Below are 114,948 nucleotides of genomic sequence, written 5' to 3'. Positions count from 1 at the left end.
ATATTTATTTTTATAAATAATACTATATTGTTAAAATTCGACAACTATTTTATTTATTCCTGTCTTCAACAAAACCTTTTCGACTATTTCTTTACACCTACATTTGTCAATGTATTTAAAAGTGTTGAATGTACAAGAGCCGCGACAAATACAGCGCGGCTCTAATCATATTTGACTCACTCAGATATGTTTGTTACGTAGCTATCTATAACAAACCGTTAATTCTAATCGATTCCCTTCCCGATCATACACAATCCGCTCCACCAGCTTCTTCAACGTCCGATTCTTCTCTTCACTCGTCACCGCGACACTCCATAACTCCCTAAACTCACCTATCCGCTCATATATCTGCTCCACAGTAGGATAATTCCCTTCATCTACTACAACCTTCCGCAAATCCTTCAACTCTTCCTCCAGCTTCTGTATCTGCCTAGACAGGATAGCTCTACGCTCCAAAAATACTTGTTTCGTTATCATGTCCTCTTCATACGATTCATGCAGCTTGTCCAAAGCCCGCTTCTGCTTCTTCAACTCCTGCTCTTTGACCGCGATAATGACCTGTGTATCATTGTACCTACTTCCATGCAATTCAATCTCCCGTAAAATGTTTGGATCTACATGGATAATCCGATCATACAAAGCATTGAAAAAATCAGCATCCATTACCTTGCCACGCTGTTCACATTTGCTGCCATCTTTGTACTGGTGATAGCACAATGCACTCCAGTGCTGTCCCTGCTTCTTGTTCTCTCCCACCCGGAACCTCATCCGTGAACCGCATTTTTCACAATAAAGCAAGCCTGACAAAGGAAACATGTTACGTCTTGAATTGGGATTCAACATGCGATTCTTAAGCAGCCGCTCCATAATCACTTCATGTTCTTCCGGCGTTTTCAGCTTTTCATGAGTTTCCATGACTTTAACTCGCTCTTCTTCGGGAACCAATTCCACCAGTCCACGTTTGGAACGGGTTTTACCATAAGTGATGTAACCCAAATGGATTTCGCTTGCCAGCAACCGTTGAACCGTAATATTTGACCAACCCTTGTTCTTTCCATCAAGCTTAATGTTATATGGTGTCGGTATCTTGTTATCCGTCAGCCAAATGGCGATATGTCCCAAGTTTGTTCCATTAAGATATCTCTCTACAATCGCTCGGTAAATCGGACGCTTTGTTTCATCCACCAGTACCGACCTTGTATTCTTATCGTAGTAGTAAGGAAACGGCGGCTTTCCGTTTGTCTACATACCTTTCTTCTCCCCGGCCTCTTTGCCTTGCTTCATTCTTCGCTTAATCGTTTTGTATTCTATTCGGGCAAAAATAGACATGAAATCAAACATTACATCGTAATTGTCTATTTCCAAATCGTATATCTTGTTTGGTGTGATAATGACTGTTTCTGAGTTTAAGAATGTATCTTTAATGAGTGCCCAATCCTTATTTTCTCCACGCCCTAAACGGTCAATATCCATGACCACTACGCCATCATAAAGCTGGTCTTCAACATGCCGAAGTAACTTCTGCATTTCTTTTCGGGATTCGATCTTTTCCCCAGAGGCCACTTCTTCGTATAGCCTATAGGTCCAATTTCGATTCTCTACCAAGGCCATAAGGGTATCCCTATGCTTCGAGAGAACGTCTTCAAACTCACCATCGTCCCGTGATTTTCTTAAATAAACAGCTACGTGCTTAATTGTTTTACTTTCCAAAGTTTCTCTACTCCAAACGTGTTAATATTTTGCCGCCTTCCAAATAGAATGTTGAGCATTTTTTATGAAACATCTTCGAATATAACAACTGTAAAATTTTGGAGGCGTAATCATAAAGAAATGTGAATATGTAATCAAAGAAGTTAATCAGCCATCCGGCAAAGCGTTGCGGCAATTTCATGAGCATGTAACCGAAATATTGAGCAAAACTGTCCGAGCTGAGGCCGAGATAGACATACCTCTCCCCAAAGTGCATCATTCTACGCAAGAGAGTCAGAAAAATTAAAAAAATAAAAACAAGCCGGAGCACATGACCCATCCATGCTCCGACTTGTTCTATTTCAGATTATTTTGAATGAATTCCCGTTCCGACTTCTTCAGATACCTTAGTGAATTCTCGAAGGAATACAGGTACATGGAACGAAGCATCCTCAACTTTTTAACCGAGCCATCCGCGATCACTTGCTTAATGGCCGGAATCATTTGGCTGTTCGTTACTCCGAATTTTCCCGGCTTTACAATATCTTCAATGGTAAGTGGCCGCTCTTCTTTGCAATCATTTAGTTCTGGCTGCAACTCTTGTGTATTTGCTTCATTTAATATTGTTTCCTGCTGTGACGTATCTTCTTGCTAATGTTTGCTAACCCCTTGTTCAGGGACGATCTCCTGTTCTTCTTGAATAATCGACTTTTCCTCTAAATTCTCATTAGCAACCTCAGCTGGACTCAGTAAATGTGGTTTTGGCTCGCTATCCAAGTCCCAAGGTCGTTGTTTCATAGTTGAGATACATGCTATTTTGTTTGGAGTTGATGACAAAATATTTGATATTATTCTTATAAACGACTATCAAATTGAACGAATGTCTTTGGTCCCAAACATATCCCATTTAGATAAAATTTTTAATGTGAATGCAATAAAGCTGAGAAGAAATTATAATTCTGCTGCTATAGATGATTTTCTTATTGTAGCTTGTGTAACTAAAAAGCTCCAAATTGATCTTTCACCCCAACATCCTAATGACACTATTGAAGCGCTTCATCAATTAATTTCAAATGAGTTAATTATTTTGGATAGTCAAATTAGAGGAATACGACTATTAACAGAGCACGCCATTCGATTAAAAGAATTTGTCTATAATATCTATTCAAAGACATCAGACAATACTATAACATTATATTTGCAAGAAAAAACACCAATTCAAGAGGCTTATTCCCGTTCAATTAACTCTTCTCTAACAAATGAAGATAAAGAGTATATTAATGAAACTTTAGCCACAGTTAAATTGCCATTTATAGATCAGCATTTAGATCACTGTCACTTACTTTATGACTTGTCATTTCATGAGCTTACATATTCAAATGCTCTCTTGTTATTAATAACATGCTTAGAAATGTTATTCTTGAAAAAGGTGGTTCAAAAAAAGTAGAATTATCTAAACGCTGTGCTATCTTCATTAGTCGAGATCAACAAGAACATTTAATAATATTTTCCGAACTTAAAAATCTGTACAAAAAAAAGATCGGATTTCGTTCATGAAGGGAAATTAAACGTACATGAAAAAGATATAATTTACCTTCGTAATTGTGTTAGAAAGTCCATTTTAAAATATTTAGGATGCGCTAAAAATAAACAAACTATACTTAGAGAATTAATGAACGAAATTAAGTCATGTGATTATTTCCCTGTGTAATTAGCATGTCAACTTATGAGTTGTTGGGTCATTTATCTATTTTACAAATTGCATTCCTAAGTTTTGAATTTTTCTAATTGACATCCATTATCCTAATTATCACTTAAAATGGAGGGCACCTTGCTAACTAAAAATCTGCTGCACTATTATTTAGAATGCCTAAAGTATGAGAGTTATTTTTCAATTGAGCTTAAACAGAATGAGCTATCTCTTTCTCAGATTAATCCAGAGGAATTAGATAAAGCACTTGAATACTATGAAAAGATCAGCAAGCATTTAAAAGATGATCATACCCTAATGTTCGGCTACCCGTTATTGCGAAAAGGACAAGGTGAAAAAGCTACATATTTGCCATTGTTTTTATGGAGTAATTCGACCTTTTTATCGGATTGTAATTTATTTAAAGTAGATCATCTCGGATTTCATCAAGAATTAATTAAACCTATCACTGATAAAAGTTCTATTGATACCATACATAAGCTAAGGAACAATTTGCTGCATCCCCTAAATCCTTCTTGGAAGATGAGCAGAATCTGCAAAAGCTGTTGGACTATACTGAATACGATATGAACAATATTATTAAAATTACGTAATTGTCCAAGCAGCTAATAAAAGTGCAAGCAACTACCTTATTGTTAATGAAATACAAGTAATACTAGAAGGTAAATATTGATTGAAAATCACAGAAAATAATTAAAAGTAACAATTGATTTACGCAAACATTCCATCAATGACAAGTCGAATAACCGACGGATAGAATTTCGGCTTGTTCTCAGCCTGCACCTTAGTAAAAGCATCCTCTCCCCATGGATACCAATCCACGGGGTTGTGGCCGTGTTGGAGCAGATAGGATGACTTTTCGTTTATTCGTCTATTGGGTTCTTTGTGGTTCGTCATGGGGCATCCCCTCGCTTCGGCTAATTTTGGTAAAGTACATATAGGGGTAGTTTACCTAAAAAGGTGAAGGAGAGCATAAGGTAAGAGCAAAATCTCCCTGCTGAGTGACTATCTTTAAGACCAGCGGTAATTTATCTGCTGACTTCTCCTACTTTCACCAAGTATCCGCCACGAGTTAAGTAATAGTTTGAATATCCGCACCTCAATTTTATTGCACAGTCTTATGTAAATCTGTATGCTGAATTGCTTATAAAATAAATATAATTACGATCATAATATATGAATATCGGATATTCTTTTTTAACAATATGTATACAATGCCATATAGAATGGACATCAAGAAAGCATAAACACCTGTTAGAGTTCCTTGGAGCAAAATGTGTATGAGTCCCCATGTGAGCGCAAGAAAAATCCCTCCATAAGGTAGACTGCCTCTTTTTATGAGTGTTTCACCGAATTTTTGTCCAAAAGCAATCGTAAGCAGAATCAAAGCAGCTTCAAACAAGTAATAAATATTTTGAAAAATGTATTTAACGATACCATTGTATTCTTGAACTGGCTTAAAGCCACCCCATACAATAGTAGTAACTGTAATTGCTATAACTGAAGTCACAACCGCAAGAAACCATCTCTTGGAGTCTGGCATTTCGTTTAACTTCATAATATCAAAGAAGTATTTTTTCTTTGACAGCCTTATCAAAAACAGTGCCATACTCCCCCACAAAATGCATGTAAGCACCCAGTGTATACATTGATGGATGAGAGTATATTCAGAACTTCCAACACCGAATATAAAAGGCAAAAGCATTGACAGTACAACTTCAAGACCGAATCCTGCAAAAGCATACAAACCTAATGCAAGATAATCGCTTGCTCCAATTTTCTTTTCTCCCATAAGAGCTGAACCCTCCATCTAACATAAATTTTCCATTCTTTTTATAATACTCCGAGATAGTCGATAAAAGTTTTTCCTTCCGTTGTAGAAGGTTCGACATCAGCTTTTTTGCTCCTCCTTTTCTGTCCCCATTTCTTTACTAAATATCAGAATAAATTTACTATGAAATGGAAGAATACTACAATTTGAATTCTAAACTTTCCGAACAAAAAAAGCTCCCGCCAATTCCATTGGCAGAAGCAATTATACTAATTGATTTACACGAACATCCCATCAATGAGAGCGACTTCAAACGGTATGGCGTGGTGTCGCAATTAGCTTGACAATCCAACATAAGTAAAATCAAAAACAAAAACGATATCACTGACGTTTTGAAGGCAACCTAAACTCATAAAACATTCAAGTATCTTAAATGCTTAAGTTATTTATTATTCCATGATCTTCCGAATAGTTCATTCCCGTTAGGAGAAAGTTCTAGCACCTTTGTTTCCATTACTATTTTTTGACTCTCTACTGTATATGCTTTTTTCTTATCAAATGAAATAAATATTTGCTTCTCTGATTGAAGGTACTTCTTCAATATTTTTTCTACTGCTACATCGGCAATTTGTTTTAAGACTACAGAATCATGAATTAGTATTGGCAATACCGTTAGTTCCAGTACACCAATTACTTCTCACCAACAACACACAGCACTCCACATGCCTTATATCCCTATACTGTCATTGGATTGAATTCATTAACTCGTAGAAATATTTAGGTTCATGAGTTTTATTAAGATGATACCAAGCGTCTAATGTTTTTGGAGAAAATACATCTAGCGCTTTTATAACTTGAACAGAAAATTCTAATGGAGCTACTCCGGATGCGGTGATCAATTTCCCATCGGTGACAGCAGATTCCACTTTGTAATATTCTTCGCCCGTGTAAGAATGGCAAATCATTTTAAGGTAGGCCAAATCATTGCTTGTGTGCCAACGTGAATCTAACAATCCTGCTTGAGCAAGTCCTAAGGTAGCACCGCAAATTGCTCCAACTACTATCCCTTCCTTTAAACACATCTCGGCAATTTTTAATATGGGCACGTGAATAGCTTCTGTCCATGTATTTCCACCAGGTAAAATCAGTGCATCTACGCTTTTAATGCTGCACTCATCCACTTTAATGTCAGGTATTATTTTCAATCCGCCCATTGTAGTTACTGGAGTCTTTTCTATCCCAACGGTGACTATTTTTGCTGGAGCCAGCCCCTGTCTGAAGTGTCTTCCAGAGTTCAGTTCGGCGGCTAAATAACCTATTTCCCAATCGGACATGGTATCAAACACATAAAGATATACTGTATTATTCATTTCTAAGTGCTCCTCATCAAGTTCATTAGGTAACAGCAACCATTCATCTTTAATGAGTGGTTATCATTATAATAAAACAACTTCACTGACAACTGCTGTCAGTGAAGTTGTTAAACTTGATAATATTCCATTAACTCTGAGGCAACCGCGGCAAGTTTATTCTTTAGATTCTGTGGCTCTATAACTTGAATGGATTTCCCATAGGGAAGAATTATATACGGAACATGTGTGTACAGTGATTCTTCCTCAAGTAAAAAAATGGCTTGTGTTGATGTCTGCTCCTGCAAATGATGCTCCAAAACCAATGTATGCATAAATCATCCAACGCCTCTCCAATTAACCACGCCATAGGGGTCTATTACCCTATTTGGGGACTGCTCTTCATGACTGTTACGATAAGAAATTTCTACAAATTTGGGTATTGTATTGCTTAGGGATAGTTTACCAAAAATGGTAGTGGATTAATATGTAACGATTTAGCTCTTACAAAACCGCGTAAACAAAGGCTTTTTACGCCCCGTTATGGGGCGGGTAGGGCTTTATACCATTTGCCGCTCTAAAAACGCATGCAAGGGCGGTACGGACGGCGAAAACAGCACCATTCGAGCATAAAAATAAGGACAAAGCTTAATAGCCTTGTCCTATAGGGGAAGCGTATCTAATCCGGTTAATCACGGCGTTGTACCGCATTAGTCCTGCTTTGTGCTTTGTGGTTTGCTTATTGGACATGATTCAAATTACAGCTTCAACCACAAAGCGGGACGGACACCGCCCGTACATTTGCCATCACTGAGGTTGCCTTTCAATATATTGTTGCCTTGGATACCTATATTACCGTCACCGTGGATGTACACGGCTTTTACATTAACGCGGCCGGGCGACCGGAGCCACCACCACCAAATATTCCCTTTATTAACCTCAAGTCTAGCTATTCGCTTACAATTGTTCTCGTCTTTTCTTTCAAACCAATATCTTTGATTTCTTCCCCGGTTATGCAGTTTTGAACTGCTATCACCGAAATATTGGCACACTACTTCCTCAATGCTTAATAAAAATACGCTGTCTTGCGTATCTGCCCCGCCTTTTGAACCATACCACGGATTGTCGGGATTTTTATTTATTACCGGAATTATTCTTGATTTATCAGTTGCGTTGAATTTGTCAAAAAATTCACCATTAAGATATTTTCTTAACGCGCAGTCGGCCCATGTTATCTCTTTATAAGCATCATGGTAAGAGCGGTGTTCTATAATATTTTCGGTTATAATCAATGCCGTATCGTTTTGTTTGTCAAGCACACGCCAATTATAACCGCCGAATGATAAGGATGAGTCGATTTTAACATCTTCCATCTTATTCTTATCCCTTCTCCTTGATCGGAAACAATAAATCCAGCTGTAAATCTTCCATTTTACCGCCTTTTTGTACAAAATTATAAAAATTCAACGTTTCTTCAAATCCTTGCCCCGCAACTGTTTCCGCTGATATCCAGCGTGGGGAATCCCAGTCATTATCATATTTATCGCTTGCGTTAACCCATTCTTTTAATAAACGCCAATCCTCGAAATCCCAGGCCCTCAACACATGTGCGGCATATAACCCGCCGTCGAAAGTTCGTTTTACTAAAGGCGCGGATATCTCTATGTCGTCGGGAATGGATACCCACGCCTCATATACCTGCGAAGGTTCTCCGAGTACTGCTGCCCCCTTGGAGCAATCAAAACCAAAACTCCGGGCGTCGGGTTTGATTTTTAGCAATCCGCTTTCGTTTACAAATTGCGTTATCATATCACCCGCCTTACCTTCGCAGCCTTCTCCCGTTGCGTAAGCGGCAGCCACGGTCATGGGCGGAAGGTAAACAATCCGTACATCTTTGTCCGCCAGTTTGTTTAGATTTTCATTTGCCTTGTTTAATTCTTCCATTGACTTTTCCTCCTTGAAGTTGATTTTAGAGACAGTCAATGAATCCACAACCTCCAGTAAACTTGCGTCGTCAGGTAGCGCAAATTTCGCACCTCCGAGATTTAAATATTCGACAAAGGCTTTGATGACACTGCGAATGGTGGAGAGCGCGGTGATTTCGTCCTCAATATCCGCAAGGTTACGCTCAAAGGCTTCGATTGCAACGCGCGCTTCCGCGCTCTGCAGAACCTCGGCAATCTGCTTGAGCGGGATCCGCAGTTTACGCAGAACGATAATCTGACGCAGACGCGTGATGGTTTCGGCATCGTATGCGCGGTATGCGGAATCTTCCTTTTTCGCAGAAGTAATCAATCCGATTTGCTCGTAATACCTAAGTGTTCGGGTTGAGATTGCAAAGTGCTTTGACACTTGACCGATGGTTTGCAGTTCGATGACTATCCCTCCTTCGGAGTCTAAATATACAGGTTAACGTGACGTTAAAGTCAAGGGAGAATGAGCATATAAAAACGTGGAAGCTTTATCTGGCAAGAATGGATAGAAAAAAATGAATTTTTTTATTATTTTATTCCATAACAGTTCTTTGAATTTTAAATATCCAACATGACTACCTTCAGTATAGAATTTTAGATACTCACTTAAATAAAATGGGTTTGTAATTAATTCTGAAAACTTATAATCGTCAGGAAGATCGAAGTTATAAGTATTTGCTAAGTATCCTAGTTCATCCTGACTCAATTTACTGGCATAGATTCTAGAGGGTCTAAGTTGAAAATGGTCAATAAAATGAATATCAAGATCAATTGAGTATCGGCTTCTTGCAGTAAAAGCTACCTTCCATCCTAAATCTTTCCTATAATACCACAAAACCAGCCCTTAAGGCTGGTTTGAGAATCACGCTTATGGCTACTTCAAGCTAATCTTGACTTTGCGCTCCATGGAATAGTCCACGGTAAATCTTAAATTTCCTCGTCATCCCACTTCAGTTCTTGTACGCGATTACGTCCCGATAACAGCTTGATTCCGCCCCCGATTAGAATAACCGAGACCAGGATCGGACGTAAGTACTCCCGGATCATGTATCTGAGCTGGAGGTAAGGGAACCATCTGTCCAGCGCCGGAACAATGAATTCCATACTCACATAATAGACCCCCAACAGCACCAGGACTATTCCGAGCCAATGTTGACTGCTGCCGTTGTTCCTGCTCTTGATCAGCGGGATATCCTCCATCGGGAGGATGCCGTACCTGCTTGTCTGCTGAAGCCCGTCAAAGAAGCTGTAAAACCAGATGACCGGCACGAGAAATAAAAATAGTGATAATCTAAGCACGTCGATGACATAAAAGCTTCCTAGAAACAGCACCATCAGTTGCAGGCCGCGTTTTTGCATGCCCAAATACATTTGTCCGGCTCCCGGAAAAGCCGAAAGCAGCGTGGCCAGCACCTTGCTGCGCCGTCCCTCGATGCGTCCCGATTCCCATTCATCCAACAGGGAGCGGTCCTCTATAATTTCTCCGGCTTGCTTGCGGTGAATCAGTTGGACGGCATCAAACATGCAGTACAACCAAATGATCGGGAGCAGTGCCAGGAAGAGCAGGAACACGGTTTCGTGCGTAATGCCGGTGACGAAGAACATCATGGTAATCAATCCGAAGAACATGATCAGGAAAGATAGTCCGCGCTGCATGAGTCCCATTTGGAAATGACCGAGACCCGGTATGAACGAGAGCAGGATCGTAAAGAACCGTTCGGTTTCGGCGTCGCCTCGCCGGCGCCCGCCTTGAGGGTCATAGGGCGATCTTTCCTGCGCCGCGGGCTCGCGAAGCATTACAATAAGAAGATCAAGCATGGATATGCCCCATAGAATCAATTCGGCGATACCGACCGCCAAAAAGAACTCGCCGGCATCTGCGGCCATTGCCACCAGAAAACCCCCGAACAAGCCGCCGAAAAAGAAGATCGGATAAAAGATGCCCCTTGCTTTCCGGCCCCAATAGAAGTGTCCCAGCCCCGGGATAAAGTTCAAAATAAATGCCAGCATTCTGCTGCGGTAATAGGTCAATTTCATTCATCCTTTCAAATTGCGTTTAAGGGTTGTTGGAGGGCTTGATCTTCTCCATCCATTGCGTTGCCCGTTTCATGAGCCGATCGCTTAGCGGGGCATCCGCTGACTGACGCTGGACGGCTGCATTGGCCCCGGCAGACAGCAGGTCGAATACTCCTCCGCCAAGTAACAGGAGTGTTATGGACGCGGCGATTACATAGTGAAGCAAAGGATTCTGCCAACGCCTGCGGCGACGCTTGTCGATACGATTGCGGGCATGAGCCGGAAGCGCGGATAGCACGCTGTCAGCGAAACGTTCTTCATCAAGCAACGCCGGAAGCTCGTCCTGAGTCGCCATAAATTCCTTGATATAGACTTGAAACATGGTATCATCGTCCTGCAGCAACTGGTCCAGCTTATCACTTCGTTCCGGGTTCAGTTCGCCGAGGATGTACTTCCTCCACATCTCTTCAGTTTTGTTGTCCGCATCTTTCATCTCCACTCCTCCTCCTTCCAATGCTCGCGAATCCAGGCTCTGGCCCGATAAAGTTTCGATTCCACGGTTTTTACTGTTTGCTCCAAGTCACTCGCAATTTGCTCATAACTTTTGCCTTCCAGATAAAAGGCCGTAACCACATGCCGGTGCCCCGGCGGAAGCTGGGATATTTTTGTATGGAGCTCGCTTCTTCGTTCGTCGTTCATCATTTCCTTAAGCAGATCGCCCTCTACGGCAGGCAGCTTTTCAGCCACATCGACGGGATCCCACTGTTCCTCACGCCGCCGGTCTCTGCGCCGTTTGAAATCAATCGCTTTGTTGATTGCAATCCTCGTTAACCACGACTTCACGCCTTGAGAACGGTACGCGGGGAGAGATTTATAAACTTGAAGGAAAGTTTCCTGCGCGGCATCCTCCGCCTCTTTCTCATCATGAAGAACGGAATAAGCGGCGCGGAAAACGAAATTTCCGTATTGTTTAACGAATTCGCGAAAAGCGGCTCGGTCGCCCTGCTTCATTTTTTCGATCAAAGACTCCTCGCCGATGACTCTCCCCTCCTTCCAATAGAATAGACGATGCCAAAGAGGCTTGTCCCTGCAAAAATCAAAATATATTTTCAGCTCAAGCGCCGATAGCTTTCTAATGTCATAATATCTAACACATAAATTCAATAATTTTAATCAATGTTTACTTAAAAATCTAGTAATTTAATGATTCATTGAGCTAAATTGCAATTTAAGCGCTTCCTTGCATACATATTTGATTTGTTAATTAACCTCACATCAATTTATAATCCTTACAAGTTAGCAAATTTTATGTTAGTTAACATTACATATAGCTAACTCAAATTACATCACGGAGGTTGGACCAATGAACAAATGGAAATCACAAAGTCTCAAAATGTTTCTTGCTGCAGGCCTGGCATTTACCACAGTACTGCCGAACATCCCGCTATCCCGGGCTTCAGCGGCCGAAACCACAGTCAGCGGCACTGTGGCCGAAGCTGCAAAGGTGTTGCCAAAAGTCCAGGTCATAGCGACAGGCGGGACGCTGGCGGGTAAATCAACAGATGAAACCAGCTTCACTACCTATAAGGCCGGCACGCTGTTGATCGAGGATATGGTTAAGTCCTTACCGAATAAAGAAAAAATTGCGGAAGTAAGTACGTATCAGTTCGGAAACTCCGGCTCCAGCGCATATTCCATTCAGCAATTATACGAATTATCGCTAAAAGTGGATGAAGCGCTGAAAACCCAGGACGGCGTCGTAGTGACCAGCGGCACCGATACGATGGAAGAAATCGCTTATTTCCTTGATTTGACGGTACGGAGCCCCAAACCGGTTGTCGTCACCGGCTCCATGCGTCCTTGGACCGTTATCGGGACCGACGCCCCGGCAAACCTTTACAACGCTATCAAACTAGCGGCCAGCGGCAAAACCAAGTATTTTGGCACCGTACTGATGCTGAACGATGAATTCCATGCGGCTCGCGAAGTCACCAAGACTAATTCATACCGCACCGATACTTTCGTCACTCCTGAAGTAGGAGCGCTCGGCTATATCGACGAAAACAACATCCGGGTTTACCGTGCTCCGTTCCGGGCTTTAAAACCTGCAAGTGAATGGGCCACCCCCTTTGATCTTACCAAAATCACCAAAAATGATCTCGCCAAAGTGGAAATCGCCTATTCTTATCAGGATGCCGGCCCAGGTGCCATTAGCGGCTTTGTAGCGAACGGCGCCAAAGGAGTCGTAACCGCGGGAACCGGTGCGGGCGGGATCTCGAAAGCGATGAGCGAAGAGCGTGCCAAAGCTATTGAACAAGGCGTTATTTTTGTAACTACTACGCGTACGGGTTCGGGCAGCAACTATTCCGGCGGAAAAGGCGTAATCGCCGGAGATAACCTGAATGCGGCTCATGCAAGGATCATGCTGCTGCTCAGCCTGTCCTTCTCGAAAGACTTCGCCACGATCCAGGATTGGTTTACGACTTACGGGTACGGACAAATTGAACTCCCCGCGAAATAAGCCCTTTTGATTCGCTCCGTATTCACGGGGAAGCTCCTTCCTATGAATAGAACGAAGCAAGAACGGGAAAAGACCGTGATCACCGCAACTTTTGTACTTGCCGCGCTGCTGTCCGGTATTCCTCAAAGGGAAGGTTCCCGCCTTCCCAGCGGCAGCCATGGCAGTCCAACCAAAGGGCGGCGAATCTCCGTATCCTCCGCAACGGATCAACCTCCGAGGCATTCTTTATGAACACAACAAAACCATTCCCATGAGACATACGAATCATGGGAATGGTTTTATTCAAACTTAAAAACGATTCAGACGTACTCTCAGAAAATTGTAAATCTCCTCGGCGATATTCACGTTACAGCAGGACTCGATTCCTTCAAATCCAGGAGAAGAATTAGCCTCGCAAATTTTGTAATGGTCTCCGTCAAACAGCAAATCGATCCCCGCAATATCTAGGTTCAATAGACGGGATGTCTCCAGTGCCAGCCATTCCATTTCCGGATTGATTTCATACGGTTCCACGGTGCCTCCGCGCGAATAATTCGCTTTAAAGCTGTCGTTGCCGGAATTACGCTTCATCGCGGCGACCGCGCGGCCCCCGATCGTTAGCACTCTTAGATCCGTACCCCGGCTGGACTCCACGAATTCCTGCAAAATCATCGTAGCATTTTCCTTATAAGCGTTGATCATCTCCAGAAGATCGATGAATTTTGATTTGGTCTCCGCCAGAAACACTCCGCTGCCCTGGGAGCCGGAGATCGTCTTTACTACCACAGGAAATCCGAGATGCTTTTCCACCAGATTGACATCCACCTTGGAGCGGATCAACATTGTTTTGGGAACGGGCAAGTTGTGCTCCGCCAAAATTTGCTGTGTATACAATTTGTCCTTAACCGTGTCGATGCTTTGGGAGGAATTGAAGGTTCGCACGCCAAGCCGCTCCAGATGACGAATCAGGGCAAGTCCAAAGTAATTGGTGCCGGCCCCCATCCTCGGCAGTACGAAATCGGGAAGCTGCAGCACCTCTCCGTCAACCATCACGCTTTTGCGGTCATCCCGCGTAACGATGAGTTCGAATTGTTCCGGAGCGAGCACCCGAATATCGATTTCCTGCCGCACCGCTTCATCCACCAGGCGTCTGATTTCAAACGTCTCGGGCTTTACATCTTGGGGTAAATGCTTGTAGATAATCCAGCCTATCACGGTCAAGCCCCCTTCACAGAATGCTAGATTTACACATTTTTAACATATCATATCTGTGAATGTTATATATGATATTATTGTTTCTTTCATGTAAAAAAAGTGCATCCAAGCTGTTGTCAGTCCTGTGCAACATTTTAGCGCGTATGCCGGTCGAATCAGTGTATCGGTTGATTTTATCCAACGAAGACCGCCGATCGAGTTTTATAAGCAAAAAGACCTCCGATTACCTCGGAGGTCTTTAAAGGATATGTTACTTCAAATCGCTTGCGATTGACTCATCGCCCGCCGTTACGGAAACGCTGCGTATAAGCCTTGGCTTCTTCCGCCGTCTTCACGCGGTTACGGCTCCATTCCAGCAAAATGCGGTCGATATAGCGAAAATGTACTTTTCCGGCGAATACCGCTTCCTTTAACGCGAGCAAAATCAATTCCTCAGGGTAACCGTCCTGGTCCACCCAGCCGGAAATCGTTTCACATTCCATCGGAGATAGCGGACGGGCGAACTCTTTCTCAAAGATAACGAAGAGATTTCGCTCTTGATCGCCGCGCAGTTGCCCGGAGGATTCCTTCGCCAACTTCTGCTCTTGGATAACGGCGGAACGCTCCTCCGCCAGATGCTGGCCAAGCTTGACGTACATCCCGGACAGATTATAGAACTCCGCATGAACACCGGTTGACTCCTCTTCGACTTCGTCGATGCTGAGCCAGCCCTCCTTCATCAAGCGCTGGATAACCGCAGCCAACTCGCCGGGACCGCTTCCCATCCGTCGCTCCAGTTGATCTATGGTTGGAAAATCATTGCGCTCGACCTGCTGAAACGCAAGCAATTGAAGGAGCAACATGGCCTCCATATCGGTCAATCGGAGACTACGATAGTGAGCCAACAGCGCATAGGGTACGTTCACCATACCCGACTCCAGCCCATAGGAAATCCCTTTGGCCCATACTTTCCAGCTTTCGGTCATACGATTAACTACTCACCTTTCTTATGGATACAGGCGGTACAGCGTACGCGGGAACGGTATCGTCTCCCGTACATGGTCCAGTCCGCAGATCCACGCCACCGTCCGTTCCAATCCCAGGCCGAAGCCGGAATGAGGAACCGAACCGTATTTCCGCAAATCCATGTACCATTGATAGGTATCCATGGACAGGTTATGTTCGTTGAAACGGGCTTCCATCAGTTCCGGATCATCAATCCGCTGCGAGCCGCCGATAATTTCGCCGTAGCCTTCCGGTGCGATCATATCCGCACACAGCACCACTTCCGGACGATTAGGATCCGGCTTCATGTAGAAGGCTTTGATGCCGGCCGGATAGTGGGTAATAAACACCGGCTTGTCATAGCGTTCCGCAATTGCCGTTTCATGCGGCGCACCAAAGTCTTCTCCCCAAGGAATATCGAAATCCTGGCTGTTCAGGAATTCGATCGCTTCGTCGTATGTGATGCGCGGGAATGGAGCCTTGATATTCTCCAATTTGGAAACATCGCGGCCTACCGCTTCCAGCTCGGTACGGCAATTGGCAAGCACTGACTGAACGACATGGGCGATGAATTGTTCTTGAACCTTCAAGCTTTCTTCATGATCCGTAAAGGCCATCTCCGGCTCGATCATCCAGAATTCGATCAAGTGACGGCGTGTTTTCGATTTCTCGGCACGGAACGTCGGACCGAAGGAATAGACTTTACCGAGAGCCATTGCCGCAGCTTCCATATATAGCTGACCGCTTTGCGTCAAATAGGCGTCTTCTTCGAAATATTTCGTGTGGAACAGGTTCGTTGTGCCCTCGGCGGAAGTCGGTGTCAAAATCGGCGGGTCCACCAGAGTGAAGCCGTTTTGATCAAAGAAGTCCTGAATCGCAGAAATAATTTGAGCCCGAATGACCATGATCGCCCGCTGTTTGGAAGAACGGAGCCACAAATGGCGGTGGTCCATCAAAAAGTCGACGCCATGTTCCTTGGGCGTAATAGGATAATTTTCGGTCAAATGGAGGATTTCGAGATCCGTCACGGTCATTTCATAGCCCGATTGACTGCGTGGTTCCTCGCGAATCACGCCTGTCACATACATCGAAGATTCCTGAGTCAAGCTCTTGGCGTTGTTCCAGGTGTCTTCGGATACTTCGCTTTTGACGACAACCGCCTGAATATAGCCGGTTCCGTCCCGTAGCTGGAGGAACTGGATTTTCCCGCTGGAACGTTTGTTGTTCAGCCAGCTTCCGATAACGACGGTTTCCCCGACGTGTTCGTTTACTTGACGTATCACTGTTTTGATCGCCATGTTTCTATCTCTCCTCTAAAGTTACCTAAGATAAGATCATCTTACTTCGCTAGATTACTTCTTTTCCTGGGCGATCCGCAACGTATCCCGGGCAATGACAAGCTCTTCGTTTGTCGGAACAACCAAGACCTCCACCTTGGAGTTAGGCGTTGAAATTCTACGCGGGTCACCCGAACGGATTTTGTTCAAATCTTTATCGATTTCGACGCCCAGATAAGTCAGGTTTTCGCAAACCTTCTCGCGTACGATCGCCGAGTTCTCACCCACGCCTGCCGTGAAAACAATGACGTCCACGCCGTTCATCGCCGCAGCGTAGGAGCCGATGTATTTGCGAAGGCGGTACTCGTACATTTCAAACGCCAGGGTCGCATTCGGTTCGCCCGCTTCCATACCGTCGGTCACATCGCGCATATCGCTGCTCGAGCCCGAAATGGCCAGAAGTCCGCTATGCTTATTCAGCATGGAATTCACTTCGTTAAGCGTAAGTTCTTCCTTGTTCATGACAAAAGGAACTACGGCAGGATCCAGGTCACCGCTTCGCGTGCCCATGATCAAGCCTTCCAGCGGCGTCATCCCCATGGAAGTATCGACGGATACACCGTCCATGACTGCCGTCAAGCTGGCGCCGTTTCCGATATGGCAAGTGATGATTTTCAAATCTTCGATCGGACGGCCCAAATATTCGGCAGCAGTCTTGCTCACGTATTCATGCGATGTTCCGTGGAAGCCGTAACGACGAACCTTGTGTTTTTTATACAGTACCTTAGGTATAGCATACAAATATGCTTTTTCAGGCATGGTCTGATGGAACGCGGTATCGAACACGACGGTTTGCGGTACGTTCGGCAGGTTCGCCTCGGCAGCCTGAATCCCCATCATGCACGCCGGGTTATGCAATGGCGCCAGATCGAACAAGCGGCGGATTTCGGATTTCACTTCGCCGGTAATCAAAGCCGAACCTTTAAATGCTTCGCCCCCGTGAACGACCCGGTGCCCTACGGCATCGATCTCATCGATCGTTTCCAGGACCCCGTGCTCCTTGTCAACCAGTTTCTCAAGCACTTTACGAATCGCCGTCGTATGTTCCAGAATGTCGCTGACTTCCGTTACTTCCTCTTTGCCTGTCGGTTTATGCGTCAAAATGGAGGAGTCCAGGCCGATCCGCTCCACCAGGCCTTTAGCCAATACGGATTCGTCGGTCATATCGTACAGCTGATATTTAAGGGAAGAGCTTCCCGCATTAATAACTAAAATTTTCATATCCGGTCACCATCCTTGTCGTATTTGAAAAATCCTTCGCCCGTCTTCACCCCAAGGGAACCCGCGCGAACCATTTTTTTCAATACATAAGAAGGTCGGTATTTCAATTCGCCGAATTCACGGAACATGCGCTCCAGCGCTGCCAGAACGGAGTCCAAACCGAAGCGGTCGGCCATTTCGAGCGGGCCGTATTGGAACTGATAGCCGATGCGCATCGCATCGTCGATGTCTTCGGCGGTAGCCACGCCCTCGCCAAGCACGTGCAGCGCTTCGTTGATCATGAGGCAAATGATCCGGGATGTCACGAATCCCGGGGATTCGTAAACCATGATCCCGCGTTTATCGACAACTTCTTCCACAAAATGCTTTGTTTCTTCAAAGGTGTCGTTCGAGGTTTTCAACCCGCGGATAATTTCCACCAGATTGATTTTGGCAACCGGATAAATAAAATGCATGCCGATTACGCGTTCCGGATACATCGTCGATCCGGCGATTTCGGTCAAGCTGAGCGTCGAAGTGTTGCTCGCCAGAATAATGTTGCTCGGACACACCTGATCCAGCTGTTTAAATACTTCTTTTTTCGCATTCAAATCCTCCGAAATGGTCTCAATCACCATGTCGCAGGTTCCGAGTTCGGCAAAATGAATCACTTTATGAATTTTGGATAAGATCAGTTTCTTCTCCGCCTTGGTAATCGCCCATTTCTCAAGCTGCTTGTCCAGACTTGTTTCTATCATGCTGTATGCATAGTTCAATTTTTCGGTTGTTTCTTCTACGAGTAGCACATCGAGTCCCTTGGCCGCCAGCATTTCGCTAATGCCTTGCCCCATCGTGCCGCCACCAATGACGCCTATTCTTTTGAAGTTCATGGTTCTCTCGCTCCATCCTTTCATGGTCTCTCCATAATATTGTACCCCTGATGTCGAATAATACATCAATTTATACCCAACATATAATAATATCTTAGCACGAGCAAAAAGTAAAAAAAAATAACCGGCATAAAGAATTATGCCGGTAAAGTTAAGCTGTCACGAAATTGACAACGGAATTGGTCTCCGGAGAGGCGTTCTTCCCTAAGCAGAATCTCCAGGGACTGGTCGAATACCATCGCATTGTCGACGAGCAATTGCTTTGTCCGGGCTGCGAGATCGTCCAAAATTCTGGAGTTCTCGTTCATCAGCACCTCTTTAGTGACCATATCCATATTGATAATGCCAAGCGAAGTAAGGCCCGATGTCATCATGGTCTGAACAAGGTTCAGAGCTTGCTCGAAGTCGTTGCTTGACCCCGTACTGCGGCCTCCGTAATAAATTTCTTCCGCCGCCGCCCCCGCCAAAGCGATCATGATCTGTCCTTCGAGATACTGCTTGGTATACAAGTATTTCTCTTCCTGCGGATTATGCCGTACATAGCCTAGCGCTCTGCCGCGCGGACTGAGCGCCACCTGATTGACGCTGCCCGGGGCGACCACTTCCGCTGCCACCGCATGTCCCAGCTCGTGGACGGCAACGCGGCGTTTCTCTTCTTCGGTCGATTGCCGGTCCGTCTTTTCGCCCATCATGACTTTGTCGATCGCCATCGACAGATGATGCTGGCTGATCTCGCTGAGCTGATCCCGCATGGCGTAGATCGCCGCTTCGTTCATGACGCTCTCAAGCTGGGCGCCCGAGAAGCCGTACGATTCCTCGGCCACTTTTTCCAAATTGACTTCCCCAGCGAGCGGCTTATTCTTCGCATGCAGTTCGAGAATATGACAGCGTCCTTTCTTGTCGGGAAGATCGACTTGGATATGGCGGTCGAATCTCCCCGGGCGAAGCAGCGCACTATCGAGCATCTCTTTGCGGTTGGTAGCCGCGATCAGCAGAATGCGAGGCGTTTCGGACGTATAAATCCCGTCCATTTCCGTAAGAAGCTGGTTCAGCGTCTGATCATACTCCCGCTGTTGTCCGCCTTCCCGTTTTCCGCCGACTACATCGATCTCATCGATGAAGATAACGGCGTTCTCTTTCTTTTCCTTGGCAGCGCGTGTGCGCGCATCCTTGAACAAATCACGGATCCGGCTGGCGCCGACGCCGACATACATTTCAACAAATTCACTGCCGGATGCCGCAACGAACACCGCATTCGTATACTGAGCAGCCGCCTTCGCCATTAGCGTTTTCCCGGTTCCCGGAGGCCCGGTCAACAAGATCCCCTTGATCGGGCGGATCCCGAATTTTTTGATTTCTTCATGACGGACCATAAAATCGAGTGCTTCGCGCAGTTCCTGCTTGGCGCTGTCCTGGCCACCGATTTCATCGAAGGTCAGTTTGGCCGAGCCGATCTTTTTGTTCTTTCGTTCTTGAGAAGCCGTCGCGACGATGCCGCCCCGCATCTTGACTGCGGCAAATAAGGCTCCAAGCATGATGAATCCGACCAGCAATGGAATAATATTATACCCGATAAAGGCCAAGAAAATTAACAGGACAGGTACAAATCCGGCGGCAATTTCAATTATCAGTTTACGCATTTGGCCACACCCCCATACTTTGCGGTACCCGCGGCAAAATTACAAACTTGCTCGCTTTTCCATCCGTCAGTGTAATATATACGTTGCGCTCGTCCATTTCCGCTTTGGCGGACAGCCCGCTGTCATTTTGGCTCAGCTTGTCCAGCGTATCGGTAATACCGGTATATTCTTTATTCTCCATCGCCTGAGCAATCGGGAATAAGGCTTCCTTCCACATCTCGTTCAGTTCTTGCGATGCATGATCCTCCACGACCAGCTTCAATTCCCGACTGCCGATCCATTTGCTGCCGTCGGTTTCGATTTGCCGCACCAGACTGCCGAAATCCGTCCCCGGTTCCAAATCGAGTTTCACTATGGCCTGTTTCTGGGTAATATCTGTTTGTACGCTTTTTACACCTTCCATTTGGTTCACTTTATGTTCAAACGGGCTCTCAACGGCCCATTGCTTATAGGCAAACCATCCTCCGAACAACAACAGTGCGGAAACGGCCACACTGGCAACGATCGGTCCAACTCGCAATTTCACGTAAAAGTCCCCCTTGGTGTATAGTTTTTAGCTTCTGATTCCCATTCTTAGTACATATATCAATATTTCAAAAAAACTCGGATTCTCCTGAAATATAATTTACGAGCATTGGTTATATATAAAATACTTACAAAGAAGAGTATATCACATCGTATATACTATAACGAATATAGTTGTGAAAATTATTTTAAATTTTATAAAAAAATAGCCTTGGCAGAAGTACGAACTGATTCTCAGTTCTATCGCTTCAGCCTAAGGCTGTTATTATTTTTTCGCAGTATTTACCGGTTTGGCAACGTGAAGACATCATCAAGCGGTTTCCCGTCGCTGAACCGGAAAAAGCGGTAGTAATGATGTGCCTTCTCTTTGTAAAAAAGCTGCCAGACCAGTTCATGATTGTAGATGCCCGGAACAAGTCTGACAATGGAAATTCCGGGAAGATCATCCTGAATGATTTTCCGGATCTGACTTTCCGATACTCCTTCGGACAGCGGCTTACTCTGCGCTTGCCCTCCGACCGGCAGCCAAACCATGACGTCTTGACCGTCGGCATCTTTTCCTTCTACGACCCAGACAACCTCATCCCAAACCGACTTCCATACCTTCCCGGCACCCACCAGTCCGGTTTCCTGCTCCGCCCGTTGAATAGCTTCTTTCTCTCCCTTCCATATATCCTGATGGATATACAGATAAAAGCGATGAAGGCCAAGGAGCACGAGCACCAAAATCACAATGGAGAGCAGAATCCATTTGGTTCTGTTTCTCAAGCCTCTCTTCCTTTCCCCCATACCGGCGTATTCAGGTCTGTCATGTATCTGATCAACGTATTATCGGCCAAGCAAGCCCTCGAAAGCGGCCTGTGCTTCAAACCGTACTTTCTCTTCGTCAAGGGTCAGGCATGCTCCATGCTTGACGACCTGCTTGCCGTTAACCCACACGTGCTCCACGTCCTTGGGACCCGCCGAGTATACGGCATGAGAAATATAATCGGTACGCGGCAGGAAATGCGCCTGCTCCGTATTGACCGCGATAAAATCCGCCTTCATGCCTGCGCTAAGCTTGCCCGTATCTTGAAGGAAGAGCGATTTAGCGCCATACTCCGTCCCCATTCTGAGGGCTTCCCTTGCCGGGATTGCCGTCGGGTCACCCGATACGCCTTTATGGATCAACGCCGCCAGACGAATCTCTTCAAACATGTCCAGGTTGTTATTGCTGGCTGCGCCATCCGTGCCAAGCGAAACGGTTACGCCGGCTTTAAGCAGCTCCGGTACGCGGGCTACGCCGCTCGCCAATTTGAGGTTGCTTCCCGGATTATGGGAGACGGCCACCTGATGGGCCGCCAAAATACCGATTTCCTCGTCGGTAAGATGGACGGCATGCGCCAGCAAAGCCGGGCGGCTGAACAATCCGAGATTGAGGAGATGCTGGGCAGGGCGAACGCCATAATCGGCAACGTTCTGCTCAACCTCGGCCCGAGTCTCGGACATATGCGTATGCAGCGGAAGATCCAGATCATGGGCGGCCTGGACGATTCGTTCGATGTAATCCGGTGGACAAGTATAGGGGGAATGCGGCGACATCATCGTCGTAATCCGTCCATCCGCCTTGCCATGCCAATTTCGGGCGAAAACCATCGCTTCGTCCAGCTTGTGTTTTTGGACTTCCGGCGGGCACAAGCCGATGACGCCGCGCGTCAGCACGGCGCGAATGCCCGATTGCTCGACAACGGTAGCCACCTGGTCCATATGATCATACATATCCAGGAACGTGGTCGTTCCGCCTTTCAGCATCTCCAGAACGGACAATGCCGTGCCCCAATAGACGTCCTCCCCGGTAAACTTTGCTTCCATCGGCCACATTTTTTCCTGAAGCCAAGTCTGGAGTACCATATCGTCGCCGTAACCGCGAAGCAGAGACATTGCAGCATGACCATGCGTATTTACAAGGCCCGGCATAAACAGCAGACCTTTCCCATCAAAGGTTTCGGCTCCCTCCACCCCTTCGGGGCGTTCTTCGCCGATATAGGTTATCATGCTGCCTTCGAGCAGCATATAGCCGCGAATTACCGGGTTTTCCCGGTCCGGAACGGCAAAAGTGCCGTCTTTAATCAACCATTTTCGAGTCATGCTCACTACGTTCCTTTCCTCCATCCAAATAATAGGCCAAGCTGATCAGATCGGTTGTGAAATCCGCCGCATGAACGCGCACCCCGGCAGGAACCTTAAGGATCGTGGGAGCAAAGTTCAAAATCGCCTCGATTCCGGCGGCGACGAGCTGATCGGCCACGCGCTGAGCTTCCACGTCCGGTACCGTAATTATTCCGATGCGGATATGATTGCCCTTCACCGCGTCTACCAGAACCTCGATCGGCTGGATCGTGATATTGTTAATCTGGCTGCCGATTTTCTCCGGAGATGCGTCGAACACGGCGACGATCTTCATATTATCCTTCAAATAGGCGTTGTAATTGGACAACGCTTGACCGAGATTACCGGCACCGATCAGGGCTACGTTAATCTGCTGATCCAAATTTAAAATTTGGCGGATTTTTTCGATCAGATAGGACACGTCATATCCGATGCCCTTACGGCCGAAATCGCCAAAATAAGCAAGATCCTTGCGGATTTGAGCGGGGTTAAGATCCAGCTTTTGCCCCAGCTCCTGGGAAGAAACCGTCGGGACCTCCCGGCGGCTCAGTTCATTAAGAAATCGTAGATACACCGGCAATCTGCGTACTACGGCGTCTGAAATTTTTTCCGATTTCATTGGTTATCCCCCTAATAGGCGCGATTTGAAGAACAATTATTGTTCATCTGCGTTCAGCCATTCCGAAATTCGAGGAACCATCTGTCCGAGCGGCATATGCTCCATTTTCGGTCCGGGCAAAGAATATAAAAAGTATTTCCCGTAGTAAGATTCCAAGATGCGTGTATCGTAAACAACCACGATGCCGCGGTCCTGAGAAGATCGCACGAGCCGTCCGAAGCCTTGCTTGAAACGGATGACGGCCTGCGGAACGGACAGCTTCATGAACGGGTTTTTCTTCTCCTGCTGAAGCCGTTCGCTCTTCGCTTCCACGAGCGGATGGTTGGGCGGCTGGAAAGGCAGACGGACGATAGCGAGGCTTGTAAGAGCCTCTCCGGGAATATCCACCCCTTCCCAAAAACTGCTGGTTCCGAGCAGCACGGAGGCGTTTTGGCCCTGGAAGCGGCGGGTCAGCTTGGTCCGGCTTCCGCTGTCCATCCCCTGCCCGATCACGGTGATCCCTTCGGTGGCCAATAGCTCCTTCAAAGGATCGTAAACCTGTCTTAACATCCGATATGAAGTGAACAGAACCAGCATGCGCCCCTTGGTGACGATCGCCGTGTCAGCGAGGGATTTCACCAGGGTACTCACGAAATGATCATCACCGACGCTGCCCTTGACGCTTGGGAAATCCCTTGGAATAACCAGCAGCGCCTGATCCCGGTAATTAAACGGCGAAGGCAGCAACGAAGTAATCAGCTTATCCTCTGCCGCAGCTTCTCCCAGTCCAAGCTGCTCGATCATATACTGGAACGATTTATCGACCGACAATGTCGCCGAAGTCATCACTACGCTTTTCTTCTTGTCGAAGAAGTATCCCTTCAATTGGGCGCTCACGTCGATCGGTACGGCGAAAATTTGCAGCGAGCGGCTACGGTAATTGCCGTTGCCTTCGATCCAATAGACCGTGCCCGGATCTTCAAGCTTTATAAAGAAACGCAGAGCATCGCGTTCACTTCCCAAATCTTTAAGCAATCCGCTGATGTCGGTCATCAGGCTCTCGGATCCGTAATCGTTGTCGTCCTCCCTCAGTTCATTGAGCAGGCGCTCCCCTTTGCGAAGGACGTCACCGAGCGTTACGTGAATTTGATTCTCGAGTGCGGCGAGCGCATCCCAAGCCTTCGGCTTCTTCTGCGGCAGAAGCCGCAGCACAAACTGCCCCGGATCACCCGATGCCGCGTCGCTCCGTTCCGGCATCAAGGTGAACAATTGTTCAGCCAGCCGATCCCAATCGTCCTTTACTTCGATCAGCGAAGGGTATAATCCATCGATGATCGAACACCACTCCGCCGATTTTTCGCTCCCCGACTGTTGCAGAATCATGCGCAAATTCGGAAATTGCCCGGTTTTGCTGTCCTTGAATAACCGGGTCAGCGTATGAACGACCGTAAAATATTTCATTTGAAGCCCAAGATGTTTGCCTGCCACTTCTTCCAAATGATGCGCCTCGTCGATTACGAGGCGTTCATAACCCGGCAGTAGCTGATGACCGGCCTGTATATCGGTAAATAGCTTGGAATGGTTCGTGATGACCACATCGGCTACGCCGGCTTCATGCTTGGCCTTGTGGTAATAACATTTACGGAACCACGGGCAAGAGCGGCCAAGACAGGAATCGGACTCGCTGGCCACCGTTTCCCAAAAATCTCCGCCGCGGTTTCCGAGGTTTAGCTCCTCGTCATCCCCCGTCTCCGTTTGAGCCAGCCACACGATCATCTGAGCGGCCGTCATCACCTCTTCTTTAGGTGTTGCAAAGTCTCTTCTATTAATTTTATGTTCAAATTTGCGTAAACACAAATAGTGTTGCCTTCCCTTGAATACCGCCGCGCGAAACGGAAAAGGAATCACTTCCGTCAACAGGGGCACATCCCTTTCCCTCAGTTGCTCCTGGAGGTTGATCGTATGCGTGCTGACCATCACTTTTTCATCCTGTTTCACACTATGATAAATAGCCGGCAACAAATAGCCAAGCGATTTACCGGTTCCGGTCCCCGCTTCGATCAGCAAGTGCTTATCCTCTTCGAAGGCGCGCGTCACTTCGCCCAACATCAGGTTCTGCGCTTCGCGTTCCTCGTATTCCGGCAATTTGGCCCGCAGCCGCTCCCTAACCTGCTCCATAAATTGTTCGAAAGATATCTCGCGCAAAGGGTTGCCCAGCATGGAGTTTCTGGGCGGATCAATATCCATCCAGTCCTCCACCTGCAGCGCAAACTGCCGGTAGTACGTATAGCCATCCGGATTTTGATCGGCTTCGCGCTCCCTTTCCTGTAGCATGGCGTCAAAGAACCAGCCCAGGTCATTGTCTTCTCCGGCAAACAAATCCGACAATCGCTGCAGCACAAGCAGCGGCAAATCGGCCAGTTCTTCGTGACATTTCAGAAAAATAAGCGCGGTCGCCAAAGCATCGCTGTCCGCCTGATGGGGCCGGTCATGCTCCACGCCGAATTCGGAAGCGACAAGCCCTAACTGGTAGGTGGTCAGCGAAGGAAAAAATATTTTCAAAAAATCCATCGTATCGAGAATACGTCCGGTAAAGGGCAGGTAGCCGGTCTTGTCCAGCGCACTCTGCAAAAAATTGAAGTCGAACGCTACGTTATGGCCGACTAGAACGGCATCATCAAGCAGCGGAACCATCTCCATCATGACTTCATCCAGTTCCGGCGCATCTCTGACGTCGTCTTCCGTTATTCCCGTAAGCCCCGTAATAAACGGAGGAATGGGTACTCCAGGTTTCACATAGGAACTGTAAACCCGGGATACCTTCATATCTTCATCTATAATCGCAAGCCCTACTTGAATGATTTCATCAGAGGACTGGTTACCCGTCGTTTCAAAATCGAGTACGGCATATTTCATGAATTTCAAAGTCCCTTTCGTTCCAGTCTCTTTTACAGCATAACAGAAGAACGCCGTTTTGAAAATTGTACCGGATACTGGTTATCCTCCAAAATTAGCGAGAAAATAAAAAGCGATGCGCCCCGGCTTTAGCGGGACAAGCATCGCTCACTTGAATTCTTGCCGTTCAACCAACAGTTCACCCATGACTTGGCTAATTCACATCACAAAAGCGACGTCAACTCATTTCCATACTGAAGCTTTCCGGAGCTTCGCATGCATGCTTCCAAATTCGCCAGAGGCTCGGCCAGCGAAGGATCGTGGTGATGGGCCAGCGTAAAATATTCTTTCGCCTTGGCGCGAATGCCTTTCTGCGCCTCGATGCAACCTAATGCATTATAAATGATCGAACGCAGACGTTTGCTTCCGGTTCCTTCCAGGACCCGCCAAAAATGAGGCACGGCTTCGCCGTATTGCTCCAGATGCATATGGCACATCGCCAAATAAGTACGGGCCATCAGACTTTCCGGAAATTGATCCAGTGCGAGCTTAAACTGGGCCATCCCCTGGGAAAACATCAACAGCTTGTAATAACCCTGACCTTTGACAAAGGCATCACAGTCCATCTCAGGAAGCTCTACATTCTTTGCGTTATCCGGATTTGACCAACTCTGACGGAAATCGCCCATTTTTTCTTCGAAATTAAGCCATTCCTCAATCATGCCGTCGCTCATATGCTTGAGCAAGTGCCATTTTTTTGCGAGGTCCTGCTTTTGTGCGCCTTGGGCAACGGGGTATAAAGTAATGATTTCATCCAACATATCATTCATTTCCGCAAATACATGCTGAAACATCATCCGCATCCCACCCTTAACGAAAATGAAATCAGTGCGAGCCTTACGTTCATTTTTTGTTAGGGGCGGGGTTTTCATTCCCGAAGCCATTAATTGCATAAGCGGGCGGGATTAGCGCACCGTCGCGTGGAGCTCCTGATTGGCCAGTTCGACCGGGCGATTGTTCTCGTCCACGAAAACAACGGTCGGCTTATGGCTCCTCAATTCTTCGGGCGACATCTGCGCGTAGGAAATAATGATCACATTATCCCCCGGCTGCACAAGTCGGGCTGCGGCTCCGTTAAGGCAAATTACGCCGCTGCCGCGCGGTCCCGGAATCACATACGTTTCCAAACGTGCACCGTTATTGTTGTTCACGATCTGTACCTTTTCATTTTCAAGCAGGTCGGCCGATTCCATCAAGCTTTCATCAATCGTAATGCTGCCGACATAGTTTAAATTCGCCTCCGTTACGGTCGCACGGTGAATTTTCGATTTCATCATCGTTCTATACATGGAGCGCCTCTCCCTTCTTCGTCAAAATTACGTTATCGATCAATCGCGTAGTTCCGAATTTTACCGCCAGCGCGATCAAAACCGGTCCTTTCGCGTCCTTGATATTTTCAATTTCTTCAACCGGTTTCAATCCTGGAAAATGAACAATCTCTACGTAATCAATGACAGCCAGGGGTTCGGCATGTATGGACTGAACCAGCGTCCGGCGGGCATCGCCGGCTTTAATGTTCTCTCCGGCCTCCACTTTCGCCTCAAGCTCCAGCAGGCTCCTTGAGAGTACTAATGCTGCCTTACGCTCGTCAGGGTTCAGATACACGTTGCGCGAACTGAGCGCGAGTCCATCACTTTCGCGGATGATAGGACAAGGCACGATGACGGCATCGAAATTGAGATCCTGCACCATTTGCGCAATCACGGCCGCCTGCTGGGCATCCTTTTGTCCGAAATAAGCGTTGGTCGGTTGCACGATATGGAGCAATTTCCCCACGACGGTAGTCACTCCGTCAAAGTGCCCCGGCCGCGAAGCGCCGCATAGCCGATCCGTCAACCCCTCCACTCTGATTTTGGTCGCTGTGGGCTGAGGATACATATCTTCAACACTCGGCAAAAACACAACGTCGACGCCTTCGCGTTCCGCAAGCGACAAATCCTTTTCTTCATCGCGAGGGTAGCGCTCAAAATCCTCGTTCGGTCCAAACTGGATCGGATTCACGAAAATGCTGAGTACTACGATATCGTTCTCCTGCCGTGCCCGCCGCAGCAAACTGGCATGCCCTTCATGCAAAAACCCCATGGTCGGAACAAGCCCTGTCTTCGGAAATTTTCTTTCTTTAGCGGCTCTGACCCGCTCGGATTTCAAAAATTCCTTTAGCTCCCTGATCTCCCTGAAAACGTTCATGACCGGGATTCCACCTTCCCTTTGCCGTATAAATTATCGAGTACGCCGTCTTCAGCGGCAAATACATGTTTTTCTTCAGGAAACGCCTTGCTCTTCACTTCGCTCACATAATCCGAAATTCCCGTGCGGATTTGGGAACCGATGTCGGCATAGGTTTTGACGAACCTTTTCTCGCGGTAATCCGAAGCATACTTCAGCACATCATGGAATACCAATACTTGACCGTCCACCTTGCGACCTGCGCCGATGCCGATCGTCGGTACGGAAATTTCGGCCGTGATGGCTCCGGCTACTTCCTCTGTTACAAGTTCCAGGACGATTCCGAACACCCCGGCGCGTTCCAGCTCCTTGGCATCTTCCAAGAGCCGCCGGGCATCCGCCTCGTCTTTACCTTGAATCCGGTAACCTCCGATCTGATTGACCGACTGCGGCGTTAATCCGATATGTCCAAGCACCGGCACGCCGGCCCGGACGATGGCTTCAACCGTCGGAGCGATCTCGGCGCCGCCTTCCATTTTCACCGCATGGGCGTGTCCCTCCTGCATAATCCGCCGAACGGTCCGCAACGTTTCATCAATACTTCCGTGATATGTCATAAAGGGCAAGTCGGCCACGATGAACGTATGTTGCGCTGCCCGGGCAACCGCCCGGGTATGATAAACGATATCCTCGGTCGTCACCGGAATCGTGGTGTCATAGCCCAGCATCACATTCCCGAGCGAATCGCCGACCAGCAGCACATCGATACCCGCTTCCTCCGCCAGCTTGGCCGAAGGATAATCGTAGGCGGTAATCATCGTAAGCGGTTCGCCTTCCCGTTTCATTTTTTTCATCTTTACAATGTTCAAAGCATGTTTAGCAGCCATTCTTTTCTCCATCTCCTCTGGCTTCCTGCCGATAGTCACACTAGCGGACACGACAAAAAAACCTTTTAGTTTAGGCACTAAAAAGGTCCGAAATCAAAGAAGAGTCACTGTCGCTCGTTCTTTCTGTCTCGGTCCTCTTCGGCTCAGAGCAGAATCCAACGTCACCCGTGGAAACCCTATTGCAAAAACAAACTAAGCTATATTGTGCCCTCATGAGTGCAATTCGAACAAACGATATCGCCTCATGAGGACAGTATAACAAATTATGTCACGGATTTCATCATGTAAGTTGTACATCGCCAGAAAAGATCATGATCTTTTTCCCGCTGTCGTCCAGTACAACCAATGCTCCGGATTCATCTAACGCTTCAGCCGTACCGTTCACGTCTCTTTGGGCCGTCTTGACGGCGACTCGTCTGCCCAACGTTACGGATAACGCCTCCCATAAATGCCGGATCGGCGCGAATCCCTCTTCCTCATACAAGGCATAAAGGAGTTCCAACTCGTCCAATACCGCTGCGATCAGTTCCGCCCGGTTCTGGGCTTGCCCGCTCTCCATTTTAAGCGAGGTCGCAATATCGTGGAGTGCGGCGGGCATTTCGTCACGGTCCACATTAACGTCGATCCCGATACCGATGATGCAGTACTTGATCCTTTCGTCCTCACCGGCAGATTCGATCAGGATGCCGCAGATTTTCTTGCCGTTAGCCAGCAGGTCATTGGGCCATTTGATGCCGGCATCAACCCCGCTAACCTTTCTAACGGCACGGCAAACGGCTACGGCGGTCAGCAGGGTCAGTTGCGGAGCGAACGACAATGGACGCTGCGGCCGCAAAAGCAGGCTCATCCAGATTCCTTTATAGGGAGGGGAGAACCATTTCTTTCCCTGGCGCCCACGCCCACCGGTTTGCTCCTCCGCGACAACCAGCGTACCGGAAGGTGCTCCCTCCTCCGCAAGACGGCGCGCTTCCTCCTGAGTCGAGGAAGTCACACCAAGAAGCTTAAGCTGTCTGCCGAAGGTACGGGTTTGCAGCCGGTCCAGCACGTCATGAGCCTGCAATTTGTCCGGCGAGCTCATAAGACGGTATCCTTTGCGGGAAACGGCCTCGAATTCATAGCCTTCCTCGCGCAGCTTGTTGATCTGTTTCCAAACCGCCGTCCGGCTGATCGACAGCGCCTTACTGATCTCCTCACCCGAAATATACGTTCCCGACTGCCGCTGCAATATTTCCAGCAATCTATGATGCTCCATGTTCATTCACCACAACTTTCGCTTGCTCCAGCAGCGTTTCTTTGTCATTCGGCCATTCTCCGGCGGCGACCTTGAACAGCATCGCGTTCATCAGTTCACCTAGCCATGGGCCGCCTTTTTTGTCTGTATACCGCATCACGTCCCCGCCGGTGACCGCTAATTCCTGTAGCGTATGTACGACGGGCTCGTCATGCCATTCGGCTTCTTCCAGCTCGAAGGAAAGCGCAGTTCCGTGATCTCGGAGAGGAGAAGGCTTGATGCCTGCCCGCTGCAGAACTTCTTGGCGTTCAATCCATCCAGCGGCAATCCCTTTGCCGAAGGAAAGCTGCAGCTCAATCCATTTTCGGCGGAGCGCCTTCGAATCCTCTTGATTCGGTCCCATTCTGGCTTTCCTCCAAGCCTCGTCAAACCGAATCAGATCAGCGGTTCCTTGTCCTACCGCATTGGAAAAGGTCCACATCTTCATAAGCCCCGCAGCCTCTTCCCCCGGCACCTCCAGCGCCTTCAATAGCAAAGACCATTTGATTTCCGGCGTGTCCGGCCTGACAAGTTCAATCGCCTTTAGCAGAGTCAACCGCTCATCCGGCAAAGATGCCGAGGCCGCTTTCGGCACGGGAGCTTTTACATAGTCCAGCAATCCGCTTCGCTGCAATAACGCTAGGCCACGGACAGGATTCGGGCCCAACACCATTTTTTCCAGTTCCACCCGAATCCGTTCCATGGCGATGAAAGAAATTTTGGATCTGCCGGACCGCAGCGCTGACCATAAACTTTTCACCGGCCGAAAGGCGAACACGGACGCAAAGCGGATCCCCCGCATCATACGCAGCGCATCCTCGTTGAATCGATCCGGAGCGCTGCCGACACAGCGAATCACTTTGGCCTTAATATCCGCTTGCCCGTCGAAAGGATCGATAAGCCGTCCTCCCACGTCGCCGGCAATGGCATTCATGGTGAAATCCCGGCGGCGCAGGTCTTCGACGATCCCTTCAACAAACTCCACGCTGGTAGGCCGGCGGTGATCTTCATAATCCGCTTCTTTGCGAAAGGTTGTCACTTCAAAAGCATGGTTTTCCAACAATACCGTGACCGTCCCGTGTTGAATTCCGGTCGGAACACTCCGCTCGAACAAGGCGATTACGTCCTCCGGCTTAGCCGAGGTCGCTATGTCCATGTCGTGGACCGGTCTACCCATCAATTCATCCCGTACGCATCCTCCTACAAAGTAAGCCTGGTACCCGCTTTCCAGCAAGCGCAGGAGCACCTTTTCCCCCTGACATCGCATCAGGGGGTCTACCATTTTCCAAGGACTCATGTTCCGATCCTCCAACTTTGACTCTCGCAATAACCTAACGTTTTAACCGCAGGCTGGTTTAAGATGCGGCAGTTTCCGGTTTAAGACACGATAATAAATTGCTTCGTAAGCGGAAGTAATGATTTCACTGCTGAACTCGCCCTTCGCCCGCTTCAGACAAGCTTCGCGAACGCGGCTCGCTAGTTCCGGCTGACTCAAAAGGCTAATGCAGTATTCCGCCATTTTTTCAATATCCCCGATCGGAGCCAAAAATCCGGTCTCCCCATGAGCCACAAGCTCGGGAATCCCTCCCGCCACCGATCCTACGGTCGGTACACCGCAAGCCATCGCCTCCAGCGCCACCAGACCGAAGCTTTCCTTCTCGGAAGGAAGCAGCAATATATCTGCCATCGAGATCACCTGGGCGATATCATCCTGTTTGCCGAGGAAATGAACGCGGTCGCCAAGTCCCATTTCTTTGATTTTCCACTGGATCTTCGGCAAATCCGGTCCTTCACCGACAAACAACAGGCGTGATGGTATCTGGTCATTCACCTTTTTAAATACGTCAACGACGTCGCTGACACGCTTCACCGGCCGGAAGTTGGAAATATGCATCAGCACTTTCTCCCCGGGATCTGCAAAATCATTACGGCAGCTGCAGTTGTCACGGGGATAATATTCCCGTCCGTCCACAAAATTGTAGGTCAAATCAATATCGCGCGAAATATCGAGTACCTCGCGGGTCTCCCTCATCAAATCCAGGGATACCGAAGTAACGGCATCGCTTTCGTTAATGGCCAGCCGAATCAGGTCCTTAAGCGACTCATCCTGGGCCAGAACCGTAATATCCGTCCCATGCAGCGTCGTAACGATCTTTAAATTGTCCCCGACCATCTGTTTGGCCAAAAACGCGCATACCGCATGAGGCACGGCATAATGAACATGCAAAATATCCAGTTCCTGCGCTTTGGCCACCTGGGCCATTTTGGTCGCCAGGGACAGATCGTAGGGAGGATACCGGAACACATAGTAATCGCTGACCTCAACTTCGTGATACATAATGTTTTTGTGGAAGCTGCCTAGCCGGAAAGGAACGCTGTGCGAAATAAAATGCACCTCATGCCCTTTCTCCGCAAGCTGCTTGCCGAGTTCGGTAGCAACAACCCCCGAGCCGCCCAGTGACGGATAGCAGGTGATTCCTATTTTTAAAAATGGGTCCATTTGGTGGGGGGCCTCCTTTAGTTCTGTTCCTGTATAGTTTTATATGCGACTGGACCCGAATAGATTTACGAGATAAGGAGTCTTTACCGCGAAACCTTCCGCATAAGGGATCAGTTTGCGCTGTCCGAGTAAGGCATCCCTGGCTTTGACGCGCTCGATATATCCTTGATTCAGCGGGGTAAGAGCCACGTCTTCTCCTGCCGAAGCCTGTCCAAACTGCGAGCGATAACAGCCCAGGGCCGCTTCCTTGCTGTAATAATAATCCGTTACGTCCACCAGCAGATCCGGCGTCTTCCAATCGTTAATAAAATAAAAATATAAATCCGGCGCTTGAACCGCAGGCTTGTCCGGCATATATCTGCGAAGCTTGGCGTTGAATGCCGCTTCTTCCACAAGTTTGCTGCAAGCAACATGATCCGGATGACGGTCTTCCCAATAAGGAGCAAAAATCACCGACGGCTCATAATCACGGATAACTTCGGTCACTGCCGCGACTTGCTCCGGCGTTCCGTACAAGCCCCGGTCTGGCAACCCCAGGTTCAACCGAAGACTGATTCCCAGCACGTCTCCCGCGGCTGCCGCTTCCTGCTTACGCAGTTGGACATTACCGTTGGAAGAAAGCTCGGCTTCCGTCAGGTCGCAGAGACCCACTCGGCTTCCGTCTGCCACCTGCTTGGCGATCGTACCCGCCATGCCGATCTCTGCATCATCGGCGTGGGCTCCAAAAATCAGAATATCTAATTTCTTGCTCATTGACCCAGCCCCGGTTTGTTCTGTTCCACCAGCTCCCGCCACGCGAAGTCGCCGCGGTCCAGCGCACGGACCAATATTTCCGCCGTTGCCAGGTTCGTGGCCACCGGTATTCCGTGCACGTCGCATAGGCGAAGCAGGGCCGTAATGTCCGGCTCATGCGGCTGTGCCATCAGCGGATCACGAAAAAACAGAACGAGATCCATTTCGTTTTGGGCGATCAGGGAACCGATTTGCTGGTCGCCGCCAAGCGGACCCGACAGAAAACGGTGGATTTTCAGCTCCGTAGCTTCCATGATCCGAAGCCCTGTTGTTCCCGTGGAGTACAGTATTTTATCTTTGAAAACATGCTCATAGGCAATGACGAAATTAACGATGTCTTCCTTCTTACGGTCATGGGCAATAAAAGCGATATTCAACATAAGATTAGTCTCCCTCTATCCATCCACAAAATGGTCGAACCCGTAGATCATTCCTTTATATTCAAGCACCTTTTTAATCGCAAGATTGACACCGGGCATATAACCCGCACGTTCATATGAGTCGTGACGGATTTTAAGCGTCTGTCCAAAACCGCCGAAAACAACCTCCTGCTGGGCAAAAACACCCGGAAGTCGGACGCTGTGTATCCGAAAACCGTTGTAATAACCGCCTCTCGAACCTTCGATCGTCTCTTCTTCCTGCGGGTTCCCCTGTCGCAATTCCTCGCGGTTCATGGCAATCAATTCCGCGGTTTTGATCGCGGTACCCGAAGGAGCATCCAGCTTTTGGTCGCCATGATATTCAATAATTTCAAGGTGCGGAAAATATTTGGCTGCCTGAGCCGCAAATTTCATCATCAGAATGGCGCCGATCGAGAAATTCGGTGCGATCAGTCCGCCAATGCCTTTATCATTGCAGTGCTTGTCCAGAAGCTCGATTTGCTCCGTCGTAAACCCGGTAGTCCCGACCACCGGAGCCACCCCGTGTTTAATCGCCAACGCGGTATTGTCATAGGCGGATGCAGGGGTCGTGAAATCAACCATGACCTGCGGTTTGCTCTCGACTAGTGCAAGTTCCAGGTCACTGGTTAACTGGACACCACAATTGCGAAGCCCTACCAGCGCACCTGCGTCAATCCCCTCGTCATCGGGTTGGCCGATCGCGGCTACCAAAGAAAGATCCGGGTCCTCCAGAACCATTTTCACTACTTCTTTACCCATTCTGCCCGCGGCTCCTGCGACGGCAACTCTAATCTGTTCACCCATCCGGATCCCTCCATATTCTCTAGAAATAATATTACTAAAATTAAACTACTTCATATATTTCCTGATTTTTTGCTCCAACTCCAGCAGCTGTTTGGCGACTCCTTCATCCTGTGGCAACACAGCCGCTTCGCGTACGGCTTGTAGCGCCGATTCATACTGTTCCAATTCGGCATAAGCAATGGCCAGCCAAACCTGCGCTTCCACCGACAACGGGTCTAATTGCACCGCTCGTACCAGCAGCCTGGATGCAGGTTCCGCTATCTTCGATTTATTCACCGAGCTTTCGGCCGAATCGCCCTCCAGCAGCCGCTTGGCCATATTGGTCAGCTCTTTGGATTGCAACCGGTCAAAATGAAGCTTATATTCTTCCTGTAATGGAGCAATTGCCGCTGCCAGACGGGCATGAGCCATCGCTTTCTCCAGCCTGTTGCTTCTGGCGCAGGTGATGGAACAACGGTAGTGGATATCCCCATTGTCCGGCTCGAGGGTTAGCGCCTGCTCAAACCACTGGATGGCCTGTTCAAAATCATTTTCGTAAATGCTCCGGTACGCCTTTTTTAAATAATCCTCCGCCTTCATCTGCTGTCCCCCCCCCTGTCGATGGGCCGTTATTACTACAGCATATGAAGCTGGGACTTATTCGGTGTCCTTTTTGGTCCAGCGGTTCGCGTCGCGTGTATTGAATTTATGCATTACGTTATCGTGCGCCGCTGTCAAATCAATACCAAGTGAGTTGGCGAAGCAGATCGTAATGAACAAGATATCGCCCAATTCCAACTCAATCGAATTATCGGCTTCTCCGGCCTTCTTCGGCTTCTCTCCATAAGAATGATTCACTTCCCGGGCCAATTCGCCGACTTCCTCGCTCATCCGGGCTAACATGGCAAGCGGACTGAAGTAACCTTCTTTAAACTGGGATATGTACTGGTCCACTTCACGCTGCAACTCGGCGAGAGACTTCTCCTTCAAGGCCATCCCTCCGTTTGTGCTCAAGTATCATCCCTATGTTATCGTAAAGAAGAATTGAAAACAAATGGTTTTTTAATCACCCCAGAAAAAGGTATACTAAGGTGTAATGCTCAAAAATCAATATACAATTAACGGGTGAGGGATTATTGAATGAACACTGGTAAACTTGCAGGCTATATGAAGATGGTGCTGCCTATTCTTTTGGGGACGGCCATATATGCTTTTGGGCTTCTTTATTTTATTATACCCAATCAATTGATGGAGGGTGGCGTTACCGGGGTTACGATTTTGCTTAAATATGCCTTTGGCATATCCCCTTCGCTTTCGAACCTAGTCCTGAACATCCCACTATTTCTGCTGGGCTGGAAAATTCTCGGCGGACGTCAAATCATTTATACGGGAATCGGAATCGGTTCACTGTCCTTCTTTCTCTGGATTTTTGAAAAAATGATCGATTCCGGCTGGATCAAGACGTTTGAAACCGACTATATTCTTGCGTCTTTGTATGCCGGCGTGACGCTTGGAGCCGGTCTGGGCATCGTTTTCCGCTTCGGCGGAACGACGGGCGGATCCGACATCGTCGCACGCATTCTCGGCCGTAAATTCGGATTCAGTATGGGACAGGTCATTCTGACCATCGATATTATCATCATCGGGCTCTCCCTGTTTTATGTGGCCACAGAAAATATCCTGTACACGCTCGTAGCCGTATTCATCGCCTCCAAAATGATCGATTTCATTCAAGAGGGTGCCTATGCAGCCAAAGCGTTTATGATCATCAGCGACCACGCTCCGCAAATCGCGGATATTATTACGCGCGATATGGATCGGGGAGTAACGCTCATTCCGGCAATCGGGGCCTACTCCAAGCAAGCCAAGCACATGGCTTATTGCGTCGTTTCCCGGCAGGAGATCAGACGGCTCAATGAAATCGCCAAATCCGTCGATCCGCGGGCGTTTATCATCATCAGCGATGTGCATGACGTCCACGGAGAAGGCTTTAGAGAGGATTAGGCGCCTAGTTTATATTAGCCTTCCAGTTATAGTAAGATCAAAACAAAAACGCCTGGAGCGTCCTTTAACGGAACTTTTCAGGCGTTTATCTATTAAGGAAGGCGGATTCAAAATCTGTAACTATCGACCCTGTCTTTACCGGCACGAACCGGTGTCACGGTTTGATCGGCGCGGTATTTGCGGAGCCCCGTATAGGCCAGCGCCAGCACGATCCAGCCGCCGATCAATAGGCCCCAGTACCACGGACCGCCATATCCCGTAATCGGCAAAAAAACGGGCTCTTCGACTTTTCGGCCAAACAGCGCTTTAAGCAATCTGTCACCTTGGCGAACCGCCTTGTTCACGGACTGTTCATCCCACACTTTATCCTGGCTAAGCCTGTCGGCATACGACATCCAGGAATCAAACCGGTTGATTTCCGAAGGGTCCCTGCGGATGACCGCCGCCGGCCGGATCATCGAGTAATGATTTTTCAGGGATAAAAAAGCCTCTCTGACCAAGACAGGACTCCCTTCACTCCGTCCTCTTCCCATCTTCTCCAAATCATCGGCCATCACTTTGTAATATTGCAGCCAAAGCGGATGATCCTGATGAGCGAGACTGTTCACCGCAAGCCGGAGCCGAGCGGACGACGAGGCCCAATCATCCCGGGAAATTTCCACGCTGGAGATCGTTTCCCGGACATCCATGATGCTCTCGGCCAAGGCATGAATCCCTTCCACGGAGGTTAGTCCTTTGAAGGAGAGACCTTCCAGGGCCTCCGTCAGCCTCACCATATTCTGCAGGGCTCCCTGCGTATCTCCGTCCTGCATATCGCGATACAAGTCTTCCGCCGCTTTCTCAAACAAGGCCAGTTTCTCCGCAGGCTCCTGTTCCGGCGCTTGCGCGCCTTGCTTCGAAGGCCCGGAAGCTGCGGCTTCAGCCAGGCCGCCATCCAACAATAGCCATCCGCCGAGCAGAACCGCCATACCCAAGAACGCGGACAACATCCACTTTCCTTTCCATATATCCACGGACAATCCCCTCCCTACCACCATGGTATGGCGGGCTGTCCACGGTTAGAACTTCGCTCTTGTTCTTTTCGCACCTTTCAGTGCCAGCCAACCCAGAACCACGCTGGCAATGGTCAGGCAGAACGTAAACACCATCACTTCCGGGACATTGTCCCATAGCGTTTGCGGAAGCCACGGATATACTTCAAACATGTAATCGACAGCGTCGTTTAGCAGTGTCCATGCCCCCGCGCATAGCAGCATGCCCGTCCCGAATTTGAACAGGCGGACGAACAAGAGCGCTTCCACGGCCATCGCCATATGCGAAGCCACCAGCATCCAGTCCTGCCAAACCAATTCTCCCCCTTGCGCCGCCCCGGCAAAGATCATAGAGACCGCCCAAACGCCGTACTTTACGCTGGTGACTACAGCGAGGCCCTCAATCAGCGTACGTAAGAAATTCAATTTTCCAAGGACCCCCGGAAACATTAAGAACAATAAGGCCAAAGTAAAAAACAGGCTTGCCGTTGGGCTGTCAGGCACAAAAACCAGCTGCCATTTCGGATGATGCACCCAGGTTTCCCGCAATTGACTTTCGTACCATATGTATCCGTAAATCGTGCCGAATAGATTGCAAATAAATAATGACCAAAGCAGTAGCCGGGAGGATAAAAACGAGCGGCTCCAGAAGAAAGACAATTTCAAGCCTCTACCCCTTTTCCTTATGTAAAATCAGACTCTCTAAATACGATTCCAAATTAGCAAAAACCTGACCGCCGCAACGATCAGGTTTTCATTTAATCCTATTTTACTGTTCCGCTTTTTGTTTCGCAAGCCATTCGGCCAGGTGGTCAATGTCTTGATCGGTCAAACCTGCGCTAATGGCCGTGTCGTACACCGGCGGCATCTTGCCGTTGTAGCCTTCCTTAATAATGGAAAGGATAGCTTCTTTATCATGCTTGTCGCCGACGCCTCGCAGCGACGGACCGCCCGCACCTTTCAGATCGGCCGCATGACAGGAAATACAGGTCGCAGTCTTGTAAGTTTCCATAGCCGGATCATCCTTGTCCACGATCGCCACTTCTTCCTGCTTGGTCCCGCTCGAAGTCGGTAACCCCTTTTCCCGGTTCTCCCTCGCCTTTTCCTCGCGTTGGATATGCTCCGGCTCCGTTCCGGTCGCCTCCAGTTCGTGCTTGTAATGCGTCCAGGCAAAATTCGTCAGGTACACCAGGGAAATCAGCGAAAGGAACATCAGGGTTGAAGCGATCGGACGCTTATAGAACCGCCGCTCTTTCCCCCGGTCCAGAAACGGTGCCAGCAGCAAGCCGCCGAAGGCCACCGTGGGAATGCCGAGCGTACCCAGAACAACAAAATCACCGGAAGCATAAGGGTATTTCAGATATTGGTACAAGAACAGGAAGTACCAGTCCGGCATCGGAATGACCGAGGCGCTGGGATTGGCCGGAAAACCGAGCGGCGCCGGTTCCGAAATCGTCAATACCAGAAAGCCGACGAGAACGACAACCCCTACCATCCATTCCTTAAGCAGAAAGTTTGGGATGAAGGCCTCCGATTTGCCCGGATAAGCCGTATAGTCGGGAGGTGTAATGAACCCGTTACCTTTACGGACACGGGAATCGCCGACAAATACGACTTTCTCCTGTTTCGATTTGTCTCCATGAGCCATAGTATTGCCTCCCTTCTCAATTTGTCGATATCATCCGTGACATTAGTCCGGTCGTTGCTAACCTGCAAAGATTCTTACAACGGACCGGAAATCCCTTGTCTGCGGATCATAATGAAGTGTCCCACCAAAAGGATCAACAACACGGCAGGAAGGAAGAACACATGGATGGCGAAGAAACGGGTAAGCGTCTCGGCGCCCACAATCGTACCGCCCTGCAGCAGTTCTTTGATCACCGGGCCCAATACAGGAATCGAGTTGGCGATTTCCAAAGTAACCTTGGTCGCGAAGTAAGCCTTGTTATCCCAAGGAAGCAGATACCCCGTCAACCCCAGTCCGATCATTACAAAAAAGATGAGCATACCCACGACCCAGTTCATTTCACGCGGTGCTTTGTAAGACCCTGTGAAGAACACGCGCAGCGTATGCAGGAACATCATTACGATAACCAGACTCGCTCCCCAGTGATGCATACCGCGTACGATTTGCCCGAAAGCAACCTGGGTTTGCAAATACTCTACGCTATTGTAAGCGTTAATGATGTCGGGAACGTAATACATCGTCAGGAACATACCCGATAATATCTGGATGACCGTGATAAAGAACGTCAAGCCGCCGAAGCAGTACACGAATGCCGAGAAGTGATGCGCCGGATTGACGTGTTCCGGTACTTCATGATCGGCGACATCCCTCCAGATCGGCGTGATATCAAGACGTTCGTCAATCCAGTCGTATACATTTTTAAACATCTGAATCTACGCCTCCTTATTTCACGATGGTATTCGGAATAATTTCGCCCAAATAAACCCAATCGTCCTTCAGCATCACCTTGTATTCGTCGAGCGGTTTGGACGCAACGGCAAGCTGCTTGCCTTCTTTCGTATAATGCGCCCCATGGCACGGACAGTGATATTCATCCGGATAGTTTTTGTCGTTGTTCCATCCGATCGTACAACCCAAGTGTTTACAGATTGGTGAAAGCGCATAAATTTTCCCGCTCTCGTCTTTACGGACCCAGGCTGTAAGGTTCGCCGTACTTAAGTACCAACCGTCCTGCTGCTTCAGTTCAAATGTAAATTCCTGCGGCTCGCTTGTAATCTTGCTGATCTCGACCACTTTTACAAAAGCGCCTTCACCTTTTTTTTGCAGAATTGGATCCACGGCAAAACGAACCATCGGAAGTGTCACTCCGGCTGCCATAAAAGCGGTAGCGCCTCCCAATGTATATGTAAGAAACTGCCGACGGGACATTTCCTTACGTACGGGCGTTTTATGCGATGCCTCATGCTCTTCGTGCTGATTGCTCATACTGTCTTCAACCCCCTTTGCCAGCCAATTCTTTCTCCATTTTCAATGACAATAATCACAGTAATGTATAAGACATATTAATAATATATTAGCCTTTTGAGAGCGTCAAGAATTTGACACATCTTTTCCACGACCCGGGAGGTTGACCGTTTGAAACTGTCAATAAATTGTCACATTTACCCCTTGCTTCCGCCTTGCCACATTCGTTGGATTTCTTCTCTCACCCTCTGGTTTGCCGTTACTCCGCCTGCTACATCAAAACGACCCGGGGTGACCACTAAATCAGCATCCGGCAGTAAGTCAGGCCCCAGTTCCACGCCCCCAGAGATCACGATGGCAAAAGCAAATCCCGATTGTTTAACATTGTGACAAACTTCATTGATTTGATGCGATATCTCTTCTTTTCCGTATTGAAATGAAGGATAGGTAACAATTCTCCCCTGGAAAGGCAACTCCACCCAATCCATGATATCCCTTAGCCTTTCCAAGGCAGCGACTACTTCATACGGCTGCTCCGTCCCGGTTAGTCCTGTCACTGGGATAAGGCAAGTATCCAAATAAGGACGCAATTCTTCCCAGGTCCCCGGTTCCACTTCACTGAATTTCATAAAACATTCCCCTCCAGTCCTCTTTACCTATATAATATATAGAAAAACCTGCTGATGGAGGAACCCCTTTTTATGGAGATTGAAACACCGTCACCAACCCCGGCTACATCCCGTTTTAAATTTTTTAATCAGTTCGCCGCTCCCTTCCGGCAATCGCGACCCTTTCCTTATCTGTGGCTCGGACAGCTGATTTCTGTTCTAGGCAGCTCGGTTACGATGATTATTTTACCGGTCGTCGTATATACGATAACCGGATCAACGACGATCATGGGCTTTATAATGGCTACATACACACTTCCGAATATTTTGATGCTGCCGGTGTCCGGATGGATCGTGGACCGCTACAACCGGACCAATATCATGCTGTTTACGGATGCAGCCCGCTTCTTGCTGATGACGGCCATGGCGGCTCTTTTATTTGCCGACGGCCTGTCCATCGGGATCCTGTTTGCACTGGTTGCCGTGTACGGCATGATGGACGGACTGTTTCAGCCGGCTTACGCTGCGACTCGCGCCGTTGTGTTCACTCCGGAAATCCGAAATTCCGCCAACGCCTTGACACAGATCAGTAACCAGGCCGTACGGCTTATAGGTCCTTCTCTTGGCGGTTTACTGGTGACCTTTCTGTCCGCAGGTTGGGGAATCACCCTCGACGCACTGACTTATGTCGCCTCTTTCGGATGCCTGTATTTTCTGCGCAAGCTGATTCCATTCCACAAAAAGGAAATCAAGCAAGGAACCGATGTCAAAGGTGATTTCATGGAAGGCTTGAGCATATTAAAGAGCAATCCCTGGCTCTGGATTACCATCCTCGCTTTTTCGTTCATCAATATTTGTTACAGCGGACTTGTGATCGTTCTGATTCCGTGGCTATTTAAAGTTCATTTGGAGATGAGCCCTTATGTCTATGGTGTGGCCGTTACTTGTTCCGGGGCGGGCGCGATCCTGGCAGGACTAACGTTCGGCGCTCGCAGCCATTGGCGACGACGCGGCTTGCTTGCCTACGGCGGGGCCTTACTAAGCGGTTTGGCTCTGTTTCTCATGGCATTTACTCCGTCCGCAATCGGCTTATGTTTGCTGTTTGCCCTTGAAGGCTTTGGCATCATGATTTTCGGATTAATCTGGGAAACAAGCCTTCAGGAGCTTGTACCTACAGAAGCTTTCGGCCGGGTTTCCAGCCTGGATATGCTCGGATCGTTCGCGTTGTTGCCTATCGGTTATATTTTAGTCGGTTGGCTGGCGGATTTAATTGGCGGAACGCAGACGATTGCGCTCTTTTCCGGGCTGGGGATGTTAACGATCCTGTTCATCCTTCTGATACCTTCGATCCGAAAATTCGATTAATCCAACCCTTTTCAGCTCCCACTTCAGTCGAATTTCAAATCAAAATAAAGGCCTCTAACTCCACTTTCAAGGTGGTTTTGGAGGCCTTTTCGTTCTGAATTTGAGTCTGGCTCATCCGGCATTACCCATTTGGGACAGCTCCTTTATTTTTCCAATGTCTTCAGTTCATCCGTTAGAAGCCGGAAGGCCAGCTCATCGCCTTGTGCCAGAGCGTTGTCGATCTCGCTGTATATCTGCTCCGACCGATGTCTGCGTAACGCCTCGTCCCATACCATCTCCGCCGCCAAACTGAGCATTGCTTCATAAGTAACCTTCATCTGATCCATAGGATGCACCTCCAACCCTTTGTTAAGAGATCCTATATTCTTTTCCCTTCGCTACATAGCTTTCCGCCGTCACTTTCATCCGCAGCAGATCCTCTTCGGTCAGTTCGCGAACGACTCTGGCCGGTGAACCCAAGGAAAGAGTATAGGGTGGAATTTTCTTATTTTCCGTAACGAGAGAACCTGCTCCTACTAAAGCATATTCACCGATCTCGGCGCCGTTTAAGACGATCGCCCCCATGCCGATTAATGTGCCTTGGCCTATCGTGCAGCCATGAATGATGGCACCATGGCCTACCGAAACATCATGACTCACGATTAGCGGCTGACCCGTATTAACATGCCCGATCACTCCATCCTGGATGTTGCTGCGATCCCCGATGACAATCCCTGCCAAGTCTCCGCGAAGTACGGCATTGTACCAGATACTCGAATCAGGACCAACTTTGACATCGCCGATTAGCTTGGCTCCGTCCGCAACAAACACCGAATTATTGAGCACAGGCAACTTACCTTGGTATCCAAGCAACATGCTAACCACTCTCCCATGGTTTTTGAACTGCTACCTTAATTGGGAGTGATTTTAACAATCCTGGCGTCGGTTGTCAACGTCCTCCAACCGGATTTTTCAAACCTTGAGCAGCTTATGTACTGCGGACTTTCCAAACGGAGTCGTCTGCACGTACCTTTCTCCCTGACCGTCTTCTCCGAGCCGCACCATTCCCAAATGAAGCATCATTACTAAAATGCGTTCTTCAAATATGGATTCGGGCGAATCGTAGAAAAAGGGCTTGATCAGGGACGACATCCTGGTATACAGGGAAGATGTCGTTACCCACTCTCTGGAGCAGCGTTCTATCCAATACATCAAAGAGAGTAAGTTAGGGATTGGCCCTTTATAAAGTCTTAACCAAAAGCTGACGAAATGCATCATCGGCTCGCGCCTTTCTTCTTCCAAAAAAAATTCACCCGCCGCCGTCAAGCATAACCGATCCACATCTTCGCGAATCCACTTGCCATGGCTGGCATAGTCGTACAATAGAGCTAAACGGTTGGGATAGTCCTTAAAGCGACGGCCATAACCAAAGCGCCAGCCTTTTCCGACAAGCGGTTCGGAAATGTGCAGCTTCTCCAAAATCTGCAACTGATTCCGGCGATACATCACTCCTTCGTTGTTCAGAGGAATCTCATGCTCCTGCACATAGCGCAGGAACAAGATCAGGTCCTCAGACAGCAGATCCGGTTCTTCCCGGTACATGGCCGGCTCCCCTCCGGCGATAACAACTTCCGCTTTGAAGCGATGCTCCATGGCCTCCCGGAAACGCCGCTTCAAATCTTCGGGCACTTCAAACAAATAACGTGTGTTGTGGGTCATTCCCTGAAACAGCCACCCCCGTTGTCTAAACCTGGAGATGACGTCTCTCGGGCTTTCCCGTTCTCTGGCGTCTTCCGTAAAACGCGACTGCTGGGCACAAGCGATTAATTCTTCCAAACTGAATTGGCGGCGTCCGTCGAAGATCAGTCCGTTTAGAAACCGCAAATCTTCCAAACTCATTCCCTCCACATGGCGTTCAACAAACTCTCTTCTCCCGATCGTCTGCAGGATGGATTGAATCAATTCATGTTTGGAATTCCCGTTGCATTCGCATTGGTAGTGGTTTGCTATTCTGCTGAGCTGTCCGATGTCGGCAAAAGTAAGCATATCCGCCAGATTCATATCATACCGCCTCGCCGTTTTACTACCATTATGGGATTTTTTTCAATATTTATTCGGGCACAAAAAAAAGCAACCCGGCTGCATGCCGGATTACTCGGGAAAAATCACTTGGTTTCTTCGATCATCTCTTCCAAGTGACGGGTACAATTGTAAAGCCGTAGTCCCCATTCCATCTCTGATTTTTCAAGAATGGTCAGCGACAAATTACCGATCCGTTGAGTGCATTGATCCTGGTACAGGGCAGTAAACAACTGGGCCAGCAATCCGCCGTGAGTTACGACCAGCACGTTGCTGTCTCCATACTTTTCTCCCAGTTCCTCAAGAAAAGCAAGCGCCCGCTTACGAATATCCTCGTCCTTTTCCTGGCCGAGCTCAAGCAAATTCCAGTCCTGGCCCCATTTACTTTCTCTTTCGAGCGCCGTCATGCCTTCCACTTGTCCGAAGGCTCTCTCCTTGATTCGGTGATCCGGATCCAGAAGAGGGATGTCCAGTTCATCCGCGATGATTTTCCCTGTCTCCTCTGCACGCATCAGACCGCTAGTAACGACAAAATCCCATTTATGTTCCCGATCTCCTTGCAGCCGCGAAGCAAGCAGGCGGGCTTGTCTGCGGCCTTCCTCATTTAACGGAATATCGCTTTGCCCTTGGATCCTCCCCACCGCGTTCCAGTCGGTCAATCCATGACGTATTAAACCTACCAGCATACTTCCCCCTCCTAAACTTGATGTCGATTTCTTGGAATTCCATTATAACATGTTTAAAATAAATAAACGCCCCTCCGCTGGAAAGCGGGGGAGCGATTGGATTCGGCAGTAGCAAAAAAAGATTATCTCCGATAACGCCTGATTCCTTTCCAGGAGATCAAAGCGAGAGCCATCCCGGCCATCGACAGAAGCATCCAATATTGGGGATATGCTGGTCCTAACTGAACGACGAACGGCTCCACGATTCCGCGCGAGACGGTCGGCAGCGCAAAAACAAAATCTTGGGACATTTCGTTAGTATCCGCAGCGGCCATCGCTGCAGGCACAATCCCAGTCGTCGGTTTGTAAGCTTGATCCTCTTTCATCGAACCGCCTACAACAAATAACAGCGTGCTGCACACGAAAACGGCCAAAAAACAGGCGGCCCAGATCGATACGCGACGGCGAATCCGTCTGGAGTAACCTTTGTCCCGGATATCCGGCGCCAACCATGGCGATTCCGCATAAATTCGATCCATGACTTTGCGGTTGACGGCTTCAGCCTGCTCCTCGCTTACATCGATCGGCAGTGCTTGAACCGCGTCCAGACTTTCATTCCAAATATGGTATTCAGCCGCGCAGGACTCGCAGCCCAAAATATGCCATTCCAGCATTCTGCGCTGTGGATGATGCTCCGGAAGATCCGGGAGCAATCCGAACAATTCTTGGGCCTCTCTACAATTCATCTGCTTTTCATCCCCTCGTAATGCTCGTAAATCGGTTCATAAAAGTAGGGTTCAAGCTGACTTTTAACGCTACTCCGCGCCCGGAACAGCAGCGACTTCACTGCGCTGACGCTCTGTCCGAGTATGCTGGCAATTTCCTGATAATCCAGTTGGTCATATTCACGCAAAATAAGAGCGGACCTCTGCTTTTCCGGCAAATTGTTAATCGCTTCTCGGACTTTACCGACTTTCTCGCTGCGCAAGACAGCTTGCTCAGGGACAGCATCGCTAGGGGCGACCGGCACAAATCCGCTTTCTTCCAACGGGACGTTGGCACTGCGTTGCTTACGGAGTTCACTGAGCACGGTGTTCCTTGCGATGGTGTACAACCAGGTGGAGAAAGACGCGTCCACTTCGCGGAATGAATCCAAACTGCGGAATGCTTTATAGAACGTTTCCGAGCATATATCTTCTGCGAGCAGCTCCAGATGAGCGCTCTTCAGCATGTGGTATACAAAGGCCAATATTTTGCGCTGGTATCTTCGCATCAGCTCCGAGTACAGCTCCGTATTGCCTTCTTTAATCTCACGAATCATTTGGGAATCCGTCATCTGAGTGCGATCCTCCTCGCCCATCCAAGCGCTTCCCCGTTCGATTCTTTTATCATTATTACCGAACAGGATTCAAAAAGTTGCGGTGCCTATGTAACAAAATTAAAAAATAAGATTAAAATATTGCTTTAAACCTATCCAAAAAGCCCTAGTTACAACAACCATTCCATATTATAGCATGAAAGTAGGAATTAAAAAATAACAGTGTTCTCATTTTCAAATTTTTGACTTGTTTGGAGGTCCATGCTTTTCACTACCCATCAAAAAGGAAAGATGAATCTTAAATTTTTGAAAAATATTCCTGACACAACGCCTTGCTTTTCCATTTTTAAGCTCTGATATATGATAAGGTGGAGAACTTACCGAAAAGGAAGATGAGAAATGGAAATCAGAAGAGTCCGGGAAAATGAACTGAATCAAGCCGTTGCTTTGGCTAATACGGTATTTTGCGGCGATAATCAAAAAGATATGGGGTTTTTTTTCCCCACCTTGTTTCAGGCCGGAATAAGCCATTCCTACGGGGCATTTGACGGCGAAGGCCGCCTTGTTTCTTTTATGGGCCTGGTCCCGCTTGTAATCTCTTCCGGCTCAGCCCGGCTGATCGCTTTTTCGGTCGGTGCCGTTTGCACCGAGCCCCAATTCCGCGGATTAGGTCTCGCCGGGGAGTTGCTCAAACAGTGTCGGGAACACGCCCGACGCGCCGGCGCCTCCCTGCTGTTCATTTCGGGCGACCGTTCGCTATATACCCGAGCGGGCAGCTTGGCATTCGGACAGGCGGCCAAATATCAAATCGGGCCGCAAGCGCTTGCCGGATCAGGCACAAAGTTACATAGCCGAGATATGATCGCGGAAGATATTTTTGCTCTGCATGCCTTGCTGTCGCAAAAAACTGCCTTTATCGAATGGAGCGTACAAGAGCTACAACAATTTGTGGGTTCGGGGCCGTTCGCCGGCGTTTCCGGCCAGGAGCAGCATATCAAGATCGCCGAATCTTCGGAGGGGGGCATCGCCGCTGCTGCAGTGTTTATGGTCCCTGCTTCCTCGGAAGAGGGTTCTCACCGCAGCGGCCAGATGCTGGAGTGGGCCGGAGAACCGGAGGCGGTAATGAGTTTGATCGCCGATGTTATTTCCGGTTATCATCTTGATGACCTTATGGCCGTTTTGCCTTGGCAGGATACCGCGGTTTCCGGCATTTTACAAGCGGCCGGAATTCAGCCGGAAACCCAAAACAATGCCGGAACCGTACTGATTGCCGATACCGCAGCCCTGATTCGCCAAGCGAGGCTGAATGGCGAAGAAACGGACAAGCCGACCATTTCATGTTTGGCGGAGGAACGGTTTGAGCTGCGTACTGCCGAGGGCACCTTCCCGATCAACGGTAGCGCCGAACTGTGTTCGCTGCTCTTTGATCCGTACAGCCCTGTGTGCCGGAACGCAATGAAAGAGCGGATAGCACTTCCGCTCCCGTATATGTACGGCCTGTATTTTATCTGACCTCCGCATCCTTCAAAGCATTCAACCCCAGGACGAGCGCCCCTTTCAGTCCGGCGTTCTCTCCGAGTCCGGGCGGGACAATGTAATGTGCTATGTCGTCACCCAACTCCGGTGCACTGACATAGCCCTGAAGGTTCCGCTTCACTTCGGTATGAATCAGCGGAAACAACTGTTTTTGTCCCATGACCCCGCCGCCCAAAATCACTTTTTTCGGGGAAAGCGTCAACACGGTCGCGGTAACGGCCTGGCCGATATAATAAGCTTCCAGCGCCCAGGCCGGATGACCGTCCGTCAGCTCTTTGCCCGGTACTCCCCACCGCCTCTCCAGCGCCGGTCCCGCAGTCATTCCCTCCAGACAGTCCTGATGATAAGGACAGTTTCCTTGATAAGAATCCTCCGGATGACGCCGTACCGGGATATGTCCTCCTTCGGGATGGACCAGCCCGTGAATCGCTTTTCCTTCCGCCACAATGCCTATTCCGCCCCCGGTTCCGATCGTGTAATAAACACAGCTGTCCAGACCTTTTGCCGCTCCCAATGCAGCCGCGTTTACATCCGTATCCCAGCCGTAAGGCACATCAAACTCGCGCTTCATGGAAGAGCATGATGTCTCTTATTTTATAATACGGCGGATTTCCCGCCATCGATATTTAGCGAAGTGCCGGTAATATAAGAAGCCGCTTCTGAAACCAGAAAAACGATGGCATTCGCAGCCTCCTGCGCCTCTCCGATCCGCCCCAGCGGAATTCCGTGCCCCGGATCGCGCGCGAACTCCTCCCAGGTCAGGTCGGGAGCCGCGGATTTCCATTTCCGCTCGATTTGGTCGCTGTGGATCAGTCCGATACAAACCGCATTAACCCGGATGCCGTCCCCGGCTAAATCCTTGCTCATCGCTTTGGTCAAAGCGAGGCCGGCAGCACGGCTTACAGAAGTCGGCAGGGTCGACGCTCCCGGCGTTTTGCCGCCGATCGCCGTCACGTTCACGATCGCCCCTCCCCCTTCCGCCTCGCGCAAGTATGGCAACGCAGCGCGGGAGAAATGAACCGCGCCGAACAGCTTTAAATCAAGGTCAGCCGTCCAGATGTCAGGTTCCACTTCCGGAAATGGATGGGCCGCCGACGTTCCGGCATTGTTAATGAGAATATCCAGGCCGCCTAGCCGCTCAGCCGCCAACCAGACTGCCCGCTCCGCCTCTTCCCGGACTGAAACGTCTGCGGAAATCCAAATCGGAGCCGCGCCCGTTTTTTCCTGAATCCGCTTCGCCGCCTGCTTCAAATTCTCCTCATCCCGGGCGACAATGGCCACTTGCACTCCTTCGGAAGCGAGCGTAAGCGCCGTCGCCAATCCGATCCCCTTGCTTCCGCCTGTGACAACCGCCTTTTTATGCTGCAAGCCCAAATCCATACGTTCAACCTCCCGCCGTAAATTTCATCTCCAATCTATTGTAAACCATTCCGTAGGGACATTCTAATTTAGTGGTGGAGAAACTGAGAGGTGTGGTTATTTGGGCTTTGGGCTTGTTCACTTTTGTACCGCACTTCTACATTTCTATACTTCTACATATCTGCATCTCTGCATTTCCACTCACTCACATTCAAATATAGAACACAAGGCGCAAGCTTCAAAATTGCCGAAATCTCCCTGTGTGGCGTGGAAACGAACAGGGAGCCTTGGATTATGAATCCAAGGCTCCTCTTAGAAATTGCTAATAACTCCTGCAAATTGTTAAATTTGTGCCTCTGCGGCCAGTTTCCAGCGGCAGGTCATCGTTAGCTTCACGCCGTTAAGCTCGGCTGTCAGCGTCCCCCCCATTTTGATCATCAGGCTTTTGGCAATGGAGAGGCCGAGTCCGGATGCTTGAGCGGATCGGTTGCGGTCTGCGGTGTAGAACCGGTCAAACAGGAGACTAACATCGCTTCCGGCTAATTCCTCCGCATCGTTTACAATCGTGAGGGAGGCCGTCTCCCTTTGCCGCTTGAATATGATTTCCACCTGCCCTGTCGCATGTTTCACCGTATTGACTAACAAATTTTCAACAACTCTCCGTACAGCCGATTCGTCGGCGTATACAAAGATATTACCGTCAGGCAGCCGTATATCCGGTATGATATCGCGTTCGCTGAAGGAATCGTAGAATCCTACCAGAATGTCAGAGAGCAGAGACGTCATCCCCAGCTTTTCGGTTGTAAGTGGATAATCCAACGATTCGATCACGGAAAGCTCGAAAAAATCGTTCAATAGCGCCTGCAGTCGTTTCGTCCGATTTTTAACGATAGCGACGTATTCAAGCTTTTCCTCAGGCGTAATGGACTCCGACTCCAACAGTTGAATATACCCAAAGATGGAGGTTAACGGGGTTCGAATATCATGGGAGATGTTCGCAACCGCCTGCCGAAATTCATTTTCAATGACTTTTCGGTAGGCTCCCGCTTCGAGCAATAAATGGGATTGTCGATTGATTTGCCCAGCAAGCGCCTCGAGCTTCGCGTCGAACAGGGCCACGTCGATTTTTTTACCGGTTGCCTGCTCGTTATAGCCTTGTAATTGCCCCGTCATCCGCCCTAATTCCCGCCTTATCATCCATAGACGGACAAGCAGGAGAACTGCCGTTGCAACCGAAATGATCGTCAGGATAAGCAGCATTCTCCCGCCCCTTCCATCTGTTATTTAATTTCTTTTCTGCGGAACACAAGAATACCAAGCATCCCGACTACGACAAACGTCAACAACGGCACGAGCAGGAGCGCCGGTAAATCTCCGCTGTCGATACTAGGCTTCCCGATATCGCCTACCAGTTTGAAAATAGAATAGTCGTACAAAGTAGCGAAGAAGGATATCTTTGAACCTACTGCAGCTAATGCCATATCGATCATAAGGAAGAAAATCATCGAGAAGCCAATCGTTTTGCCGCTGTCGGTAAAAATTACAGTGAACAGTGCCCCGATAGCAGCGTAACCCGCCGTGTACAATAGAGTCAGTCCGAGCACTCGAGATAGGAATAACACGCTGCTCCCCTCTGGCAGTTGACCAAACCCCGAAAGCAGCGAGACTTCGACCGTACTGACGATTGGAAAGACGAGTGAAATCGCCATCGCTCCGACCGCGAATACGATCAGCTTTGCCGCGAACAGTCGTCCTCTGGTGTTGCCCGATGAAGCGATCGTCTTCATGACACCTGTGGAATACTCGTTGGAGATGAAGAACCCGGCCAGAACCGCTACGCCGAATTTAATTACATAGGCATTGCTGGAAATAAAAGTTAACAAAAATTGTGCACCCGTGAACTGAGGCTCTCCACTGGAACGATGATCAAAATAATACAACATAGGGTACACGAGTGAGAGAACGGAAATCGCGAACAGCAATGTCCAAAACGATCTGTTCTTACGGAGTTTAAAAAACTCGACCCTGATCAGATTATACATGAGAATTACCCCCGATCCGCTTCGTGAAGTAAGTCTCCAAATCTTCGCCCATGGGCATAAACTTCTCGATTTCCAGGCCCGCGGAGAAAAGCAACGACGATAATTTGCCCGGCTGCTCAATGCAGCTGTACAGCTTGATGGCCCCATCCTGCATCACTTCGAAATCGGCCGTGCCCAGTTCGTTCTGAATGACGGCCGTTGCCATATCGGGATTATCCACCTTGATAAACACGTACTGCTGACACTTGTCATTCAATTCCCGGGCGGTGAGTTGTTCCAGCAACACGCCGCGATGGATAATACCGTAATGGCTTGCCATCAAATGCAACTCGCTTAGAATATGACTTGAGATCATTATGGTAATGCCCAGCTCGCGGTTTAGCCGCTTGAGCAGTTCGCGCATTTCGATGACGCCCATCGGATCCAACCCGTTGGTTGGCTCGTCCAGGATCAGGAACTCCGGATCCCCCAGTAAAGCAATCGCAAGACCTAGCCGCTGCTTCATCCCAAGCGAGAAATTTTTTGCTTTCTTCTTGCCGGCCTCCTGCAGTCCAACCTGCTCCAGCATCCTTGGAACGCAATCTCTGCCGGGGATACCGCGCAGAATCCGGTTCGCTTCCAGATTCTCACTGGCGGTCATATGGGGAAACAAGGCAGGGCTCTCAATCATCGAGCCGATCCGCTTACGAGCCTGGATCAAAGCCCATTCATCGCTCGCGCCGAACAGTTCAATCATTCCTTCCGTCGGAAAAGCAAGTCCCGTCACCATGCGAATCAACGTTGATTTTCCGGCTCCGTTTTGCCCAATAAAGCCATAAATGGAGCCTTTGCGAATAGACAAATTGACTTTGTCCAGCGCTGTATGGCCCTTGAATTTTTTGGATATCTGATTTGTCTTTAATACATATTCTTGCATCGTCTTCTTGGCCTCCTTTTCTTGATAGACCAAGTATAGAAGCTATTACATAAGAAGAGCTTAAGCCAAATCTTAAGAATGTCTTAAGGCTTGAGCCGATAGCCCATGCCCCATACCGTCTCGATAAATTCACTTCCGGGAGCGGCCTTAGCCAGCTTGCTGCGCAAATTACTCATATGGACGTTGACCGTGTTATCGTCTCCGTAGAATGGTTCGTCCCAAACCCTTTCATACAAATTGGATTTCGTGAACACCTTCTTCGGGGCCGACAAAAGTAACGAAAGAATCTCAAACTCTCGTGCCGTGAGCGACAGCTCCGCCCCGTCTGCAGTAACCGACAGGGTATCTTGATCAAGCACAAGCCCCTTGTGCCGAAGCACGTTAGGCAAAGCCGGTTGTGTGATTCGAGCATACAAACGCAGATGGGTATCAATGCGCGCAGATACTTCCTCGACGTCGAAAGGTTTCGTAATAAAATCATCCGCTCCTCCGCGTAAGGCGGACACCTTGGTTTGGGGCTCACCTTTGGCCGAAATAATAATAACCGGCATGTCGTCCCTTCCGTCGATCCGCTGGAGCAATTCCTCCCCCGTCATGCCAGGCAGCATTAGGTCCAGCAGCAACATGCTCCATTGACGCTGCTCCAGATAAAGGAGCGCCTCCGTTCCGGAATAGGCGGGCTGGGGATTATAACCGCTTTTCTTAATAATGCTGCACAGCAATCGGTTGATGTCGCCGTCATCTTCAGCAACTAAAATATGTATCGGGTCGTTCATTGAATCTCCTTTAAATGCCTGAATTTTATGCCGTTATTTGGATGCTCTCTATTATGTATGATAGCAGGTTTTGACCACTATTTCGAGATGAGTCCCCCGAAGAAACGAAAAGGCCTCAAAACGCAAAAAAAAACCGCTTCGTAAGAAGCGGTCTTTGCTCACTACCGAGCAAAAGATATTGGATAGGAGTGGAGAGAAACCATACTGTACTTTTATTATATGTATACGTTTTCATTCTGTCAACACTTTTTTATAAGCGTTTTCATTTCGCCGAATACGGGGCTTTTCAGCCCCCGCGAATTTAAACGTAAACGGAATAGCCAAGCGAGTGCAAATGCTCTTTTGCCCGTTCCATATCGGTTTCCTGCCGGAACGATAGGCGGAGGACGCCGGGAACATCCTCCCGGCTTTCGATGATTTGCATATTGCTCAAGTTGATGTGGCGAACGCCGAGCTCCGTGGCGATCTGTCCGATGATTCCCGGCGTATCGGGGACATCAATATACAGATCAAACAAGGAAGTGATCGCTCCCTTCCTCCGTTCCGGCAGCTCGCCGCGGAACAGATTGGCTTTTTCGAAGGCTTGCTTGATGCCTTCGCCATCTTGTCCTTCAAGCAAACCGATAAAGTTGCCGATCTCGGCATTCCAGTCCCGGAGCAACGACAGGAGCACTTCCCGGTTGCTAAGGAGAATATCTCTCCAAATCAGCGGGTCGCTGGAAGCGATGCGGGTAATGTCGCGGAACCCGCCGGCGGCCAGCGTCCGGTAAAGCTCATTGTTGTCATTGTAATCGCACACCTGATTTACCAGCGCCACCGCGATAATATGCGGCAAATGACTGATGGCCCCAACGATTTGATCGTGCATGACCGGATCGATACGGACGATTTGGGCCCGCGTATAAGCTAACAACTTTTCCAACCGGGAATATGCATCTTCGGGCACGTCCGGGGACGGCGTCAGCACGTAATAGGCATTTTCGAACAGCAACGTGGAAGCGGCGTCCACGCCCGAGCGTTCGGACCCGGCCATCGGATGGCCGCCGATAAAATGTACGCCCGGAAGCGAAAAGCTTCTGGCCCGTGCCGCAACCGAAGCCTTGGTGCTTCCGACATCCGTAATGATGCAGCCCGGCTTCAATGGCATGGCATAAAGTTCTTCCAGATATTCTTCCAGATTCCCGACCGGCACGCACAAAAAAATAAAGTCGGCGTCTAGCGCCGCCTCCTCCATGGAGAGCGTCGCGGCATCCACAACCCCGCGTTCAATCATCCGGCTCAAGGAACCGGGGCGTGGGCTGTGGCCGATCACCGTAATGCCCGGCTTACCCTTAAGGCATAAAGCGAGCGAGCCGCCGATCAGCCCCACCCCGAAAATTGCAACTTTAGTCGTCATTTTTTTTCACTCGATTTCTGATTATTAAAGTAATGGTTCTATACTCGAGCACCCTGCTCGGATAACACGTTCTCCAGTGCGGCGATAAACTTGGCGTTCTGATCGGTCGAACCGACGGTGACCCGAATATGATTACGGTATTTCGGAAAACCGGCTCTGACGATGACGCCCAGCTTGAGTAGCGATTGGAATATCTCCACAGCCGGCGTCTTTACATCGACCATAATAAAATTTCCGTGTGCCGGAAAATAAGGCAGTTGCAAGCGGTCGAACTGTTCATTCAAATAGAGAATGCCATCGCGGTTTTTGGCCCGGCAGTCGGCTACAAACCCGTGATCTATTATCGAAGCCTTGGCTGCGGCCTGAGCGATTCGCGACGTATTAAACGGCTCGCGGACCTGGTTGATCAGTTTGATCACGCCCGGCTGCCCGATTCCGTAACCGATTCGGAGAGATGCAAGTCCGTATATCTTTGAAAATGTCCGTAATACAATCAGGTTAGGATACTTGGACAACAACTTGATCCCGTCCGAATATTCCGGATCGGTGACATATTCCGCATAAGCTTCATCCAGAACGACCAAAACATGGTCCGGTACCTGGTCCAGAAAGGACTTCAGTTCACAGTCGGAAACGATCGTTCCCGTCGGGTTGTTCGGATTACAAACCCAAACGACTTTCGTTTTTGCGCCGATCTTGCCCAGCATGGCATCCAAATCATGGGTGCCGTCCAGGAGCGGAACCTCGATGCTTACCGCACCTTCGATATCGGCATTGCTCTTGTATACGGAGAAGGTTGCATCCGCCATCACAGTTTCATCTCCGGGCAAAAAGAACGCCCGGGCGATCAATGCGATAATTTCGTCGGAGCCGCAGCCGAATATAATCTGATCCCGGTTGACCCCATGGTGACCCGCAAGCACTTCGGTCAACTCCGCGGCGCTGCCGTCCGGATACAGGCTGATATTAGCCAACTCCGATTCAATGGCCGCGCGTACGCGAGGGGAACAACCATACGGGTTCTCATTGGAAGCGAGCTTGATGACTTCCTGTAGTCCAAGTTCGCGCTTCACTTCTTCTATCGGTTTTCCCGGCTGATACACAGGAAGATTCACGATATGGGGTTTAGGTAACATATCTATTTCCTCCTCGGTCCATGCCAATCGGCTCAAGCCGGATCGGCTAATTTTTTATCTTTAATTGTGCCACAAAGTCACGAATTTGCAACAATCCCTGTTCCTTAGTTTCTTTCATTCCTAGCAACGGCAAACTCTCTTCGATTTTTCGCACGATCGCGCTGCCGACGACGACGCCGTCGCAAATCTTCGAGAACCGTTCGGCTTGTTCCCTACTGGAGATGCCGAAGCCTACGGCGACGGGCAGATCGGTCTGTGACTTCACCGAAAGAATGAACTCATCCACATGTTGGTGAAAAGCGCTCCGCTCTCCGGTTACTCCCAGGGATGAAACGCAGTAGACGAATCCTCTCGCCCGGGACAGGATCATCGAGATGCGGCTGCTGGACGTAGGAGCTACTAGCGGGACAAGCATAATGTTGGCTCGGTCGGCCTGCTTCAATACCTCTTCCGACTCTTCATAAGGCAAGTCCGGAATTATGACCCCGCTGACGCCGGCGTCCTGCAAAAGCCCGAAGAACCGCTCAAGCCCGGTTTGCAGCACCGGATTGTAATAGGTGAACAACACGAACGGCATCTTTACGCCTCGTTCTCTAGCTTGCCGCGCCGTATCAATACAGGTTTCAACGGAGATTTGGGTAACCAGGGCCCGCTCCGAAGCCCGTTGAATGACCGGACCGTCGGCCAACGGATCGGAATAAGGCACGCCCAGCTCAAGAATATCGGCTCCGGCCCGCTCCAGTTCCACGATAATATCGAGCGTTGTCTCCAGATCAGGGTCACCGACGGTAATAAAAGGGATCAGCGCCGTTTGCCCTTCGGACCAAAGATTCGCAAACGTCTGCTCTATCAAGTTCACGGCTGCTCCGTTCATAGCTCGACGCCCCCTTCCGTATAAGCCATTATCGACTCCACGTCCTTATCGCCGCGGCCGGAAAGACATATCACGATCAATTCGTCTTTACTCATTTCCGGCGCCAGCTTGAGGGTCTGGGCGACGGCATGCGCGGATTCCAGGGCCGGGATAATCCCTTCCTGGCGGCAAAGCAATTGCAAGGCATCCAAGGCTTCTCGGTCGGTAATCGGATAGTACTTGGCTCGTTGAATGTCTTTCAAGTAGGAGTGCTCCGGCCCGATTCCCGGGTAATCCAGACCTGCCGAAATCGAATGGGCCGGCAGAACCTGTCCGAAAGCGTCCTGAAGCAAATAGCTCATCGAACCTTGGAACACGCCTTTGGTTCCCTTGGTCATAGTCGCTGCGTGGAATTCCGTTTCCACGCCTCTGCCGGCGGCTTCCACGCCGACTAACTGCACGGAAGTATCCTCCACGAACGGATAAAACATACCGATGGCGTTGCTGCCCCCGCCTACGGCGGCGATCAACATATCCGGCAGTCGGCCTTCCGCCTCCAAAATTTGCCGTCGGGTTTCATCGCCGATAATTCGCTGGAAATTGCGGACCATCATCGGATACGGATGAGGGCCCGTCGCGGAGCCGAGGATGTAGAACGTGTCATGCACATTGCTGACCCAATAACGAAGTGCCTCGTTACAAGCATCCTTCAACGTGCGGGTGCCCGACAGCACAGGCACTACCTCCGCGCCGAGCAGCTTCATCCGGAATACGTTGAGCTGCTGCCGCTTCGTATCTTCTTCACCCATGAATACCTTGCATTCCAAGCCGAGTAAGGCGGCAACCGTGGCTGTGGCCACGCCATGCTGGCCCGCTCCGGTCTCGGCGATAACCTTCTGTTTACCCATCCGCTTGGCTAATATCCCCTGGCCAATGGCGTTGTTGATTTTATGAGCTCCTGTATGATTCAGGTCCTCGCGCTTGAGATAAATCTTAGCGCCTCCCAGATATTCGGTTAACCGTTCCGCATAATAAAGCGGCGTTTCCCGTCCGGAATACTGCTTCAGCAAATAATCGATCTCCGCCTGAAATTCAGGATCATCCTGAAATTGGCGGTACGAAGACTCCAGTTCCAACAAAGCGTTCATCAGCGTTTCCGGGACATAGCGGCCTCCGAAAGGACCAAAGCGGCCCTGTTCGTCCGGTACCTGTTTCTTTTGCGTCATGCTCCCCTTCACCCTCTCCACAAATGCTGCGATCTTACTCAGATCTTTGATTCCGTCACTCTCTACGCCGCTGGATACGTCGACACCGTCCGGGGACATCACCGAGATCAATTGTTCCACATTGCCCGGATGAAGTCCGCCGGCAGCGAAAAACGGAATTCCGCGTTGCTTGGCCCAGCGCTGATAGGGTGCCGCCTGATTCCAGGCGAACGCTACACCGGAGCCTCCGCCATAATGCGGATCATAAGTATCGAGCAGCAGCCCGTCAATCACACCGTCATATGTCTCAAAAGCCAGGTCCCCGTGCAAGTTTCCATCTCGTTGTACGGAAAAGGCTTTAAATATTTTCACTCCATACTTTTCCTTGACTTGCCGGCAAAATTCCGGGCTTTCAACACCGTGCAATTGGACAATATCCAACGGTGTGACGGACAGAATATCACCAAGCTCTTCCAGCGAAGGATTCACGAACACACCGACGCTTTCCGGGATTACTCCGCTTTGCCATGTTTTCAGGACAGCACCCAATTCTGCCGCCTGCGACCTGTTGACCTGTCGCTTGCTTCTGGCAAAAACAAATCCGATATAATCAATCGGCAAGTTTATCATAGATTTTAGCACTTCAACGCTTTGAAGTCCACAAATTTTTAACGCCGTTTCACCCATGATTAGACAGGCTCCCCTCGGGATTTGACTTCAGGAAACCGCGGTTTACCGACCCCATCAGCTCATGAATCCCCTCATCCACATGCTCATTCCGCATAAACGTCTCGCCGATCAGCACGCCTCTGGCTTTTGACGCCAGTAAATAATCAATGTCTTCCCTCGTCTGAATTCCGCTTTCGCTAATCAGAGTAATATCAGGAGGCACGAGTTCAGCCAGTAAGGCGGTCGTCTCCAGCGAAGTCTCGAACGTGCGCAAATTCCGGTTATTGATGCCGATTAATTTAGCATCTCCGAGAGCCAGCGCCCGCTCCAGTTCCTCCCGGTCGTGCACCTCCAGGAGCACATCCAGGCCAATCTCGGTGGCCACGTCTAAATAGTCCCTCAGCTGCGCATCGCTCAAAATCGCGGCGATGAGCAATACGGCGTCTGCACCGATGAGCCGCGCCTCGTAAATTTGCCGCTCGTCGATAATAAAATCCTTGCGGAGCAACGGGACATTCACCGCCGCGGAAATCGCCGTCAAATAAGCCGCGCTGCCCTGAAAGTAATGTTCGTCCGTCAATACGGAGATGCAGTCCGTTCCCGCTTCCGCATACTTTTCAGCAATCCGCACCGGATGAAAATCACGCCGGATCAGGCCTTTGGACGGCGACGCCTTCTTCACTTCGGCTATCAATCCCAGTTCGCGTTTGCGGCGCACCGTCAATGCCTGATGAAATCCGCGGGTCGGCGCCATCGCCAAAATTTCCCGCTCCGCGTCGGCCAGCGAGAAGCTTTGAGCCAACCGCGCGACTTCTTGTTTTTTCGTCTCTACGATTTTATCAAGATACATAACTAAGTTCCCCCGTTGTTTGAATAAGCTGTTCCAGTTTGGCATGCGCCTTGCCGGAGTCAATGGATTCCGCTGCAATGACCACTCCTTCGCGGATGCTGTCCGCAAGGCCAGAGACATAAATGCAAGCTCCCGCATTGGCCAATACCACATCGCGATAGGCTCCTTGTTCCCCTTGAAGCACGCGCCGGATAATGTGAGCATTCATGGCCGGATCGCCGCCCATCATTTCTCTGAGCGAATAGCTTTGCAGCCCCAATTGTTCCGGTGTCAGTTCATAAGTTAACACTTCGCCGTTTTTTAGTTCGGACACCCGGGTAGGCGATGAGATGCTGATCTCATCCAGCCCTTCCGCGCTATTTACGACCAGTGCCCGTTTGGAACCCAGTTCGCGGAGTACCCGGGCAACCGTTTCCGTCTTGCTTCCGTCGTAAATGCCAAGTACCTGGCGATCCGCACCAGCCGGATTTGTAAGCGGGCCAAGCATGTTAAACACCGTTCTGACGCCGAGCTCTTTCCGGGGAGCTGCTGCATGGCGCATAGAAGGGTGATACAACTGCGCAAACAGAAAGCAGATGCCGATGTCGTCAAGGCAGCGTTTGGCTTGTTCGGCGCTCAGTTGGATGTTCACGCCAAGCGATTCCAACACATCGGCACTACCCGCCCGGCCCGATGCTGACCGGTTCCCGTGTTTCGCCACCCGCACCGAAACCGAGGCGGCTACAATCGCCGATGTCGTTGAGATGTTAAACTTATGAATGCCCGATCCGCCCGTGCCGCACGTATCCAGCAATTGCTGCGTTTCCGTAGTCAGCCGGCTGCCATGTAACCGCATCGCTTCAGCAAATCCGGTAATTTCATCCACAGTTTCCCCTTTAATCCGCAGCGCCGTCAACAATCCGCCGATCTGGGCCGGCGTCGATTCGCCGCCCATGATCGCCTCCATTATGCTGCGAGCTTCCTGCCGATTCAAGTCATGTCCTTCAATCAACCGTCCGATTCCGCTTTGTACCGTTTCTTGTCCGTTCATCGCCCTTCTCCTTTCCTTTATCCTCTCGGGGTATATTCGTATAAATAATCCTGATTAATCAAACCTTCGCTTTTCGGTTGGGGCGGAAACATCATCTCTGCCGTCCGGATCGCGGTCAGCAGCGCTTTCGCTTTATTGACCGATTCCTGATACTCATTCTCCGGGATGGAATCCCACACAATGCCTCCGCCGGCCTGAACGTAGGCTTTGCCGTGTTTGAACACGATTGTCCGGATCGTAATGCAGGAGTCCATGTTGCCGGAAAAGCCCAAATATCCGATCGCACCGGCATAAGTGCCGCGCGCTTCATTCTCGAGTTCCGCGATGATCTCCATCGCCCGCAGTTTAGGTGCACCGGATACGGTGCCGGCAGGCAAGCAGGACAGAAATGCGTCAAAGAAATCCTTGTCGGCCGACAGCTTGCCGGATACTTTCGAGACCATGTGCATCACGTGCGAGTAGCGCTCGATTTCCATGTAAGAGTCGCATTTTACACTGCCGAATTCCGATACCCGCCCTAGATCGTTCCGTCCCAGATCCACCAGCATGAGATGCTCCGCCCGCTCCTTCTCGTCCTTTAGCAATTCTACTTCCAGCGCAAGGTCTTCCTCTACCGACGCCCCCCGGGGCCGCGTACCGGCAATCGGCCGGGTCTCGACCCGGTTACCCTCTACTTTCACCAGCGCTTCGGGGGAGGTGCCGACGATAATTTCATCGTCCATTTTGAGATAGTACATATAAGGCGAAGGATTCATCGTCCGGAGAACCCGATATACATGCAGCGGGTCCACCTCGGTTTCGATATGAAAACGCTGGGACAGCACCACCTGAAAAATGTCCCCGGCGCGGATATACTCTTTTCCTTTTTCCACGTTGGCAATAAACTGTTCCTTACTCAAATTCGACTCGATCTTGCCGAGCTCCACGTTCCCCGGAAGCGGTCTGCGGTTAAAGCTCTCTCCGGGCCCTTCCTGCTGCAGCAAATCTGCCGCTTCATCCAGCTTCCGCTCCGCCTGGGCGTAAGCCCTGCGGATATCCTCGTCCCGGTCTCCATCCTTGATGTGCACGTTAGCTACCAGCAAAATCCGCTGTTTGATATGGTCGAACACAATGACCTGGTCGCAGAACATAAACTGCATATCCTGCATGCCCAAATCGTCTACGCGGTGGGAAGGCAGCTTTTCGTAATATTGCAGCAAATCATATCCGAAAAAGCCGATTGCCCCGCCGGTAAATGGCGGCATTTCCAGCAGTTCGGGGCTGCGATAACTCCGCAGGACCGCCTTCAAGTCATCGACGGGCCTTGCCGACTTCACCGCTTCCCTTACGCCCTGGCGTTCCATGACAACTTCGCCCTTTTTGGCCGTCATCATCAGAAACGGATCCGTGCCGATGAAAGAGTATCGCGCCCATTGGATACCTCCCTCCACGCTTTCCAGCAAAAATGCCCGGTCCCGCTGGGCAATCCGGCGAAAGATGCGTATCGGAGTTTCCAGATCGGCGAGCAGCGTCCGGACAATGGGAATCAGATTGTAGTCCTTGGCCATCGCGATCACCTGTTCAACTTGCGGGGTTGTCATAATAGCTCACTTCCTTTTTCGGGTTATCTATTGAACGATCTTGCTTCACGTCTATAACAACAAAAAAACCTCCACCGAAGTAGAGGTTTGCTTTATTTGCAAGAAGTTAATTTGACGATGTCCTGTTACCGGTAGCCCAAAGCAATACAACATCAGGAATCGCGCCATACCATGTCACGACGGTTAGTGAGGCATATTCATGCTCTACCCCCTACCCATTATCCTGATCGAATGCTCCCTACCGCTAATGCCGGCTTAAAAAATCCCGCCAGTCCATCTCTCGGCTCAACTCTGCTCATCTCAGCTATACTCAACTCGGCTCTAAACTCACTAGGGCAACCGACTCCAACCGACACTCTTGCCGATCTCGAAAATCACTTGCCTAAAATCTTAAAAATAATATACCTTATGACATGCCGCTTTGGCAACTCCCGATTTCAATCCCCAGTCTTCTAGGAGCCCGAGATGCTTAAATCCGGACGCAAAACCTGGGCTTCGTTAAGATAAACATGCTTCATTTCACGCTGCCCCTTATTCGTATTGACTTGAATGAGCAGGCGAATGCATTTCGGAAGCCCGCCCTTCACGGGGATTTCCGTAGAGCACATTAGCGGAACCATGTCCCAACCGCTCAGGACCCGAATCGCGCGAGCCGGAAAAGTCGCATCCAGATCAGGCGTGACGGTAATCCATACGCTGCAGATGTCTTCAGGTTCGATTTCATTCCGTTCGACGACTTGCTTCAAAAGCGCGGCCGTAGCTTCAAGAATTTCGACTTCTTCATTGCGGGCTACCGTTGTGGCACCCCGGATTCCCCGGTTATACATGCTGCTCCTCCTCTTTCAGATCTCTGATGGCCCGGCGAACTTCTTCTACCGTCACATCGGAAACAATCTCCACTTTGCCGATGCTAAGCGGCAGAATAAAGACAAGTTTTTGTTCCTTGAATTTCTTATCATGCATCATCGCACCGATGATTTGCTCTTCATCCAAATGTTTCGGCATCACAGTCGGAAGCCCGAAGCCCGAGAGCAGTGCAACGGTTTCCTCATACAAGGAGCGGTCCGCGCCACGGTTGACGGCAATCAGGGCAGCGGCGGCCATTCCGATCGAGATCGCTTCGCCGTGCAAAAATTCGCCGTAGCCGCCAATCGCCTCCAGCGCATGGCCCAGCGTATGGCCCAAATTCAATATTGCCCGCAAGCCCAGCTCTCTTTCATCATCCGAAACGACCTGGGCTTTGATCGAGCATCCCTTAGTAAGGCCGTAGACTAACGTATCCGCATCCAAAGCCAGCAGCTTGGAGGTATGATCGCGGCACCAATCGGCAAATTCCGCATCCCATATCAGCCCGTGTTTGACCATTTCCGCCAAGCCCGCGCGGACTTCCCGCTCGGGAAGACTTTGCAAAGTCTCCACGTCATACAGAACCATCTCCGGCTGATGGAAGGCGCCGATCATATTTTTTGCAAGATGATGGTTGACGGCAACCTTTCCTCCAACGCTGCTGTCATGAGCCAAAATGGTTGTGGGCATCTGCACGAAGGTAACGCCGCGCATATATGACGCAGCTACAAATCCCGCCAAATCGCCAACGACGCCTCCGCCGAGAGCCACGACGACCGAACGGCGGTCCAGCCCGCCCTCGATCGCCGTCGTCATCACGGCTTCAAATACGCCCAGCGATTTTGATTTTTCCCCGGCTTTAACAACCTTGCTGACCGTCCGGTACCCGCTGTTCTCCAGTGACTCCTCCACCTGTTTCAAATATAACGGAGCCACATGATCGTCGGTAACGATGAGGACAGGACTCTTCTTGCTCAGTTGATGATCTTCAAAATAACTTCCGGCTTTAGCCAACAGACCGCCGCCGATATAAATCGGGTACGAACGTTCTCCCAAATCCACTTGCAGCGTCCGCATCAGTAATTCTCCAGTTGAGCCAAGTAACTTTGTACGTTACGTTCGATTTCTTCCATCGAATCGCCTCCGAACTTCTCCAGGAACGCCTTGGCGACTTCCCAAGCCACGACATGCTCCAGAACCACGCTGGCTGCCGGCACCGCACAGGCGTCGGAACGCTCAACCTGGGCCGTAAACGGTTCTTTGGTATCGATATCCACGCTTTGCAGCGGCTTATATAATGTAGGGATCGGCTTCATGACGCCGCGGACCACGATCGGCATCCCGTTCGTCATCCCGCCTTCGAATCCGCCGAGACGGTTGCTGGCGCGATGGTATCCTTTTTCCTCACTGTACAAAATCTCGTCATGCACCTGGGAACCGGGCCGTTTCCCGGCTTCAAAACCGATTCCGATCTCCACGCCTTTAAACGCATTGATCGACATCACAGCCTGGGCGATGCGTCCGTCAAGCTTGCGGTCGTATTGCACATGGCTTCCAAGTCCGACAGGCACGCCTTCCACGATGCATTCCACGATGCCTCCGATGGAATCGCCTTCTTCCTTGATCCGGTCAATATAGGCTTCCATCTTCTTTTCCGTTTCGGGATCCACGACGCGGACAGAGGATTCTTCCGTGATTCGTGCCAATTCATCGAGTGGCAAATGATGGGGCGGCGCCTCGATTTCCCCGATGCGGATCACCTGCCCGGCAATTTTGATACCGAATTTCTCCAGCAGCTGTTTGGCAACTGCGCCAACGGCAACCCGAACCGCGGTTTCCCGCGCGCTGGAACGTTCCAGCACATTGCGCAGATCCTTCAAATTGTACTTAAGTCCGCCGTTCAAATCGGCATGTCCGGGACGCGGACGGTGAACGCGGCGTTTCTCCTCATCCGTTCCTTCGATCGGTTCGATGTTCATAATGTTGCGCCAGTGCGTCCAGTCGTTGTTCGCTACCACAAGAGCTACCGGCGCACCGGTCGTATATCCATGACGAACGCCGCCGACGATATTCGCCGTGTCCTTCTCGATCTGCATCCGCCGGCCTCTTCCGTATCCTTTCTGGCGGCGGGCCAGTTCGAAATTCAGCGTTTCAAAATCAAGCTGCAAATTACTTGGTAATCCTTCAATAATGGCTGTAAGCTGGGGACCATGCGTTTCCCCCGCGGTTAAATAACGTAATGTCATGATGCGTTCCCCCTTTAAACTGTTAAACTGTAAAGAGCTAAAATCCGATAATTCTTTTGCTCATTATAGTATACGACTAACCTTTTGACAAGAAAGCCTTACCGCCGTGACATCGCAAAATAAAAGCTTACCTTCTACCTCATTTTCAAAAAAAACGCGCTGCTCCTTCAGTCTTGTGACAGAAGAAACCGCGCGTGCGATTGCAGTTATCGAGGTAAAATAATCATCATTTTCGAGCAGCCCTATGAATTGGTGGTGGCTGCTGGTTGTCCATCAGAGGGTCCCGCTGATGATGCTTCCGCCGAAGTCGGCTCCAGCAAATCTACGATGTGTGTTTTCTCCACACCAAGAACCTGGGCGCATTCCTGTAACGTAAGGAACCCGCGCCGGTAAGCATCGATCACCTTTCTCTTATCCATAGCTGAGCTTACCTCCCTAACTCTGTTGTCCATCATTATTGGAAAACAAAGGGAGGATTATACAAAAGGCTATGTTTTTTTGCGATAAAAGAACGTTTCCGCCGGCTCCAGGTCATATTGGGAAGGAGAGAAAATTTGTTCCGTGCTCCCGACAAAGAGAATTCCGCCCGGACGCAGCGCCTTGGCAAATTTGTGATAGAGCGCGTTCTTCGCCTCTTCGGTAAAGTAAATCATCACATTTCGGCAAACGATCAGATCAAAACCCTCTTCAAAGGTGTCCAACAGCAAATTTTGCTTCTTGAACGTCACCGACTTTTTCAATTTTACGTCAAACAAGAGCCGGGCGCCATCCGGAGTAAGGTAACGCTTTGCCACGTCTGAAGGCACATCTTTCAGCGAACGTTCCAGGTACAGGCCCTCGGCCGCCTTGGCTAAAGCTCCTTCGTCGATGTCGGTCGCAAGCAGATATGTATTTTGCAGCAAACCTAGATCCGCCAGTATCATGGATAACGTGTATGGCTCCTCCCCAGTGGAACAGGCCGCACTCCAGACCCGCAGACGCGATTTCCCTGCGGACAGGTCCGGCAACACGATATCCCGCAGCACTTCCCAACGGTTCGGGTTGCGCCAAAATTCGGATACATTAATCGTCATTTTATCAAGAAATTCATAAAATAGCGTCTTGTTAAGCATCATCGCATTATAAAAAGCATCAAAAGTCGAAAAACCGTTTTTGTTGCGAAGGGTAGTCAAACGGCGTTTCATTTGAGCTTCCTTGTACTGGGCCAAGTCGATCCCCGTACTCTTTTTTATACTTTTGATGAACCCCGCATAATCGGGATCCGAAGCATTCCCTCCGGTCAGGGAGGCCTCATCACCGGCTCGAATCATATCCATGGGGAAATACTCTTCGAGTAATCGGCAAGTTCATGGAGATCAAAGAAATTGGCAATTTCCCGCTCCGCACTCTCCGGCCCGTCGGAACCATGAATCAGATTAAACGGCGTGTGAGCCGCAAAGTCTCCGCGAATCGTGCCTGGCAATGCCTCGGTCACTTTGGTTTTTCCGATAACCGTCCGGGAGAGCGTGATCACGTCGTCCCCTTCCCACACCATGGCAAATACAGGTCCGGATGTGATGAAGCTGACCAATTCGTCAAAAAACGGTTTTCCCTCGTGCTCTGCGTAATGTCTCTTGGCCTGGTCCTCGGAAGCCTGCACAAGCTTACCTGCTACGAGCTTGAATCCCTTGTCTTCAAACCGGCTGACGATTCTGCCAATCAATCCGCGCTGTACTCCGTCCGGTTTGACCATTAAAAAAGTACGTTCCATGGTTCTCCTCCCGATTGACAACTTTCATTTTAGTGTAAAGGCTGCTTTAACGGTATTCTACCAAAAAAACGTCACGCTGATAAGCTTCAAAAAGAGGTAAGTCCCGAATTAATAGGAGCGTTTATTTACAAATAGAGCTATCTCTTTAAGATGATTTCTCGTTTTACTTTCCGGGAGGCACTCAAGGGCATCCATCGCCTTGGCGATAAAGCGGTCGGCGAGCTGCTCAGCCCGTGATATTCCTGGACTAGACAAGATCATCCCGATCGCCCGGGATGTATCAGCTTCAGAACCTTCCGCCCGGATTGCATGGATCTCCTGCAAGAGAGGCTCCCGAAGTTCTTCCTCCTGCAGCGCGTAGATCACAGGCAGCGTAATGTTCCCCTGCCGCATATCGCTGCCCGGCGGCTTGCCGATACTCTTTTCCGTGCCGCATAGGTCAAGCAGGTCGTCGCGGATCTGAAAAGCCATCCCGACATTATAGCCATAGCGGTAAAGCAAGCTGTGGACTTTAGCCGGGGCATCCGATGCCAAAGCACCCAACTGGCAGCTGATCGCAATCAGCAAAGCCGTCTTGCGACGGATCCGCAGCATATAGTGGCGCACCGACTGATCGGTGTTAAAAAAATCGCGGATTTGCTCCATTTCACCTACCGACATCTGTACCATCGCCTTGGCCAGTATCCGGTGAAGTTCAGGATTCTCAAGTTGTGTCGCAAGCATCAACGCCTTGGCATAGATATAATCACCGGTATACATGGCGACTTTGTTGTCCCATTTAGCTTTCACCGTCGGCTTTCCTCTCCGTGTGCCCGCGTCGTCGATTACGTCATCATGGACGAGGGAAGCCGAGTGGATGAGCTCCAGCGGAACCGCGACATGCTGCAGCTTTTCCAGATCATAATTGCCGAATTTACCGCCCAGCAGCACAAAGACTGGACGCAGTCGCTTTCCTCCTGCTTTCAACAGATGCAGTGACGTTTCGCTCAGCAGCTCATCATCGCCTTCGATGCTCCGGTACAACTGCCGTTCAATAAAGTCCATATCCCTTTTCAGTGCGCCGAAAATATCCATTAATTTCATTCTTTCACCCGTATCAGTGTATTGTCACTCCAAAGATCCATCCGAACCTCGTTCGGCAACAGTCCCATTTCGTGGGCATATGAAAAATATAAGGCCAGTCCCTTTTGCTGTTGTTCATTAAAATCATAACATAAGTTATTAAAATAATGATGCCAATAATCGGAATTGCCGCCGATCTCGCGACGGGCTTTCTCCACCAGCGGATTCAAGTCTTCCAAGCTGTGCCGTTTACTTGCTTCGAACGCCTCGCATACCCTGGAAAGAAACTCCGGATTCCCCTCGGCAAAAGACTTCTGTACGGCCCACACGGCGAATGTCATTCCGTAACCCGTCCATTGTTTCCAGACTTCCCCCAAATCCGTAACGATATAACCATGATCCCTCCAGGAAGCTTGAATGGCATGGTCACCAATCAGCAGCGCCGCGTCGCTGGACTCCATCATAGCATCGAGAACCGGCTCGCTGTCCCAATACGTCGGTTTTCCGCCGTACGTTTTTTCCATAATGATCTTCAACAGGTTTACCGAAGTCGCCGAAGTGTTCGTTAGCGCAATCACGCCATCGCGAATTTGTTCCGGAGGCTTGCGGGAAAAAAGCAGAATCGAGTTTACGGGACCGTCTGAGCTAACGGACAAATCCGGCAGCAGCATGAACCGGTCTGCCCCGTATCCAAAAGCAAAGGAAGAAACCGGCGACAAATCGAGTTCCCCCTTCAGCATTTTCCGGTTGAGCACAGACGGTACCTCAGTCACAAGATGAGCCGGTTGCGGCAGTTCCGTCGTCTTAAAATGATGAAAGACGGGCCAAACGTTGGTATACTTTATTTTTCCGATGAGGATGTCGTCATTCTCCCGGTTGTTCACTGTGATCCCCCCATCTAGTAAAGAGAGCATGTTCAATTTTTAAGTTGTCCAGTACTTTACCCACTAAAAAAGCAACCAAATCATCGATGTTTCTCGGGCCAAAATAAAACGCAGGCATGGCCGGAATCATTCGGACTCCAAGCCGCGCCAGTTTGAGCATATTCTCCAAATGAATTGCATGCAGCGGCGTCTCCCGCGGAACAAGCACGAGCGGTCGCGACTCCTTCAGCATCACGTCCGCCGCCCGTGTCATCAGATTATCGGAAGCCCCATTGGCTATCGATGAGAGCGTACCCATGGAGCAAGGCATGATCACCATGCCTTCTACCAAAAAGGAGCCGCTCGCGATGGAAGCACCGATATCTCCGACCGGATGATAAATGTAATTTCCCGGAAAGTGTTGAAAATGCTCCCTCAAAACAGTTTGCCGGTCGGAGATTTCCCAACCCAATTCTTCTTTGATCACCCGCCAGCCGGCGTTCGAAATGACAAGATGCACCGTAATACCTAGACCTAGCAGGGTTTCAATCAGCTTAATACCATAAATCGAACCGCTCGCCCCCGTAATCCCGACCACCAGCGACTTATTCTTGTTTTCGTCCATCAGTAGTGCCGCACCACCAAATCGATCAGCGTAAAGGAGAACACAACAATGCTGAGGACGCCGTTCATCGTAAAGAAAGCGGTCTGAAGTCTGCTGAGGTCGTTGGGCGAAACGATATAATGTTCATAAAATAAAATGAGATATGAAATCAGCATGCCGGCAATATACCACCAGCCGAGATCCGTCATAAGAAGAATCGCAACATAACCTAGTGCGGTAAGAATGTGGAATACCTTTGCGATCCGCAGCGATTTAGCCACACCAAACCGGACAGGAATCGAGTACAGCCCTTCCTTTTTGTCAAACTCCACGTCCTGGCAGGAATAAATAATATCAAAGCCTGCTACCCAAAAAATATTCGTCACAAAAAGTACCATCGCCGCCGCGTCCACTTTCCCGGCTACGGCAACCCAGCCGCCTAACGGAGCAAGAGCAATCGTGATCCCTAGCACAATATGGCATAGCCATGTAAAGCGTTTTGTATAGGAATATAGCACAAGCATGAATACCGCGACCGGAAGCAGCTTCATAGCCAGCGGATTCAGCTCGGCGGCCGCCCAGAACAACAGCGCAAATGAAATGATAATAAAGAGTACTACCTCGCCGATCTTTAAAAGTCCGGCAGGAATAGCCCGGCCAGCGGTGCGTGGGTTTTTGCCGTCGCTGACCCGGTCGATCAGCCGGTTGAGTCCCATCGCCGCACTTCGGGCTCCTATCATAGCCATTAACACCCAGCCGATCTGGGCCCAGGAAGGCAACTCGTTATGAATCGCTACGGAACCGAGCAACGCTCCCATAAAGGCGAACGGCAACGCAAATACGGAATGTTCAAATTTGATCATCTGCAAAAATATTGAAATTTTTCTAAACATGTGGCGTCCCCTTCGTTCCGATGTGTAAAGCGGCGATTCCGCCGGTTAAAGGATACGCTTCGACTTGAGAAAGTCCGGTTTCCCGGAAAATTTGCGCGAGTTCTTCACGCCCCGGAAACTGAACAAGCGAATCCGGCAGCCATTTGTATTGTTCGTACCGCTTGGCGATCAATTTTCCGAGCATGGGTAACAGATGCTTAAAATAAAAATAATAAAGGCCTTTAAACGGTTGCCAGGTTGGTTTGGACAATTCCAGGCAAACTACCATGCCGCCCGGTTTGACGACCCGCTTCATCTCGCTTAGCACCTGCCGAAGATCCGGCACGTTTCTAAGTCCAAAACCGATCGTTGCATATTCGAATGTATTGTCTTCGAATGGCAATGCCATCGCGTTCCCCTGAATCAGATTTATGGATGACTCCAGGCCGCTTTCGGCGATTTTCTTGCGCCCGACTTCCAGCATGCCTTCGCTGAAATCCAGGCCGGTAATACTGCCTCCGCTACTTTGTGCCATGCTTATGGTCAAGTCGCAGGTTCCGCAGCAAAGATCGATCGCGGTGTCCCCCTGCGACATATCCATTTTTATCATTGTAAATTTACGCCATGCCTTATGGCGGCGAAAACTCAAAATATCGTTCATGATATCGTATTTGGGAGCGATGCTCTCGAATACCGAATGCACAAACTGCTCCTTCGGTTTGGAGGACGGATTACTCATGTTCAACCCTTCACCTTACCCTTCCTGTATTGCACGTCGATGTGAGGACAAGACGGCGATCATCGGTTCCAGAATACCGGTTATTTCAGAGCGTATCTTGTCACCCTTGCACTCCGGAACCAGACTTTGCACGCGTTCCACCGATTGGCGGAGCATGGACGCCAGCTGTTCCTTAATTTTGTATTTTGCAAGCAGAAGGTTCCAGTCCCGTTCGCCGATTTTACGAGCGGAAATCATTTCCTTGTCTTCGGAGGTTCCATTCTCCCAAATATGCAGGTACGCAAACCCTCTGCGTTCTTCGGGAGGTTCGGCGCAATAATTCAGCTCATCCAACATAACCTCGCAGCGGCTAAGCTCCGCCAGCAGCAATCTCCAAACGTTTTGCGCCGACTTGTCCAACTGATGGGAAAAAGAAAGGAATAGCGGCATCTTTAACTGGACGCATTCCTTCAAGTACTCCTCTGCGGACAATAGCATTATTTTCAATCCGTTATAAAGCCGCACCTTGATTCGGTTCACTTCGCAGATCGCTGCGCTCATTCTTGAAACCGTGCCGATCTCTTCTTTCTGCGCCAGCAGCTCATAAAACACGCTGCTGAAATAATCGCCAGCGAGTACCTTCAATTGGCGGGAGCGCATCGCTTTTTCTTCTTTACGGGTGTCCCCAACGTCAATCCGATCATGGGTGTCCAACCCGAGCTGTACGAGAAAAGCGGCAAGCGAGCAAGCTTCCGCTGAGCGGGAGGCAGCATGTTCACGGTGTTTTAAAAACGTATAAAGCAAACGAACACGGGGTACCGGGAATTCCGGAAGCTCCGTGTGAGTTGAGATCATGTCGTATTCGACATACTTTTTGGCCAATTCTGTTATGCGATCAGGTATCATCCTCTGCCTCCGAGCCGCTATTCCGGACATCCTCATTTCTAAAAAAACTTTAAAGATGTCACAATCTTGTCTATTATAGCATATGTTTTGGGGGAGCGCACGAAACAGAACTAATTGACTCCGCTCTTCCAGAGCTGAGTTTCAGTCACCCGAAACCAAGTACGGAGTTCCTTCGGCAGTTCCATATTTCCCGTAGTTCTCAATGCATAAAGAGCACTTTCCGGCCATTCTCCGCGGCGCACATCCGCGGCCAGCAGCAAATATCTTTTGCCGAGCCAACGGTCTTCAGCAACAAGGCGTAACAGCAGTTGATCGATATTCGTCGTCCGTTCAAATGAAAAGGAGATCATCTCGGCGATGCCGCGGTATAGCTCCCCTTTATCGAACCGGTCCTCCGTAACTTTCAGATCGACGGACAATACCGCCCCGTTCAAATCCACTTTCGCGATAGGAACGGGCAGCTTAAGCTCGGACAAACCGTCGACCAGATTGTCATCGCTTAATTCCACCGGTTTCTCCGAAAGAAATGTCTCGGCGGAAGCAAGCCTGCTATTTTCAAATATCGGGCCGCCAGCCCTTGTAACGATAGCAAGCAGCAGCGCGCTTCCAATCGTGAACAGCAGACATCGAACCATCCATTTTGCTTTCACGGGGACCCCCCTCAAAGACGACTTTGAACAACCACTTCTGGCCCATATTCCATTGTACAAAAGAAAAAAGCAGGCTATGCCTGCAATTTCAAAATCATTCTTCCGTATCGATAACGCCATGCTTCGTGTAGACAACGGCTTTGCCTCTGACTTTGACTGCCGATGTGTGATCGGTAAACTGTGCAATCAAAACTTCGCCCTTATCGAGCTTTTCCGTATGATGAAACCGCGTATCCTTTCCCCGGGTTAGACCGATGACCGTGACGCCCTGTTCCTTCGCTTTCACGACGAAATAGTCCCCATTGTTAACGCCCCGTTCGGCTCCACCTGCGTTACCGGCGTTTGGCTGCTGATGATCCATAATGTGCAACCCTCCCAAGATATTATTGCCCTCGCTAGCTAAAAGAAAAGGCCGTGAACAAAATTGCCCACGGACTTTTTAGCACGGAAAATATGTAGAAATCTTTATTTAATTCCGTCTTTGAGCGCTTTGCCAGGTTTGAAAGCTGGAATTTTGCTCGCAGGGATTTCGATTTCTTCTCCGGTTTGCGGGTTGCGGCCTTTACGGGCGGAACGCTCGCGGACTTCAAAGTTTCCGAAACCAACCAGTTGCACTTTGTCTCCGTTTTGAAGAGCTTCGGAAATCGCTTCGAATACTGCATCAACAGCTTTCGTTGCGTCTTTCTTGGACAATTCAGTGCTTTCTGCAACTTGAGAGATCAAGTCGGACTTGTTCATCAGGGTACACCTCCCTACCATTGTATTATATCATTCTGTTATTCTGTGTTTCCGTTTTGCCGTAGAATATACGTTGAACCGCGCATATTACGTGCAAAACCCCGGTAAAACCGCCGATTTATCTACGATTCGGGGGCGCGGAACAAACTTATAGTAATACAGCGCATCGATATTTTCAAGTTTTTTGGTCTGAAACTATTCAAATTGTTGAAAATGACTGGAATTTTAGCCTTTTAGAGCGGTTCATAAATGCCAAAAAAACCGCGTGAGGGCCGAATTGGCCTGCACGCGGTAAGGTCTTACAATATGATGGCGATGAGTCCGCCGGAACCTTCGTTAATAATTCTGCCGAGGGTCTCCTGCAATTTGTAGCGGGCGTTGTCCGGCATCATGGCAATTTTGCCTTGAATACCTTCTCTGACGATGGAATGGAGCGAACGGCCGAAAATGTCGGACTCCCAAATTTTGATCGGATCGTTCTCAAAATCCTGCATCAGATATCTTACCAGTTCCTCGCTTTGCTTCTCTGTTCCGATGATCGGCGCGAACTCCGATTCGACATCGACGCGGATCATATGAATCGAAGGAGCCGTCGCTTTCAACCTCACCCCGAATCGGGAGCCTTGACGGATGAGCTCCGGTTCATCGAGCGCCATCTCGGCAAGCGACGGTGCAGCGATGCCGTACCCGGTAGTCTTGACCATTTCAAGCGCTTCCGCAAACCGGTCATATTCCCGCTTGGCATGCGTGAACTCCTGCATCAATTGGAGCAGGTGATCTTTGCCCCGGATCTCTACGCCGACCACTTCCATAAGGATATGATCATACAAATCATCCGGTGCATAAAGATCGATTTCTGCCACGCCCTGGCCCATATTCAAACCACTGAGGCCTGCGCGGTCGATAAAGTCATATTCCATGAAATTGCTGACAACCCGGTCGACGTCGCGGAGACGGCGAATATCCTTAACAGTGTCGCGCACGGAATTCTCATAATTGCTGCGGAGCCAATGGTTTTCATTTAGCACCATGACCCAGCTAGGCAGATTGACATTGACCTCATGTACCGGGAATTCATATAGCACTTCTCGCAGTACGCCGGTCACATCTTCTTCGGTCATTGTAGCGGCGCTCAGCGTAATGACCGGAATATCGTATTTCGCGGCGAGTTCCCCGCGTAATTGTTGGGCTTCCTCGCTGTTCGGCCGCGTAGAATTGATGACGAGCACAAACGGCTTGCCGACTTCCTTCAGCTCGGCGACCACTCTTTCTTCCGATTCCACATAAGAATACCGCGGAATGTCGGCGATCGTGCCGTCGGTAGTTACGACGACACCCAAGGTGGAATGCTCCTGAATGACTTTCCTAGTTCCAATTTCAGCCGCTTCCTGAAAAGGAATCGGCTCTTCGAACCAAGGTGTGGAAATCATCCGCGGGCCGTTTTCATCCTCGTATCCTTTCGCTCCCTCAACTGCGTAACCTACGCAATCTACCAATCTTACGTTGACTTCCAGCCCTTCCGCCACCTTAATTTGTACCGCATTGTTCGGGACGAACTTCGGTTCGGTCGTCATGATTGTTTTGCCGGCCGCACTTTGCGGAAGCTCATCCACCGCTCTGACCCGGTCCGCCTCGCTGGAAATGTTCGGGAGCACCACCGTTTCCATAAATCGTTTGATAAACGTTGATTTGCCGGTGCGGACAGCTCCGACGACACCCAGATAAATATCCCCTCCGGTACGTTCGGCAATGTCCTTAAAAATGTCCACTTTCTCCAATACCAATGATATCCCCTCCTCAAAATTCGCCGAAGGAAAAATGCTTTGAGAGCATCCGCTTCGTTATTCACCAACATTTTGAAATCATAGCTACAGCAGGAGCGGCAGCTCCCTATACCCGTGTCCGCCGCCGCAAATCCCGGTGGAGAGAACAAAAACGAAGCGGCGTAACTCGTACATGCATTTGGACTAGTAACATCTTATGTACCAGATGCGGATTTATGACGGAATACACCGTCCGAGCCCACTTTTTTTACACCGGCGCTTCGTCACAAGCAGGGCGGATCATTTTCCGCCATATTGAATAGTTATGAGTCTAGCGATTCCAATATGACGATTATGAATAAAAAGGGAAATGGTATATTTCGGCAATACAAGCAACCCGGACAACCTATTGACGTGAGGTCTACTTGGAGAATATCCACTGAAATCTCTTCTATGCTGCCGAATGTAGCGATTGCGAGGATTCCGGATTGGATAAAATTCAACCAGAATAAACCAAAGAACTAGATTGACGAGACTTAATGGAAAATCTCCAGTGAGGAGTGAACGACAAAAAAGCCGCCCGATTATTTACGGGCAGCTTATGTCATCTTCGGTTTATTCAAGCCAGGCAACCGGAGTCCCGCCGATCCAACGGTAGGGGAGCGATTTGACCGGCACAAAATAGGATTGTTCGGTCAGTACCTCCCGCAAATCTTTGTTATCTCGAGGAGTAGTCCCAGATTTATCCAACGCTTGCATGATATCGAAAGCATAGTCGGCGAAAACACGACCGGTTTCATCCACAAGGTAGTCCTGGGTTTGCCCGGAATACACGCTTTTCAGGCTGTAAGCCTCCGCTCCGGCTTGCTTCAAATCCACCGTGTACAGCCCGGGGTAGGTCTCCTCCTGCTTCGTTACAGGCAGCTTGCCGTCATGAGAATTGCGGTACTTGTCCACCATCCGCTGCACATCGTTCACCTTCTGGGCCGTCATCAGATCCATCACCTTAACGGCCGGATCCTGTTCTTCATTGATTAGAAGAAAATAAGCGCGCCCGCCTTTTTCAAACGCAGTATCAGGAATTTCATCAAGGTATCCTTGCTTATGCAGCATGTCAAGGTCGATCCTGAACTTTTCATAACGCGGCGTTTCTTCCCCTGCGGTGATAATGGGCAAAATAGCTTGATCGTCCTGAAACCGGTCCACCGCACTCTGTATCCTGTCAACGCTTTCAACGTAAGACACTCCTCGTTCTTGCCGATGTTCGCCGGGATACAGGCAACCGGCAAGCAGTCCGGCAGACACGCCGAGCAACGCTGCCGTCAAGGCCGGACGAAGGATTGCCTTTAACCATCCTCTTCTGGCATGCCAATTCAAGTATCTTCATTCCTTTTCTGTAAGTTATCGTTTTACCACAGTTCCTCTTCATTTTGCCGCTCCAGTTGCTTACGGATCGCCGCTTTCAAAGGATCTTCGGGCAGTTTGACGACTGCGGAGCCAATAATGTTAGCCTGACAAGCGAGGCGAACCCCCTGATCCAGGAGCGGTCCCAACTTGCGTCGTTCGGCCTCGGTCGGCGGCGTCAAAGCCGCTTCATCCGCAGGTTCCACTTCCACCTTGCACATCAAACAGCCGGCATTACCGCCGCAGCGGGTCGGAATATGAACCCGGGACTTCCGCGAAGCTTGGAGCACGCTGGTTCCGGGGCGGACTTTCAACGTCTTCTTCACCGGAAAAAAAGTAATTTGTGTATCCACCCGTTCCTCCTTAGGTATGACTCCCGTCCAGTTCTCCCCAGCGGGCCGAAAGCAGAGGCTGATCCAGCAATTCCGCCATTCTGGTTATGCACTCAAAGGTCCACAAATTTCGCTCCAGTAACCGGATTAAAGTCTCTAGGTGTTGTTCCGGGTGTTTCCGGATAATACTGGCGATAGCCTGATAACGGTCAGGACGTTTCCTTAAAACATTGAAAACAAATTCATGAGCCAATGGCATGAGAGAGATATTTCCTTCGCCCAGCGAGACTCTCCGGGCGGCCGGAGCAAGTATATCGGAAACTTCCGTGCGATACAAAGCCCCCGAAGTCTTAATCTGAAATCCGCCGACCAATTCAAGCGTCATATCGTCAAGCTTATAGTGGCTTAACCTCGAAGTATAAAGCCCGCTCTCATCCAGTCTGGGCTCGTCCAGTGCCGAAGACTTCAACAATCCGTGCAGCTTATCCGCATGCTCCATATCGGTGTATATATCGATATCTCGCGGAGCCTTATCAAGCGGCACCCCCTGCAGCGATAAACCGCAGCTTCCTCCCAGCAACCAAAGGCCTTCGGCATTTTTACAGTTCTCGTTAAGCTTTTGAAGCGCTACTACTACTTCCGGGTATATTTCTCCTAATCCTTCGATCTCCATCGTCATGTTCCTATCCTCTTCTCTTTTCTTCTCCGGGCCTTAAGTTATCGATACCAGCCCTGCCAGAAAGCCGGCCAGCATAATTACAAAAGCGACCAGTGAAAGAACTCCCCGGATCACGCCCTTGGTTTTCGTCCGCGCAAACGTAATCAAGAAGACGGACAAGCCCATCACGAGAATTGCTGCCAGTGATAACCACATTTTGGTCATAGCGTCCATAAAAGTTACACTCCTAATCATTAATCGCGGCAATTTTATGATGAATATTATAGCATTTTCCGTTCAATCAGGCTACGCGCTCTCCGTTTGAAATTTCCTCCTCCTGAATGCATTCTACCAACCGCATAATCTCTCGCTAAAAAAAATTCAGGGACTATCCCGATAGCCGAATTCTAGCTCAGGAAGTCCCCTACATTTAAAATTTATTTTTTGATCATCAATTTCATCAATGCTTCCATATTGGACGGATTCATGCCGCTTTTCTTGACGGCCCCGACAATTTCGTTGATCGTATTTTCCGTGACGGGCACTTTGGCCATAGCGGAAACCTGTTTAATCAGCTTTCTCAGCTCCGCTTCATTCTGCATAGTTGAGGGTTTTACCGTACCGGCCAGTCTTTTTACCGCGCCTTCGGAAATGTTTTTACCGGTTTTTTTGTTGATCGAATTCAAAGCATCTTTGGAAATCTTGCCCATTCTTTCGCCTCCTCCGCTGTCCTCCCCATCAGTTTATGAGACGGCAACGAAAAAGGTCCTAGGCCCGTGCGGATTCCGGCCGGATGCTTAGGACGTCAATCAAGCTAAGTATGCCACTGCTCCCAGGTTTCGAGAGACATCATTTCCATTTCGGTTTTGCGGTCACGACCCATTAACGCTTCAACAGCTGTTCTTGGGTCGAGTCCTTCGAACAGCACGTGATATAGCTGCCCTGCAATCGGCATCTGAACCTTATATTTCTCCGAGATCGTATGAGCCGCTTTGGTCGTACGGATCCCTTCGACTACCATCCCCATCGAACCAAGCACCTCATCCAGCGTTTTGCCTTCTCCCAGCATGAATCCGGCCCGCCAGTTACGGCTATGGCGGCTCGTTGCCGTCACGACCAAGTCGCCGATGCCCGCAAGGCCCGCAAAGGTAAGCGGGTTGGCGCCCATTTCCACCCCGATGCGGGTAATTTCCGCAAGACCTCGCGTCAATAGCGCCGCCTTGGCGTTATCACCGTAACCGAGGCCATCGGACATGCCTGCTCCCAGGGCAATTATATTCTTCAAAGCTCCCGCCAGCTCAGCGCCGACCATGTCCCGGTTTGTATAAACCCGGAAATAGGAATTCATGAACAGGTCCTGCGCTGCCGCCGACTGCGTATCGTCCATCGATGCCACTACCACGGTGGTCGGACATCGTTTGACGACTTCCTCCGCATGGCTTGGACCGGATAACACGACAATCCGGCCTTCCTCGCAACCCAGTTCCTCCCCGATCACGGTCGAGATCCGTTTCATGGTTTCGGTTTCAAAGCCCTTGGTTGCGTGCACAACCAGCATATCTTCATGCCAGAACGGCTTTAAAGCTCTCGTTACTTCCCGAACGGCCGATGAAGGAGCGACAATAACTACCGCTTTGGCCCCGGAGACCGCTTCTTCCATATCGGTCGTCGCATACAGATTCGGGGACAGCTCAACTCCCGGCAAATAACGCTCATTCCGGTGCAAGCCGTTAATCTCATCTCTTTGCGCTTCATTCCGGGTCCATACGGCTACATCCATATCCTTGTCAGCAAGTACGCTGGCAAGCGCCGTTCCCCAACTGCCTGCAACCAGCACAGCAGCTTTTTCAGACAACGCGTTTTCCTCCTTTGGAGCCCAGTTTGTTCTCTTTGCCCTGAGCAATTTTCACAATATTCGTACGGTGTCTCCAAAATGCGAAGACACAGATAATCAGGCTTGCCCAGAAGTATGGACCGAATTCACCGGTAAACGCCAGAAAAACCGACGTCAAAAACACGAAAATCAAAGAGCCGAGCGAGACATATCTCGTAAACACGATCGAAAGAATGGCAATAATTCCGGCATATAGCGCCGGAAAAAAGACCAAGGTTGCCATGACTCCGATCGTCGTGGCAATGCCTTTTCCGCCACGAAAACGGAAATAAAGGGGCCAGTTATGCCCGATGATGGCGGCGATGCCGCAAATCGCGGCAATCCACTCCGAGCCGTCTCCAAGCCAGCGGCCAATCCATACCGCAGCGATTCCTTTCAATACGTCGAGCACCAGTACCAGAATCGCCGGTCCTTTGCCGAGTACCCGCAGCGTGTTAGTCGCACCGGCGTTGCCGCTGCCGTGCTGACGGATGTCAATACCTTTCAGTGCTTTCGCAAGCACGACGCTAAAGCTGACCGAGCCCAGCAAATAGCATGCAATGGTAGCAATGATGGGAAAAATCACTTGATTCGTTCGCCCCTAACCTTCATCAGACTTACGCCGCGTAAACAAACGGATCGGCGTTCCTTCAAAATTAAAAGCAGCCCTGATTTTGTTCTCCAGATACCGTTCATACGAAAAATGCATCAGCTCCGGATCATTGACAAACACCACAATCGTCGGTGGCTTGACAGTAACCTGGGTGACATAGTTGATCCGTAATCTGCGGCCTTTGTCTGTCGGAGGCGGGTTTATCGCGATGGCGTCCGAAACGACATCGTTCAGCAGATGCGTTTGAACCCGTTTAGTATGCTGTTCGGCCACATGCTGCACTACAGGCAGCAACTTATGCAAACGCTGCTTCGTCTTGGCAGACAAAAATACAACGGGTGCATAAGTCATAAACAGGAAATGATCCCGTATTTTTTGCTCAAACTGGTGCATCGTCTTGTCGTCCTTCTCCACGACGTCCCATTTATTCACAACGAAGACGGAAGCCTTACCTGCTTCATAAGCATATCCTGCGATGTGCTTATCCTGTTCGATGATACCTTCTTCGCCGTTGATCAGAACAAGTACGACATCCGCCCGTTCAATCGCCTTCATTGCGCGCATGACACTGTATTTTTCGGTCGTTTCATATACTTTGCCGCGCTTACGCATCCCGGCGGTATCGATCAGGACGTACTTCTGCCCGTCCTTTTCAAAAGGCGTATCGATGGCGTCGCGGGTCGTGCCTGCGATATCGCTGACAATGACGCGTTCTTCGCCGAGAATCGCGTTGACAAGCGAGGATTTACCGACATTCGGCCGGCCGATTAACGCCACCCGGATCACGTCATCCTCGTAGTTGTCCTCCGCCAGCTCAGGCAAATTATCGGTGATTGCATCCAGCAGGTCGCCGATTCCCGTGCCATGGCTTCCGGAAACGCCGATCGGATCACCGAAACCGAGGTTATAAAACTCGTAAATATTGTCCATCCGGCCGATATTGTCCACTTTGTTAACCGCCACGACTACGGGCTTTCCGGACCGGTAGAGCATCCCCGCAACCTCTTCGTCCGAACCGGTAACGCCTGCCTTGGCGTCGCACATAAAGACGATGACGTCCGCTTCTTCAATCGCAAGTTCCGCCTGCATGCGGATGGATTTCAGAATCGGTTCTTCATCGTCCAGCTCAATACCTCCGGTATCGATAATGCTGAATGGCTTGCCGTTCCACTCTGACGCGCCATATATTCTGTCGCGGGTAATTCCCGGCTTGTCTTCGACAATGGCCAAGCGGTCGCCGATAATCCGGTTGAAGATTGTGGATTTACCGACATTCGGCCTACCTACAATGGCCACAACAGGTCTTGCCATGCGCATACCTCCTTAATTCATGGATTTATATTTTAATCTTTCATGTTTATTTCCGGATATACCTAGAACATCATAGCAAAAAAAAGAACAAATGGCTAACCGGGACACAGCGAAATTTCAATGAAAGCAAAATCGGCGAACCCGCTCAAAGGGTCCGCCGATCCATAGCCTGCCTAGGTCAAGCTTATTTCAATTTGCTCAGCTTGTCGCCGAAACGTTCTCCCAGCGTGATGCTGAGACCTTGGTTGCTCAGCGAAACGTTAGGGTTGTCGCCCAGGTCTTCTTTTCTTACGCTGCTGCCTTTGGAAGGCTTCTCGCTTCTTGGAGCCGGAGCCGGAGCTTCTTCGGTTTCCTTGATGCTGAGGCTTACCCGTTTTTCGTTAGGATTTACATCCAGAACTTTCACTTGAACGGTTTGGCCCTCTTTTAGCACTTCGTGCGGTGTGCCGATATGTTTATGCGAAATTTGAGAGATATGAACGAGTCCTTCAACGCCCGGTGCGATTTCAACGAATGCACCAAAATTGACGAGGCGCTTCACTTCACCGCTCACGATGTCGCCGGTGTGGAATTGTTCAGCTGCCGTTTCCCAAGGTCCTGGAGTAGCGGCTTTGATACTCAGGCTAATTTTGCCCTTTTCAGGATCAACTTTCAAAACTTTCACTTTCACTTTATCGCCTTCGGAAAGGACATCAGCCGGTTTCTCAACATGATTCCACGCGATTTCTGAAACGTGAACCAAACCGTCAACCCCGCCTACGTCTACGAATGCGCCGAATTGAGTCAGGCGTTGAACGGTTCCTTCAAGAACTTCGCCCTCTTTCAATTGTCCCATCACTTTAAGCTTGTTGGCTTCGAATTCTTCATCCAGAACATCCTTTTGGGAAAGGATGACTTTGTTGTTCTCACGGTCGATTTCCTTCACTTTAACGCGAAGCGTGCGGCCTTTGTAGTCGCTGAAATCTTCAACGAAGTGACGCTCAACCATCGAAGCCGGGATAAAACCGCGAACGCCAACGTCCGCTACGATTCCGCCTTTTACAACGTCGGCAACCGTAACTTCAAACGTTTCTTGGCTGTCGAAACGGCTTTGCAGTTCGTCCCAAGCGTTTTCGCTGTCAATCGCGCGTTTGGAGAGAACAAGACGTTCTTTCTCGTCATCGATGCTGACAACCTTCGTTTCCACTTCCTGGCCAACTTCAACGGCATCAGTTGCACTGTCCAGGTGAACGGAGGACAATTCGCGAATAGGAATAACGCCGTCGTATTTATATCCAATGCTTACATAAGCTTGGTTATCTTCGATTTTGACGATCGTTCCTTTGACGGTGTCCCCTTTTTTCAAGGATACGATTTGTTCCATTTCTTCCTGGCTTGCCGCCTCGGCAGCTTCCAATTCATTCTTTATTTCTTCCGACATGTGAATACCCTCCTCAATTCAGAAAAACCCATTTATTTAAACCCGCCTTGAAAGCGAAGTTCAAAACATATTCCAACCCTAGCTTTCCAAATGTCCCCTGCCTTCATGCATGAACCTTGGATGTTCCCTGTTGTTTGAGCTCTGCAATCCTCGACATGATCGCTTCGGTGGCCAATTCGGCCGAATCCGAACCTTTCTCTTCCTTGAATGCCGATAAATCCACAGGCGCTCCGTAAATGACTCTCGTTTTTCTAAAAAGTTTATAATTGCCGATAATCGCGACAGGTATGACAGCCGCATCGCTGCGGAGTGCGAAAGTGGCCGCTCCTCTTTTGCCGATTCCTCCATCTTCACCCTTGCTGCGGGTGCCTTCCGGAAAAATCCCCATCACATGTCCTTCACGGAGAAGAGTTAACGAAGTTTTGATCGACTCTTTGCTCACGCCGCCGCGTTTGACGGGAAAAGCACCGAGTTTCTTGATCAACCAGCCGAAGCCAATAATATTGAATAATTCTTTCTTCGCCATAAAATGAACCTTCCGCTTCAGCAATATGCCGATGGTCGGCGGGTCCAGCAGGCTGATGTGATTGGAGCAGAGCAGAACGCCTCCCTCTGCGGGAACGTGTTCCTTACCGCTTGCCTCCAAACGGAAAAGCAATTTGTAAATGAGGCGAAGCACGCCCCGGCAAAAAACGTAGATCATCCCAGTTCTCTCTCTCTCACAAAAGTTCTGCACATGGAAACGATGGTTTCGGACACTTCATCCAGAGTCATTTCCGTAGTATCCAGCAATACGGCATCCTCTGCCTGACGGAGCGGGGAAATTTCCCGTTCCTGATCCAACCGGTCCCGTTCGCTGATGTCTCTGATGAGCTGTTCCAGTGAAATTTGATGCTGTTCCTTCATTTCCCTGTAGCGCCGCCGCGCCCGTTCTTCGACGCTGGCCGTCATAAAAACCTTTACTTCCGCATCCGGAAGCACCGTAGTGCCGATATCGCGTCCATCCATCACGACGCCTTTGCGCAAAGCCATTTGCCGCTGTAGAGAGACAAGCCTGCTGCGCAGCCCCTCGATTTGCGCATATCGGGACACTTTGGCGTTGACCGCCAGGGAACGAATTTCTTCCGTCGCCTCTTGACTGTTGACGCGAACCCGTTGTCCATCTTCCCCGGGTATTAATTCAATAACCAGATCGGGTAACGTTTGAAGCACCTTTTCCTCTTCTTCCGGTTCAATCCCCAACTGGCCGAAATACCAGGTCGCCGCCCGGTACATGGCGCCGGTGTCGACGTAAACATAGGACAACATGCCTGCAACCCTGCGGGCAATAGTACTTTTGCCAGCCCCGGCAGGCCCGTCGATCGCGATGTTAATCTTGCCATAAGATGATGACGCTCCACTTGCCAAAAGGGCATCCTCCTTAAAACACGGTCTCAAGAAAAAAGCAGGCATTGCCTGCGACGTGAAAATTATACCACACATAGCCAGGGGATGCAAAAGACATCCGCCACCGGAAATGTTTTCTAGCGGCTTTCCGGCCGGTGTATTGGTACTCCTTCATATTTGTCGGACGATGCCAGCAGGTGCCGAAAAACCGGGATATTCAGCGCCGCCTGAAATAGGCAAATACTAATAAATAGGATAAACAACGCTCTTCTGAGCCATCTCTCCGCTTGTTCCGAGAAAGTCAAAAACAATGCCGTATAGGCATCTCTCTCTTCTTTGTCGCTCATGAACACGCCCCCTTAGATTAGTGGATATTTTCCGCATCCATAGCATAACCAAATAAAGGAGTATTCTTAACAAAAAAACGTGTTCATTAATGATAATTAACGGTTGCGGAAATCAAACTGGCGCTCGAAACAGTAGCGGATTATCTTTTGCCGCTCCATATCGGAAATACTGGCAAACTTGAGCATGATCAGCGTCTTTCCGGTTTCCAGCTTCTTGGTCCGGACGACTTCCGCTTCAAAAGGCGCATGCTCGATAGAGCCGTTTTTATAAGGAATCAGCAGCCAGCAGTACACCTGATCTCCCTGGGTCAATTTAAATTTTCCGTCACACAGAAAAGAAACCCCGCCCCCGCCCACATCATCGGTGTGTGCCACAAAACGGGTGTTGTCCTTCAGGCGTACCGCGATTTCCAGTTCCGCAACCACGCGCAGAAAATTGCGGCGCTGAATTTTTGTGATCGACTCCGGCTCAGGCTTGCGGATCCGGATCAGTTGTACGACATCGTCGACGAATCCCAGTACATATGTATTGAAATAGTTTTTTATTCCGGCATCGGTCAAAAAATAGACGGACAGCTCGTCTCCGACAAACAGCCGTTTGATCCTTCCGCTCCCGATTTCGATCGGCATCTCGATCAGAAAAAAATCGTCTTCAATGTCCGCGATACGGGATTTGCATTCTTTATCCGCTTCTTTATTATCCGCAGAGGCGACTTGGATATAGACCAGATCGTTTACTTTAGGCAACAACTTCCCCACCCACCCCTAAATTAAATCAAGCTACATTACTGTACAAGTATATCATGAGGCCAGACTTTGGAGCGAGGTTTTTAACGCAAACAAAAATACGAAAAGGAGACAGCCTATGTTGGCTGGTCTCCTTTTCGTATGATTCACGAACGGGAAGGGGCTGCAGGACGGGTATTACGAATTTCTTCGATCGTCTCTTCAATGCCGCTTTCTGCGTTAATGAAAATTTTATAATCCGATCCGTTAATCGATCCGCCGAACTCGTATGTCGTTACCTTTTCGGACATCTCATTCTCGATTTGCGAGAGGCGGTGATATTTCTCTTTATAATCCGAATTCAAATACTTGCGGGCCTGCTGGACGGTCAACTTCGGTTTTGCCGGCGGCTCCCGGTTTTCGCGCTCGTAAACGTAATCGCTCGCCTGCATCCCCGTGACCTGACCATTATCCAATCCTACTCGGACTGTCACTTTTTCGGGATAAATCAGCACATCCCCTTCTTTGCTTACAAAAGTAAACGTGCCCGAGTTGTCGTACTCGTCATAGGAAACCGGCGTCATATCCGGAAAACCTTTATCTTTCAGGAAGCTCTCCGCCTGAGCTCTGGCTTCCTTGACACTTACTGCCTTCGGCCCAAGGGTCCGGCTATCGGCATACGATATCAGATGCCCGCCGTTGCGCGTGAAGTCCAGCGTCTTGGAGTCCCCTTGATCCCCTTGAATCTGAGCCGTAAAAGAAGCCCACTCCGTTCCGCGGCCGTTTTCGATGACTTTGATCGCTCCCGGATTCTTGCTGCCGGTAAAACGCGCGGCCTCCGTCTTGATTTCATCGACAGTCACCGGCGTACCGCCCAGCTTTTTAACCGAACGTTTATTGTACATGCTGGATACTGAAGGTCCCCAGTCGAGCTCCGGATACTCGCCGACCTTCTTATCCACGGTTTTAAACCCGTCGATGATCGTATTGTCCTGAGGCTCCTTTTCGCTGACGAGCGCCGTCTCTACATCCATCCAGCGAAGCCGGTTATTAATGACCTTATTTTGGACGGCCTGAAGATCCTGGGAAATCTGAGCCGAGCTTTTGTAGAGCTCTTTCAGATTTTTGACTTCACCGTCCGACAACGGCTGCTTGGTCAAATCACGTACCGCCGTCTGGTAAGAAAACTTGGAAATCCGCGATAAAAACTCTTCCGTCTTGTTAAAAGGAAGGAGGGTCAGAGGAAGCTGGTTTATCTCGTTTTGAGCCTCGCTCGTAATCCGCCACACATTGACCAGTCCCTTGCGGTGGGATCCTGTCGAGGCGCTATGAACGGCAAGCGTGTTGCCGAGTTCGCTATGAAGCTTGTCTACATGATAGGACAGATCATGGAAAGCTCTTTGATATTGGTTCTCCGCTTTAATCAATATCGCGTTTTTCTCTTGATTCTCCTGATAGCCCCAAACCAATGATCCGATGAGCAGAATCGTGGCGATCGGAAATAAAATGGCACTCAATCGTTTATACATCAGTGAACGCACTCCCTTCTTCAACTGTCTGAGGATAGTTTGACTAGAAGATGGGAGGTTTATGCGCGTAAATTACAATCTCTCCTCTTCGATTTCAAACAGATTGCGGTTGTCGCAAATGCACTGTTTGAAGCCGGTATCGATATGCCCCTTCTCTTTTTTGCCGCGAAGAATGAAACGCTCTCCACAATTTTTACAGATGATTTTCACTTTTACCCGCACCAAAAAGGCACCCCTTCCAGCATAGCGGCCCGTAGCCTTGCTTCTAGAATCAGGATGCCCTCTTTGTACCGAAGTTAATCTTGCCCTCTCGCCTCCGTAATCCGGAACGGCGAACGGTTGTTGGCCCGGATCATTTTACCGATCCCGCCGTACCATAAAAACGCCATCAGCGGAATGATAAACCAGATCCAATATTGCGAAACGTTATCAAGGATCCAGTCGTACACCCCATGCCAGAACAGCGGGAGCAGCAACGAATAGATCAGGAACTTGCGGCTCTTCCAGCCGGTGGAGAATTTAGCCCGGCCCAAGTAATAGCCCATCATGACGCCGAACATCGCATGGCCCGAAACCGGGAGCAAGGCCCGAACGAGCATCGTGCCGATCGAAGCATGACTCGCCAAGGCGAAAATCACATTTTCGACGGTGGCAAAGCCGAGTGAGATAGCAGCCGCGTAAAGGATGCCGTCATAAGGCTCATCGAATTCCGTATGATTGTAAATCATATGGAACAAAACAAACCATTTCAAAAACTCCTCAACGCCAGCGGATATCCAGAAGGCCGAAACCAAAGGGCCTTCGCCTAGCCAAATGGCCAGCCCCCGCTGCACGATCATAACCGGAAAAACAATCAAAAAGCCAAGCAGAAACACTTTGATGACCATAGAAAGCGGCTCGGCATCATACTTGTCCTTCAGATAAATGTAGGTCAAGAGAGCGATACCGGGAGCAACCGCTGCCGAGGCAATCGAGAAAAAGAGCAACGGTTATCCCCCCTTACAGTCCTTCGACCGTCCCTTATCTCCCATGTTGCAAAAGTTCCATATCTGCATGATACGAAATTAATCCTGACGTTTAAAATGGCTGCAGATGACGTCGATCGCCCGATCGGCCATGATTACATCTCCGTACTCATCCAGCATAGCCGGAGTTACGGAAGTCGCTTCGCCGAATTCGGCCAAGACAGCAATCAGAGCCGGAATTCTACCTTCGTCAAGCTCGTCAGGTTCCAGCCTAAGAACCCATTTCCCGTTATATTTATACAGTCTGCCGGCTTCATCAATCATATGCCGCAGAACGTGAGCCGCTTCGATCAGCACTTCAAAATCATCGAAAGAGTAGAGTATGGTATCGCTCTGCTCCAGCGTCACTTCCATTTCATATACTTCTTCGGGCAGTTCATCCTCATATGGCGATCCGACCCCAAAATGATGGTGATCGTATTTGCCTCTTGTTACGATGACGACCATTCCCTGCGCAGGAAGAGCAAACACTTCGACAGCCAGAGGCCCTGTGGCATCAAAGCCCACTTCGTTGTATGCCTGATCCATCATCTCGGTGAACAGGTCGTGGACTTTAGGAATTTCCTGCCACATATCCTCTTTTTGAATACCGCGTTCGCTTAAATCGTCAAACGTGAGGAAAATCCGTATTTTATCCTGGCCAAGTCTCTCAATCCTCATACAGGATCCTCCTCTCCATACCGTGTTATAACAGATTATGAAACCTGCTCTAATATGTGCTGGAAATGGTTCTTTGTAAGTATGTTATCATTTATTTTCGGTAAATGCACGTAATAAAATAGTCAAAAAAGAATCATTTCCGGTTCCCGGAAAAGAGAAACCGAAAATGATTCCATGATGGAAAATAAATTATAAACCGGGAATTGCGGTATGGGTCTCCTTCAGGATCGCATCGACTTCACGACGCACATCGGGATTCCCCTTAATAAAATCCGTGATCTGCTTCAAATTGTATTCCTTCGAATGACTCGAAGCGGGCGAAGAAACCGGACTGGGATGCACCTGGGCCGATGCTGCGGCTCCACTTTTATCCTGGCCGGAAGCGGCCTGTGACGGTTTGTTTTGGTTCTGATTCATATTATTTCCCGGCATCTTCAGAAGCGAACCGGCACCGCCCATCATCGACATCATGCTTGATTTCCGGCGGGAAGCCCAGACGGCAGCCGCGGCCCCGAAAAGCACGCCGCATAAAAATGAGGAAGATTTCACCTAAACAACCTCCTTAGATATGTTAAAATCAGTTGTAGTGTTCGCGCTTTGAAACAAACTCATGCGGCATAAATACAGGAAAGCGAGTTGATACACTTGATCAGCAAAAAAATACTTCTCTTTGCGGCTGTTTGTCTGCTGCTTAGCTCATGCGGTCAGAAACAAGCTGCTCCGGAGCCTGCACCTGCAAACGCAGAAAGCACGCTGCCCTCAACGAATGCCACCCCGGACGAAGAGCAGGAACCGGGATCGAGGCAAGAACAGGAAGCAGGTACCCTGCCGGCTGATACGACGGATCCAAGCTCAAATGAAACCAATCCGGACGGACAAGAGCAACCGAAGCCACCGGCCAGCCTTTACCATATCAACAAAGTGTACAATGTAGTTCCGAACGAGGAAGGGACCGAAAAGAAAGTCGTACTCCTTACGTTCGATGACGGGCCTAAAGAGAAGGAAATGATCGACGGTCTGATCGATACGTTGGACAAGCACAAAGCAAAGGCGATTTTCTTCGTCAACGGCTACCGCGTCAAGGCGAACCCGGATCTTTTGAAATTGATTCATGACCGCGGCCAAATCATCGGCAATCATAGTTGGGATCATATCGATCTGAAAAAAGAAACGGAAACCAACGCCCGCAAGCAGGTTGAAGACGTTCAGAGCATCGTTGAGGAAACGATCGGGGAAAAGCCCCGCTTCTTCCGTCCGCCATTCGGCTCAGGGAACGACAAGCTGCATCAAATCGTCGAGGAGAACGACATGATTTACATGACTTGGTCAAACGGTTCGCTTGACTGGGACTCCAAAAACAAAAACAAACCGGATGCGGTGATCCAGAACATTTTGGATCAATTGCATGCCGGCAGCAATATTCTTATGCATGAGCTTCCCTGGACGGTGGAGGCCCTCGACGAACTCCTGACCAAGCTGGAGGCCAAAGGGTACAGTTTCGTGGATCCGAACACGATTTCAGAAAATCCGGATGACTCCAAGTAGGGAGTCGAGTTTCATGAACCGGGGGATTTGCAAACCGTAACGTCACCGATCTGAACGCCACCTTAACTAGTTTGCCTCGATTAGTTGGATTTTCTACAGTTAATTCCGCTGGCTTCTCAACATTTTATAAAATAAATGGAAAACCTCCAGCTAAATAGCCGTATTTCCCATTTAAGCAGGGATTGCGACGAAAATAGCTGGAGGTTTTACAGTTAATACATCTAAAATGTCTTTCTGCCATGAAATTAACTGGAGGTTATCCAGTTAATTCATGACATATCGGCCGCCAGTCCAAAAGCAAAGTTGACTTTCAAGCGATACGCTTCCTAGCCAGACAGTTTTGCGTCAATAACCTTTGCTTCACCACATTATGAACCTGCAGCTCAAATAATCAGTCATCCAGCGATTCAACAGGACCCGGGAACCAACACTTCCCTGCCGCCCAAATATTTGCGCAGCGCCTCCGGAATATGGATGGAGCCGTCCTCCCTTTGATGATTCTCCAAGAGCGGGATGAGGATCCGGGGTGAGGCGACCGCCGTATTGTTCAAGGTATGGCAGAATACGAGACGACCTTCGGCATCACGGCAGCGGATATTCGATCTGCGGGCCTGGAAGCTGTGCAAATTGGAAGACGAATGGGTTTCCCCGTAGGCCTCCCTACTTGGCATCCATGTCTCGATATCGTACTGCTTGTATGTTTTTTGCGACATGTCCCCTGCACAAACTGCCATAACGCGGTAAGGAAGCTCCAGGAGCGATAGCAGTTTCTCCGCATAGCCGGTAATTTCCTGATGCAGCGAATCCGATAGCGCCGGATCAGGCGCACAAATGATGACCATCTCCACCTTGGAAAACTGATGAACCCGGTATAACCCGCGGACATCCCGCCCAGCCGACCCGACCTCATTGCGGAAACAGGTCGATACCGCCGCCAATTTGACCGGGACCGTAGCATCGACAATTTCGTCGCCATAGTAAGCGATCAACGGCACCTCCGAAGTCCCAGCAAGCCAGATCTCTTCATCATCGACCGAATAAGCCTGCTCTTTTCCCGTCGGAAAAAAACCGGTGTTCGTCATCTGTTCCCCCCTCACAAGCAGTGGAACTTCGAGCGGAGTGAATCCAGCTTCAAGCAGCAGATCGAGCGCAAGCTGCTGAACCGCCCGGTGCAGCAAAAGACCCGGACCTTTCAAGTAATAACTGCGGCTACCCGCCACTTTCACTCCGCGCGGAATATCGATCATTTGGTGCATGATCCCAAGTTCCACATGATCTATCGGGTCAAAATCCCATACCGGCAGCTTCCCGACTCTGCGGAGCTCCACATTGTCGCTATCGTCATTCCCGGGAGGCGTATCCGGCGAAGGCACGTTTGGAACAAGCAGCATCAACCGGTTGAATTGATCTTCCGCCTCCCCCAATTCCTCCGTCAATCGGTCCAATCGCCCGTTTACGGGCTTCAACGACATTTTCAACTGCTCGGCAAGGCGATTATCTTCAGCTTTTGCCGCTTCCGCAACCTTCCTCGAGCCCTCATTCCTCTGTCTGCGTAAATCTTCGCCTTCCTGCAGCAACTTTCTCCGCCGTTCATCCCACTCAAGCAGTTCAGCCACTGAAACGTTCAGCTTCTTCCTGACAGCCGCTTCCTGCACCAGGGCTGCATTTTCGCGAATCCATCGAATATCCAACATTTTTACCCACCGCTCCTTTTCAGTGTAAAAAACACAAAGAGCGCCCTCATCCTTGGGACGAGGAGCGCTCTGCTCGCGGTGCCACCCAACTTATTACAGGCAAAAAACTGTAATCACTTGGTTCCGCGATAACGGGCGGGCCGGTTAACTTAGAGAAACCTGACGTTCCTCTTGGCGAAAACGCCTCCGAGTTGGATGCTCTTCATCAGCAATTTCATGAATTTAAAATTTTTCACATTATAGCTCATCGGATAAGTAAGTTCAAGTCACTTTTTTTACAAACCGTGGCTCTCTCCCCAAGGAGAATCACTAATACCCCACCAAAGCAAAAAAATCATAATCGCGACAAATATGTACAATAAGGAATTGTAAAACCACCGCGTGAGTTTGATCCGTTGGGAAGGAAACATCTCCTTCCGTGTCGGAAGCTCGGTCATATCGAGGTTTTTTTCTGCCGGAGATGACTCGACCTGTAAGTTGTCACCGACACTTTCCAGGGACACCTCCTGTACATCTTCCTTCAACAAGATGGATTCCGCCGGTTCGCTCACCTCTTGAATCATTTCCGAAGCGGCATCCTTAAGCTTATCGTGCGCCACAATCCGGCGTGATCTGTCTGCGCTGCCTCGGCTTCTTCCATGCCTATCCGATCTGCTCAACCGTTCGTTCATGTTTCCCTCCGATACTTGATAGCTAATCCTGAGATGAGGTCGATGAGAAAATGGCAAATGATCGGTGCCCAAAGGGTACCTGTCTGAACGTAGATGAATCCTAAACCATAGCTGCTGGCAAATACCCAACCCGTCGGAATCCAATGCTTCAGATAACGGATATGAATCGCCGCGAATAGAACGCTCGTCCAATAGGGGCCGAGTCCATGCTGAATAGCTCCACGGAATAACAGTTCCTCACAAATAGACACAATCAGGGCGATCAAGATGATATGCCATACAGGACGGTTCTGAAACAGCATGGTATTTATCCCGCCGTCATCCAGGGCTTCTTCCAGAACAAATTTGGACAGGAGCATGTCGATTAATAGCATACATCCGGCCAAACCGATACCCCAATAAACAAATTCCGGGTTCTCCGGAAATTTTAACACGGTAATCGGGTTTCTCTTTTGAAAAAAAAGTACGATCAATGCGACAAATAAGGCTAAGCCTTGCGTAAAATAAAGATTAATGAGCAGCAAGCGATCATTAAGCTGTGAAGGGTCCACCTTCTGAATCTTCACGTTGCCGAATTTGAATTTTTTCATAATCCACGTCATACCCTGTCTTTTTAAAGTATAAGAATAAGTCAATCAGTAACAATTACATCAGTTCGTCTTTAACAGAGCAAATTCGACATTAATAAAATCATAACTAAAAAGAGTGCAGGATTCAAGCACGTCCGCTGCGTGCGGAAGAAGGGCGAACAAATAGTGTTGACACCTCTTACCCGGCATGATACATTATGAAAAATTAGATTTCGCAAAATACTGTGAAGGAAACAAAGTGGTCCGGAAGCTCCCAGAGAGCCGGTGGTGCTGGAAACCGGCAGTGGAACGACAACTTTTAGCGATCCTGAGTCGCTGCGTTGAACTTATTGATATTTTTCAGTAGGCGCAGTCGGAGGAACTCCGTTATCATTCCGTCATTATGACAATGAGGCTGTCACCTGTAAAGGTGCAGCGAATTAGGGTGGTACCACGAACAACTCTCGTCCCTTACTACGGCAGTAGTATGCGGATTGGGAGTTTTTTTACTGTTTTCAAGCACACTACGGAGAAACGTTGGTTTGACACCCCTTGCTAGGCTCATCCTTTGGTACAGTGTAACGGTAATGGAGAGAAGCGATCAAGTATGGTAATGCTTTCCGGACTGCGAGGGAAACTTAACATTACGGAAAAGCAATCCTATAAACAAAAAATCAGGAGGCTGGAAATCATGTTTAAAGTATTAGTATCGGATCCAATCAGCGACATGGGGATTCAACAGCTTATGGACGCAAACGATGTAGCCGTGGAGAAAAAGACGGGGCTTAGCGAAGATGAACTTGTTCAGATTATTGCCGAGTACGACGGTCTGCTCGTCCGCAGCCAAACCAAGGTAACCGAGAAAATCATGGAAGCCGGCAAAAACCTGAAAGTGATTGGCCGTGCTGGTGTTGGTGTCGACAATATCAATCTTGAAGCGGCTACCAAACGCGGGATCGTGGTCATCAATGCACCGGACGGAAACACGATCACGACCTGCGAACATGCATTTGCCATGATGATGGCTCTGGCCCGTCACATCCCGCAAGCGTATGCCAAGACGATTCAAGGAACTTGGGACCGCAAATTCCTCGGCGTCGAACTTCGCAACAAAACGCTGGGCGTACTCGGTATGGGCCGGATCGGCAGCGAAGTGGCCAAGAGAGCTAAAGCGTTCGGCATGGACATTCTCGGCTATGACCCGTTTCTGACCGAAGAACGCGCCGATAAACTCGGCATCAAGCTCGCCTCCGTCGATGACATCGTAAGGAACGCTGATTTCATTACCGTACACACCCCATTGACACCGGAAACGAAACATATGATTTCCCGTCCCCAATTTGAAGTAATGAAAAAAGGCATGCGCATTGTCAACTGTGCCCGCGGCGGCGTAGTCGATGAAGCGGCACTCGTGGAAGCGATCGATCAGGGCATCGTCGCCGGCGCGGCCTTCGACGTATTCGAGAAGGAACCGCCTGAAGCGGATCATCCGTTCCTGCACAATCCGAAAATCATCGTAACGCCGCATCTCGGGGCATCCACGATCGAGGCGCAAGAAAACGTGGCTATCGACGTTTCGGAACAGGTTCTGCATATCCTGCGCAATGAACCGTTCAAAAACGCCGTGAACATGCCTCCGGTAGCTCCTAGCGTGATGAACAAGCTGCAGCCTTACTTTGACCTCGGCGAAAAAATCGGCGCATTCGCGGCCCAACTTAACAATCAGGCCGTTCAGGAAATTCACGTGGACTATGCGGGAGACCTGGCTGAAGTCGATACCCAGCCGTTGACCCGCTACATCATTAAAGGCGTGCTGTCCCGTCATTTCGGAAATGACGTCAACATCGTCAACTCGATGCATCTCGCCAAAGCTCGCGACGTGAACGTCGTAGTATCCCAGGCTTCGGCAACTAAGGGCTTCACCAATCTGATCAGCGTGTCGCTCAAAACCCAGGATGGCGCAGAACGCCGCATCGCAGGTACATTGTTGAACGGGTACGGCGCCCGGGTTGTACAAATCGATAAGTTCCCGGTAGATATCGCTCCGGAAGGCCATCTCATCTTCATTTCGCATAACGATAAACCTGGGATTATCGGTAGCGTCGGTACCCTGCTCGGCAAGAACGATGTCAATATCGCTGCAATGCAGGTAGGCCGTAAAATTGTTGGCGGAGAAGCAATCATGGTACTTACTGTAGATAAAGAAACGCCTAAAGAAGTACTGGATGAGTTAACTAAACTCCCGGAAATTAACAAGGCGCAACAAATCACTTTTGAATAAGTCACCTTCTTACCAAAATATGTTTCACGTTGAACAAGATTAATCTTTCCGGTTCAACAAAAAAACACCCTTTTCTTAAAGGGTGTTTTTACATTCTTACCTTTATTGCTGCTTTTCGACAGGGAGCAGCATATGAAATACGGTGCCTTTGCCTACTTCACTCTCCGCGTAAATGGAACCGTTATGCGAATCCACGATATTTTTCACGATCGACAGTCCCAGACCCGTGCCTCCGCTCTCTCCGCGAACTCGAGCCTTATCGGCTTTATAGAACCGGTCGAAGACGAACCGCAAATCATCCGCAGGGATGCCGACACCGCTATCCTTTACGGACACGTGCAGCAAGGCCCCTTTAGGGCCGTTCTCCGTCTCGGCTCCAATCGCGATCGTACCGCCTTCTGGCGTATGACGGAAGGCGTTATCCAGCAGATTCGTCAGAACCTGCTCTAGCCGATCCTCGTTGGCCTCCTGCAAATCCAAGGGACCTTCCCCGAGCTCAAGCTGTAAAATAATATCGGTTTCCTTGGCACGAACGAGGAATTTGCGGTAAACTCTTTCGGCAAGTTCCCGAAAGTCCATTTCCCGCATTGTCATGTCGGTGTGCCCTGCCTCCATGCGGGCCAAATCCAGCAAATCGCGGACTAGACGGCCCATCCGCAGCGATTCGTCATGAATGACCTGCACCAGCTCGGCGCTTTCTTCCGGTGAGGCAGCCATACCGTCAAGCAGCGCCTCGCTATACCCTTGCATCATGGACAGCGGGGTACGGATTTCATGAGAGACGTTGGCCACGAAATCCCGGCGCATTTTTTCAAGCTGCACTTCTTCGGTGACATCACGAAGCACCGCCACCGCTCCGCGGATTCCGCCGTCCGAAGCCAGCGGCGCCATATGCACGGACCAGACGCCTTTTTTCACATGGACGTTCACGCTCTGGTCACCTTGCTCATCCTGTAGACGGCGAAACATCTCCAGAAGCGGCGTCGGAATTTTTTGCATCGACCCATGGACTGTTTCTGTCACTTCGGCCTCTGCTTCCGGCAAATCGCTCCACATTTGCAAAATGCGCTCCCCTGGTGGGTTGGTCAAAATCACGTAACCGTTCCCGTCCAGCGTGATCACGGCGTCATTCATGCTCCGGAGCACGCTCGCCAGGTGTTCTTTTTCATGATTTAGGCTGCGAATCGTTTTCTCCAATTCCTCAGCCATGTGATTGAACGTGTTGGACAGCACTCCGATTTCATCGCTTGTCCTCAAGGAAAGCCGGGTATCGTACTTCCCTTTTCGGACTGAATCCGTTGCTTGAATAAGCTGCTGCATCGGCTGGGTAATTTTGGTGATCAGGAATAAAGCAAAGAACGTCGTCAACGAGAAGCCGATCATCGAAACGATTAGAAACAGTTTTTTGACGGCTCCCGGATTCGTAAAATTCGTATCGATATAGGGGAGAAAAAACAACCCTACGGATAGGAGAACAAATGCTACCAGACAGATGATCGTAATCCACAGCTTTCCAACAAGTGTTCTCAGGAAATTCACTTATTTAGCTACCTCCAGCTTGTAGCCCACACCCCATACGGTAGTAATCATAGCTGCGGATTCCGGCGATACCTTGTTCAATTTCTCGCGAAGACGTTTCACATGCGTATCTACGGTACGCAAATCGCCAAAAAATTCATAGTTCCAAACATCCTTCAGCAATTCTTCCCGGGAAAAGACTTTATCCGGCGAAACCGCCAAATAATGCAGCAATTCGTACTCTTTCGGCGTCAAACTAACCTCTTGTCCGCTGGCCGTTACCCGGTGGGCATCATGCTCGATGATGAGATGAGGGAACACGATATTGTTGCTCGTTCCGCTTTCTTTGGTCAAATAGGCCGTTGCCGAAGCACGCCGCATAATCGCTTTTACCCGGTAAATCACTTCGCGGGGACTAAACGGCTTAACGACGTAATCGTCCGCACCGACTTCAAATCCTTGAACCCGGTTGATTTCTTCTCCTTTGGCCGTCAACATAAGGACCGGCGTGGCCTTCACCTGTCTAAGGCGGTTACACACTTCCACCCCGTCGATTCCCGGCAGCATCACATCGAGCAAAATCAGACCGTAATCGTTGACGGTCGCTTTTTTCAGCGCAGTTTCCCCATCCTCGGCTTCATCGATTTCATATCCTTCTTTTTCCAGATACATTTTAAGCAGACGGCGAATGCGTTCTTCATCGTCAACTACCAAAATACGGTTTTCTTGATCTGACATGGACAACAACCCCTTCATCATCTTACACTCGAGCTCTCAACGTGGTTCATTATTAGTTAGATTATTATATCATTAGTCTGTGCCCGCATAGGAATGCAAACCCGCAATAATCAGATTGACTCCTACGAGAGTAAACATGACGACTAAGAAACCAAGCACGGCGAGCCAGGATGCTTTGCGTCCCTGAAATCCCCGGGATAAACGAAGATGCAAATACGCACTGTAAAATAACCAGGTAATAAGGGCCCATACTTCTTTCGGATCCCAGCCCCAGAACCGCCCCCACGCCTGCTGCGCCCAAATCATGGCGAAGACTAGCGCTCCGAGCGTAAAGATCGGAAACCCGATTGCAATCGCCCGGTAGCTGATTTCGTCCAAATCATCGGGATCGATGCCCTTCACCGTCGGCGCCAGTAATTTGCTGAGCGGACGGCGGACAGCCAGACGAAGCAGCGCATAAAGAATGACTCCGGACACTAATGCCCATACGACCGTATTGAACTTGCGTCCTGCACTAGCCCCCTTCATCCAAGAAGGAGCTTCGAATAAAGGCTTATCCATGCCAAGGAAAGGTTGGATACTCTCGGCATGGCTGTCGTGCGGAGCTACAATGGGTGGCAATTTATATACTTCTTGTTCTATTTTACTATCTTGCTCTACTTGGCTGTCAATCTTTGTCGTATTTTGGGTAAATACGGCTTCATATCCGGCGGTCCGGAAAGCAAAAACAGAGACAATAAAGCCCACTACTATAATAATAGAAAAAAGCGTAAATTCAACCCACCTTTTTTGCCGGCGGGAGAATTTATCGGTTGCGTCAAAGTCGATCGTCCGCAGCAAATACATCAATCCGGCGGCAAAACCGACCGCGAAAAAAGATTCTCCCGTGGCCGCCAGCGTGACGTGAATGTACAGCCAGATCGAGCGAAGCGACGGAATCAGCGGCTGAACGTCCTGCGGGAACACCGCCGCATAGGCCATAATAATGATAGCGATCGGAAGCGCAAACATCCCGAGCAATATTTTGCGGTAAATGAGAAAAACAACCGTAAAAGCAATCATCACCATCATGGACAAGAACGTCATGAACTCGTACATATTGCTCACGGGAATATGTCCACTATATGCCCAGCGCGTAATGCAATAAACAAGATGCGACAGCAGTCCGAGCGAAGAGGTTGCAAAGGAGATGATGCCCCATTTGCGCTCATGCTTTTTCGGATCGCGGTTTCTCCATGTTTTCCCGGTAACCGCTACGACATAAAATATAAATGAAAGACAATATAAATAAAACGCGACTACAAAAGCCTGTCTGCTGATCTCCAAAAAATTCATGACCGGTTCCCCCCGTTTTCCAATTGCTTCTCATCCACTTCCACATTCATCGTTTTCAGGAACGAAGCTACTTCGCGGCGCAAGCCGAACCAGTTCTTCGCCGTGTGAGCACCGAGGGTCAAAACCCCGTCGTCGACACGAAGCCAGATTCGCCGGTGATGCCAATAGAATCCCATAACCAGTCCGAGCATAACGATGCCTAAGCCCAACCATACGAAAGGCATGACCCGGTCAACACGGATGTTCAGATAGCTGGAAGACTGGATGAAATCCACATCCTCCATCCCGACGACATCCAGGGCAAGCTTACTTTGCAGGCCGCCCAGTTTCTCGTTAATAGCATCCTGTTGAAAACGTTCTTTGTCGATCTGTTTGGGAAAGTAAATATATTGGCTGCCTTCATCGGGCAAATCCGGCCCCTTGATCACGAACAGAAATGCCGGAGCATTCGGGTCCTTGGATTTGGAGATCGGCTGGCCCTGCTCATTCAAGGAAAAATCCATGTACTTATTTTTCAGTTCCAGCGTATAGGGTCCGAGTTGATATTCCTGTTGCGGGTTACTCATATCCAGTTGAAACTTTCCGTATTGCTCCCCCGTCTCCACGTTAACGAGAACCGGCTTTACGGAGCGAAGCTTCGGCGTCAGATCGAAATCAAACTGGTACGCTTTGAAGCCTTTATAATCCAAGGGATCGTTTACCCGGATGTCATGCCGCTCGACTTCTCTCAACTGCGGTTCCTTGGAAGGATCATCGCAGTCCGCGCTACATTCGTAAAGGACTGCCTTAGTCTCGAACAGCTTGGGAACGATCTTGCCCGTTCTGCGGAAACCCTCGGACATTTCTTCTTCGGAGTAATATTCAACCGTAAATTTTTCATTTTTCAAATAAAGATTGCTATCCGGGATTTTGGTGATTTCTCCTTCAGGGAACCAGTAGTGCTTATCTACATTCAACCCCGGCAATCCCCGGAACAGCACGGCAAGCAAAAAAATGATCAGACCGATATGAATGACATAGGGTCCCCAGCGGCTGAACCGTTGCTTTTCCGCAAGGAGGGCAGAACCGTCCGTATAAATGCGGTACCCTTTTTTCTTAAGGGGCTTGACAGCCTGGCCCACCCATTCCGCCTCATCTTCTCCGATCGTCCCTTGATAAACCACTTTCTGACGAGTCAAAAACTGCATATGCTTACGGATTTTTTGTTTTGAAAGCGCTTTGTAAAGCGGAAGCACCCGATCAAGGCTGCAAATGACCAACGAGGCGCCGATCATGACGAGCAGCAGCACGAACCACCAGGACTCGTACGTATGGGATAATCCCAGCTTGTAATAGATGTCGCCGAGCGTTCCGTACTTATCCTTATAAAAGGTGGATGGATCAAAGTTTACAAAATTGCTTTCCTGTTCAAATATCGTCCCGAACATTGCCCCGATCAGCGTAAAGATAATCAGATAAATGGCGACCTTCACCGATGAAAAGAAATTCCAGATCTTATCAATGAAATTCGGATTGGCGCGCTGCGACCGCCTGGCCGCCCCGTCATACCGCATCTCCAGCAATTCGTTGGCATCGCCGTGTTCATCGAGCGGTTTGCCGCAAGCCTCGCATAGAACCGTGCCGACTCGGTTCTGATGCCCGCATTCACACTTCGTATTTTTAATCAAGGAAAAGCCCCCTTATCTCCTTCAAGGATTCACCAGTTGCTTAATTTGGTCATCCAAGGTCGCCAAATTCAGCTCACCTTCATGGATAGAGGCAATTTTACCTTTCTTATCGACAAAGAAAGTCGTCGGCATCGGCACCACGCCGTAATCTTGAACAACTTCGTTATCCGAATCGTACAGGATCGGAAAATCAACACCAAGCTGCTGCGCGAAGTTCCGCACCGTCATTTCGTCTTCCCCGGTATTGATCCCCAGCACGACTACGCCCTGATCCTGCCACTTTTTCCACTGAGCTTGAAGCGCAGGCATTTCATTGACGCAGTAAGTACACCACGTAGCCCAAAAGTTAATGACCACTGCCTTGCCCTTATAGTCTTCAAGGGTATGTACGTCCCCGTCCAGCCCCAGCAGTTTGATCGCGGGAGGCTTGTCACCACTTTGCGGCTTTCCGCTTCCACCGCCGGAAACCGCCGTGCTGATGGCGTAACCGCCAAGAATGACTATCAACACCAAAATGACGATCTGTACAGGACGTCTCGCCTTTCCCATAATCAACTCTCCTTCTATGACAATCATCATAATCAATGGACAAATAGTGAATATCCTATGAACATTATATCGAAAATTGCCACAGTTTCAGCCAGGGAAAATTTGAATATTATGTGTCCTTCTCATTATATAATAATTTCATTATTCTGCAATTTACGGGATACAAAAGCAAAAAAGCCGCCTTGCTACAAGGCGGCTAACGTAAGCTCAGGTATTCAGGCACGTTAAAAGGGATTCACTTCTTCACTCCGGTCGACTCTCGAAGGATCAACTCCGGATCAATGCGCTGAGTAGAACCGCGCTTGTTTTTTCCGTCGATGCGCTTAAGCAGCATATCCACGGCAGCAATACCGATCTTGTCGGCCGGCTGGCGGATGGTCGTCAGCTGGGGGTGAAGCTGGGAGCCGATGTACTGGTCGTCGTAGCCGACCACTGCAACTTCTCCAGGCACGGGAATCCCCTCTTCCATCAGCGCGTTAATGACCCCTAGCGCGATATTGTCGTCACCGGCAAAAACGGCTGTCGGCAGCTTGCCCACTTTTATCCACCGCTTGCACGCCGTGTAACCGAACTCGATTTCAAAATCTCCATTCTCAACAGCATATGGAGCAAGCTCCTTCTCCTTTAGTGCCTGCAAGAAACCGGCTCTCCGCTCCCTCGTACTCCTAAAGGTTTCATTACCGCAGAGATGCGCAATGGAAGTATGCCCTTGCTCCAGCAAGTGCCTCGCAGCCGCATAACCGCCTTTAAAATTGTTGATGGTAATTGAGAAGGCATCGTTTTCCGGGTTCTGATTATCAATCAGCACATACGGGATCCCTCTGCGTTTGAACTCGACAATGTAGCTATCTTCCTCCATCGGGGAAAGAAGGATTAATCCGTCGACCCGATCTTCCTGAATCAAGTAATGGCTTCCATCCGAAGCAATCCCTGTGGAAACTGAAACGGCCAAAAAATACCCTTGTAGAGCAAGCAACTCATTCAGTTCCTTGACTATGGCGTCAAAAAAGGAATCCTGAAGTGTTGTGACAATCAGGCCGATGATTCCCGTCTTTCCGCGCGCCAAACTGCGTGCGGCAGCGCTCGGTTGGTAATCCAATTCGCGAATGGCATCCAACACCTTTTGCCGGTTTTTCTCACGCACCGATTCCGCCCCGTTAATAACGCGCGACACCGTCACCACGGAAAGTCCTGATTTTTTGGCTACATCAAAAATGCTTACTTTCATCTCTGTTCTCCTTGCGGCATCATTTTCCGAACCTCGTTCTATATCCAGTATACTTGGCCGGATGATTCTCCGCTAATCCTTGCTACCTTTTTAATATTTCCGTTACTTTCTTCTGGATCGTCGGCATGACTTCCTCCACGGTTTTATGCCCGGTCTCGATCGGTTGCATTTCATTAATGAACATGTCGTTGATTTGGGAATAATGCGTGATCAAATGGTTAAAAGATTCAAACCCGCACTTCGTAGCCCCTTCATATACTTTTTTGACATCTTCCGGATCGATCCCTTCGAAATGCTTGTAGTAGGCTTCGGCTGCCTTCGTATTGACCGGCGGGTTGCCGCCGCTGAGCTCGATGGACTTCTCCTGCACTTCGTCGGTAAGCAAATACTTGATCCATTCAAATGTTTCTTTCGGGTGTTTGGAATCCTTAAGAATGAACAGAGGATCTACATACAAAGTACTGCGAACCTTATCATTGCCGCCCCACGGCACGGCAGCCACACCGATCTTGAACGGAAAATCGTTGGCTCCCGCCAGATTCCAGGAACCGCCGACGGACATTCCGATTTTGCCCGCTACAAAGGGGTCGCCGTTTTGTCCGGCTACGCTTTTGCTCCATTCCGAAGTAGGCGAAACTTGGTGCTTGAAAATGAGATCAAACAGGGTTTGATAAGCCGAGATGACCTCAGGCGAATCGAAATAAGTTTCCGAAGGAACGCCACCGTTAGTCCAAGTATCCTCGGAGTAAGGCTGGGCTCCGAAATAGAGCGGCCTCATGTCCCGTTCGGACCAAAAAAAGTCAAGCCCGTATTGGGTTTTGGCGATGTCCTTGGAAACGACGGTCATTTGCTTTGCATTGTCTACCATTTTTTCAAACGTCCAGCTTTTGTCCTCGTAATCGCTCGGCGGGTAAGGCAGCTCCGCTGCGTCAAACATGTCCTTGTTATAAAGGAGGAGCGTTACGTAGATGTTGGCGGGAATGCCGTATGTTTTTCCGTTAACGTTATAAATGTTCATCAAGTTATCGGGAATGCTGTAATCCGAAGAATTGAAACCTTCTTCTTTCATGATTTCCGTCAAGTCCATGAGCATATCCTTATTGTAATATTCCGCAAATCCGCCATATCCGTAATGACTGGTCACATCGGGAGAATTTCCGCCGGCGATTAGCGTCTGCAGTTTGCTGTCGAACTGCTCATACGGGGCTTTCTCTACTTTGACCTTGATATTCGGGTGCTTCTTTTCGAATTCCGGAATCAATTGTTCGATAAAAGTACGGTCGGGAGAATCGATCGTGTAGTGAGTAATGGTGACCTGCTCTTTATCACCGCCGGCATTTTTCGCTCCTTCTTGATCGCCGGAAACGATGTCCCCCGCCGACTTATCTCCCCCGCAACCTGCCATTACAACGGAAATCAGCAAAACGAAAGCCCACAAAGATATCAATCTTCCCCGTTTTTTGTTCATCATAAGCATGTACGAATTCCTCCTCGATTCAACTATTTTCATTAAAATTTCCACCGGTTACGACTTGAGTCCCGTAAGGACGATCCCTTCCACGAACTGCTTCTGGGCAATGGCAAATAAGGTCACGATAGGAATCATTGCCAATACCGAGGCGACCATCAAAAGGTGCCAAGGCGGGATACGGAACCTCGATGACGTCAGGGAGGCCATTCCTACCGGAAGCGTAAAGAGATCGGAAGAGCTTAAGTAAAGCACGGGCGTGAGCAAGTCGTTCCAGCTGTAAATGAAAGCAAAAATGGCGACCGTTGCCAGTGCCGGTCCCGAGAGCGGAAGCGCAATCGTGTACCACATGCGGAATTCGCTGCAGCCGTCGATGCGTCCGGCGTCGAACAATTCCTCCGGCAGAGTAGAAAAGAACTGGCGCAGCAAAAAAATGTTGTACGCGGATCCGAAAAAGGAAGGTACGATCAAGGGCAAAAAAGTATCGATCCAATGCAGCTTGGAAAATAGGATGAATTGCGGTACCATGATTGCCGGATAAGGAAGCATCATGGTGCTAAGCAGCAGCATGAACCACAAGCTGTTACCTCTCCCCCGGTATCTGGCGAATCCGTAGGCGGCCAGCGCCGAAGATATCAGCGTCCCCAGCACGGTCACTACTGCGATGAGCAGACTGTTTTTGTATAACGTACCGAATTGAAGCGTGTCGAAAATTTCACTATAGTTGCCGAAGCTCCAACTTTCCGGAAGAAAGGAAGGCGGGAATCTCAGCATTTCGCGATGCGACTTCAGCGAAGTGGAAACCATGAAAAACAGAGGAAGCAACATCAGAAAAGTCGTTATAATCAGCGCGATGAAGCTCAAAATTTTGACGCCATCAGGTTTAGTGCGCCGTCTGGTATTGGAATACAGATTGCTTGCGGGGGCGGTAGGTGATGATCTCATTTCCGTCCGCCCCCTTCCTGATGAACAAAGCGATTCGAAGCTTTCATAATGATCGCGGTGAACAGCATGACGACAATCAGAAGGATCCAGGCTAGAGCCGATGAATACCCGGCCCGATATTCTTTGAATGCACTGGTGTAGAGGTTGTAGACGTAGAACCAGGTTGAGTAGTTCGGACCGCCTTGAGTCATAACAAAGGCTTGTGTAAATACCTGAAATGAATCGATTATCCCCATAATCAATTGAAAGAGCAGAACAGGTGAGATCATGGGCAGCACAACGTGGATAAAAGTTTTGAAACGGCCCGCTCCATCCAGTTTGGCCGCTTCAACCAGACTCGCAGGCACTCCCTGCAGCCCGGCGAGGAACAGGATCATTCCGGAGCCCGCCGTCCAAAATGTCATGATGATTAATGCGTACAGGGCGGTATCCGGGTCCATCAGCCAAGCCGGACCGTGGATTCCGAACCAGGACAACATGTAATTGAACAGCCCAATCTGTGGATTAAAGATCCAATACCATAGAAGCGACATCGCCACCCCCGACACCATGCTCGGAAAATACATCGCCGTTCTGAAAAATCCCCGCATTGGAATCTTTTGATTCAGTAACAGCGCGAAGCCCAGCGCCAGCAATAGTTGTAACGGGACGCTAATAAACGTAAATTTTAAGGTAACCGTTACGGATTTCCAAAATAAATCGTCATGAAACATTTCGCTGTAGTTGGCCAACCCGACAAATTTCGGCGGATGGATAATGTCGTAATTCGTAAAGCTGTAATAAAGCGATGACAAGATGGGATACAATGCGAATAAAAGGAAGCCGAATAACCATGGTGAAATAAACAAGTACATGTAAAACGTTTGTCGCCGACTCTCACGATGAGCCACAGATACACCAACCCTCCCATAAAATTAAAGCGCTTTAACTTTTGATTAAAAATAACTTATAAAAGCATAGATATGGACAATAAAATTAAAGCGGTTTAACTTTTTGTCGTTATCATACCCATAGCATAAAAGATAGCTTATAAACAATCAACCCTTTTTTCAAAAAAATGTAACCCTTCCGTCCACAAAAAAATGAGGCACGGAATCTGTCTCATTCCATGCCCCTCTTTCCTATTTCAATCTGTCTGCCGGCGAATTTCCGGATTTGTTGCCCGCGCTTTTGGCTTGTTTGATCAGCCCTTCAACCTCTTCCTTGGTCAGATGGCGATACAGGCCTCTTTTCAGGTTACCAAGATAAAGATCCCCGAAAGAAATACGCTTCAGTTTGGTAACTGGATGCTGAATCGCATCAAACATTCTCCGCACCTGCCGGTTTCTTCCTTCATAAATCGTGATGGAAATGGTCGAATGCTTCTGTTCCGGATCGATATCATTGTATTCCACTTCCGCAGGGGCCGTCATACCATCCTCGAGCATGACCCCTTTCTTCAGCTTGTCCAGTTCGGTCCCATGCGGAACGCCCTTCACCGTAGCATGGTACGTTTTGGAAACGTGATGCTTCGGATGGGTAAGCAAATGGGCGAAATCTCCATCATTGGTCAGCAACAGCAAACCTTCGGTATCATAATCCAGGCGCCCTACCGGGTAGAGCCGCTCGGTAATGCCCTTCAAATAATCGGTGACGATTTTACGGCCTTGAGGATCAGATGCACTTGTAATAACGCCTTTAGGTTTGTTAAATACGATGTACATTTTTTTTTCAACGCCAATAGTCTTCCCGTTGACGGTTATGACGTCTACAGCCGGATCCGCCTTGGTACCCAGGGTAGTCACGGTCTCCCCGTTTACCTGCACCTTTCCGCCGAGAATCAGTTCCTCACATTTGCGGCGCGATGCTACCCCGGCCCCCGCTAATATTTTTTGCAATCTTTCCATGTTTATAAGTCACCTCATACACATGATACCCATAGGGGATGAAAATCACAATAGCGTGTGTATCTGATCGAACTACCCAAACAAGAGCAGACATACGGCAATCGCGGCAATAAACCCGACAATATCGGAGAAAAGCCCAACTTTTAAAGCGTATCTGCCATTTCTGATCCCGACAGCTCCAAAGTATACGGTCAGCACATACAGCGTTGTATCCGTGCTGCCCTGAATCGTGGAAGCAATACGTCCGATCATCGAATCGGGACCGTACGTTTTTATCAGATCGGTCGTAAAAGCCAGCGAGCCGGTACCCGTTAACGGCCTTAAAAATCCTAGAGGGAGTATCTCTGACGGAACCTGTAGCTTCGTCAAAAAAGGAGACATCCAGCCTACAAAAAATTCTAACGCCCCCGAGGCGCGAAATACGCTGATCGCTACCATCATACCGACTAAATTCGGGATAATGCCGATGGCCGTATTAAACCCGTCCTTCGCCCCGTCAACGAAAGATTCATAAACCGGGACTTTTTTCAGATGCGCATATAAAGGTATGAAAGCAATCATTACAGGCACGGCCCAGGCGGACAAAATATTGATCCAGTTCAGCAAGAAGGTCTCACCTCTTCAGCGATAGTGTAGACGCAGACGGGGGAATAAGCGGAGGTTGTTTCCAGGCATAGCGCCTTCTGTACCACCGATCCGCCAATATCGCGGCCAATGTGGCGATTGCGGTTGCCAGTAAGGTCGAGCCAACAATTTCCGCAGGATTCGCAGAATGAAAATTAAGACGGATCGCGATCAGCGTCGTTGGAATCAGGGTGATACTTGCGGTATTTAGTGCCAGAAGGGTACACATTGCCGGCGAGGCTGTCTCCTTGTCGGGATTCAGTTCCTGCAACTGCTGCATGGCCCGTATGCCCATCGGCGTGGCGGCATTTCCGAGTCCGAGCAAGTTAGCGCTCATGTTCGACAAAATAAAACCCATTGCCGGATGGTCTTTGGGAACATCGGGAAACAGGTATGAGACCACGGGACCGAGAAGTTTTGAAATGGCTCTGACCAGCCCGGCATCCTCAGCCAGCTTCATGATTCCCAACCAAAAAACAAGAACGCTGATCAATCCCAGACAAACCGTTACGCCGGTCGCCGCCCCTTCAAAGGCCGCCTGAGTCACGATATTGATGTCCCCTTTGATCGCAGCGAAAATAAATCCTATCAGGATCAGTGCCAGCCAAATCTTATTGACCATCCCTTCCCCCCCTATTCCTCAATGGCGTACTCCAGCCTTAGCCTGCAAACAGGAGCGCTCTCAGCACCGCGCCCAACGAGCCTGACCAAGTAAACCGCTTATTCATTGCTCGGGTTCCGGCAGATGCCGCCTCCTCCGTTCCGAAGCTCGGTTTTGCCGGCGAAGTTTGCCGTTCCTGCCTTTTATCATACACGGGAACGGAACCGATCCTGCTGTTCCCGATCGAAATGTCGATTTCCCCCCGGTATCCAAAGGAATCGATTCCCCCTTTTTTTAGCGCCAGTCTGATCTCCACATCCTCTTTCTCCTGCTCGGAGAGAGGATAACTGAAACTCGTGCCCGTCTTTAGATCGTTCTGAACCGGCTGCCCTTCCTCGACTAATGTTTTAAGCGGATATTGCGAAAAGCCGAAGTCAAGCAGCTTGCGGTGATCATTCCAGTCATCTCCGTCGTTGATCGTTACGGCAACCAACTGTTGACCGTTTCTCGTCGCCGAGCTGACAAGGCAGCGCCTGGCTGTTTTGGTGTACCCGGTCTTTACTCCATCCGCTCCTTCATAAAACCGGAGCATTTTGTTCTTGTTGTCCCAGCGGTAATCCCACGGGTCATTCGGATTCGGCGCCTTTCTGGATGGCGTGCGCACAATTTCCTTGAATAGCGGATTGTGAAGCGCATAGGCGGTAAGCTTGGCCAAATCATTGGCGGAAGAATAATGCCCCTTGGCGTCCAGCCCGTGCGGGTTTTGAAATGCGGTATGCTCGAGACCGAGCAGCTTCACTTTTTCATTCATCAGATGGACGAAACCTTGTTCCGAACCTCCGACATATTCCGCAATGGCGGTCGCCGCATCATTTCCTGACCGGAGCATCAGGCCGTACAACATATTTTCAAGGCTCATCTCCTCGCCGAGATGAAGATAAATCGATGAGCCTTCTTTTCCGAACGCATTACGGCTAACTTTCACTTTCTCATCGGTCTTCCCGTGTTCGATGGCAACGATAGCGGTCATAATTTTCGTTAAGCTTGCAATCGGCAGCTCTTCGTCCCCGTGGGAACTATATAGAATCCGGCCCGATGTAACATCGATCAGCGCTGCAGCTTGCGCATGGGTCGACGGCGGTTCCGGCGCCGCTTCCTTCGCTCCTGTCGTTATAGGTAACGCCAGCAACAGGCTAAGCGTCAACAATCCTACAGTTCTTATCTTGGCTGTAATTCTCATCATCTTCTTCCTCCGACTCTCGCTAGTGCGAACTAGTAAATACTATATGCTCCCGGTCACGGGAGTATGTCCAAGCTCCATTCAAAAAACCAACCCCCATTTGTAATATGTCAAAAAAAGACCCTTCCGGGGTTCCGGAAGGGAACGGCTTTTTAAACATAGGTCTGGGTAGTAGCTCCCGGGGGAATAACCGCTTCCGGATGGATCGGTGACCCTGAACTTTCAGCAGGATGTTCTTCACCGTTAGCGGGGATCATCGACTGGATTTTATCGATCACCATCGGAACGGAATCGATAATTTTTTCCATCAGATGGGTTTGATTATCCAATGGTACGATATGAACTCCCTGCTTACCCACCACCAGGAAAGCGATCGGATTGATCGAAACGCCGCCGCCGCTGCCGCCGCCAAACGGTCTTGACTTGCCTGCCTCGGACGATGTTCCGCTTTTCTCCGATTTATCATCAATGTTGAAGTCGCTACCTCCGGCCGCAAATCCGAAGCCGACGCGGCTGATCGGGAGAATCACACTGCCATCCGGCGTTTCGACCGGTTCGCCTACGATCGTATTCACGTCGACCATGTCCTTGATGTTTTCCATTGCCGTTTTCATTAGCCCTTGAATAGGATGCTCAACCACTTTTTCACTCCTCCTTTCACTTTTAACACGCGAACTATGAGTACCAGTCCAGCATATATAGCATATCCGCAGCGAATTTCAGCTATGCAGTTCAGTTCCGTGGAAAATAACGGAGGACTTCCGAACACGGGAACGACAAATAACTTAGGACGCTGACGCAGGGAGATATGATAGGAAAGCCACCCGATTAGCGTTGTCTTTAATCCCCATAATGCCCCGGTAAGCGTAGCCGTATGCGCAGCGTCCGTAAGTCCAATGTTCGTCGACCACTCCAAACTAAGAAAAGACACTCGGCGAAGCGTCGCTTTTGCCCATTTTTTCAGCCCGGCAGTAGCCTGTAATATATTACGAAATTGGTCCGCCCAGTGATTTACTTTGTCCTTATCAATTTCCTGTTGCTCGGCTGATGTGTGCGTTTTGAGAAAATTATCGACACGATCGTTCTCGACCCACAAACCCTTATGAAGATTGTCCAGCCCGAGCGCGGGAATACGATAATGAAACGTAAACAGCCCAAATAATAGCGATACATCGATCAAAATCATTTCATCCTTATTTTCCTTTTTGGCCTTTAATTCAATTCTGATTTTGGAAAACAAAATCAACAACAGTATCAACAAGAGTATCAGCAACAACAGGACCAGGATAACTCCGAGCCAAATCCACACGGGAGCGCCCTCCATGCTATTTTCAGATGACAAGCTCTAAATAGTATGGCATGGTCCCCTTTAAATAATTCCAAGTTTGGCATTTCGTATTTCTTCAGTTCGGGAGAGTGTGCATGAGCAGGAAATTACTGAATTATGAATGCAAAAAAACCACCCTCAAAGGGTGGCTGCTTATGATCCAATTGCACAAATTTATGCTTTAATTTAATGCGGCCGATTATTTCAGCCTAAAGTCATTCTTCCCGTTCTGTCTTGCCCACATCATCAAAGGTGAGTTGCTGCTCCTCCAGTTTCTGAAACAACAACTGCGTCTCTTCCTCCAGATGCTCCGCGTTTTCGAAATGAGCTAAATCCGGCAAGTCCTTCAGATGGGCCAAACCGAAATAGTCCAGAAATGCTTTGGTCGTTCCGTATAGTATAGGGCGGCCGATCGCCTCTGCCCGGCCAACTTCTTCAATGAGATCCTTGTTGACCAGCGTATGAATCGCCCGTTCCGATTTAACCCCGCGAATCTCTTCCACCTCAATGCGGGTAATCGGCTGCCGGTAAGCGATAATGGAAAGTGTCTCGAGTGCTGCTTGGGACAAGGTGGAACGGGAAGGCGAATAGGCCAGCTTCTCGAAATAAGGGGCATGCTGCGGTAGTGTTGCAAGCTGGTAATTCCCTGCAATTTGAACAATTTGCAGCCCTCGTCCCTCCCGTTCGAAAGAGTTCTTCATGTCGAGCAGCGCATCGGTAATTAAATCTTGTCTCTGCTCGGTTACTTCCGCCAGCTGCTTCGGGCTGATTCCCTCCTCCCCCGCGAGGAACAGCAATCCCTCAATAATCGATTTCAATTCCTGATATTTCATCTGCCTTTCCTTCCCCTCTCCACTCCATGACGATATCATCGAACAACTTGTTCTGATAACATACGATTTGTTTCATTTTCATCAATTCCAGCACCGCGAGGAACGTGACAACAATTTCATGCCGGTACATTTCCTGATGCAGCAGTTTGGAAAATAGCAGTCTGCCTCCCTTGCCGACGCGTTCTAACGCGGAGACAACTTCCCTGATCCGGTCCTTGACCGAAATTTCATCCCGATGAATGCGGGCCACCGCGTTTCGCTTGACCGCTTTCCGGATCGCCTTCTGAAATACCGCGATCAAGTCCGCGGCATGCAATCCTTTGACCGGATTTTCTTCTATCACGGGCAAATAAGGCGTTAAATCCTCAGGCTCCTTGGAAAAAATCAGGCTGCGCTCCCATTCGCGCTCATGAAGATGCTCGGCAATCCCTTTATATTTGCGATATTCGATCAGTTGACGGATCAACTCATCTCTCGGATCTACATCTTCCTCCATCAAATAATCGAAATCATCGTCGAACTCGATCACTGGCGGTTTGGGCAACAGTTGCTTGCTCTTCATCGACAGCAAGGTAGCCGCCATGACGAGAAACTCGCTGGTCACTTCCAGTTCAAGCTCTTGCATATTGTGCAAATATTCAAGGTACTGGTCCGTAATTTCACTGATCGATATTTGGTGAATGTCGATCTCCGCCTTATCGATCAAATGCAGAAGAAGATCCAGCGGTCCTTCGAACGTTTCCAGCTTGTATAATACGGTCGTCAATGAACATCCTCCACCCATTGCAAAACATAGCAAAAAAAGAAAAATGCAGTACCCGAAAAAGAAGGGTACTACATTAAATAAGCACTATTTTAACTGATTCGTCAAGTTCGCCATTTCAATCGCCGCCATGGCGGCGTCCCAGCCTTTGTTCCCGGCTTTGGTTCCGGCACGTTCGATCGCCTGTTCAATATTTTCGGTCGTCACTACGCCGAAGATCGTCGGAACCCCGGTTTTCAGGCCGATGGCGGCAACTCCCTTAGCAACTTCGTTGCAGACATAATCATAATGCGATGTGGAGCCGCGAATGACGGTCCCGAGCGTAATAACCGCGTCATATTTTCCGCTCTCCGCCAGCTTTTGGGCTGCGAAAGGAATTTCGAATGCGCCTGGCACCCAAGCCACGCTGACCTCTTCATCCTGGACCCCGTGACGCTTCAGCGCGTCCAGAGCACCGCCAAGCAGCTTGCTCGTAATAAATTCATTGAACCGACCTACGACGATCGCATACTTTAACCCGCTCGATACTAAATTACCTTCAAATACATTCATCATATGAATTCCGTCCTTTCGGGAATAGAAATTTGGTTTTTTCAAACTTCGGAAGACTCGTTTTGTTCCATGTCGTCGAACTTTAACAAATGACCCAATTTTGCCTGCTTCGTATGCAAATAATTACTATTGTCCACATTCTCCTTCATTTGAAGCGGAACACGCTCCACAACTTCCAGGCCATAGCCTTCCAGGCCTTTAATTTTGCGCGGATTGTTGGTTAGCAGCCGGATTTTCCGAACGCCCAGGTCTTTCAAAATTTGCGCCCCGATGCCGTAGTCGCGCAGGTCGGCCGGAAAGCCGAGTTTCAGGTTGGCGTCCACGGTGTCCAGCCCCTGCTCCTGGAGTTTATAGGCCTTCAGCTTGTTGACCAGGCCTATACCGCGGCCTTCCTGACGCATATATAGGAGAACCCCGCGGCCTTCCTGTTCGATCTGCCGCAAAGCCGCTTCAAACTGAGGACCGCAGTCGCAACGGTGCGAATGGAATACGTCTCCGGTGAGACATTCCGAATGAACGCGCACCAGCACCGGCTCGTCTCCGCCGATCTCGCCTTTGACAAGGGCAACATGCTCTTTGGCATCGACGTCATTGGTGTAAGCTACGGTCCGGAATTCGCCGTAATCTGTCGGCATGCGGACCTCGACTTCCCGGTTGACCAGCTTTTCTTTTTCATTACGGTAATGAATCAGGTCTTTAATGCTGATCAGCTTCAAATCAAACCTCTTGGCGATCTCCACCAAATCGGGCAGTCTAGCCATCGTTCCGTCTTCTTTAATGACCTCGCAGATGACGCCGGCCGGATAGGCCCCGCACATCCGGGCAAGATCCACCGCGGCTTCCGTATGGCCCGCCCGCCGCAACACTCCGCCTTTTTTGGCGATCAGCGGAAACATGTGGCCCGGCCGGCGGAAATGAGTCGGCTTTGCCTCCGGATCCATGATCCCCCGGACGGTCAAAGACCGTTCATAGGCGGAAATACCCGTCGTGGTGTCCTTATGATCGATGGAAACGGTAAATGCCGTCCCATGAAAATCGGTATTCTGTGCAACCATCGGCTGCAACTCCAGTTCCTCGGCCCGTTCCTGCGTAATCGGCAGGCAGACCAAGCCGCGTCCCTGGGTAATCATAAAATTGATGACCTCCGGTGTGGCTTTCTCTGCCAAGGCGATGAAATCCCCTTCGTTCTCCCGATCCTCGTCATCGACAACAATGATCACTTTACCGCGCATTAATTCATAAATCGCTTCTTCAACGCGGTCCAACTGGATGTCGTTCATGATAATCCCCTCCAAATCATTAACATTAAGCAAAGCCGTGCTTCGAAAGAAATTCTAGGTCCAGGCTGCTTTCGTTCCCGACCCGATCACTCTGCATGCCGTTCCGAGCGGATCCGTAATTCAACAAATGCTCCACATACTTGCCAAGCACATCGCATTCGATATTCACCGTATCCCCCGGTCGTTTAAAGGCCAGAACGGTTTCCGCGAGCGTATGGGGGATGATGGAGACGGAAAATCGTCCTTCCACAACCTTAACGACCGTTAAGCTAATGCCGTCCAAAGTGATCGACCCCTGGGGGATAATATATTTAAGCATCGATGGCTTCGCCGGTTCGATCTCATAAACGACCGCGTTCTGATCATGACTCGTATGCAGAATCGTACCGATCCCGTCTACATGGCCTTGCACGATATGACCGCCAAACCGTCCACCGGCAGCCATGGCCCGCTCCAAATTAACCCTGCTGCCCTGTTTTAGGTTCAGCAGGTTCGTATGGCGGTAGGTTTGCGGCATGACATCCACGGTAAAAGAGGATTTATCGAAGGAAATCACCGTAAGACAAACCCCGTTGACGGCGATACTGTCCCCTAGCTTTATCCCGTCCGTAACAACCCGGGCCGAAATGCCGAGCAACATCGCCTCTCCTTGGCGACCGACCGACTTCATCGTGCCGATTTCCTCCACAAGCCCTGTGAACAT

The 114,948-nt window shown here is 49.5% G+C and carries 123 protein-coding genes, 4 pseudogenes and 1 other annotated feature; of the genes and pseudogenes, 9 read left to right on the top strand and 118 right to left on the bottom strand.

All coding sequences use genetic code 11. The annotated features are described in order from the left end of the window. Window positions 1–201 precede the first annotated feature (201 nt). Complete coding sequence (locus tag DFP94_RS04575; RefSeq protein ID WP_114495223.1) at window positions 202–1,185, bottom strand: recombinase family protein; 984 nt, start codon at window positions 1,183–1,185, stop codon at window positions 202–204. A 57-nt stretch (window positions 1,186–1,242) separates the two neighbouring features. Continuing rightward, window positions 1,243–1,710 (bottom strand): recombinase family protein, encoded by a 468-nt coding sequence (locus DFP94_RS04570; RefSeq protein WP_114495222.1) that lies wholly within the window; start codon window positions 1,708–1,710, stop codon window positions 1,243–1,245. Window positions 1,711–2,506: 796 nt separating this feature from the next. Here DFP94_RS04570 and DFP94_RS04555 point away from each other — a divergent pair. After that, complete coding sequence (locus tag DFP94_RS04555) at window positions 2,507–3,136, top strand: hypothetical protein (protein ID WP_114495219.1); 630 nt, start codon at window positions 2,507–2,509, stop codon at window positions 3,134–3,136. A gap of 384 nt (window positions 3,137–3,520) precedes the next feature. Next, window positions 3,521–3,970: a hypothetical protein gene (locus DFP94_RS04550; RefSeq protein ID WP_114495218.1), complete on the top strand. Its 450-nt coding sequence runs from the start codon at window positions 3,521–3,523 to the stop codon at window positions 3,968–3,970. Between the two features lie 160 nt (window positions 3,971–4,130). On the opposite strand, the pseudogene DFP94_RS04545 reads toward DFP94_RS04550, so the two are convergent. The 10 genes and pseudogenes from DFP94_RS04545 to DFP94_RS04500 all read right to left on the bottom strand — a co-directional run. Continuing rightward, window positions 4,131–4,297 (bottom strand): annotated as a pseudogene (locus DFP94_RS04545) (DUF255 domain-containing protein); the annotation flags it as partial. Between the two features lie 247 nt (window positions 4,298–4,544). Continuing rightward, window positions 4,545–5,192 carry a hypothetical protein gene (locus DFP94_RS04540; RefSeq protein ID WP_114495217.1) on the bottom strand — a complete coding sequence of 216 codons (648 nt, stop codon included), beginning with the start codon at window positions 5,190–5,192 and terminating at the stop codon, window positions 4,545–4,547. 421 nt (window positions 5,193–5,613) lie between these two features. Then, window positions 5,614–5,838, bottom strand: a complete 225-nt coding sequence (locus tag DFP94_RS26450) for a DUF2326 domain-containing protein (protein WP_181873021.1) — start codon at window positions 5,836–5,838, stop codon at window positions 5,614–5,616. Window positions 5,839–5,914: 76 nt separating this feature from the next. After that, window positions 5,915–6,541, bottom strand: coding sequence for a type 1 glutamine amidotransferase family protein (locus DFP94_RS04530; protein WP_114495215.1), 627 nt, complete (start codon window positions 6,539–6,541; stop codon window positions 5,915–5,917). A gap of 110 nt (window positions 6,542–6,651) precedes the next feature. Then, window positions 6,652–6,951: pseudogene (locus tag DFP94_RS26365) on the bottom strand (DNA-binding transcriptional regulator); the annotation flags it as partial. Between the two features lie 327 nt (window positions 6,952–7,278). After that, on the bottom strand, window positions 7,279–7,893 hold the full coding sequence (locus DFP94_RS04520) for a DUF6273 domain-containing protein (protein WP_114495214.1): 615 nt from the start codon (window positions 7,891–7,893) through the stop codon (window positions 7,279–7,281). A 7-nt stretch (window positions 7,894–7,900) separates the two neighbouring features. Next, on the bottom strand, window positions 7,901–8,872 hold the full coding sequence (locus DFP94_RS04515; RefSeq protein WP_245954474.1) for a MerR family transcriptional regulator: 972 nt from the start codon (window positions 8,870–8,872) through the stop codon (window positions 7,901–7,903). Window positions 8,873–9,420: 548 nt separating this feature from the next. Continuing rightward, window positions 9,421–10,530 (bottom strand): hypothetical protein, encoded by a 1,110-nt coding sequence (locus DFP94_RS04510; RefSeq protein ID WP_425459226.1) that lies wholly within the window; start codon window positions 10,528–10,530, stop codon window positions 9,421–9,423. A gap of 19 nt (window positions 10,531–10,549) precedes the next feature. Beyond that, on the bottom strand, window positions 10,550–11,002 hold the full coding sequence (locus DFP94_RS04505) for a hypothetical protein (RefSeq protein ID WP_114495211.1): 453 nt from the start codon (window positions 11,000–11,002) through the stop codon (window positions 10,550–10,552). Beyond that, entirely contained in the window at window positions 10,999–11,532 is a 534-nt protein-coding gene (locus DFP94_RS04500) for an RNA polymerase sigma factor (RefSeq protein ID WP_245954472.1), read from the bottom strand. The genes DFP94_RS04505 and DFP94_RS04500 overlap by 4 nt, the downstream gene beginning before the upstream one ends. Before the next feature lie 340 nt (window positions 11,533–11,872). Between DFP94_RS04500 and DFP94_RS04495 the strand changes: the two genes are divergently transcribed. After that, window positions 11,873–13,030: an asparaginase gene (locus DFP94_RS04495; protein WP_114495210.1), complete on the top strand. Its 1,158-nt coding sequence runs from the start codon at window positions 11,873–11,875 to the stop codon at window positions 13,028–13,030. 42 nt (window positions 13,031–13,072) lie between these two features. Continuing rightward, window positions 13,073–13,261: a hypothetical protein gene (locus DFP94_RS04490; protein ID WP_114495209.1), complete on the top strand. Its 189-nt coding sequence runs from the start codon at window positions 13,073–13,075 to the stop codon at window positions 13,259–13,261. 57 nt (window positions 13,262–13,318) lie between these two features. On the opposite strand, the gene DFP94_RS04485 is transcribed toward DFP94_RS04490, so the two are convergent. The 23 genes from DFP94_RS04485 to DFP94_RS04375 form a co-directional block, all read right to left on the bottom strand. Then, window positions 13,319–14,224, bottom strand: a complete 906-nt coding sequence (locus DFP94_RS04485; protein ID WP_114495208.1) for an ATP-grasp domain-containing protein — start codon at window positions 14,222–14,224, stop codon at window positions 13,319–13,321. 275 nt (window positions 14,225–14,499) lie between these two features. Next, window positions 14,500–15,189, bottom strand: a complete 690-nt coding sequence (locus DFP94_RS04480) for a DnaD domain-containing protein (RefSeq protein WP_114495207.1) — start codon at window positions 15,187–15,189, stop codon at window positions 14,500–14,502. 21 nt (window positions 15,190–15,210) lie between these two features. Then, window positions 15,211–16,506: an asparagine--tRNA ligase gene (asnS, locus tag DFP94_RS04475; RefSeq protein ID WP_114495206.1), complete on the bottom strand. Its 1,296-nt coding sequence runs from the start codon at window positions 16,504–16,506 to the stop codon at window positions 15,211–15,213. Between the two features lie 54 nt (window positions 16,507–16,560). After that, the gene (locus DFP94_RS04470; protein ID WP_114495205.1) at window positions 16,561–17,766 is read right to left on the bottom strand and encodes an acetate/propionate family kinase; all 1,206 of its coding nucleotides are present in this window, start codon (window positions 17,764–17,766) and stop codon (window positions 16,561–16,563) included. After that, window positions 17,763–18,635: a 3-hydroxyacyl-CoA dehydrogenase family protein gene (locus tag DFP94_RS04465; RefSeq protein ID WP_114495778.1), complete on the bottom strand. Its 873-nt coding sequence runs from the start codon at window positions 18,633–18,635 to the stop codon at window positions 17,763–17,765. Before DFP94_RS04465 ends, DFP94_RS04470 begins: the two co-directional genes overlap by 4 nt. A 137-nt stretch (window positions 18,636–18,772) precedes the next feature. Further along, window positions 18,773–20,275 carry an AAA family ATPase gene (locus tag DFP94_RS04460; RefSeq protein ID WP_114495204.1) on the bottom strand — a complete coding sequence of 501 codons (1,503 nt, stop codon included), beginning with the start codon at window positions 20,273–20,275 and terminating at the stop codon, window positions 18,773–18,775. Continuing rightward, window positions 20,268–20,801, bottom strand: coding sequence for a hypothetical protein (locus DFP94_RS04455; RefSeq protein WP_114495203.1), 534 nt, complete (start codon window positions 20,799–20,801; stop codon window positions 20,268–20,270). The genes DFP94_RS04460 and DFP94_RS04455 overlap by 8 nt, the downstream gene beginning before the upstream one ends. A 281-nt stretch (window positions 20,802–21,082) precedes the next feature. After that, window positions 21,083–21,568, bottom strand: a complete 486-nt coding sequence (locus DFP94_RS04450) for a cell wall elongation regulator TseB-like domain-containing protein (protein WP_114495202.1) — start codon at window positions 21,566–21,568, stop codon at window positions 21,083–21,085. Window positions 21,569–21,628: 60 nt separating this feature from the next. Continuing rightward, window positions 21,629–22,927 (bottom strand): amidohydrolase, encoded by a 1,299-nt coding sequence (locus tag DFP94_RS04445; RefSeq protein ID WP_114495777.1) that lies wholly within the window; start codon window positions 22,925–22,927, stop codon window positions 21,629–21,631. Beyond that, entirely contained in the window at window positions 22,905–23,567 is a 663-nt protein-coding gene (locus DFP94_RS04440; protein ID WP_114495201.1) for a redox-sensing transcriptional repressor Rex, read from the bottom strand. The genes DFP94_RS04445 and DFP94_RS04440 overlap by 23 nt, the downstream gene beginning before the upstream one ends. A gap of 36 nt (window positions 23,568–23,603) precedes the next feature. Further along, complete coding sequence (gene dinG / locus DFP94_RS04435) at window positions 23,604–26,462, bottom strand: ATP-dependent DNA helicase DinG (protein WP_114495200.1); 2,859 nt, start codon at window positions 26,460–26,462, stop codon at window positions 23,604–23,606. 203 nt (window positions 26,463–26,665) lie between these two features. Next, on the bottom strand, window positions 26,666–27,298 hold the full coding sequence (locus DFP94_RS04430; protein ID WP_181873020.1) for a tetratricopeptide repeat protein: 633 nt from the start codon (window positions 27,296–27,298) through the stop codon (window positions 26,666–26,668). Between the two features lie 108 nt (window positions 27,299–27,406). Beyond that, entirely contained in the window at window positions 27,407–27,790 is a 384-nt protein-coding gene (gene panD / locus DFP94_RS04425; protein WP_114495199.1) for an aspartate 1-decarboxylase, read from the bottom strand. Continuing rightward, window positions 27,783–28,688, bottom strand: a complete 906-nt coding sequence (gene panC / locus DFP94_RS04420) for a pantoate--beta-alanine ligase (RefSeq protein ID WP_114495198.1) — start codon at window positions 28,686–28,688, stop codon at window positions 27,783–27,785. The genes panD and panC overlap by 8 nt, the downstream gene beginning before the upstream one ends. Further along, entirely contained in the window at window positions 28,685–29,554 is an 870-nt protein-coding gene (gene panB, locus DFP94_RS04415) for a 3-methyl-2-oxobutanoate hydroxymethyltransferase (RefSeq protein ID WP_114495775.1), read from the bottom strand. The genes panC and panB overlap by 4 nt, the downstream gene beginning before the upstream one ends. A 280-nt stretch (window positions 29,555–29,834) precedes the next feature. Then, window positions 29,835–30,806 (bottom strand): biotin--[acetyl-CoA-carboxylase] ligase, encoded by a 972-nt coding sequence (locus DFP94_RS04410; RefSeq protein ID WP_425459225.1) that lies wholly within the window; start codon window positions 30,804–30,806, stop codon window positions 29,835–29,837. Continuing rightward, window positions 30,793–32,121, bottom strand: a complete 1,329-nt coding sequence (locus DFP94_RS04405; RefSeq protein WP_114495196.1) for a CCA tRNA nucleotidyltransferase — start codon at window positions 32,119–32,121, stop codon at window positions 30,793–30,795. The genes DFP94_RS04410 and DFP94_RS04405 overlap by 14 nt, the downstream gene beginning before the upstream one ends. A gap of 42 nt (window positions 32,122–32,163) precedes the next feature. Beyond that, window positions 32,164–33,324, bottom strand: a complete 1,161-nt coding sequence (gene bshA / locus DFP94_RS04400; protein ID WP_114495195.1) for an N-acetyl-alpha-D-glucosaminyl L-malate synthase BshA — start codon at window positions 33,322–33,324, stop codon at window positions 32,164–32,166. A 39-nt stretch (window positions 33,325–33,363) separates the two neighbouring features. Continuing rightward, complete coding sequence (gene bshB1 / locus DFP94_RS04395; protein WP_114495194.1) at window positions 33,364–34,077, bottom strand: bacillithiol biosynthesis deacetylase BshB1; 714 nt, start codon at window positions 34,075–34,077, stop codon at window positions 33,364–33,366. Further along, complete coding sequence (gene mgsA / locus DFP94_RS04390; RefSeq protein ID WP_114495193.1) at window positions 34,074–34,496, bottom strand: methylglyoxal synthase; 423 nt, start codon at window positions 34,494–34,496, stop codon at window positions 34,074–34,076. The genes bshB1 and mgsA overlap by 4 nt, the downstream gene beginning before the upstream one ends. A 15-nt stretch (window positions 34,497–34,511) precedes the next feature. Beyond that, the gene (dapB, locus tag DFP94_RS04385) at window positions 34,512–35,321 is read right to left on the bottom strand and encodes a 4-hydroxy-tetrahydrodipicolinate reductase (protein WP_114495192.1); all 810 of its coding nucleotides are present in this window, start codon (window positions 35,319–35,321) and stop codon (window positions 34,512–34,514) included. A gap of 45 nt (window positions 35,322–35,366) precedes the next feature. Next, entirely contained in the window at window positions 35,367–35,900 is a 534-nt protein-coding gene (locus DFP94_RS04380) for a tetratricopeptide repeat protein (protein ID WP_114495191.1), read from the bottom strand. A 57-nt stretch (window positions 35,901–35,957) separates the two neighbouring features. Then, window positions 35,958–36,296, bottom strand: a complete 339-nt coding sequence (locus DFP94_RS04375) for a nucleotide pyrophosphohydrolase (RefSeq protein ID WP_114495190.1) — start codon at window positions 36,294–36,296, stop codon at window positions 35,958–35,960. A 144-nt stretch (window positions 36,297–36,440) separates the two neighbouring features. On the opposite strand from DFP94_RS04375, the gene DFP94_RS04370 reads away from it, so the two are divergent. Then, window positions 36,441–37,304 carry a YitT family protein gene (locus tag DFP94_RS04370; RefSeq protein ID WP_114495189.1) on the top strand — a complete coding sequence of 288 codons (864 nt, stop codon included), beginning with the start codon at window positions 36,441–36,443 and terminating at the stop codon, window positions 37,302–37,304. A gap of 107 nt (window positions 37,305–37,411) precedes the next feature. On the opposite strand, the gene DFP94_RS04365 is transcribed toward DFP94_RS04370, so the two are convergent. From DFP94_RS04365 to DFP94_RS04340, 6 genes are all read right to left on the bottom strand, one after another. Then, a complete protein-coding gene (locus tag DFP94_RS04365; RefSeq protein ID WP_245954470.1) occupies window positions 37,412–38,317 on the bottom strand; it encodes a sporulation protein YpjB in 906 nt (301 codons plus the stop codon). A gap of 45 nt (window positions 38,318–38,362) precedes the next feature. Beyond that, a complete protein-coding gene (locus tag DFP94_RS04360; RefSeq protein WP_114495188.1) occupies window positions 38,363–39,001 on the bottom strand; it encodes a DUF1405 domain-containing protein in 639 nt (212 codons plus the stop codon). A gap of 103 nt (window positions 39,002–39,104) precedes the next feature. Next, window positions 39,105–39,983, bottom strand: a complete 879-nt coding sequence (locus DFP94_RS04355; RefSeq protein ID WP_114495187.1) for a menaquinol-cytochrome c reductase cytochrome b/c subunit — start codon at window positions 39,981–39,983, stop codon at window positions 39,105–39,107. A 74-nt stretch (window positions 39,984–40,057) separates the two neighbouring features. After that, entirely contained in the window at window positions 40,058–40,729 is a 672-nt protein-coding gene (gene qcrB, locus DFP94_RS04350; protein WP_114495186.1) for a menaquinol-cytochrome c reductase cytochrome b subunit, read from the bottom strand. Window positions 40,730–40,745: 16 nt separating this feature from the next. Then, window positions 40,746–41,288: a QcrA and Rieske domain-containing protein gene (locus tag DFP94_RS04345; protein WP_114495185.1), complete on the bottom strand. Its 543-nt coding sequence runs from the start codon at window positions 41,286–41,288 to the stop codon at window positions 40,746–40,748. A 176-nt stretch (window positions 41,289–41,464) separates the two neighbouring features. Continuing rightward, the gene (locus DFP94_RS04340) at window positions 41,465–41,896 is read right to left on the bottom strand and encodes a DUF2487 family protein (protein ID WP_114495184.1); all 432 of its coding nucleotides are present in this window, start codon (window positions 41,894–41,896) and stop codon (window positions 41,465–41,467) included. A 72-nt stretch (window positions 41,897–41,968) separates the two neighbouring features. Here DFP94_RS04340 and DFP94_RS04335 point away from each other — a divergent pair, with 72 nt between their 5' ends. Further along, window positions 41,969–43,240 (top strand): MFS transporter, encoded by a 1,272-nt coding sequence (locus tag DFP94_RS04335; protein ID WP_114495183.1) that lies wholly within the window; start codon window positions 41,969–41,971, stop codon window positions 43,238–43,240. A gap of 143 nt (window positions 43,241–43,383) precedes the next feature. On the opposite strand, the gene DFP94_RS04330 is transcribed toward DFP94_RS04335, so the two are convergent. From DFP94_RS04330 to DFP94_RS04305, 6 genes are all read right to left on the bottom strand, one after another. After that, window positions 43,384–43,566 carry an IDEAL domain-containing protein gene (locus DFP94_RS04330; RefSeq protein WP_114495182.1) on the bottom strand — a complete coding sequence of 61 codons (183 nt, stop codon included), beginning with the start codon at window positions 43,564–43,566 and terminating at the stop codon, window positions 43,384–43,386. Between the two features lie 22 nt (window positions 43,567–43,588). Further along, entirely contained in the window at window positions 43,589–44,095 is a 507-nt protein-coding gene (locus tag DFP94_RS04325) for a gamma carbonic anhydrase family protein (protein ID WP_114495181.1), read from the bottom strand. A gap of 96 nt (window positions 44,096–44,191) precedes the next feature. Then, on the bottom strand, window positions 44,192–45,280 hold the full coding sequence (locus DFP94_RS04320) for a hypothetical protein (RefSeq protein ID WP_114495180.1): 1,089 nt from the start codon (window positions 45,278–45,280) through the stop codon (window positions 44,192–44,194). Between the two features lie 104 nt (window positions 45,281–45,384). Beyond that, entirely contained in the window at window positions 45,385–45,984 is a 600-nt protein-coding gene (locus DFP94_RS04315; protein WP_114495179.1) for a histidine phosphatase family protein, read from the bottom strand. Between the two features lie 122 nt (window positions 45,985–46,106). Next, on the bottom strand, window positions 46,107–46,709 hold the full coding sequence (locus DFP94_RS04310; protein ID WP_114495178.1) for an anti-sigma factor: 603 nt from the start codon (window positions 46,707–46,709) through the stop codon (window positions 46,107–46,109). Continuing rightward, window positions 46,706–47,299, bottom strand: coding sequence for an RNA polymerase sigma factor (locus DFP94_RS04305; RefSeq protein WP_114495177.1), 594 nt, complete (start codon window positions 47,297–47,299; stop codon window positions 46,706–46,708). The genes DFP94_RS04310 and DFP94_RS04305 overlap by 4 nt, the downstream gene beginning before the upstream one ends. Before the next feature lie 381 nt (window positions 47,300–47,680). Between DFP94_RS04305 and DFP94_RS04300 the strand changes: the two genes are divergently transcribed. Beyond that, window positions 47,681–48,793, top strand: coding sequence for a GNAT family N-acetyltransferase (locus DFP94_RS04300; protein ID WP_114495176.1), 1,113 nt, complete (start codon window positions 47,681–47,683; stop codon window positions 48,791–48,793). On the opposite strand, the pseudogene DFP94_RS04295 reads toward DFP94_RS04300, so the two are convergent. The 48 genes and pseudogenes from DFP94_RS04295 to DFP94_RS04075 all read right to left on the bottom strand — a co-directional run. Beyond that, window positions 48,786–49,391 (bottom strand): annotated as a pseudogene (locus DFP94_RS04295) (ROK family protein); the annotation flags it as partial. The gene DFP94_RS04300 and the pseudogene DFP94_RS04295 overlap by 8 nt on opposite strands. 20 nt (window positions 49,392–49,411) lie before the next feature. Further along, entirely contained in the window at window positions 49,412–50,197 is a 786-nt protein-coding gene (locus DFP94_RS04290) for an SDR family NAD(P)-dependent oxidoreductase (protein WP_114495174.1), read from the bottom strand. A 321-nt stretch (window positions 50,198–50,518) separates the two neighbouring features. Continuing rightward, window positions 50,519–51,436, bottom strand: coding sequence for a sensor histidine kinase (locus DFP94_RS04285; protein ID WP_245954468.1), 918 nt, complete (start codon window positions 51,434–51,436; stop codon window positions 50,519–50,521). Between the two features lie 20 nt (window positions 51,437–51,456). Further along, the gene (locus DFP94_RS04280; protein WP_114495173.1) at window positions 51,457–52,218 is read right to left on the bottom strand and encodes an ABC transporter permease; all 762 of its coding nucleotides are present in this window, start codon (window positions 52,216–52,218) and stop codon (window positions 51,457–51,459) included. Then, window positions 52,211–53,134 carry an ABC transporter ATP-binding protein gene (locus tag DFP94_RS04275; protein ID WP_114495172.1) on the bottom strand — a complete coding sequence of 308 codons (924 nt, stop codon included), beginning with the start codon at window positions 53,132–53,134 and terminating at the stop codon, window positions 52,211–52,213. The genes DFP94_RS04280 and DFP94_RS04275 overlap by 8 nt, the downstream gene beginning before the upstream one ends. Window positions 53,135–53,217: 83 nt before the next feature. After that, window positions 53,218–53,910 (bottom strand): response regulator transcription factor, encoded by a 693-nt coding sequence (locus tag DFP94_RS04270; RefSeq protein WP_114495171.1) that lies wholly within the window; start codon window positions 53,908–53,910, stop codon window positions 53,218–53,220. Window positions 53,911–54,211: 301 nt separating this feature from the next. Beyond that, window positions 54,212–55,306 carry a prephenate dehydrogenase gene (locus DFP94_RS04265; protein WP_114495170.1) on the bottom strand — a complete coding sequence of 365 codons (1,095 nt, stop codon included), beginning with the start codon at window positions 55,304–55,306 and terminating at the stop codon, window positions 54,212–54,214. 38 nt (window positions 55,307–55,344) lie between these two features. Beyond that, window positions 55,345–56,442 carry a histidinol-phosphate transaminase gene (gene hisC / locus DFP94_RS04260; protein ID WP_114495169.1) on the bottom strand — a complete coding sequence of 366 codons (1,098 nt, stop codon included), beginning with the start codon at window positions 56,440–56,442 and terminating at the stop codon, window positions 55,345–55,347. 46 nt (window positions 56,443–56,488) lie between these two features. Continuing rightward, on the bottom strand, window positions 56,489–57,316 hold the full coding sequence (gene trpA / locus DFP94_RS04255; RefSeq protein ID WP_181873019.1) for a tryptophan synthase subunit alpha: 828 nt from the start codon (window positions 57,314–57,316) through the stop codon (window positions 56,489–56,491). Then, the gene (gene trpB / locus DFP94_RS25895) at window positions 57,313–58,521 is read right to left on the bottom strand and encodes a tryptophan synthase subunit beta (protein ID WP_245954585.1); all 1,209 of its coding nucleotides are present in this window, start codon (window positions 58,519–58,521) and stop codon (window positions 57,313–57,315) included. Before trpB ends, trpA begins: the two co-directional genes overlap by 4 nt. 27 nt (window positions 58,522–58,548) lie before the next feature. Further along, a pseudogene (locus DFP94_RS25890) lies at window positions 58,549–59,187 on the bottom strand (phosphoribosylanthranilate isomerase); the annotation flags it as partial. Beyond that, window positions 59,180–60,019 (bottom strand): indole-3-glycerol phosphate synthase TrpC, encoded by an 840-nt coding sequence (gene trpC / locus DFP94_RS04245; RefSeq protein ID WP_114495167.1) that lies wholly within the window; start codon window positions 60,017–60,019, stop codon window positions 59,180–59,182. The gene trpC and the pseudogene DFP94_RS25890, both read right to left, overlap by 8 nt. Then, window positions 60,009–61,049, bottom strand: a complete 1,041-nt coding sequence (trpD, locus tag DFP94_RS04240; protein WP_114495166.1) for an anthranilate phosphoribosyltransferase — start codon at window positions 61,047–61,049, stop codon at window positions 60,009–60,011. The genes trpC and trpD overlap by 11 nt, the downstream gene beginning before the upstream one ends. 17 nt (window positions 61,050–61,066) lie before the next feature. Next, complete coding sequence (trpE, locus tag DFP94_RS04235) at window positions 61,067–62,629, bottom strand: anthranilate synthase component I (protein WP_114495165.1); 1,563 nt, start codon at window positions 62,627–62,629, stop codon at window positions 61,067–61,069. A 452-nt stretch (window positions 62,630–63,081) separates the two neighbouring features. Beyond that, on the bottom strand, window positions 63,082–63,456 hold the full coding sequence (gene aroH / locus DFP94_RS04230) for a chorismate mutase (protein ID WP_114495164.1): 375 nt from the start codon (window positions 63,454–63,456) through the stop codon (window positions 63,082–63,084). After that, window positions 63,449–64,552 carry a 3-dehydroquinate synthase gene (aroB, locus tag DFP94_RS04225; protein WP_114495163.1) on the bottom strand — a complete coding sequence of 368 codons (1,104 nt, stop codon included), beginning with the start codon at window positions 64,550–64,552 and terminating at the stop codon, window positions 63,449–63,451. The genes aroH and aroB overlap by 8 nt, the downstream gene beginning before the upstream one ends. Continuing rightward, window positions 64,552–65,721, bottom strand: a complete 1,170-nt coding sequence (gene aroC, locus DFP94_RS04220) for a chorismate synthase (RefSeq protein ID WP_114495162.1) — start codon at window positions 65,719–65,721, stop codon at window positions 64,552–64,554. The genes aroB and aroC overlap by 1 nt, the downstream gene beginning before the upstream one ends. A 242-nt stretch (window positions 65,722–65,963) precedes the next feature. Then, on the bottom strand, window positions 65,964–66,140 hold the full coding sequence (locus tag DFP94_RS25400) for a hypothetical protein (RefSeq protein WP_181873018.1): 177 nt from the start codon (window positions 66,138–66,140) through the stop codon (window positions 65,964–65,966). A 69-nt stretch (window positions 66,141–66,209) separates the two neighbouring features. Beyond that, window positions 66,210–67,037, bottom strand: a complete 828-nt coding sequence (locus DFP94_RS04215) for a CheR family methyltransferase (protein WP_245954466.1) — start codon at window positions 67,035–67,037, stop codon at window positions 66,210–66,212. Further along, the gene (gene ndk, locus DFP94_RS04210; RefSeq protein WP_114495161.1) at window positions 67,028–67,471 is read right to left on the bottom strand and encodes a nucleoside-diphosphate kinase; all 444 of its coding nucleotides are present in this window, start codon (window positions 67,469–67,471) and stop codon (window positions 67,028–67,030) included. Before ndk ends, DFP94_RS04215 begins: the two co-directional genes overlap by 10 nt. 108 nt (window positions 67,472–67,579) lie before the next feature. Continuing rightward, window positions 67,580–68,554 carry a polyprenyl synthetase family protein gene (locus tag DFP94_RS04205; RefSeq protein WP_114495160.1) on the bottom strand — a complete coding sequence of 325 codons (975 nt, stop codon included), beginning with the start codon at window positions 68,552–68,554 and terminating at the stop codon, window positions 67,580–67,582. Next, window positions 68,551–69,447 carry a menaquinone biosynthesis protein gene (locus tag DFP94_RS04200; RefSeq protein ID WP_114495159.1) on the bottom strand — a complete coding sequence of 299 codons (897 nt, stop codon included), beginning with the start codon at window positions 69,445–69,447 and terminating at the stop codon, window positions 68,551–68,553. The genes DFP94_RS04205 and DFP94_RS04200 overlap by 4 nt, the downstream gene beginning before the upstream one ends. Beyond that, window positions 69,398–70,021, bottom strand: coding sequence for a UbiX family flavin prenyltransferase (locus DFP94_RS04195; RefSeq protein WP_114495158.1), 624 nt, complete (start codon window positions 70,019–70,021; stop codon window positions 69,398–69,400). The genes DFP94_RS04200 and DFP94_RS04195 overlap by 50 nt, the downstream gene beginning before the upstream one ends. Continuing rightward, window positions 70,021–70,893 carry a UbiA-like polyprenyltransferase gene (locus DFP94_RS04190; protein WP_114495157.1) on the bottom strand — a complete coding sequence of 291 codons (873 nt, stop codon included), beginning with the start codon at window positions 70,891–70,893 and terminating at the stop codon, window positions 70,021–70,023. Before DFP94_RS04190 ends, DFP94_RS04195 begins: the two co-directional genes overlap by 1 nt. Continuing rightward, a complete protein-coding gene (locus DFP94_RS04185; RefSeq protein WP_114495156.1) occupies window positions 70,886–71,611 on the bottom strand; it encodes a demethylmenaquinone methyltransferase in 726 nt (241 codons plus the stop codon). Before DFP94_RS04185 ends, DFP94_RS04190 begins: the two co-directional genes overlap by 8 nt. Before the next feature lie 15 nt (window positions 71,612–71,626). Continuing rightward, window positions 71,627–72,496 (bottom strand): heptaprenyl diphosphate synthase component 1, encoded by an 870-nt coding sequence (locus DFP94_RS04180; RefSeq protein ID WP_114495155.1) that lies wholly within the window; start codon window positions 72,494–72,496, stop codon window positions 71,627–71,629. 110 nt (window positions 72,497–72,606) lie between these two features. Continuing rightward, a complete protein-coding gene (locus tag DFP94_RS04175) occupies window positions 72,607–73,146 on the bottom strand; it encodes a hypothetical protein (protein ID WP_245954462.1) in 540 nt (179 codons plus the stop codon). Window positions 73,147–73,240: 94 nt separating this feature from the next. Then, the gene (gene mtrB / locus DFP94_RS04170; RefSeq protein ID WP_114495154.1) at window positions 73,241–73,507 is read right to left on the bottom strand and encodes a trp RNA-binding attenuation protein MtrB; all 267 of its coding nucleotides are present in this window, start codon (window positions 73,505–73,507) and stop codon (window positions 73,241–73,243) included. Between the two features lie 104 nt (window positions 73,508–73,611). Continuing rightward, a complete protein-coding gene (locus DFP94_RS04165) occupies window positions 73,612–73,884 on the bottom strand; it encodes an HU family DNA-binding protein (RefSeq protein WP_059043418.1) in 273 nt (90 codons plus the stop codon). Between the two features lie 299 nt (window positions 73,885–74,183). Next, window positions 74,184–75,662, bottom strand: coding sequence for a stage IV sporulation protein A (gene spoIVA / locus DFP94_RS04160; protein ID WP_114495769.1), 1,479 nt, complete (start codon window positions 75,660–75,662; stop codon window positions 74,184–74,186). Window positions 75,663–76,262: 600 nt separating this feature from the next. Further along, the gene (locus tag DFP94_RS04155; RefSeq protein WP_245954460.1) at window positions 76,263–77,024 is read right to left on the bottom strand and encodes a DUF3939 domain-containing protein; all 762 of its coding nucleotides are present in this window, start codon (window positions 77,022–77,024) and stop codon (window positions 76,263–76,265) included. Window positions 77,025–77,056: 32 nt separating this feature from the next. Continuing rightward, window positions 77,057–77,404 carry a 2Fe-2S iron-sulfur cluster-binding protein gene (locus DFP94_RS04150; protein ID WP_114495153.1) on the bottom strand — a complete coding sequence of 116 codons (348 nt, stop codon included), beginning with the start codon at window positions 77,402–77,404 and terminating at the stop codon, window positions 77,057–77,059. 10 nt (window positions 77,405–77,414) lie between these two features. Beyond that, on the bottom strand, window positions 77,415–78,062 hold the full coding sequence (locus DFP94_RS04145; protein ID WP_245954459.1) for a nucleotidyltransferase family protein: 648 nt from the start codon (window positions 78,060–78,062) through the stop codon (window positions 77,415–77,417). Window positions 78,063–78,095: 33 nt separating this feature from the next. Next, on the bottom strand, window positions 78,096–78,275 hold the full coding sequence (locus DFP94_RS04140) for a DUF2768 family protein (RefSeq protein WP_114495152.1): 180 nt from the start codon (window positions 78,273–78,275) through the stop codon (window positions 78,096–78,098). A 203-nt stretch (window positions 78,276–78,478) separates the two neighbouring features. Next, window positions 78,479–78,751 (bottom strand): stage VI sporulation protein F, encoded by a 273-nt coding sequence (locus tag DFP94_RS04135; protein ID WP_114495151.1) that lies wholly within the window; start codon window positions 78,749–78,751, stop codon window positions 78,479–78,481. Between the two features lie 104 nt (window positions 78,752–78,855). Continuing rightward, the gene (locus DFP94_RS04130; protein WP_114495150.1) at window positions 78,856–79,896 is read right to left on the bottom strand and encodes an NAD(P)H-dependent glycerol-3-phosphate dehydrogenase; all 1,041 of its coding nucleotides are present in this window, start codon (window positions 79,894–79,896) and stop codon (window positions 78,856–78,858) included. Next, window positions 79,889–80,500 (bottom strand): glycerol-3-phosphate 1-O-acyltransferase PlsY, encoded by a 612-nt coding sequence (gene plsY, locus DFP94_RS04125; protein ID WP_114495149.1) that lies wholly within the window; start codon window positions 80,498–80,500, stop codon window positions 79,889–79,891. Before plsY ends, DFP94_RS04130 begins: the two co-directional genes overlap by 8 nt. A 15-nt stretch (window positions 80,501–80,515) precedes the next feature. Continuing rightward, window positions 80,516–81,838: a ribosome biogenesis GTPase Der gene (gene der / locus DFP94_RS04120; RefSeq protein WP_114495148.1), complete on the bottom strand. Its 1,323-nt coding sequence runs from the start codon at window positions 81,836–81,838 to the stop codon at window positions 80,516–80,518. A gap of 184 nt (window positions 81,839–82,022) precedes the next feature. Continuing rightward, window positions 82,023–83,258 (bottom strand): 30S ribosomal protein S1, encoded by a 1,236-nt coding sequence (rpsA, locus tag DFP94_RS04115; protein WP_114495147.1) that lies wholly within the window; start codon window positions 83,256–83,258, stop codon window positions 82,023–82,025. Between the two features lie 103 nt (window positions 83,259–83,361). After that, window positions 83,362–83,961, bottom strand: coding sequence for a lysophospholipid acyltransferase family protein (locus DFP94_RS04110; protein ID WP_114495146.1), 600 nt, complete (start codon window positions 83,959–83,961; stop codon window positions 83,362–83,364). Further along, window positions 83,958–84,665 (bottom strand): (d)CMP kinase, encoded by a 708-nt coding sequence (gene cmk, locus DFP94_RS04105; RefSeq protein ID WP_181873017.1) that lies wholly within the window; start codon window positions 84,663–84,665, stop codon window positions 83,958–83,960. Before cmk ends, DFP94_RS04110 begins: the two co-directional genes overlap by 4 nt. A gap of 116 nt (window positions 84,666–84,781) precedes the next feature. Further along, a complete protein-coding gene (locus DFP94_RS04100; RefSeq protein WP_114495145.1) occupies window positions 84,782–84,991 on the bottom strand; it encodes a hypothetical protein in 210 nt (69 codons plus the stop codon). Between the two features lie 96 nt (window positions 84,992–85,087). Continuing rightward, window positions 85,088–85,741, bottom strand: a complete 654-nt coding sequence (locus DFP94_RS04095) for a flagellar brake protein (RefSeq protein WP_181873016.1) — start codon at window positions 85,739–85,741, stop codon at window positions 85,088–85,090. A 143-nt stretch (window positions 85,742–85,884) separates the two neighbouring features. Continuing rightward, on the bottom strand, window positions 85,885–87,246 hold the full coding sequence (gene ypeB / locus DFP94_RS04090; RefSeq protein WP_114495143.1) for a germination protein YpeB: 1,362 nt from the start codon (window positions 87,244–87,246) through the stop codon (window positions 85,885–85,887). Window positions 87,247–87,318: 72 nt separating this feature from the next. Then, complete coding sequence (locus DFP94_RS25395; protein WP_181873015.1) at window positions 87,319–87,468, bottom strand: hypothetical protein; 150 nt, start codon at window positions 87,466–87,468, stop codon at window positions 87,319–87,321. A 74-nt stretch (window positions 87,469–87,542) separates the two neighbouring features. Next, window positions 87,543–88,232 (bottom strand): glutamic-type intramembrane protease PrsW, encoded by a 690-nt coding sequence (prsW, locus tag DFP94_RS04085; RefSeq protein WP_114495142.1) that lies wholly within the window; start codon window positions 88,230–88,232, stop codon window positions 87,543–87,545. Window positions 88,233–88,310: 78 nt separating this feature from the next. Then, window positions 88,311–88,931, bottom strand: a complete 621-nt coding sequence (locus DFP94_RS04080; protein WP_114495141.1) for a genetic competence negative regulator — start codon at window positions 88,929–88,931, stop codon at window positions 88,311–88,313. A 189-nt stretch (window positions 88,932–89,120) separates the two neighbouring features. Further along, window positions 89,121–89,480: a hypothetical protein gene (locus DFP94_RS04075; protein ID WP_114495140.1), complete on the bottom strand. Its 360-nt coding sequence runs from the start codon at window positions 89,478–89,480 to the stop codon at window positions 89,121–89,123. 90 nt (window positions 89,481–89,570) lie between these two features. Here DFP94_RS04075 and DFP94_RS04070 point away from each other — a divergent pair, with 90 nt between their 5' ends. After that, entirely contained in the window at window positions 89,571–90,476 is a 906-nt protein-coding gene (locus DFP94_RS04070) for a polysaccharide deacetylase family protein (RefSeq protein ID WP_425459239.1), read from the top strand. Window positions 90,477–90,883: 407 nt separating this feature from the next. Here DFP94_RS04070 and serS read toward each other — a convergent pair whose 3' ends face one another. From serS to DFP94_RS04055, 3 genes are all read right to left on the bottom strand, one after another. Further along, on the bottom strand, window positions 90,884–92,170 hold the full coding sequence (serS, locus tag DFP94_RS04065) for a serine--tRNA ligase (protein WP_114495139.1): 1,287 nt from the start codon (window positions 92,168–92,170) through the stop codon (window positions 90,884–90,886). A 275-nt stretch (window positions 92,171–92,445) separates the two neighbouring features. After that, window positions 92,446–92,841: a hypothetical protein gene (locus DFP94_RS04060; RefSeq protein WP_114495138.1), complete on the bottom strand. Its 396-nt coding sequence runs from the start codon at window positions 92,839–92,841 to the stop codon at window positions 92,446–92,448. Then, complete coding sequence (locus DFP94_RS04055; RefSeq protein WP_114495137.1) at window positions 92,838–93,431, bottom strand: CPBP family intramembrane glutamic endopeptidase; 594 nt, start codon at window positions 93,429–93,431, stop codon at window positions 92,838–92,840. Before DFP94_RS04055 ends, DFP94_RS04060 begins: the two co-directional genes overlap by 4 nt. A gap of 215 nt (window positions 93,432–93,646) precedes the next feature. Next, window positions 93,647–93,885 (top strand) — a binding site (T-box leader). Window positions 93,886–94,101: 216 nt separating this feature from the next. Between DFP94_RS04055 and serA the strand changes: the two genes are divergently transcribed. After that, complete coding sequence (serA, locus tag DFP94_RS04050) at window positions 94,102–95,691, top strand: phosphoglycerate dehydrogenase (protein WP_114495764.1); 1,590 nt, start codon at window positions 94,102–94,104, stop codon at window positions 95,689–95,691. 102 nt (window positions 95,692–95,793) lie between these two features. On the opposite strand, the gene DFP94_RS04045 is transcribed toward serA, so the two are convergent. The 20 genes from DFP94_RS04045 to ribE form a co-directional block, all read right to left on the bottom strand. Beyond that, on the bottom strand, window positions 95,794–97,230 hold the full coding sequence (locus tag DFP94_RS04045; RefSeq protein ID WP_114495136.1) for a sensor histidine kinase: 1,437 nt from the start codon (window positions 97,228–97,230) through the stop codon (window positions 95,794–95,796). After that, on the bottom strand, window positions 97,231–97,947 hold the full coding sequence (locus tag DFP94_RS04040) for a response regulator transcription factor (protein ID WP_114495135.1): 717 nt from the start codon (window positions 97,945–97,947) through the stop codon (window positions 97,231–97,233). 72 nt (window positions 97,948–98,019) lie between these two features. Then, complete coding sequence (ccsB, locus tag DFP94_RS04035) at window positions 98,020–99,282, bottom strand: c-type cytochrome biogenesis protein CcsB (RefSeq protein WP_114495134.1); 1,263 nt, start codon at window positions 99,280–99,282, stop codon at window positions 98,020–98,022. After that, window positions 99,279–100,949, bottom strand: coding sequence for a cytochrome c biogenesis protein ResB (gene resB, locus DFP94_RS04030; protein ID WP_114495133.1), 1,671 nt, complete (start codon window positions 100,947–100,949; stop codon window positions 99,279–99,281). The genes ccsB and resB overlap by 4 nt, the downstream gene beginning before the upstream one ends. A gap of 21 nt (window positions 100,950–100,970) precedes the next feature. Then, window positions 100,971–101,498 carry a peroxiredoxin family protein gene (locus DFP94_RS04025; protein ID WP_114495132.1) on the bottom strand — a complete coding sequence of 176 codons (528 nt, stop codon included), beginning with the start codon at window positions 101,496–101,498 and terminating at the stop codon, window positions 100,971–100,973. Between the two features lie 235 nt (window positions 101,499–101,733). Beyond that, on the bottom strand, window positions 101,734–102,726 hold the full coding sequence (locus DFP94_RS04020) for a LacI family DNA-binding transcriptional regulator (protein ID WP_114495131.1): 993 nt from the start codon (window positions 102,724–102,726) through the stop codon (window positions 101,734–101,736). Between the two features lie 82 nt (window positions 102,727–102,808). Further along, window positions 102,809–104,203, bottom strand: coding sequence for an ABC transporter substrate-binding protein (locus DFP94_RS04015; RefSeq protein ID WP_342768210.1), 1,395 nt, complete (start codon window positions 104,201–104,203; stop codon window positions 102,809–102,811). A gap of 48 nt (window positions 104,204–104,251) precedes the next feature. Beyond that, window positions 104,252–105,139: a carbohydrate ABC transporter permease gene (locus DFP94_RS04010; RefSeq protein WP_114495130.1), complete on the bottom strand. Its 888-nt coding sequence runs from the start codon at window positions 105,137–105,139 to the stop codon at window positions 104,252–104,254. Continuing rightward, window positions 105,136–105,993 (bottom strand): carbohydrate ABC transporter permease, encoded by an 858-nt coding sequence (locus tag DFP94_RS04005; RefSeq protein ID WP_181873053.1) that lies wholly within the window; start codon window positions 105,991–105,993, stop codon window positions 105,136–105,138. The genes DFP94_RS04010 and DFP94_RS04005 overlap by 4 nt, the downstream gene beginning before the upstream one ends. Before the next feature lie 267 nt (window positions 105,994–106,260). Further along, a complete protein-coding gene (locus DFP94_RS04000; protein WP_114495128.1) occupies window positions 106,261–107,025 on the bottom strand; it encodes a pseudouridine synthase in 765 nt (254 codons plus the stop codon). Window positions 107,026–107,097: 72 nt separating this feature from the next. Then, a complete protein-coding gene (locus DFP94_RS03995) occupies window positions 107,098–107,631 on the bottom strand; it encodes a spore maturation protein (protein WP_114495127.1) in 534 nt (177 codons plus the stop codon). Between the two features lie 7 nt (window positions 107,632–107,638). Next, complete coding sequence (locus tag DFP94_RS03990) at window positions 107,639–108,271, bottom strand: nucleoside recognition domain-containing protein (RefSeq protein ID WP_114495126.1); 633 nt, start codon at window positions 108,269–108,271, stop codon at window positions 107,639–107,641. A gap of 37 nt (window positions 108,272–108,308) precedes the next feature. Then, complete coding sequence (locus DFP94_RS03985; RefSeq protein ID WP_181873051.1) at window positions 108,309–109,490, bottom strand: D-alanyl-D-alanine carboxypeptidase family protein; 1,182 nt, start codon at window positions 109,488–109,490, stop codon at window positions 108,309–108,311. Window positions 109,491–109,642: 152 nt separating this feature from the next. Then, window positions 109,643–110,131: a GerW family sporulation protein gene (gene ytfJ / locus DFP94_RS03980; RefSeq protein WP_114495124.1), complete on the bottom strand. Its 489-nt coding sequence runs from the start codon at window positions 110,129–110,131 to the stop codon at window positions 109,643–109,645. Next, window positions 110,104–110,799, bottom strand: a complete 696-nt coding sequence (locus DFP94_RS03975) for a DUF2953 domain-containing protein (protein WP_114495123.1) — start codon at window positions 110,797–110,799, stop codon at window positions 110,104–110,106. The genes ytfJ and DFP94_RS03975 overlap by 28 nt, the downstream gene beginning before the upstream one ends. Before the next feature lie 233 nt (window positions 110,800–111,032). Continuing rightward, window positions 111,033–111,650: an SMC-Scp complex subunit ScpB gene (gene scpB, locus DFP94_RS03970; protein ID WP_114495122.1), complete on the bottom strand. Its 618-nt coding sequence runs from the start codon at window positions 111,648–111,650 to the stop codon at window positions 111,033–111,035. After that, entirely contained in the window at window positions 111,619–112,434 is an 816-nt protein-coding gene (locus tag DFP94_RS03965) for a segregation and condensation protein A (RefSeq protein ID WP_114495121.1), read from the bottom strand. The genes scpB and DFP94_RS03965 overlap by 32 nt, the downstream gene beginning before the upstream one ends. A 66-nt stretch (window positions 112,435–112,500) precedes the next feature. Continuing rightward, window positions 112,501–112,968, bottom strand: coding sequence for a 6,7-dimethyl-8-ribityllumazine synthase (gene ribH / locus DFP94_RS03960; RefSeq protein WP_114495762.1), 468 nt, complete (start codon window positions 112,966–112,968; stop codon window positions 112,501–112,503). 38 nt (window positions 112,969–113,006) lie between these two features. Further along, window positions 113,007–114,245, bottom strand: a complete 1,239-nt coding sequence (locus tag DFP94_RS03955; protein ID WP_114495120.1) for a bifunctional 3,4-dihydroxy-2-butanone-4-phosphate synthase/GTP cyclohydrolase II — start codon at window positions 114,243–114,245, stop codon at window positions 113,007–113,009. A gap of 25 nt (window positions 114,246–114,270) precedes the next feature. Continuing rightward, a complete protein-coding gene (gene ribE / locus DFP94_RS03950; protein ID WP_114495119.1) occupies window positions 114,271–114,948 on the bottom strand; it encodes a riboflavin synthase in 678 nt (225 codons plus the stop codon).

It is taken from the genome of Fontibacillus phaseoli (genome assembly GCF_003337355.1).
In the GTDB taxonomy this organism is placed as follows: Bacteria; Bacillota; Bacilli; order Paenibacillales; family Paenibacillaceae; genus Fontibacillus; species Fontibacillus phaseoli.
This window is presented reverse-complemented; position numbering and strand designations above follow the sequence as displayed.

Bases quoted from the DNA above. Each gene is read 5' to 3' on its own strand.
- DFP94_RS04540 (WP_114495217.1), bottom strand. From the start codon at position 5,192: ATGGGAGAAAAGAAAATTGGAGCAAGCGATTATCTTGCATTAGGTTTG.
- DFP94_RS04530 (WP_114495215.1), bottom strand. From the start codon at position 6,541: ATGAATAATACAGTATATCTTTATGTGTTTGATACCATGTCCGATTGG.
- DFP94_RS04520 (WP_114495214.1), bottom strand. From the start codon at position 7,893: ATGGAAGATGTTAAAATCGACTCATCCTTATCATTCGGCGGTTATAAT.
- DFP94_RS04510 (WP_425459226.1), bottom strand. From the start codon at position 10,530: ATGAAATTGACCTATTACCGCAGCAGAATGCTGGCATTTATTTTGAAC.
- DFP94_RS04505 (WP_114495211.1), bottom strand. From the start codon at position 11,002: ATGAAAGATGCGGACAACAAAACTGAAGAGATGTGGAGGAAGTACATC.
- DFP94_RS04495 (WP_114495210.1), top strand. From the start codon at position 11,873: ATGAACAAATGGAAATCACAAAGTCTCAAAATGTTTCTTGCTGCAGGC.
- DFP94_RS04490 (WP_114495209.1), top strand. From the start codon at position 13,073: ATGAATAGAACGAAGCAAGAACGGGAAAAGACCGTGATCACCGCAACT.
- DFP94_RS04480 (WP_114495207.1), bottom strand. From the start codon at position 15,189: ATGACCGAAAGCTGGAAAGTATGGGCCAAAGGGATTTCCTATGGGCTG.
- asnS (WP_114495206.1), bottom strand. From the start codon at position 16,506: ATGGCGATCAAAACAGTGATACGTCAAGTAAACGAACACGTCGGGGAA.
- DFP94_RS04470 (WP_114495205.1), bottom strand. From the start codon at position 17,766: ATGAAAATTTTAGTTATTAATGCGGGAAGCTCTTCCCTTAAATATCAG.
- DFP94_RS04465 (WP_114495778.1), bottom strand. From the start codon at position 18,635: ATGAACTTCAAAAGAATAGGCGTCATTGGTGGCGGCACGATGGGGCAA.
- DFP94_RS04460 (WP_114495204.1), bottom strand. From the start codon at position 20,275: ATGCGTAAACTGATAATTGAAATTGCCGCCGGATTTGTACCTGTCCTG.
- DFP94_RS04445 (WP_114495777.1), bottom strand. From the start codon at position 22,927: ATGACTCGAAAATGGTTGATTAAAGACGGCACTTTTGCCGTTCCGGAC.
- DFP94_RS04440 (WP_114495201.1), bottom strand. From the start codon at position 23,567: ATGAAATCGGAAAAAATTTCAGACGCCGTAGTACGCAGATTGCCGGTG.
- dinG (WP_114495200.1), bottom strand. From the start codon at position 26,462: ATGAAATATGCCGTACTCGATTTTGAAACGACGGGTAACCAGTCCTCT.
- DFP94_RS04430 (WP_181873020.1), bottom strand. From the start codon at position 27,298: ATGATGTTTCAGCATGTATTTGCGGAAATGAATGATATGTTGGATGAA.
- panD (WP_114495199.1), bottom strand. From the start codon at position 27,790: ATGTATAGAACGATGATGAAATCGAAAATTCACCGTGCGACCGTAACG.
- panC (WP_114495198.1), bottom strand. From the start codon at position 28,688: ATGAACGTTTTCAGGGAGATCAGGGAGCTAAAGGAATTTTTGAAATCC.
- panB (WP_114495775.1), bottom strand. From the start codon at position 29,554: ATGGCTGCTAAACATGCTTTGAACATTGTAAAGATGAAAAAAATGAAA.
- DFP94_RS04410 (WP_425459225.1), bottom strand. From the start codon at position 30,806: ATGGAGCATCATAGATTGCTGGAAATATTGCAGCGGCAGTCGGGAACG.
- DFP94_RS04405 (WP_114495196.1), bottom strand. From the start codon at position 32,121: ATGAGTCCTTGGAAAATGGTAGACCCCCTGATGCGATGTCAGGGGGAA.
- bshA (WP_114495195.1), bottom strand. From the start codon at position 33,324: ATGGACCCATTTTTAAAAATAGGAATCACCTGCTATCCGTCACTGGGC.
- bshB1 (WP_114495194.1), bottom strand. From the start codon at position 34,077: ATGAGCAAGAAATTAGATATTCTGATTTTTGGAGCCCACGCCGATGAT.
- mgsA (WP_114495193.1), bottom strand. From the start codon at position 34,496: ATGTTGAATATCGCTTTTATTGCCCATGACCGTAAGAAGGAAGACATC.
- dapB (WP_114495192.1), bottom strand. From the start codon at position 35,321: ATGGGTGAACAGATTAGAGTTGCCGTCGCAGGAGCCGCGGGCAGAATG.
- DFP94_RS04380 (WP_114495191.1), bottom strand. From the start codon at position 35,900: ATGAAGGCGGAGGATTATTTAAAAAAGGCGTACCGGAGCATTTACGAA.
- DFP94_RS04375 (WP_114495190.1), bottom strand. From the start codon at position 36,296: ATGGCCTTGAAGGAGAAGTCTCTCGCCGAGTTGCAGCGTGAAGTGGAC.
- DFP94_RS04370 (WP_114495189.1), top strand. From the start codon at position 36,441: ATGAACACTGGTAAACTTGCAGGCTATATGAAGATGGTGCTGCCTATT.
- DFP94_RS04355 (WP_114495187.1), bottom strand. From the start codon at position 39,983: ATGGCTCATGGAGACAAATCGAAACAGGAGAAAGTCGTATTTGTCGGC.
- qcrB (WP_114495186.1), bottom strand. From the start codon at position 40,729: ATGTTTAAAAATGTATACGACTGGATTGACGAACGTCTTGATATCACG.
- DFP94_RS04345 (WP_114495185.1), bottom strand. From the start codon at position 41,288: ATGAGCAATCAGCACGAAGAGCATGAGGCATCGCATAAAACGCCCGTA.
- DFP94_RS04340 (WP_114495184.1), bottom strand. From the start codon at position 41,896: ATGAAATTCAGTGAAGTGGAACCGGGGACCTGGGAAGAATTGCGTCCT.
- DFP94_RS04335 (WP_114495183.1), top strand. From the start codon at position 41,969: ATGGAGATTGAAACACCGTCACCAACCCCGGCTACATCCCGTTTTAAA.
- DFP94_RS04330 (WP_114495182.1), bottom strand. From the start codon at position 43,566: ATGGATCAGATGAAGGTTACTTATGAAGCAATGCTCAGTTTGGCGGCG.
- DFP94_RS04325 (WP_114495181.1), bottom strand. From the start codon at position 44,095: ATGTTGCTTGGATACCAAGGTAAGTTGCCTGTGCTCAATAATTCGGTG.
- DFP94_RS04320 (WP_114495180.1), bottom strand. From the start codon at position 45,280: ATGAATCTGGCGGATATGCTTACTTTTGCCGACATCGGACAGCTCAGC.
- DFP94_RS04315 (WP_114495179.1), bottom strand. From the start codon at position 45,984: ATGCTGGTAGGTTTAATACGTCATGGATTGACCGACTGGAACGCGGTG.
- DFP94_RS04310 (WP_114495178.1), bottom strand. From the start codon at position 46,709: ATGAATTGTAGAGAGGCCCAAGAATTGTTCGGATTGCTCCCGGATCTT.
- DFP94_RS04305 (WP_114495177.1), bottom strand. From the start codon at position 47,299: ATGACGGATTCCCAAATGATTCGTGAGATTAAAGAAGGCAATACGGAG.
- DFP94_RS04300 (WP_114495176.1), top strand. From the start codon at position 47,681: ATGGAAATCAGAAGAGTCCGGGAAAATGAACTGAATCAAGCCGTTGCT.
- DFP94_RS04290 (WP_114495174.1), bottom strand. From the start codon at position 50,197: ATGGATTTGGGCTTGCAGCATAAAAAGGCGGTTGTCACAGGCGGAAGC.
- DFP94_RS04285 (WP_245954468.1), bottom strand. From the start codon at position 51,436: ATGCTGCTTATCCTGACGATCATTTCGGTTGCAACGGCAGTTCTCCTG.
- DFP94_RS04280 (WP_114495173.1), bottom strand. From the start codon at position 52,218: ATGTATAATCTGATCAGGGTCGAGTTTTTTAAACTCCGTAAGAACAGA.
- DFP94_RS04275 (WP_114495172.1), bottom strand. From the start codon at position 53,134: ATGCAAGAATATGTATTAAAGACAAATCAGATATCCAAAAAATTCAAG.
- DFP94_RS04270 (WP_114495171.1), bottom strand. From the start codon at position 53,910: ATGAACGACCCGATACATATTTTAGTTGCTGAAGATGACGGCGACATC.
- DFP94_RS04265 (WP_114495170.1), bottom strand. From the start codon at position 55,306: ATGACGACTAAAGTTGCAATTTTCGGGGTGGGGCTGATCGGCGGCTCG.
- hisC (WP_114495169.1), bottom strand. From the start codon at position 56,442: ATGTTACCTAAACCCCATATCGTGAATCTTCCTGTGTATCAGCCGGGA.
- trpA (WP_181873019.1), bottom strand. From the start codon at position 57,316: ATGAACGGAGCAGCCGTGAACTTGATAGAGCAGACGTTTGCGAATCTT.
- trpB (WP_245954585.1), bottom strand. From the start codon at position 58,521: ATGACGCAAAAGAAACAGGTACCGGACGAACAGGGCCGCTTTGGTCCT.
- trpC (WP_114495167.1), bottom strand. From the start codon at position 60,019: ATGTATCTTGATAAAATCGTAGAGACGAAAAAACAAGAAGTCGCGCGG.
- trpD (WP_114495166.1), bottom strand. From the start codon at position 61,049: ATGAACGGACAAGAAACGGTACAAAGCGGAATCGGACGGTTGATTGAA.
- trpE (WP_114495165.1), bottom strand. From the start codon at position 62,629: ATGACAACCCCGCAAGTTGAACAGGTGATCGCGATGGCCAAGGACTAC.
- aroH (WP_114495164.1), bottom strand. From the start codon at position 63,456: ATGTATAACCGGGGAATCCGGGGTGCCACAACGGTAGCCCGCAATGAA.
- aroB (WP_114495163.1), bottom strand. From the start codon at position 64,552: ATGCGGACGCTGCAAGTGGATTTGGGAGAACGTTCGTACCCGATTTAT.
- aroC (WP_114495162.1), bottom strand. From the start codon at position 65,721: ATGACATTACGTTATTTAACCGCGGGGGAAACGCATGGTCCCCAGCTT.
- DFP94_RS25400 (WP_181873018.1), bottom strand. From the start codon at position 66,140: ATGGATAAGAGAAAGGTGATCGATGCTTACCGGCGCGGGTTCCTTACG.
- DFP94_RS04215 (WP_245954466.1), bottom strand. From the start codon at position 67,037: ATGGATATGATTCGAGCCGGTGATGAGGCCTCCCTGACCGGAGGGAAT.
- ndk (WP_114495161.1), bottom strand. From the start codon at position 67,471: ATGGAACGTACTTTTTTAATGGTCAAACCGGACGGAGTACAGCGCGGA.
- DFP94_RS04205 (WP_114495160.1), bottom strand. From the start codon at position 68,554: ATGAAATTAATGGATATTTTCGGCGCACTGAAAAGGGATATGGACTTT.
- DFP94_RS04200 (WP_114495159.1), bottom strand. From the start codon at position 69,447: ATGCTCTCTTTACTAGATGGGGGGATCACAGTGAACAACCGGGAGAAT.
- DFP94_RS04195 (WP_114495158.1), bottom strand. From the start codon at position 70,021: ATGGACGAAAACAAGAATAAGTCGCTGGTGGTCGGGATTACGGGGGCG.
- DFP94_RS04190 (WP_114495157.1), bottom strand. From the start codon at position 70,893: ATGTTTAGAAAAATTTCAATATTTTTGCAGATGATCAAATTTGAACAT.
- DFP94_RS04185 (WP_114495156.1), bottom strand. From the start codon at position 71,611: ATGAGTAATCCGTCCTCCAAACCGAAGGAGCAGTTTGTGCATTCGGTA.
- DFP94_RS04180 (WP_114495155.1), bottom strand. From the start codon at position 72,496: ATGATACCTGATCGCATAACAGAATTGGCCAAAAAGTATGTCGAATAC.
- mtrB (WP_114495154.1), bottom strand. From the start codon at position 73,507: ATGGATCATCAGCAGCCAAACGCCGGTAACGCAGGTGGAGCCGAACGG.
- DFP94_RS04165 (WP_059043418.1), bottom strand. From the start codon at position 73,884: ATGAACAAGTCCGACTTGATCTCTCAAGTTGCAGAAAGCACTGAATTG.
- DFP94_RS04145 (WP_245954459.1), bottom strand. From the start codon at position 78,062: ATGACGATGGAGATCGAAGGATTAGGAGAAATATACCCGGAAGTAGTA.
- DFP94_RS04140 (WP_114495152.1), bottom strand. From the start codon at position 78,275: ATGGACGCTATGACCAAAATGTGGTTATCACTGGCAGCAATTCTCGTG.
- DFP94_RS04135 (WP_114495151.1), bottom strand. From the start codon at position 78,751: ATGGGCAAGATTTCCAAAGATGCTTTGAATTCGATCAACAAAAAAACC.
- der (WP_114495148.1), bottom strand. From the start codon at position 81,838: ATGGCAAGACCTGTTGTGGCCATTGTAGGTAGGCCGAATGTCGGTAAA.
- rpsA (WP_114495147.1), bottom strand. From the start codon at position 83,258: ATGTCGGAAGAAATAAAGAATGAATTGGAAGCTGCCGAGGCGGCAAGC.
- DFP94_RS04110 (WP_114495146.1), bottom strand. From the start codon at position 83,961: ATGATCTACGTTTTTTGCCGGGGCGTGCTTCGCCTCATTTACAAATTG.
- DFP94_RS04100 (WP_114495145.1), bottom strand. From the start codon at position 84,991: ATGAGCGACAAAGAAGAGAGAGATGCCTATACGGCATTGTTTTTGACT.
- ypeB (WP_114495143.1), bottom strand. From the start codon at position 87,246: ATGTATAAACGATTGAGTGCCATTTTATTTCCGATCGCCACGATTCTG.
- DFP94_RS04080 (WP_114495141.1), bottom strand. From the start codon at position 88,931: ATGAGGATTGAGAGACTTGGCCAGGATAAAATACGGATTTTCCTCACG.
- serS (WP_114495139.1), bottom strand. From the start codon at position 92,170: ATGTTGGATATTCGATGGATTCGCGAAAATGCAGCCCTGGTGCAGGAA.
- DFP94_RS04060 (WP_114495138.1), bottom strand. From the start codon at position 92,841: ATGAACGAACGGTTGAGCAGATCGGATAGGCATGGAAGAAGCCGAGGC.
- DFP94_RS04055 (WP_114495137.1), bottom strand. From the start codon at position 93,431: ATGAAAAAATTCAAATTCGGCAACGTGAAGATTCAGAAGGTGGACCCT.
- serA (WP_114495764.1), top strand. From the start codon at position 94,102: ATGTTTAAAGTATTAGTATCGGATCCAATCAGCGACATGGGGATTCAA.
- DFP94_RS04040 (WP_114495135.1), bottom strand. From the start codon at position 97,947: ATGTCAGATCAAGAAAACCGTATTTTGGTAGTTGACGATGAAGAACGC.
- ccsB (WP_114495134.1), bottom strand. From the start codon at position 99,282: ATGAATTTTTTGGAGATCAGCAGACAGGCTTTTGTAGTCGCGTTTTAT.
- DFP94_RS04025 (WP_114495132.1), bottom strand. From the start codon at position 101,498: ATGGGAAAGGCGAGACGTCCTGTACAGATCGTCATTTTGGTGTTGATA.
- DFP94_RS04020 (WP_114495131.1), bottom strand. From the start codon at position 102,726: ATGAAAGTAAGCATTTTTGATGTAGCCAAAAAATCAGGACTTTCCGTG.
- DFP94_RS04015 (WP_342768210.1), bottom strand. From the start codon at position 104,203: ATGCTTATGATGAACAAAAAACGGGGAAGATTGATATCTTTGTGGGCT.
- DFP94_RS04010 (WP_114495130.1), bottom strand. From the start codon at position 105,139: ATGAGATCATCACCTACCGCCCCCGCAAGCAATCTGTATTCCAATACC.
- DFP94_RS04005 (WP_181873053.1), bottom strand. From the start codon at position 105,993: ATGTACTTGTTTATTTCACCATGGTTATTCGGCTTCCTTTTATTCGCA.
- DFP94_RS04000 (WP_114495128.1), bottom strand. From the start codon at position 107,025: ATGGAAAGATTGCAAAAAATATTAGCGGGGGCCGGGGTAGCATCGCGC.
- DFP94_RS03990 (WP_114495126.1), bottom strand. From the start codon at position 108,271: ATGGTCAATAAGATTTGGCTGGCACTGATCCTGATAGGATTTATTTTC.
- DFP94_RS03985 (WP_181873051.1), bottom strand. From the start codon at position 109,490: ATGAGAATTACAGCCAAGATAAGAACTGTAGGATTGTTGACGCTTAGC.
- scpB (WP_114495122.1), bottom strand. From the start codon at position 111,650: ATGAAATATCAGGAATTGAAATCGATTATTGAGGGATTGCTGTTCCTC.
- DFP94_RS03965 (WP_114495121.1), bottom strand. From the start codon at position 112,434: ATGGGTGGAGGATGTTCATTGACGACCGTATTATACAAGCTGGAAACG.
- ribH (WP_114495762.1), bottom strand. From the start codon at position 112,968: ATGATGAATGTATTTGAAGGTAATTTAGTATCGAGCGGGTTAAAGTAT.
- DFP94_RS03955 (WP_114495120.1), bottom strand. From the start codon at position 114,245: ATGAACGACATCCAGTTGGACCGCGTTGAAGAAGCGATTTATGAATTA.
- ribE (WP_114495119.1), bottom strand. From the start codon at position 114,948: ATGTTCACAGGGCTTGTGGAGGAAATCGGCACGATGAAGTCGGTCGGT.